Raw genomic sequence first — 115,343 nt, 5'->3', positions numbered from 1 at the left:
ACATGCGGATATTATTTTCGTCATGAAGGAGGGAACCGTTGCGGAGCATGGCACGCACCGAAGCTTGCTCCAACATGGCTCCTATTATGCGAGCCTCCAAGGACAGGCTTAAATTCCTTTTCTGGAAGTGTCGAAATATAACCTGACATAGAACCTTCGATCCTAATAATCGGAGGTTCTTTTCATTTATTTCACTTCCTGGTGGCTGTGTAAGCGTGTAAGATATAAAAATACTTGCATATGAGCAAGATCACACTTACTATTAGAAAGGTAAGAACAGAATTACCACAGCATAGGAATAACTTGAGATCGATTCAACCGAAGGGGCTCGACCAATGAATTTTTATGAACAGCGAATATTGCCCGCATCGAGGCAAATGAAAGACTTGGAGAAAGCCGTAGCTTCACCATACGAATATTTGGTCCTGCTCGATGTCCATATCGCTCAACTCAAGCACGCCTGCAGTATGGTGCATCAAGCGAACAAGAAATTATTCTTGCATATCGATCTGATCCAAGGACTTCAAAGCGACGCTCACGCGACGGAGTACCTCTGTCAGGAGTATCGGCCGTACGGGATTTTGTCGACAAAATCCAGCGTCATTCAAAAAGCGAAGCAAAAAGGCGTCGTAGCTGTGCAGCGCATCTTTTTGATCGACAATAGCGCTCTGGAGAAGAGTTGCAAGCTGCTTCAGACGACGCAGCCCGATGTCATTGAAGTATTGCCAGGGGGCATGCCGAACGTCATTCGCAAAGTAAAAGAACGAACAAGCCTACCAATTTTGGCAGGGGGGTTCATCTCGACGAGCGAAGATGTGGAGCTCGCTCTGCAGGCTGGTGCCGAGGCGGTTACAACCTCAAATACGAAATTATGGACAAAATATGAAAAAAAGTGATTGACAACGCTTACAATTTTAAATAAAATTTAAATCAAGTTAATACTGTTACGGAGACTTGGAGATCTACTTTCAAACGCGTTGTCATCTCTGCTTGCAGCAGATGCGACGTGTACTTGAACGTAGGTCTCTTTGCATTTTCTTAACAGGAATGAACAACAGGAGGGGTCAATATGTCGGCGTTTTGGGGAGAATTTATCGGAACCATGATACTGATTGCACTCGGCGGGGGCGTATGTGCAGGGGTATCGCTAAAGAAATCCTATGCCGCTAATTCGGGCTGGATCGTCATTACGATGGGATGGGGGTTGGCTGTCGCGGTTGCGGCGTATTCTGTAGGTTCGATAAGCGGAGCCCATCTCAACCCAGCACTTACATTGGGGCTCGCTTTTATTGGGAATTTTCCTTGGGCTGATGTACCGTCGTACATAGCGGCACAGATGCTAGGCGCAATTGTGGGAGCTGTTCTTGTATTTCTGCATTATTTGCCGCACTGGAAACTGACGGAGGATCAGGGGGCGAAGCTGGGTGTATTTGCGACAAGTCCAGCCGTCTATCATCCATTCTCCAACTTAATTAGTGAAATGATAGGAACGTTCATTTTGGTTCTCGGTATTTTGGCGATTGGCGCCAACAAGTTCACGGATGGTTTGAATCCACTAATTGTTGGATTTCTCATTGTCAGCATAGGGTTATCTCTGGGAGGAACAACGGGATACGCCATCAACCCTGCACGCGACCTGGGGCCGCGAATCGCGCACATGCTGCTGCCGATCGCAGGCAAGGGCGGTTCCAATTGGAAATATGCCTGGATACCTGTTGTTGGGCCGTTGCTCGGAGGTTCGCTCGGTGGGCTGTTTTATAAAAATGTGTTTTTAGGTCAGTCTGATGCAGTAATATGGGCAGTAGCGGGTACCGCACTTGTTATCCTTGTATTATCGTTGTTCTTGTCTAGAAAAAATGTTGTTCGATAAGTATTATCGCTTGGATATAATCAACAATTTTTCCGCGATGTGCATGATCACTTAATCCTCTTGCATGGATCACGATGAAATGAATCATGATGATTCAACAGATAGGGATTCACCACTACTTAATATGGGGGAATTTTATATGGAAAAGTACATCTTATCTCTTGACCAAGGCACAACGAGCTCCAGAGCCATCTTGTTCAACAAAGAAGGACAAATCGTCCACGTTTCCCAGAAGGAATTTACGCAAATTTTCCCTGAACCGGGCTGGGTAGAGCACAACGCACAGGAAATCTGGGGAACGATTTTGGCTGTCATCGCGACATGCCTCATTGAATCCGGCGTAAAGCCAAAACAAATTGCAGGCATCGGTATTACGAACCAGCGCGAGACGACTGTCGTGTGGGATAAGGAATCTGGCCGTCCGGTATACAATGCGATCGTATGGCAATCGAGACAGACGAAGTCCATCTGCGATGAATTACAGGAGGCAGGTTACGGTGAACTGTTCCGCTCCAAGACTGGGCTTCTCATTGACTCTTATTTCTCGGGTACTAAGGTCAAATGGATTCTCGATAACGTTCCTGGCGCGCGGGAAAAGGCAGAGCGTGGCGATCTATTGTTCGGGACAATCGATACATGGCTTATTTGGAAGCTCACGGGCGGCAATGTGCATGTAACAGACTATAGCAACGCTTCACGTACCCTTATGTACAATATACATGAGCTGAAGTGGGACGATGAACTGCTGGAGCTGCTAACGATTCCGAAGCAGATGCTTCCAGAGGTGCGTTCTTCTTCCGAAGTATACGGCAAAACGGTGGACTTCCATTTCTTCGGCGAGGAGATTCCGATTGCGGGCGCTGCGGGAGATCAGCAAGCGGCACTGTTCGGGCAAGCATGTTTCCAGCAGGGCATGGCCAAGAACACGTACGGTACGGGATGCTTCATGTTGATGAATACTGGCGAACAGGCTGTGAAGTCCTCTCATGGACTGCTAACGACGATCGCTTGGGGTATTGATGGCAAAGTAGAATATGCGCTGGAAGGAAGCGTTTTCGTTGCTGGCTCCGCTATTCAATGGCTTCGCGATGGGTTGCGCATGATCAAGGAATCCAAGGATAGTGAGTTATATGCAAGCAAGGTGGAATCAACAGATGGCGTGTATGTTGTTCCAGCCTTCGTCGGATTGGGTACGCCGTACTGGGATAGTGAGGTGAAAGGCGCGATCTTCGGCCTGACGCGCGGCACTTCGAAAGAACACTTCATCCGTGCAACATTGGAATCGCTCGCTTATCAGACGAAAGACGTATTGACTGCGATGGAGGCCGACTCGTCCATCAAGCTGACCAAGCTGCGTGTGGATGGTGGAGCAATTCAGAACAATTTCCTGATGCAGTTCCAGAGCGACATGCTGGGCGTACCGGTGGAATGTCCGCAAGTATTTGAAACAACTGCACTAGGCGCGGCATACCTTGCAGGTTTGGCTGTGGGATACTGGAGCGACCGGGACGAGATAGCGGCGCAATGGAGCATTGATCGTACCTTTATCCCGTCCATGCAGGAAGAACGCCGCAATGCCTTGTATTCTGGCTGGGGCAAAGCCATTGAGGCAACAAAAGTATTTAAATAAGTGCATGAATATGCTACAATTTTAAATAAGTTAATATTTAAATTCGGTTGGAGAATTGAGAACCGCAATTGCACTTTAGTCTATGACTTTAGTGTTATTGCGGTTTTTTTGTTTTCGATGTGAGCATTAGCGAGTACCTACTTTTCATGCCGTCTTTATGACGAGGGAGGTTATCATATGACAACTGTCTTTTCCGCTATGAAGCGCAAATCTATCGTACAAGCAATGGGTCAGAAGCCGCTTGACGTGATCGTTATTGGAGGAGGAATCACGGGTGCAGGGATTGCGTTGGATGCGACAACGAGAGGATTGAGAACGGCACTATTCGAGATGCAGGACTTCGCCGCAGGGACGTCTAGCCGTTCAACGAAGCTAGTTCATGGCGGTCTCCGCTACTTGAAGCAATTTGATGTGAAGACGGTAGCTGAAGTCGGCAAGGAGCGCGCCATTGTATATGAGAATGGGCCGCATGTAACAACGCCTGAGTGGATGCTGCTTCCGCTTCATCGCGGAGGAACGTTCGGCAAATTCAGCACTGGGATCGGCTTGCGCGTTTACGACTTTCTGGCTGGTGTTAAGCGCAGCGAGCGACGCCGCATGCTGTCGGAGCAAGAGACGCTGAGCCGTGAGCCGCTGTTGAAGCAGGAAGGGCTCTTGGGTGGCGGTTATTATGTAGAATATCGAACCGACGACGCGCGGTTGACGATTGAAGTCATGAAGGAAGCCGTTCGGAATGGAGCCATGGCTCTGAACTATATGAAGGTAGATTCGTTTTTGTATGAAAACGGAAAAATTGTTGGCGTCCGTGTTATTGATCAATTGGATGGGGAAGCGTTCGAATTCCGTGCCAAGAAGATTATCAATGCGGCAGGCCCTTGGGTTGATGAGCTTCGTAATAAGGATCATTCGAAGACAGGCAAGCATCTTCAACTGTCCAAAGGGGTGCATCTTGTCATCGATCAGTCGAAATTTCCGCTCAAGCAAGCGATTTACTTCGACACGCCGGACGGCCGAATGGTATTCGCAATTCCGCGCGACGGAAAAACGTATGTAGGCACAACGGATACGTTCTATAAGGCAGATCCGGTTCAACCTGTCATGACGAAGGAAGACCGTGATTATATCATGAAGGCGATACAGTACATGTTCCCTTCGATTCAGCTTACTGCAGACGACGTTGAATCGAGCTGGGCGGGGGTAAGGCCGCTCATCTATGAAGAAGGTAAAAATGCATCCGAGATTTCCCGCAGAGATGAAATTTGGCAATCTCCATCTGGATTGATTACGATTGCAGGCGGCAAACTGACCGGATATCGCAAAATGGCTGAAATGATCGTTGATTTGGTCATGAAGCTGCTCAGCCAAGATGAAGGAATTACATTTACAGCTGCAAAGACAAAGGAGATGCCAATATCAGGCGGGCATGTAGGCGGCTCCGCAGATTTCCTGGGATTCGTGGAAGGCAAAATGAATGAAGGCGTACGAAATGGGCTTGATGGGTCACTTGCTAAGCGCTGGGCACGTATGTATGGCTCTAATGTGGATGTAATCTTCGACTTGGCGGATCGTTATCAGAGCAAGACGGAACAAAGCGGTCTTCCGCTAGAAGTGCTTGTCCCGCTCGTATATGCCATGGAAGAGGAAATGACATTGAAGCCGGTGGACTTCTTTATTCGCCGTACGGGTGCACTCTTCTTTAACATCCAGTGGGTACGGAAATGGAAGCAGCCGGTCATTGCCTACATGGCTTCTACGTTCGGCTGGACGGAAGAACAGCGCAATCAATATGCAGCGGAGCTCGACACCGCACTGCATCAAGCCGTCGTCCCACAGGTGGAAGCGAATTAGTGTAATGAAGAATAACGGTTATATGGAGAAGACGGGGGATTTTTATCTCCCGTCTTTTTCCATATTTCACAAATAAGTAAAGAATTGTTTTTGATGTAGTTTCATACTTATCAGGGGTGGCATGTCGAAGGTAACAGCAAATCAGCAACATTGCATCATTTTTCTATGTTGAAGGAAGGAGATGGAATTTGGTTTGAAGTATCGCTTGAAGGATCGTATTAACCCATTATTTTTGGAGGTGCTACTGGTATGTTCAACGAAAAGCCAATTATGAAAAGAACAAAATTACTGGTCGTCCTGTTCTCATTTTCTTTACTTGTCTCCATGTCTGGAATAAGTGCTCTTCTCCCGTCGAAGGCTTCTGCTGCAGGCTCTCACGATGACAATTTTTCACCGAAGACGCTTAAGTTCCTTCGGGCCAATACAGGACTTGATGGCGAGCAGTGGGACAATATTATGAAGCTCATTAACAAACCCGAGCAGGACTCGCTCAAATGGACCGAATACTATGGATACTGTGAGGATATTGATGATGATCGCGGGTATACGATCGGCATATTCGGAGCCACGACAGGGGGAGAGAACGATGAGCATCCGGATGGCCCGACTTTGTTCAAAGAATTCGACGCTGCCAGCGGTGCTTCCAATCCTTCGGTTGAAGGGGGCTTGTCCCGAATTGGTGTTAATGGTTCAATGAAAGGATCGATTCTGAAAATTAAGGATAGTGAAAAAGTGTTCTGCGGCAAAATCAAAAAATTGCAAAACAATGACGCGTGGAGAGAGGCAATGTGGCAAACCTTCTATAAGGTTTACATAAAATACAGCGTGGAGCAAGCGCGCAAACGTGGTTTCAATTCTGCTCTGACGATTGGTTCCTTTGTTGATACAGCCTTAAATCATGGCGCTACTGGAGATTCTGGAACACTTGAAGGCCTTTTGTCCCGTTCAGGAAAAAGCAGCGATGAGAAGACATTTATGAAGAAATTTTACGACGAGAGAACAAAAATCGTGGATACCAGACAATACAATCAGCCGCCTAATGGCAAGAACCGTGTGAAGCAATGGAACCAGCTGTGGGATATGGGGAAAGCAGACCTCAAGAACGCTGACGAAGCGGTTGTTAAAGTCACTAGTTGGAAAATGAAATGAGCAAAAAATCCCGCGTCCGAGCACGGACGCGGGATTTTTTCTGTCATCTTTTTGAAAGGTACAGTTTAATTCCATTTTCGCGACAAGCAATGCTTGCATGCCAACGCCGATTATCGCTCCGGTGGTTTAGAATGATGGCTATATGCTGTGCTGTGAATTGGAATCGGGTCGTTACATATAAGCCGAGCACGGCTTCATAGTTGGCGAGTCCGAAAGTCATTACTAGTACAAGCATGAAGAGCATCGCATATTTGAATGTTATTGATTTGGCATACAGCATCCACAGCACATCTCCAAGAGCGAACAACAGCTTAGCAGCATTGAATATGACAAGTCCGGCAAGAATAAATGTTTTTCTCCCATATCGATCAGACAGGCTGCCTGTAAGCGGGGACAGCAGAAACTGAGTAATGCCGTAAGCGGCAACTAACAATCCCATCGCCTGACGTTTGCGTCGAATTCGATGATCAATTCAGGCAGGATGGGCGTAATCAAGCCAACACCGACCATCACAATGAATATATTGAGCATTAATATTGCGAGTATTTTGTTGTTTTTGAGAAAGGTAACCATACGAAAGCCTCCTTACTGGTGGACTGCACACAGTAACGATAATGTTCTAACAGGTTATAGAAACCAAAAAAACCTCCTTATCCATAAAGTGCTGGATAGGAGGCAGACATGCGAACACAGAGACACACTGCTCCGCATACATGCAAAAGCCAGTAAATGTCCGTTCGTTATGATCAAAAAGCCCACACTAATCCTATCCAGAAAATTCGTACAGGTACGATGTTTTCTTAATCGGAATCGGATAAGTAGATAATTGGCTTGAGGTCACCCTTTCAAGGCTTATTGCTATAGAGCATAGCATACAGTTTTTTTTGCAAGGTCAATCCACTTTTTTTCTTTCCTTCCTTAATCCACATCTATTTTGTTGTCGTTAAGTTGCCGTGAAAAAAGGGGTTGTCCGCGTATTTGTAGATTTGGTACGATAACGGAAAATAGAGCTGAAATAAAGGAGTACATACAACTGGTGAATTCGTGAAAAGGGAAGGGGACTACGATCTTGCTGCAAATTATCAATTTGAAAAACCGAATGGATTTACTGGAACAGGTGAGTCATTGGCTGTGGCAGCAATGGGCAAGCGATAAGTCCTACGAAGCGATCAAGTACGCGACAGAACATCATGTCCATGTCGACCGTGTACCGATGACGTTCGTGGCTTTGCTGGATGAGCAGCCTGTAGGTACGGTATCGCTGTGGATGAATGATTTTAAGTGTCGTCAAGATTTATACCCATGGCTGGCGAGCTTGTATGTGACGGAAGCAGCAAGGGGACAAGGAGTCGCGGCTGCGCTTGAACATTATGTTGTACAAGAGGCAAAGCGGCTCGGATATGATAATTTATACTTGAACACGAATCATATTGGATTTTACGAGAGACAAGGTTGGGAGTTTGTTGAATCAGCGCCGCTGCTGGAAGGTGGTTATAAACGAATTTACTGTAAAAACTTAACATAATAATCGATTGGGCAGCGGAGAGCTGCCCATTATTTTTGCTAGAAAAAGATAAAACACCTCTTAAATTCCAAGAATTTATGATTTATTCATTGGGTATTTTCTCTAGTTATATGAAAAGAGGACTGAATTTGTGTCAACTATTTTAGAGTGGTTTCGTTATTATTAGCAAAATTCGACAATCATGATGAAATGGGTGAAAGCGCCCTTGTAAAGGTTTACGGGATACGAATATGTATGGTATTCGTCCTAAATCTGGGAAGATTTCGATGAGTCGAAAGTGCTATTCGGAAAGAAAAACAGGAATAAAGCTGCATGACTGAAGCTCTGTGTGACGCCGATATTAGGTTTATCGTTCATCTATCGTGAACGTATACCACACACATGGGGGATAGCTGCAGATGAAACAACAGATGAAACAAATGACGAAAAAACAGAAGAAACAACAGATGAAACAACAGATGAAACAGCAGATGAAACAACAAGCATGGATGAAGTGGACTTCGATTTTGTTGGCGGCCACTGTTGCGACGGGGAGTACAGCGGGCTTCGCGGCGGCTGAGGAGCGAGGATTGCAGGTTCGGGAAGATGCCGCTCAGTATGGAATTCACAATGTGATCGCACAGCAAGATCCTTCTGTATCTGATTTGCCGCTTGATACCGAAGGAAGGCTGCCGATGGCAGAACAGTCTGAAGATCCAGGTATCCCGGAACCACCTGCCCAGGCTTTAAAGAGCATAAGCAAACAGTCCACATACAGCATGGCTGATTTGAATGCAATGTCGTATGAGGCGCTTACAGATCTGCTGGTAAGCATTGATTGGGAAAAGATTCCTGAGCTGTTCAAATTGAATGAGGATACTCGGCGTTTTTATTCGGACGAAAATCGCATGCAAGCGATCATTGATCGGCTGGAGGAGAGCGGAAAACGATTTACGACCGAGGATATGCAAGGCATTCCAACGCTGATAGAGGTACTTCGTTCCGGTGTGTACCTGGGGTATTACAATAAGGAGCTGAGTCGCCTTAATGAGCTGGATTTCCGTGAGAAAATGCTGCCTGCCATGAAGGCGATTGTTGATAATCCGTCCTTTACTTGGGGAAATGAAGTTCAGCATTCCGTTATTTCAGCAACGGGCAGACTGATTTCTAACGTCACGGTCGATACGTATATCGTCAACCGGCTGACCGGGCTATTGTCAGACTTTACTGATCGCCAAGAGCAATTGGGTGGTAATTTCTTGTCTGGAAAGGCCTTCTACGACGTAATCCAGGGTGTTGGGTATGTTCTGATGTATCGTATGATTGAGCCGGATCAGAAGGCCGAATTCAAGGGCAACATCGACGGATATTTGGAGCAATTATTCCGTCTGGGGAGCGAAGGTTCCACAGCAGAGGATAAGCAATGGCTGACCAGCAATGCGATTTACTATTCTGGCGCGCTTGGGCATTATCATAGCGACCCACAGAAAGCGAACCGGGTACTGACTAACGTGATGCAGACGAAGCCTAAGCTTGGGGAGCTCTATTTTGTAGCAGCTGATCAGATTGCACGGAATTACGATGAGAAGGACGCTTACGGCAACCGGGTTGATATAGACGAACTGAAGCAGCGCGGGAAGGAACATTATTTGCCGCAGCGAGTTGAGTTCGATGACGGCCAGTTTGTGATCCGGGCGGGGGGCCAATTGACCCAAGAGCAGCTTCAACGCCTATATTGGGCAGCGAAAGAAGTGAAGGCTCAATTCCACCGGGTCATCGGCAATGATAAGCCGTTAGAGGTGGGAAATCCGGACGATGTGCTTACGATCGTTATTTATAACAGTCCAGATGAATATAAAATGAACCGGTTTTTGTACGGATATGATACGGACAACGGCGGCATTTACATCGAAGGGGACGGTACCTTCTTTACGTATGATCGCACAGAAGAGCAGAGCATTTATAGTTTAGAGGAGTTGTTCCGGCACGAGTTCACCCACTACTTGCAAGCACGCTTTGAGATACCAGGCATGTTTGGCCAAGGGCCGCTGTATCAAGGCGGACGCATGCAATGGTTCGATGAAGGGGGAGCTGAATTCTTCGCTGGCGCCACGCGAATGGAGGGTATTCAGCCCCGCAAGTCGGTTGTCGGCTATTTGGTTGCTGACGAGCCAGGGCAGCGCTACACTGTATCGGATACCGTAAACTCGAAATATGGATCATGGCAATTTTATAATTATTCTTTTGCACTATACGATTATTTATATCATCATGATTTCACGGCTATGGATCGGATTCATCGTGCGATCCGGAACAATGATGGGGATGCTTATGAGCAGCAGCTCGAATCCATAAGCGGTGATGCGCGCTTGAACGAATCGTATCAACGCTCCATTGAAGAGAAGGTTGCACGCTATGACAAATTATCGGTACCGCTTGTGTCTGACGACTATTTGCAAGCAGTAGAGCCGAAGCCGGAACTTGAAATCTACGATGAGATCACGAACTTGGCTGGACTGAGCAACAGAAGCGTTAAGAAAAGTAATTCTGGCTTGTTCAAATCGTACGAGCTGCGCGGCACTTATGTCGGCGGTGCCTCTGCAGGAGTAGAACAAGATTGGCAGACGATGAACAAGTTGACGGATGGCTTCCTGCAATCTTTGTCAGACAAACCATGGAACGGATACAAGACGCTTACGGCATACTTTACTAATTACCGTGTTAATGATGAAGGCAATTTCGTTTATGATGTTGTGTTCAATGGCAAGCTTCCCGAAGGTGCAGACGGCGGGAATGTAGAATTGCCGGATGGCGGCACCAATCCCGGAAACGGCAACGAAGGCAACAATGGGGATAAAGACGGCGATCAAAAAGATACTACGGATCGTGAGCCAAACGACACATGGAAGACAGCTGTTCGACTCGACGATACAGGAAAAACGATTTCCGGTAAATTGAGTAATAAGGATGCGCTGGATATTTATCGTTTTGACGCGAAGCAGGCAGGGGAATGGACGATCGAATTGGAATCGGCGCAGGAACTGGGAGTAGCTTGGGTGCTATTCCATGAGTCTGACCCGAACAATTATCAGGCCTATCCGACTAAAAGGGAAGGGAACAGCTTAGCTGGCACTATATCCGTTTCCGAGCCGGGAACCTATTATTTACACGTATATGCGGCAACAGAAGGAGATCAGTCGTATCGTCTGTCTGTTAAGTCGGAAGCGCAGCAACAGCCTGAACCAGAGATGTCTTTATTTGAGGAGACTGAACCGAATGATGCGCCTGACATGGCTAATGGACCGGTACCAGTAGGCCGGACGGTAAATGGAACGCTTGAAGGTGACGACAAGCAGGATGTATTCATGATTGACTTGGACAAACCAACATCGTTGAACATTGGATTGGAAAAGCAGCAGGGCGAACACGTAAATTGGGTGTTGTACCGCGAGGGCGATAATGAGCAAGTTCTGTATCCTGTTGATATAGACGGAAATTGGATGAAGGGTCAAGTCGAAGCGGAACCTGGCCGGTATCATTTGTATGTGTATAAATTTGCCGATGAGGATGTTCGTTACAAGCTCGAAATTCAATAATATATAATTTCATAACAGGTAAGTTGGTTATCGAAGTGCTGCTGTAACCGAAAAAGCGAGCGTGTCACTCTTCATTGAGCGGCACGCTTTTTTCATTTATCAAGTGTTTTGTGATTTCCAATTTTATGAACCACAATTATACTTAGTAGAGTGAGTTTGGTGTAAGGAAATGAAAAAGTCTAGCGATGACTGACAAAAGGGGCAAAATAGGCGGTGAAAAACAATAGTTATGAAAATATCAATCGAAGAAATCGATATTCAGAAGGAAGAAGAAATTATTATACGATGTCATGAAGTCACTGATGAAATCATGAGTCTGATAAGTCGGATAAAAGTAAAAAATAAGATGCTCATGGGCTTTCAAGAGGATACGATTCACCAAATCAAGCTCAGCGATGTGTACTATTTTGAATCGGTGGATAACAAGGTATTTATGTATTGCAAGGATAAGGTGTTTGAAGCGAAACAGAAGCTGTACGAGCTCGAACAGGTAGTTGAGGGAAAGAAGTTTTTCCGCGCATCGAAATCTAGCATTCTCAATATCGCTAAAATAGCGTACATCAAGCCGTCTATCAGCGGCAGGTTCGAGGCGAGAATGGATAATGGAGAGACGGTTATGGTGTCGCGTCAATATGTGCCGATTCTGAAATCGATGCTTGGTCTATAGGGAGGGACGAACATGAATGTTTCAGAGATTGTAAAAAGCTTTGTAAGAAATTACTTGCTTGTATTTGCAGGCATTGTCATATTCATCACCCTGCTGAATCATCTAAATATATGGGTAGACGGCTCGGATGCTTCGATATTTTCTCTCGGCTTCCATCATATATACGCAATCATGATATGCGCTTTGGTGGGTGTCTTGCCAAGTCCTTTGTTCTATTATTCTGCTGATGATACAAGCGAAAAGGGAATGCGGTTGCGAATTTTGATCCATTTTGTGATCTTGGAAGTAGTGTTGCTTATTTTCACGAATTGGATGGGTTGGGTAACGGGAGTAGTTAACACAATGATACTCGCATTTGAAATCGCAATTATCTCCCTGCTTGTCCGTTGGCTTGAATGGAGCAGTGACAGGAAGGTCGCAATGGAAATCAACGAGAAGCTACAAAAACTAAAAAATGATGAAGAACAATAAGACGGGGAGGCGGCAGCTTACCTCGTCTTTTTTACAGCTTACTTTGTTATTCATACAGCATAGTGTCGTTCATATTTACTCTGCACCAATCGTTATGTATGCTGATGCTGCACGAATGAAGCAGAGGAGGCTTGGATTTGGATGATAGGAAACATCATATTGATTATTGCTGTTGTTTGTGAAGTAGCATTTGCAGTATTCCGCATTTGTACAAAGTCATATCAGAAAAAGATTAAAGCCATAATAAGGATTGGCGCGTTTGCAGCATTCCTAATTTTCACACTGGCTTCGGTCATCGAGTGGAGCTTCCGTTGGATGGGACTTGGATTGTTGCTATTTGTCTGGGCGCTTCTTGGAGTGTGGACGCTCATACGCAGCAAAGAGGAGCACAAAGAATATAAAAGCAGCCGCGTTATCAGAAATGCTATTGCTATGCTTATGCTCGTCGTCATCGCTATAATTCCTGCTCTCGTATTCCCGCAGTATCATTTGCTACCTGTTACGGGGAAATATCAAGTCGCAACCGCATCATACACCTATGTTGACAAAAATCGTATCGAACAATTTACAGACACAGGAGAAAATCGGCACGTTAATGTTGAGTTTTGGTATCCTGAACAGGCAGACGGTACCTATCCGCTGTTGGTATTCTCTCCTGGTGCATTCGGCAGCAAAGAAAGCAATTATTCAGCCTATATGGAGCTTGCGAGCCACGGGTACGTAGTATGCTCTATTGATCATCCGTATCATTCTTTTTATACGGAGTCCGAGGACGGAAACAGGGCGTTCATCGATCAGGGATATATGCAGGAAGTCTTTGGTGCCAACAAGGGAACATACACGGTAGAGCAGACCTATGGGCTTAATCAAAAATGGATGAAGCTGCGTACGGATGACATGAATTTTGTAATCGATACGATTTTAGGAAAAACAAAAACGAGCAGTGACAAGGCGTATCAACTGGTGAATACCCACAAAATAGGTCTGTTCGGACACTCTATGGGTGGAGCGGCAAGCACGATGCTTGGCAGGGAGCGTGATGATGTTGGCGCCGTTGTCAATATCGATGCCCCAATGATTGGCGAGCTCGTATACAACAAGGAGACCGATGATTTTGCGGCAAGCAACCAGACCTATACAACTCCGCTTCTTAATATCTATTCTGACGCTGTGTGGGTACAGCTCCTACAGCGCAACAGCAAATCTCCTTATGCAGCTAACAAGGTTATTGATAAAAACGGTAAAGTAGTGCATACCGTCCATTTCCAAGGAGCGGAGCATTTGACTCTTACCGACCTGTCCCTCATTTCCCCGCTAATATCCAATATGCTGCAGGGCGGCAGGGTGGCAGAGATTGATCCCTATTACTGTCTTGAAACGATGAATCATATTCTAGTACAATTTTTCGATAGTTATCTCAAAGGGCAGGGCAGCTTCACATCTGCCGGGACATATTGACGGGCAAATCACTCTTAACGATTTCGATCCTCAACTTTTATCTTTTTTCATATTGCGCTTCAGATCGTTTGTGCTATAATAAATGTCGAATGGACGACTATTCACGTCATGCACAACAGAAGAAGTTATAGACAATGGAAGTTTGGTGCAAATCCAACACGGTCCCGCCACTGTAATAGGCCGAATGCTCGGTCTTAAGTCAGGTCTTTTGTCTAGTAACTTTGCCAGGCCAGTCATTTCGAGGCGAAAGTGACTGGTTTACAAGTCTAGTGACGATTGCGCCTCACTAGGCTTTTTTATATTTCTCGAAGGCAGTCGACAACGCAGTCGAGTTGCCTGGTGGTCGCCGCCGAATATACGAAGTTGTACAAGCGAGGCAAGCGGGACGTTCTTCAACGAAGAAGAACCAGATGCACAATGATGTGCATGTCCCACCTTTTTTCTTATAGAGGTTGTTCAAAAAGTCCGCTTTTGATCACGAAGTAAATCATGAAGTGGACTCGGCATCGAAATTTGAATTCAGCCGGACCTTCCGGTGCTCATGTACCCAAAACGTACGCTCCGCTCCTCAGGTCCTAGCTTCATCCAACTTTCTCGGTGCTGAAAACCGGCCTTTTTGAACACGCACTGATACAAATTTGTCGTAATGATGAACTCGAACCTATTGAGGTTGACGCATGTTTGCGTTACGATGTACAGTATAGATGATAATTGAATGATAAGTTGCACAATGGCGTGCACACGACATAACAAGCAAAGAGGCTTTTTGAAGGGATCTATCCCTTTGAGAGGCCTCTTTTTTGTTGCAACTACTCGTTGGAGGTGCTTTACGTGGATAAACTTTCGATCAAAGCTGAGCTCTATATGGGCCATGGCGCGCTGGATCGTCTGATGGAATGGCGTAATAAGCGGATTTTCATCGTTACCGATCCATTCATGGTCAAATCAGGGATGATCAACATGGTATTCGATCGGCTGCATGAGAGCAATGAGCAATACATTTTCAGCAATATCGTACCCGATCCTCCTGTTGAAATCGTAACCGAAGGTGTTGAGGCATTGGGTGCGTTCAACACAGATTTAATTATTGCAATTGGCGGTGGGTCTGCGATTGATGCGGCTAAGGCGATGAAACTGTTCGCGCAGAAGCTGCTGAACCAGCAGGAGATTCCGTTTGTCGCGATTCCAACAACAAGCGGAACAGGATCAGAAGTGACTTCGTTCTCTGTGATTAGTGACAAGCAGAAAAATATCAAATACCCACTTGTATCCGATGAGATGCTGCCGCAAGAGGCGATATTGGATCCGGAGCTGGTCAAGAGTGTGCCGGACTTCATTACGGCAGATACCGGAATGGATGTATTGACGCATGCGATTGAAGCTTATGTGTCTACAAAAGCGAATGATATATCCGATGCCCTTGCCGAGAAGGCAATTAAGCTGGTGTTTGCTTACTTGCCACGTGCATATAAGGATGGCGGGGATTTAGAAGCACGTGAGAAGATGCATAATGCCTCCTGTATTGCGGGCATGGCATTTAATATTACTTCGCTCGGGCTAAATCATGGCATTGCGCATGTCGCAGGAGCCAAATTCAAGATTGCGCATGGCCGCATGAATGCAATGCTGCTCCCGCATGTTATTGAATTCAATGCAAATTATAAGCCAGGCTATGGCAGGGAAGAGAGCACAGCTGCAGCGGTTCGCTATGCAGAAATCGCGAAGAGCTTGGGTCTATCCGCACCGAATCCGAAGAGCGGTGTACGCAGCTTGGTGCAAGCTATCAAGCAGCTGCAGAAGCAATTGCAGATGCCGCAGACGCTGAAGGAATGCGGGATTGAGCAGGAGAAGCTGGACGAAATGAGAGAGTCGATAGCCGAAGGCGCGTTGAAAGATGGCTGTACAGCGACGAATCCTCGTGTACCAAAAACTGGAGATGTGGCTGAAATTTTGAACAAAATGTTTCAATCGTAGGTTTGCGTCGAATTTTGTCTGAATGTGTATTGACAACGTTTGCAGTATTAAAATATAGTAAAGGTAACACAACGGCGTGTTGCATACAAAACCAAGCAAAGAGGCTTCTTAAAATTCCTGTGCGAACTTTTAAGGGGCTTTTATGTTTTTTACAGCAATTTCACGTGTTTCTGACATGAGAGTGAGATGATGGTATGGAGCAACACACTGAGAAACAACGCGTTATCCAAGAGTACGTACCTGGTAAACAGGTCACGCTGGCTCATATTATCGCGAATCCGAATCCAGATATCTACAAGAAGCTGGGATTAGGGAATGACGCACATGATTCCATCGGAGTCATGACGATAACACCAAGCGAGGCGTCCATTATTGCAGCGGATATCGCGACGAAGGCGGCTGGCGTACAGATTGGCTTCGTTGATCGCTTCAGCGGATCACTCGTCATTACAGGCGATGTATCCTCTGTCGAATCCGCCATAAGTGAAGTGCTGTTTGGACTGCAAAATATTTTAGGCTTCTCAACTGCTGCGAACATAACGAGAACGTAGGTGAAGAAGCTGATGAGAAAAATTATTTTTGCCGGGAGTACCGGATCTGGCAAGACGACACTGTGCCAATGGCTGCATGGTCAAGAAATTGCCTATAAAAAGACGCAAGCGATTGAAAGCTTCGACCAAGCAATCGATACGCCGGGCGAGTGCATCGAGAACCGATATTTGTACAAGATGCTGCTCGTATCGAGCGTAGATGCTGACGTAATCGGGCTTGTGCAAGATTGCACGAAGGAAGACAGTTACTTCCCCCCCGCCTTTGCAACTGTATTTGCCAAGCCGGTCATCGGCGTGGTGACGAAGGTGGAATTGTCCGAGTCGCAGGAGCAAATCGCACAAGCGAGAGCTCATCTGCAAGCGGCTGGTGTGGAACAGATATTTGAAGTCTCGACGATAGAGAATGTGGGAGTGGAGGCGCTTCAGCAATACTTGGAGGCGTAAACGGCTGATTCTATTTCAAGAGGCGCAATACCAATAGACAAGCAAATAACGGCAGACAATGAGGTGCATGACACATGAATGGAAAAATTGTAATAGTCGACGATGAACCTATTACAAGAATGGATATTCGTGAGATGCTCGAAGAGGCGGACTACAATGTAGTAGGCGAAGCTTCCGATGGATTTGAAGCCATCGAATTATGTAAGAAGCATCTGCCTGACCTCGTCATCATGGATGTTCAAATGCCTATCCTCGATGGGCTCAAGGCTAGTAAACGAATCTTATCAGAGCAGCTGGCAGGAGGAATCATTCTCCTGACCGCCTTCAACGACAAGCAGACTATCGAGAAAGCCTCGGCTGTCGGTGCGCTTGGCTATCTGGTAAAGCCGCTTGATGAAAAGTCGTTCATTCCCATGGTGGAAGTGACCATTGCCAAAGGCAAAGAGATACGCAAGCTGGAACAGAATCTATCGAAGCTGACGCAGAAGATGGAAGAGCGCAAAGCAGTGGAGAAGGCGAAAGGGATCTTGATGAAGGAAAATGGCTATACCGAAGAGGAAGCCTATCAAACCCTGCGCAAATTAAGTATGGATAGACGATGTCCGATGATGGAAATCGCAACCACGATCGTCATGTCCTATGATTGATTTCAAAGAACGAATCAAGCAGCTGTGCAGACTCCATACGGGGTTGTCTGAAGCGGATATAGCGTGGATATGCGAAATTGCGGAGTCTTTTGAACATACCGAGGTACAAGACGATGTGTTCATTGATGTACTGTCCAGTGTATCGAACGAGGCTATCGTCGTATATCATCGCCGTCCGAGTGAACGACAGTCCTTGTATGAGCGTCCAGTTACGGGAGAGAAGGCACTGCGCGAGAATGAGCCAGGCGTTCTGAGAACATTAGAGACTGGCATTATGTCGCAAGGTCTCGTCGCCAACACGCAGGAGAATCATCTTGTTCGGCAGACGGTATATCCGATGAAAAATCAAGATGGCGTCATTGCAGTTGTCATTTATGAAAAAGATGTGAGTGACAATATTCAAGCTCATTTCAATATGGCGGGAGCGCCGTATGAAGATGGCGAGATGTCTTCTATGCTGACGGCTATGCTTCGTTTCAAAGATTCTCTTATCAATCAGTTGGAGGACGCTGTTCTCGTGTTTGACAAGCATGGATTTTTGAAGCTCAAAAATAAGCAAGCAGATGCGTATTATAGACAACTTGGCTATTTGGAGGATATACAGGGCTTGCATTATGACAATTTGTCGCTCGATCAGACGATGTTCTCCGAGGTGATGAAGCAGCATTCATCTTCACCATGTTGTCCATTGACGACAGATGTGAAGGCTGCAGGCCGATACTTCCAAGTGAAGCGGCTATTCATTGAGGAGAAGGATCTATGTGTAGGCGTCATTCTGCACGATGTAACCGAGATTAAGGACAAGGAAGCAGAGATCATCTCGAAGTCGGTAGCCATTCGTGAAATTCACCATCGAGTGAAGAACAATTTGCAGACGGTTGCATCCCTGCTGCGCATTCAAGGCCGACAGTGCAAGAGCCCTGAGGCTAAGAAATGTCTGGATGACAGTGTCAGTCGGGTGTTGGCAATTGCGGCTACTCATGAACTGCTATCGACGGAAATCGATGCACAGGTAGATCTGCTCGATGTCATACGACTCATTGCATCAAATATTGAGCGCTGCTTCGTCCATTGTCATGCTGTCGGTGTGAACATCTCATCAACAGACAGTATTTGTCTAGATAGTGATCGTACCGTAGATATCGCACTGATTGTAAGTGAGCTGCTGCACAATAGCTATGAGCATGCGTTCGGGGATTGTGCAGAAGGTGAAATCACGATCAAGGCGCAAGTCGAAGGAGGTCTTGTTACCGTCGTTGTTGCAGACAACGGAACAGGATTCGTGGTAGAAGAAGCTTCTCGCAAGAGCTTAGGGCTATCGATTGTTCGCAGCTATGTGAAGGATAAGCTGAAAGGGAAGCTCACGATTGCATCAAGTGATAAAGGCACGGCTGTTACATTTACGTTCAAAAAATAAATATTCGAACTACAAGGGCGTAGTTTTAGAAGCAAAGAGGCTTAAAGTCAACCATATCCGGTGTGAATCGGAAGTGGTGCTTTAAGCCTTTTTTTGTTCGAATGGTGTTGTTCGGATGTTACCACAATGCGATTCAGGAACTATGCCCAGTGGAATTACACGGAAATCAATCGGTGGGGGTGAGGAAAGTGGAAGAACAATTGCTGAGTGTAGGCATCGATATGGGGACTTCTACGACACAGATTGTGTTATCGAAGCTTCACATTCAGAACATGGCATCTTCCTTCACAGTGCCGCGATTGGTCATTACGGACAAAGAAGTTGTATATCGAAGCGATATTTGCTTCACGCCTGTAATGGAGGACAATCGCATCGATATGCAGCAGATTCAGGTGTTTATTGAAGAGCAGTATGCGAAGGCTGGCATTCGCAAGGAAGATATTCAGACAGGCGCCGTCATTATTACGGGGGAAACAGCTCGCAAAGACAATGCCAACGAAGCAGTTCTGTCGCTAAGCGGTTTCGCTGGAGATTTCGTAGTTGCGACGGCCGGTCCGGATCTGGAGAGCATTATCGCTGCGAAAGGCGCAGGTGCCCATACGTATTCCAAGGAGCATTCGACTTCCATCGTCAATATCGATATTGGCGGAGGTACGAGCAATCTGGCGCTGTTCGCTAGCGGCGATCTCATCGATACAGGCTGCCTTGATATCGGTGGACGACTCATTAAGGTGGATCAAGCCACACATAAAGTGACGTACATTGCACCGAAAATTAAGCAGTTGGCAGAGCGGAGAGGCATTAAGCTCGCACTCGATCAGCAAGTTACTCCAGCCGACTTGGAGCCGATTATCGGAGAGATGGTCAAGCTGCTCGAAGAGAGTGTTGGCCTAAGGCCGACTGGCGACTTCTATAACACGATTATTACGAATAAAGGGATCAAGCTGGATCGTTCGATTCCGTGCATTTCTTTCTCAGGCGGCGTCGCGGACTACATTTATGAAGAGGCGACGGGCGATGTGTTCCAGTACGGTGACATCGGCATCTTGCTCGGCCGTGCCATCGCAGCGTCTCCGCTTACGACGCAAATGACAGTAGCCCGATCGGCTGAGACCATCCGAGCAACCGTAGTTGGAGCAGGGTCTCATACGACGGAAATTAGCGGCAGCACGATTACGTACACGGAAGAGAGCTTCCCGATTAAGAATATTCCGATTCTGAAGCTTGCTGCGGCAGATGAGTCGGGAAGCAGTGAGACGCTGGCGCAGGCGATTGCCGACAAGCTGAATTGGTTCAAGCTGAACAACGATCTGCAGCGGGTTGCGATCGCATTGGAAGGGAAGAAGAGCCCTAGCTTCCAAGAGGTTCAGAAATATGCGCAAGGGCTGTATCAAGGCATGTCCGAGCTGCTGGAGCGGGATTATCCCCTCATCGTGATCGTCCATCACGACATGGCGAAAGTGCTGGGACAGACGCTGTACGCCTTGCTTGACTACAAGAAGGATGTTGTCTGCATCGATAGTGTTGTGGTTGATAACGGCGACTATATCGATATCGGCAAGCCGATTGCGAATGGCAAGGTGCTTCCAGTCGTCATTAAAACCCTCGTATTTCATTAGGGGAGATTATTAAGACAAATTGTTATTGAGTTGGAAGGAGGAGCTTTTGTGATTTTAAAAACGAAGTTGTTTGGCCGCGTGTATCAGTTCAGCAGCCTTATGGAAGTTATGGCAAAAGCAAACGAGGAAAAATCAGGGGATACACTGGCTGGGCTGGGTGCTACTTCGTCCGAAGAGCGTGTAGCTGCGAAGGTAGTGCTCTCCCAAATTAAGCTGTCGGATCTGCGCAACAATCCAGCTGTTCCTTACGAGGTAGATGAGGTTACCCGCATTATCCAAGATGGGGTTAATGAGCGCATTTACAGTGAAATTCAAAACTGGACGGTTGAAGAGCTGCGTGAGTGGATCTTGAATGAGAACACGACTGAAGCTGACATTAAGCGCGTATCGCGCGGGTTGACAGCCGAAATGATTGCAGCGGTTGCGAAGATTATGTCCAACCTTGACCTGATGTACGGTGCGAAGAAGATTCGCATTGAGGCTACTGCCAATACGACGATTGGCCGTGCAGGTACGTTGTCCGCACGTTTGCAGCCGAATCACCCAACAGATGATCCGGATGGAATCATGGCTTCCCTTATGGAAGGCTTGACCTTCGGTATCGGGGATGCCGTACTTGGTCTCAATCCAGTTGACGACTCGGTTGAGAGTGTAACGCGTGTATTGAAGCGATTCGAGGAATTCCGTCAGAAGTGGGAGATTCCAACGCAAACTTGCGTTTTGGCTCACGTTACCACGCAAATGGAAGCGGTGAAGCGCGGCGCGCCGACAGGACTTATCTTCCAATCGATCGCCGGCTCTCAAAAAGGGAATGAAGCATTCGGTTTCAATGCCGACACGATTGCGGAAGCGCAGCAGCTTGTCTTGCAGCACGGGCAAGTAGCAGGGCCAGACGTCATGTACTTTGAAACAGGGCAAGGCTCGGAGTTGTCTTCCGAAGCGCACCACGGCATTGACCAAGTGACGATGGAAGCGCGTTGCTACGGTTTTGCGAAGAAATACAATCCGTTCCTAGTCAATACTGTTGTTGGATTCATCGGGCCTGAGTATCTGTACGATGCGAAGCAAGTCGTTCGCGCCGGCTTGGAAGATCACTTCATGGGTAAGCTGACAGGCGTCTCCATGGGTTGTGATGCTTGTTACACGAACCATATGAAGGCTGACCAGAATGACTTGGAGAACTTGGCTGTGCTCTTATCTACAGCAGGTTGTAACTTCTTCATGGGCATCCCGCATGGCGATGATGTCATGCTTAACTATCAGACAACGGGCTATCATGAAACCGCGACGCTGCGTGAATTGCTTGGCTTGCGTCCAATCCGCGAGTTTGAACAATGGATGGAGAAGATGGGCTTCATTGAAAATGGCAAGTTGACGAAAAAAGCCGGAGACGCATCCGTGTTTCTTAAGTAGGGAAAGGAGGAAGCTCACATGAACGAAAAAGATCTAAAATCGATGATTGAGTCGATATTGAACGAAATGGTAGGAAACGAGACGGTGCCGGCTGCAGAAGCAGTGAAGGAAGTCGTCACGAAGGCAGTGGAAGTGACTGCTCCGCAAGAGGGAAAAACGGAGTTTGCCGTAGGTGGGCTGGTACAAGCCACCATGCCTGCAGAAGAGCAACTGGACGATGGCGAATGTCTAGATGATATTACAGATATCGATCTGCGCAAGCTGCTGCTTGTACCGGATCCAGAGGATCGCGAAGGCTACTTGAAAATGAAAGAAAAAACACCAGCACGCCTTGGCGTATGGCGTGCAGGCCCACGATACAAGACAATTACGTCGCTGCGCTTCCGTGCTGACCATGCTGCAGCACAAGATGCCGTGTTCTCCTACGTGTCTGAGGACTTCGTGAAGGAAATGAATCTTGTGCCGATTGCGACAAAATGTCGGGACAAGGATGAATATATTACGCGCCCTGACTTGGGACGCCAATTCTCGGATGAAACGATTGCGACGATTAAACAGCGTACGACCAATCAGGCGAAAGTTCAGATTATGGTTGGCGATGGCTTAAGTTCCGCAGCGATTGAAGCCAATTTGCGTGACATCATTCCATCCATCACACAAGGTCTGAAGATGTATGGTTACGAAGTCGGCAATATCTTGTTTGTTAAGCATTGCCGCGTTCCTTCCATGGATGTCATTGGCGATGTAACAGAAGCGGATGTCGTGTGTCTGCTCGTTGGCGAACGTCCAGGATTGGTTACCGCTGAATCAATGAGTGCCTACATCGCTTATAAGCCGACGGTAGGTATGCCTGAAGCGAGACGCACGGTTATCTCCAACATTCACTCAGGCGGTACGCCTGCAGTTGAAGCCGGCGCGCATATTGCAGAGCTGATCAAGACGATGATTGACCGCAAAGCATCAGGTATTGATTTGAAACTGTAGCGTTCATTCCAATGTCGTTCAATAATCACGACAAGTTGAACACGCAATTTATAAGCTATCGCAAGGAGGAAGGCACGTATGAGAAACGAACCGATTCATGCAACGGTGCTCGGCATGAAGCTCATTTCCAACGTAAGCCTGGATATGGCAAGCAAGCTGGAGCTGAAGCCACACCATAAGAGCTTAGGTATTATTACTGCTGACATTGACGATGTCACGTACGTGGCATTGGATGAAGCGACAAAAGCAGCAGCCGTAGATGTTGTCTATGCAAAAAGCATGTATGCCGGATCGGCCAATGCTTCAACGAAGCTGGCAGGCGAGGTCATTGGTATTCTGGCAGGACCCAATCCAGAAGAAGTGCGCAGCGGCATGAGCGCCGTTGCGGATTTCATCGAGAGCGGAGCGCATTTCGTGAGTGCAAATGAAGATAACAGCATTACGTATTTCGCTCACTGTGTATCCCGTACAGGAACGCACTTATCCGAGACAGCAGGCATCAAGGAAGGAGAAGCGATCGCGTACTTAATCGCTCCTCCACTTGAAGCAATGTATGCACTTGATGCAGCACTGAAGGCCGCAGATGTGACAATTGCCGCTTTCTTCGGACCACCTTCAGAAACGAACTTCGGTGGTGCATTGCTTACGGGCAGTCAATCAGCCTGCAAGGCAGCATGCGATGCGTTCGCAGACGCTGTTCAATTCGTCGCAGACAATCCGACGAGTTATTAAGGTAACGGGCGATGAGAAATAGTGCATTAGGATTGGTTGAAGTTAGGGGATATCTCGGAGCAGTCGCTGCGGCAGATGCCGCTTTGAAGGCAGCAAGCGTTACTTGCATCGGTGTAGAGATCATCAATGGTGGATTGGTAACGGTGAAGCTCGATGGTGATGTCGGAGCTGTACAAGCTGCCGTTGACGCGGGAGCAGAGCTGGCCAAGCAGCTGGATGTACTTGTCACTCGTCATGTGATTGCTCGTATGCATGAAGAGACAGCAGCAATGGTTGCGACTCCGGATACTCCTGATGATGAAGGCGACAATCACTGTCAGGTTCAGGAGAGCGACAGCACGAGCCAAAATGAGCAAGGCGAGGCGGAACTCGTATCTGAGATTGCGGCTGAACATGAAGCTGTAACAGATACGAATGAAGCTAAGGATGTTGCAAATAAGTTCGCTGCAACGAGAATCAACGAAGCTGACGAGAAGAATTCCAGAGGCGAAAAGCATGATGCTTTGGATGGAGTTTCGAAGTCGGTCAAGCTAGAGTCGACCGAAGGAAACAACAATGCAGCTGCTGCAACTGGCCAGGAACGCATATCTGGAATCACGGATTCCGTGATCGCAATACAAGCAGATGAAGCCCCTGCAGCTGAGGACGCTAATGATAAGGAAGAAACTGTTACTAAGTCTGAACAAGTAGCTGCTCCGAAGGATTCGCAAGCGAAAGCAGAATCAACTTCTGCTAAGGCAAGCAACAGTACTGTTGAAAGTAATGCAAATGCTGGCATAACGAAAACGACTCATGCTTCGAATTCTGCGGGTTTGAATACGTCAACTGTTGGCGACAAGCAGAAGCAAGCTGGAACCGGCAATGGCGGCGCTGCACGCGTAAAGCCAGTGCCTGCACCAGCCGCGAAACGGAGCAAAAGCACAAAAAAAGCAAGTTCGTAAAAAATGGAGTAGAGAGAAGGAATATTGATGGAAACATTGGATAAAGACCTACGATCCATTCAAGAAGTCCGTGATCTGATCAAGAAAGCGAAAGAAGCACAAGCCAAGCTTGCCGTCATGACGCAGGAGCAGATTAACGCAATCGTCAAGGCAGTAGCGGATGCTGGCTACAAGCATCGCGAGAAGCTCGCGAAGATGGCGAATGAGGAAACTGGCTTCGGCCGTTGGCAGGATAAAATCATCAAGAACTCATTTGCTTCGAAGCACGTGTATGCATCGATCAAGGACATGAAGACAGTTGGCGTGTTGAAGGATGACAAGGCACACAAGGTGATGGAGGTAGCGGTTCCAGTCGGCGTTATTGCGGGTCTGATTCCATCCACGAACCCGACTTCAACGGTTATTTACAAAGCGCTTATTGCGCTTAAAGCCGGAAACAGCATTGTGTTCTCTCCACATCCAAACGCGCTCAAGAGCATTTTGGAAACAGTGAAGGACATCAGCGAGGCAGCTGTGCAAGCAGGTTGTCCGGAAGGTGCCATCGGCGTCATGACGGTTCCGACGATCCAAGGAACGGATCAATTGATGAAGCACAAAGATGTTGCCTTGATTCTTGCAACTGGTGGAACAGCGATGGTCAAAGCCGCTTATTCCTCCGGTACGCCGGCAATCGGGGTTGGTCCGGGCAACGGCCCTGCCTTCATTGAGAAGAGTGCGAACATCCCGCTTGCAGTCAAGCGCATCATGGATTCCAAGACGTTCGACAACGGCACAATCTGTGCATCCGAACAATCCGTTGTTGTGGAAGCATGCAGTAAGGATGCGGTAATTGCGGAATTTAAAAAGCAAGGTGCTTATTTCCTCAGCAAGGAAGAGGCAGCACAGCTTGGCAAGTTCATTATGCGCGCCAATGGCACTATGAATCCGCAAATCGTCGGACGCAGTGTGGAACATATCGCGAAGCTGGCGAACCTGAGCATTCCAGCAGATGCACGCGTGCTGATCGCAGAAGAGACACAAGTTGGACCGAAGGTTCCATACTCTCGCGAGAAGCTGGCTCCGATTCTTGCCTTCTACACAGAAGACAGCTGGGAAGCGGCATGCGAGCGCTGCATCGAGATTCTGCATGGCGAGGGTGCAGGCCACACGATGGTCATTCACTCCGAAAATGAAGAAATCATTCGCGAGTTCGCATTGAAGAAGCCAGTATCCCGCTTGCTTGTGAACACACCGGGTACACTTGGCGGTATCGGCGCAACAACAGCAATTGCACCGGCGCTTACGCTGGGATGCGGTGCCGTTGGCGGCAGCTCGACATCCGACAACATCAGCCCACTTAACCTGCTCAATATCCGCAGAGTCGCTTATGGACTTCGCGAGATGGAAGATTTGATGGAGCAGGAGCAGCCTGTGGCTCAGCAAGATAAATTGGCAAGCCTTAATTTAGGAGACAAAGAAGAGCTGATCGGCATGATCGTCGCTCGTATTCTCGAAAAACTGTAAGTTGATAGATTCATGAGGATTCCTATTTATTTGTTTCACAACAATGGTAACTCACACTTTATATACAATTAATTCTAATTTATTGACTACTAGGAGGAATTTTATTATGGCAAACGCAAACGCATTGGGAATGGTAGAAACGAAAGGTTTGGTAGGCGCAATCGAAGCAGCAGACGCAATGGTAAAAGCAGCTAACGTTACATTGATCGGCAAAGAGCAAATCGGTGCAGGTCTCGTAACTGTAATGGTTCGCGGCGACGTAGGTGCAGTTAAAGCAGCTACAGATGCAGGTGCAGCAGCAGCAGAACGTGTTGGCGAATTGTTGTCCGTACACGTAATTCCAAGACCACATTCCGAAGTGGACGCAATCTTGCCTAAGACAAAAATAGTAGAGTAATTCAGATTCCGGACGAGTTTTATTGAAAGAGATGAAGCAGGATGCTGGCGTTAAGCTCGGCATCCTGCAACTCATCTATCGTGATGAATCGGCTTGTTCAAGCCGAGATGATTGGCGTTAACGAGATGGATTTGAACAACACGCATTCGCACGAGAAGGATGTGAGAACATGGCTCTGATTACGGAAAGCGAACTCCGCAAGCATTTTCGAAACCAGAATTTGAAGGATGTTGCCGTATATGAGACGGCGGCAGGTACAATTCTAACGCCGTCGGCCAAGAGCTTCTTGACCGATCACCAGATCGAACTCCGATATGTGACGGCTCCTGAACTTGGGGCGAATACGGCCACGGTGGAGGCACCGTCGGCGACTAAGGAAGTTAAACTGCAGATTACGAAAAACCTGGATGTCGAACCTGCGACAGAAGGCAAGAAGCGGTTTCGCACGCTGTATGGCGGTTTTTTGGAAACGAAGCCGGAGCATATGACCCATTTATATGGAAATATGCTTGTATTCAAGGATCATCCACGGATCCTCTTCCGCGGGAAGTTGGATTCACTAGAAACAAAATGTTTAGAAGCGCAAATTAGCTGCTTCAAGTTGAACATGACCAAGCTGGTCGATGATTTGGAAGAAATCCTGCAATTCGTACGGCGAGTCGTGCGATGCGAGGTACTGAGTGAGAGCATTGAAGAGTTTCATTTGCTTGGGATGACAGCGAAGGAACTTCGAGAGCAATCTCATTTTCCCAAGAAGTACTTTGGATTGGAACATTTTCAACCCAGCTATGAAATGGGCGAAGCGGTTGTTGTCATAAATGCGTTGCGCACATTGACAAGGGAGACGGAACTGTTGGCTTATCAGGCCTTCAAGAAGGAGCATGGCGAAGCAGATCGCGAGGATATTATCCGTTCGCTGAACCGTTTGTCCTCCTTGTTCTGGATTATCATGTTCCGCATCCGTGTTGGACACTACGATAAATGAGGTGAAAATGGTGGATAACCAACTGGTAGAAAGCATTATTAACGAAGTGGTGAAGCGTGTGCAGAATGAAGCCTGCTTCGAGGTGGAAGCATCCGGCAAGCACGTGCATTTGAACCGGGAAGCGATCGATGCATTGTTCGGCGAAGGCTATCAATTGACGAAGGCGAAGGAGTTGTCCCAGCCTGGGCAATATGCCTGTAAAGAACGCGTTACACTGATCGGTCCGAAGGGCTCACTGCACAACGTAGTCGTGCTCGGCCCTGAGCGCAAGGAATCTCAAGTTGAGGTATCACTGACAGATTCTGTTGTGCTTGGTGTGTCTGTACCTGTAAAAGAAAGCGGCAAGCTGGAAGGAACTCCGGGCATCGTGATTGCTTCTGGCAGTAACATGATTCGATTGGAAAAAGGACTCATCGCTGCACAGCGCCATATTCATGTGAAAGCTGAGGATGCTGAGAAGTTCAACGTGAAAAATGGCGAGATCGTACAGGTGAAAGTGTTTGGCAAGCGCCCGCTTATTTTCGACGATGTGCTTGTACGTGTCAGCTCCAACTATGAGACTTACATGCATATCGACTATGATGAGGCAAATGCATGCGGCTTTGCAAAAGGGACGAAGGGCATAATTGTAAAGCAGAGCATCTAGGTTTAGGAGTGTGAAAAAATGAACATAGAAGCTCAAGACCGAGCTGCAATCATTGAAGCCGTAGCAGCAGAGGTAATCAAAAGACTAGGGCAACAGGACAAGAAAGAACCGACTGCAGCGAGAAAGCAAGCGGTTCTTCTATCCATGGAAGCGGTACCGGAATTGGAGAGCGTACTGAACTCGCATGTTGATGTTCGTTATTATGATGAGACGCTCAGAGATTGTGATGTACTAATTATCCCTAAGCTATGCATTCAGCTGTTAGCCAACCTTGCTAACGGCATAAGTGCAGGCCCACGCGAACGATTTATCTTGACGATGCTGCTTAAGGGGCGAGAGGTTATCGCACTCGAAGAAGGATTGCTGTATCGCAAATACAAGTCGACGGCACCTGTACTCTTGTACAAGATGTATGACGAGTTTACGGCAAAGCTTAGTGCTTACGGCATTCGGTTGGTAAAAGAGCAGGATCTTCCTGCAGCCTGCCTTGAGAATGGCAATGTCTCTGGAAAACTGCAAGCTGGACAAAAGCCAGTGGCTGCACAGGAAGATAATCAGGTTGAATCCGTAGTAAGCGACATAGCGTCTCACGCGCTAGTGCTGGATCGCAAGGTTATTACGGAAGCGGAATTGAAGAAGCATCGTCTGCATAACGGAAAAGAAATTGTCATTGATCGGCACAGCATCATTACACCGCTCGCGCAAGACTACTTGCGCATGCAGAAGATGCAGGTGCACAGAAGATAACGGCGGGGTGAAGCTATGATCGTGGGACAAGTTACGGGAAGCCTGTGGGCGACCCGCAAGGACAACAAGCTGAATGGTCTGACCTTCCTGGTGGTCAAGCCGTTATCGAATCATGATGAACCCGTTCAGCGTGATTACTTCGTCGCGGCAGATAATGCAGGAGCGGGCATCGGTGATACTGTGCTCGTGACAACGGGAAGCGCAGCCCGTGCATCATTCACGAACTCAGACATACCAGTCGACGCGGTTATTGTCGGCATTGTGGATTCTATCGAGGTATCTCATGACTAGTGCAATCGGTGTGATTGAGCTGCGCAGCATAAGCAAAGGCTATGAGACGGCTGACCGCATGCTGAAGACATCTCCCGTCAGCGTGCATCATATGAAGCCGATCTGCCCGGGGAAGTTCCTCATTATGATGAGCGGAGACACGGCAGATGTTCAGGCTGCGATGGAAGCAGCCCGAGCGGAAGCAAGTGATTTCCGTATTAGCGATTTCGAGCTGCACGGTGTTCATTCCGAAATCGTCGAGGGGCTGAAACGCAGCAACGCTTCACTACCTGTGGATGCGCTTGGAATTGTGGAGACTTCTACAGTGTCTTCCGGTATTTATGCACTGAATGAAGCACTGAAGCAAAGTGACATTCACGTGAAAAAAATGAATCTCGGCATGGCTATCGGCGGCAAGTTCCTCGCCGTATTCACGGGTAGTGTGAGTGATGTCGAGCAGGGGATGAAGGTGTTCGTATCCTCCATGGATCAAAAGCGGATTATTCATTATTCCGTGATACCTTCTCCATCCGAAGAACTTAAACAACACTTCCGATAGGTAGTTTAAAAAGCTCGCTTTTGATCTTAGGTAAGAATGGAGGAGCACGTTCGTGGAGATTAATGAAATCATCATATACGGCATGGTTATCTTCATGATTCTCGGTGCGATCGACAAGTGCATCGGGTATAAATTCGGATTGGGACACCAATTCGATGAGGGTATTATGGCAATGGGGTCGCTCACACTAGCCATGGTGGGGATTATCTCTCTGTCCCCAGTGTTGGCCAAGGTGCTAAGTCCGGTGGTCGTACCGCTGTACAGTGCGCTCGGAGCAGACCCGGCAATGTTTGCCACGACGCTGTTAGCCAACGACATGGGCGGGTTCTCACTCGCACAGGAATTGGCGCAGACGCCGGAAGCGGGATTGTTCGCGGGTACGATTCTAGGTGCCATGCTCGGGCCAACAATCGTATTCATTATTCCAGTCGCACTCGGCATTATTAAGAAGGAAGACCAGAAGTACTTGGCAACCGGCGTATTGGCTGGTATAGTTACCATTCCCCTTGGTTGCTTAATCGGGGGATTGGTGGCAGGTTACTCGATTTCAATGATTTTGACCAACCTAGTTCCAATCATCCTGTTCGCAGTACTGATTGTTTTAGGTTTATGGAAATTCCCGAATGGAATGATTAAGGGCTTCACGATCTTCGGTCAGTTCATCGTCATTGTTGCGACGCTTGGACTTGCGGCTGGTATCACGCAGCAGTTGACGGATATTACAATCATTCCGGGACTTGCACCGATTGAAGAAGGAATTAAGATCGTTGGCGATATCTCCATTGTATTGGCTGGTGCTTTTGCGATGGTATTCGTCATTACGAAGGTATTCAACAAGCCGCTTATGAAGCTGGGCAAAATGCTCGGTATGAACGAGATTGCTGCAGCAGGCTTGGTAGCAACGCTTGCTAACGTCATCCCGATGTTCGGCATGATGAAGGATATGGATGTGCGCGGTAAGGTCATCAACGTTGCATTCGCTGTCTCTGCCGCATTCGTATTCGGCGATCACCTCGGCTTTACGGCTGGGGTTGCGAAGGAAATGATATTCCCAATGATCGTCGGCAAGCTTGTCGGTGGTATTACAGCGATTATCGTCGCTATGTTCTTGGCCAAAAAGTTGGCACCCGAACCGGAGCAGAAGGAAGAGCTTCCGGAATCGATCTAATGAATGTTATGGGCACTCTATCTCTCTATTTTATGTATATGGGCATGATATAAATTGTTCTGAACTCTTCTTTAGGTGTAATGCCTAAGAAGGGTTCTTTTTTTGATATTGTATAAGGGCATTACTAAATTGGAGCCTTCAATGTGGACAGTGGAGTGACTGTAAGTGAACGTAAGCGGGTGCATGAATGAAATCTCATGCACCCGAATTAAGGATATTTAGTTACTTCTCATGACATCAATTAATCTTTTTGTCCAGCTAAAGTCTGTTTTCGTAATTGAATTATCTCCGTATACTTTGCCATCTCTATCGATGGCATAGATAAACATTCCGCCCTTAGGGCCATCTTTCGGCTGCCAAGTCGCATATTTGTAAGCTCTACTTGTTTCAAATGGTTCCTGAGCATCACCCCAGTTGGCACCTAATTCTTCTTGAAAAGATATTCCCGGAAGAAATTGATCAGGGGAGATCGTATTTTTATAAGTTGCCCATGTAGTATCTAGTCTACTAGGGGTTCTGCCGTAAGCTTGAAGGAACAAATAGTCACAGAATGGAGCTACTTTTTTGAACAGGCTATGATTGTCTTTGTTTGTATCATAGATAAGCAATTTGCCGCTGTTCGACAGTGGTCCTAAACGTTTAGACAGAGCTTCAAAAGTACCAGAAGCTTTTGTTTCTTTGTCTTGTGTTAACGTTTCCTCCATATCAATGTCTAAGCCATCTAAATTGTAGGGAGTTATGTATTTATCAACTAAAGATTGCGCATGATTATCATATTCTTTGGATGTGGGCATTGTACCCATACTAGGAACGTTATATAGCTCCCTTATATCTATCGTGCGTATCACTTTGGTTTGACGTTCGTGTAAGGCAGGCACATATGTATCACGAAGCGTGTCCCAAAATAACTTTTCATTTGTACCTGGGTTAACATAGTGGAAGACAGAAACGATATCGACTCCTTCAGGAATATCTGTCATCGCTGTCACATTAGTGTCTGGGAGAGTTGAATTTGCATCATGAGGCATAGTTACGTCACGCCATGTTCTGTAGTATGCCATCATTACAGGAGATTTTTGACCTTTGGTCAATTCATTTGCTAAAGAAGTTGAAGGACTAGCTGAAACAATTGAGCCACTCACTAAAGATAAAATTAAAACGGTTGACAAGAGTAACAACATGGATGTTTTTTTCATAAATGATAACTCCCTTTCTTAGATGATAATTTACCAAAACAAAGTAAGCGGTTACATTTCAGAGAAAATCATGTCTTCAGCGCTGTCCTTCATCCCATAAATTCAAAACCTCCCTAAAGAAGTATTCACGTATTACGGTTTGACTCACCATAGGCGTAAATTCCTGCATCTGCAAAAGTTGAGTCATTACTATTATCGTACAGAAGTACAAAAAAGTGAAGTGAAATCGTAAAATTAATGCTATTTTTTGGATCCAGTTGCCACTATTTCTTCTCCCACAACCGGTTTATTCGGCGTGAATCCAGTAGTACAGCCACATTGGCTATAAGGGGGAAAGGATAATATATCCCTAGAAATAGGTTAGCCCCGGATTAGTTCCGAGGCTTTTTAACCCACTTTATGACGTGCTTTAGGCATACCAATCTATTGCTTCTCTTTCAAGGTTCTTCACGAACGAATCCTTCCCGTCCATATAAGCTTCGATGTCATCAGGGTATTGTCGCGCTAGCTTTTCTTTTAAGCTGCCATATCGTGATGCAATGTCGGAGTGTATTCGCAAATAATCCCTTACTGCCAAATGACGATGAATATCTTCCGTGTTATCGAACTGAAACGTATGCACGTGATGGGTTCGATGATCTCCGCCCTTTCTGAAATACCGTCTTCCTTTCATGCCGAACTCGCCCATGCATTCGTAACCGAGTTCCTTCATTTGCTCATTAAAAGAATCGATTCTGGTGATGTCCTTTACAACAGGCATCATATCGATAATCGGTTTGGCCTGTAACCCGGGTACGGAAGTGCTGCCGATATGATGAATGTCGATTAACTCAGCTCCGAATATCGCTTTTATTTTTTGCGCTTCGTTCTCGAACATACGATTCCAGTTTTCATTATATTTCGTGACGATTACGTTCATCGCTATAGAACTCCTCCCTCGAACCATTTCATATTTGTTTATCCGACAGTTATCAATCCCTTTAGATATATAATAGGGGGAGCCAAATAAGATGTAAACGCTCAGATTAGGGGTTCCCGGGGCTACTTCATCATCAGGAACTTAACGAATGGTATATTCAGGGTTACATGAAGAGAGGGCATCTCGTCGTGGCTGCAGGATCTTGTTTCAATAATGCATCAGTAAGTATCGATAAGGTAGACTTAAAAAAGCATCCGCAGAACGGATGCTTTTTGCTAATTTTGGATCACATCGTGGTATCGATTCCCGTATTGGAGCGTACGAGAATTTCATCGAATTCGACTTGATTGTCGGCTTTTCCTGTTTTACTCGACAATATGGTTCCGATATAACCAGCGATGAAGCCGAGCGGAATCGAGACAATACCTGGGGTCGTGAGCGGATATAGCGCGTGTCCAACGAAGATCGCCTTTCCAGCTTCAGGATGAAATACGTTCGGACTGACGAGAACGAGCCCCACGGAGGTGATTAGGCCAACCATCATGGCCCAGATCGCACCATTCGTATTAAAACGCCTCCAGAAAATCGTATATAGAATAACAGGCAGGTTTGCACTTGCTGCAACGGCAAACGCTAGCGATACGAGGAATGCAACGTTAAGATTTTGTGCAAATAAGGCTAGAATAATGGAAATAACAGATATCCCAATAGAAGCATAACGTGCCATATTGACCTGCTGCTTCTCTGTCGCTTGCCCTTTTCTCAAGATTTGATTGTAGAAGTCATGGGAGAAGGCTGCAGCAGCGGTAAGTACAAGTCCTGCTACAACGGCGAGAATGGTTGCGAAGGCGACAGCAGAAATAAATGCAAATAGCATATTGCCACCTAGTGCTTTTGCGAGGAGCGGAGCTGCCATGTTCCCTGCTTTATCCGCGGCGGTAATATCTCCATTTCCAACAAATGCAGCAGCCCCAAAACCTAGGAATATCGTCATCACATAGAAAATACCGATTATCCAAGTAGCGTATACAACCGAGCTGCGAGCTGTCTTCGCATTTTTAACCGTAAAGAAGCGGACAAGAATATGAGGAAGGCCCGCGGTTCCAAGAACTAAGCCCATCGTTAAGGAGAGTGTGTCAAGACCATCTTTATACTTAACACCAGGATTAAGGAATTTCTCTTTGAGTGGTGTCGCATCTTTGACATGATCAAACATGCCTGTGAGGCTCCAGTTGAATTTGTACAGCACGAGAATCGAGATAAGAAGCGTGCCGGCCATAAGCAGAATTGCTTTGACAATCTGTACCCAACTCGTTGCGTGCATTCCGCCAAAAGTGACGTAGATGGTCATAAGAACACCTACGATGATGACGGAGGTTGCAAAATCAATGCCGAGAAGCAGCTTGATCAAAGCTCCTGCCCCTACAAGCTGTGCAATCATGTAGAAGATGGATATGGCAATGGTATTAAACGCTGCGAATCCGCGAATTTTTGTCGTTTTAAAGCGAGCGGCAATCATATCCGCAAACGTATATTTCCCTAAATTTCGTAAAGGTTCTGCGACCAAGAAGAGCACGACTAAGTAAGCAACAAGGAAGCCGATGCTGTAGAAAAATCCATCAAATCCTGCTAGCGCAATCGATCCCGCAATCCCCAAGAACGAAGCCGCTGACATATAGTCTCCGGCAATCGCCATCCCGTTCTGCCATCCGGTTAAGCCGCCTCCAGCTGTATAGAATTCGCTTGCAGATTTACTCTTTTTCGATGCCCAATATGTAATCACGAGTGTCAAGGCAACGATGGCCAAAAACATAAGAAATGCAGCAGTATTCATGGTCTACCTCCCTTTCTCAGCAATAATTTGGTCGGAGGCTTTATCAAATTTAGAAGCCCTTTTGTAATAAATCATACAAAATGCCCAGGTCATAACAAATTGCAGAAAGGCAAAGACCCAAGCCCATGTAATACTGCCGTAAAAGGAATAATTCAAGATGTCCGTGTAGGATGTAAGGATCGGCAAGGCGAAATAGAAGCAAAGGAAGAAGATTGTGAAAGGAATAATGAAGGCTTTCTTGGTTCGAATCAGCTTTCTGAAGTTATCTGACTTCGCAATTGATGAGTATTGTTCGGGAGTTAGTTCATGCTTCGTGTGCTTGGCGGTTAACGTTTTTTTTGCCATCAGCAATCCCTCTCATTCAATGAGTATACCTGCATCGTACAAAAACGAAGCGCTTACAAAATACTCCGTGCAGTTAGAAGTGGCCACCACCTTTTATGTTCATGTAGATGTGTACAACTTGTGAAAATATAATTCGAAGATATTATACTATAAAATCAATTGTTGTAAAGATATACCTGATTTATGACTTTATTTCAGTCCATTACGATTTGTAATCCTGAAGAGGTGTCTTCGAAATAGGCTTGATTGCTGATCTCATGCTGTGAAGTTGAATGTGTAACGTTATATGCACCATACTGGTGGTTTATACCTGTGTTTATAATTGCGGGAACTAGATAAGAAGTTAACGATCTGCTAAGATTCGAAGCAGAAGGGGGCGGAAGAGTAACCTATGAATAAGCCATGTACGCAGCATTTCGCAGCATTGAACGAATATGTTGAGCGGATTCAACATCAGATTTCAGCCACAGCAGCAGCTACCTATATCCTTCATGAGCAGGAAGTTGTTAACGAATGGTACTCTGGAACTCATGACAGAGCAGGGCAACGCATTGTAGATGCAGCGTCTCGCTTCAACGTCGCATCGGTGAGAAAAACATATCTAGGGTTCGTGGTCAGCTTAGCATTGTATGAAGGAAAAATCCGCAGCTTGGATGACTCTATCACGGACTACATAGACGACGACTACTTAGATATCACAGATCAACAAATGGCAGCGATGCTGAGCGGGACGACGATACGGCATTTGCTGACTCATACGCATGGACTCCATCATTCGAATCGAAGATTGTTTTCTGCCGGTACCGACTGGGCCTATAACAACATGGGTGTAAACATACTTATTAAGTTGATGGAGAAACTGTATGAGAAGCCGTTTGTCCATGTATTGGAGGAAACAGTGTTCCACCCGTGCGGATTTACAGAGACAGGATGGAGCAAAGAACGAGATGATAATCTGGTATGGCTTCATGAAGAATATACGGATGATCAGGGGAATGATGGGGATTTATTTGTAAGTGCACGTGAGTTGGCGAGATGGGGACAGCTTCATTTAGATAAGGGCATGTACGAGGGAACAAGAATCATTCCAACAGAAGTCTTCGAACTGGCTACATCCATATGTACTCCGCCTCAATTAGAGACGCATTTGCCGAGGAACGGTTTCTTCTGGTTTGTTCAGGATATTCCGCGCGCTGCATCTGAGCTGGGGGATCAGCTTCCGGGAGGTTCGTTTCAATCGCTTGGCATAACTGGCTGCGCTTGCCTTGTCATTCCGAAATATCAAACGGTGGCAGTAAGAATGTACAATCAACAGGGTGGAAACCCTGCAAGTTATGACTATTTAGAGGATATTAAAACGTTTGGCAATATGGTGTGCAATATGATCGAGAAAATGTAGTGAAAAACGGTGTCAGAAGGTTAGGATCAACTAGATATACAATAAAGAAGCTCTCGATATTTCGAGAGCTTACTAACCTGATTCTCATAAAATCATATGTATGACACAAAATTAGAACTACTGTTTTATGTCACCAAATCTCCCTCAACAATCTTGGTCATATAGATCTCTGGTTGTGCAAGGAAATCCTCGAAGCTGCATACGTCTCCGTATTCCTGATGTTCTTCATCATAGTAACCGATGCATTTCTTCTTTGGATTCCAGACTAGGAGAATCGAAGAATAATTATCAACGACTGCGGAGAGACGCAGCAATTTCTTCCTTCCTGCCTTCATTTCAACAGTATCCGTGTAATGGAAGAACTCGATGTAGCCGATCTCGTACTCATTGTCAGGCAAGTCAATCCGCAGCTTGTCACCTAATAGAAAATCAATCAGTCCTTGCGGCAGTTTATAGTTCTTCAGTGCCAATTTTTTATTTTCATAGTTATGGAATTCTGCAGGTTCCAATGACTTCAAAAACTCGGCCATCGCGCTATCTTTATTTTGCACAGCAATCGTATAGGCACGATCACCGCCTTTTTCACATATACACACGTCCGCTCCATGTTCAACTAAGTATTGAACCATCTTCATATCGCCATTTCGTGCGGCAGTGGTTAAGGGGGTAGCACAATAAGGGAAGACCATATCCGGCTTATTGAAATTGATATCCACTCCATGCTGAAGCATAAATTCAATTGTACGCCAATCCCGATCGTTAACGGCTTTACGTAGTGTATAGCCGCCATAACTGGCTGCATCCAAGCCAAGCTCATGGATAAGCGGGAGGTTGTGTTTCTTCCCGTAATAAGCTTGTTGATAGGCATTGGACTTAAGCTGATCTAGGGCATCGATCTTGGCTCCATGCGCTACGATGTATCTTATGATCTCCTCTTCGCAATAGCGAACAGCGAGCAGGAAGGACGGTTCCTTCTTATGATTTAAATTCACACCGTGCTCGATAAGCAATTTAATTACCTCGAATTGTCCCGCGATTAAGGCTGCTTCTATCGGGATCACAGTCGTATATTGGCTTATTCTAATCTCTTGTTCCATATCCCAGCCCTGTGCAATGGCATCGCGCAGCTCTGATAGATTGCCTTCATTGATGTGTCTGACAAGATCAGGAAGCGACGTATCGGTTCCAATGTCCTTAAGCTTAAACATCTCAACAACTCCACTCGTGTAAGAATCTACAGCAGTTATTCATTGACCGAAAACGTTGAAGCTATTAATTCAACATAGCCATCATATCCTGTAATCATATAATGCCTTAGACCAAGCCTATTTTTAGGGTCATATTTTTTAACGTTTTCCTGCAGGTATGTAGAATTAACCACTTCATAAAAACCTAAATGATGAAATTTTTCTTGATCAGGGACATCAATATGATAACCATTATAATGATTCTCATAGAAAGGTACAGTTACGCATTTAGCTTCTGCCACTAGTGGGAAACAAATTTCAATATTCACACACTTGTCCCAATCTATGCTTTGCGGATTCTTCAATGGTATAGCACCAACTTCAACTTTTACGCCATCTGATTCTGTATAAACTACCTTTAGGTCAGTGGTGGAGATTTTGAATTCGGGCATTACAGGTTTTAAAATTAACATACTTTTAAATCCTCGCACTATATAATTTCTCAACGATTTCTATCAACATTCAACTTCATTAATTACACCAGATTACTCCAAAAAGTTCAATCGGTTGTATGCACTCAAAAATCAAAAATTGAATATAAATAAGGCTTTCAACAGATATAAAAACATTGACAGACAGTCTAGATGTAGATTTTAGTAGGTGGGTATGCTACCGTATTTGCAATACAGACAGGAGGTTTTAGAGGATGAAGGATAGGACTAACCGTGTATGGGTTGATATCGTGCTTGTTAAGTTGCCACCTGATGGCTTGAAGGGCTTGATACATCTTAGAGAAGCCTTACAACTCACCACGAATGCAACACAATTATACCAACAATCTAAGTCATTGCCATATACGCTTATGGAAAAGGTGTATTTTGGTACAGCCGACTATTTAGTAAAGCGACTAAAGAACCCAGAGATCCTTCAAATCATCGAAAGGGATGATAGGGAGGAAGTGATATCCGTTGAAGCTCGGATCCCCGAGGAAGCCAAACAGATTCCAGAATTGCCGAAGCAACTAGTAGATTTTATAAATCTTGATATCTGCTTTGATTATATAGGAATGCTTCCAGCATATTACGCAGACATAAATGATTTTAATAAAATGCAGGAAGGCTATCGCTTTAACTCTCTCTCAGGGGAATTTTTCGTTTCAGATAAAAACGGCGATTGGCAAGAGGGCTGGTATGTTTTTGCGGTGAACACGATGGACGATCCCTTTTATATTGACTTTACTCAAAAAGATATTGGCTTTCCTGTCTACTATTCATATCACGGAACGGGAAAGTGGGTTCCAATTAAAATTGCAGATACGCTAGAACAATTTGAACAGAAATTGAGAGTACTCAAAAGTAAAGATTTAGAGGATCCCTTTGATTTAAGTGAACTGTCTTTAGAAATTGATTTGAATAATGCATTTTGGGATGAAGTGAACGGGACGTGTAAGGAACTGGATCAGTAGTAAGGGCATATATTTACAATCACCTAATAAGCAATATGGCGTAGGGAGATCAATTTTAGCGAACGGCAATAATTATATTTTGCGTGGCGACGTTTGTGTTACGCCTTGTTTTGGATGTTTTGGATGTTTTGGGTGAACGCAAAGAATGCATGTGAAAAGGGGTACCTAGATGAGTTATTTTACTGAAGCTGATTTTAAAAACTTATGGAAGAGGGAAGGATCAGCCTATTTTATCCTGCCACTGCCATCCGATGAGGAATTAACAGCGTTGGAGCAACGGCTTGGCGTTAAACTGCCCGCTTCTTACATTGAGTTAGTGTCCACATCGCAAAATGGTGGATTACTTAAACGCAATGGCTTTCCTATTCATAATGCATCCGGCATTGCGATTCGGCATGTAAAAATTGATTATATTAATGCAATCGGTCACCGTCCTGGAGATGAAAGTCTTCCAACGCACTATGCCGGACACAAGGCGCGTGATATGCCCCAACGCTTCTATGACATTCCAAATCTATTGGAAATTGGCGGCATCTTGGGTGCACCTTATTATGATTTCTTTGTTTTAAACTATTTGGAGTGTGGGACAAGCGGGGAGCCGTCTATAGCTTTCATAACTCGAAAAGTTCGACGTGGCAAAAACGGCGAACCTGTCGACGGAATAGAGGACTGGCGGAATATAAACGAAACATATTATTGGGAAGTGACAACCGTTGCTCCTACTTTTGATGCATTTATCAAAGACCTTATCGTTATGCCCAAACTGCCCGCTTTTGACTTTGCAGCATTAAAAGCACCATTGAAACAAGCCGCACAAAAATCATTCCGCGAAATAATAAAAGCGCATGGACATGAAGTAATCATCTCTTTTGGCCTGTACGTTGATGATGAAGGCTCTATGGTAGCGGACGTGGCAAATACAAAAGCACATTTCGAAAAACTTGTGGCTGAAGATCCCTCAGATAAGGATTATTTTGCTTACGCCACTAACGAATGGCGTTATGAAGGCACAGATTTTACGCTCGATTTGTTCGAGCCAATATGCAACGAACTTGCCATGTATAGTGCGGCTTTGGGATCAGATGGCAAAATGAAACGTTTCCGCGATAAGTTGCTTGATCTTTGTACGGAGGTATTGGTGGAATTAAAAGCAGAGGATTTCTTCTCCGAAGAATATAATTCACCAGTCTTGCTTAGTGTCGGCGCTTCAAACGGCGATGTTTCTACTGCAAAAAGGAAAAAGATACGCGCACTTTTGGCATAGTAATTGAAAGAGTTCAACGTTTCGCAAATCTAATTAGGTCGTTGGGGCAAAAAGAAATTTTAAACAGTAGAATCAATAAAATTCCGACAAGCCCGAGCAATGCGCTCAGGCTTGTTTTTTTGCTAAACCCCAAAAAGGTTAATTGACAAAACAGTCCAAAATTTCGATGCATGATTATCATCGCTTCATCGAAATGAGAGTATATACTTCCTTTTGTAGGTAAAGTACACTTGAGAAAGGAAGTTGTCTAAGGCGAATGCAGAGGATAAGATCTGATTTCTTATGATGGAGGTACCTGTGACGGTTAAACGAATCGTTGCCAATATAGATATAGCCGCGTCGAATCTATCGGAAGCCAAGCGTTTCTACGAGGAAATTTTGGGGCTTGATCTCATGATGGATCATGGCTGGATCGCTACTTATGGTTCTAACGACCAAATGAGTATCCAGATAAGCATTGCTTCGCAAGGAGGTTCGGACACGCCTGTTCCGGATGTGTCAATAGAGGTGGAGGATGTTGATGTTGTTCTGATGAATATGGAGCGTGCTGGATTCCCGATTGAATATGGGCCTGCAGATGAGCCTTGGGGAGTGAGGCGCTTCTATGTGCGAGATCCTTTCGGGAAGCTTGTAAATATTTAGGCACATACGGATCATTCGTAATTGAGCTATCAATGGAAAGATTCTTGCGTGCATAATTGCATGAAGGTAGCAAAAGAGCGGTATCGGAGAGGAATGAGCTTGGAATGCAGTGTGAGATGCGACAAAAATATCACGTGTTAGCCAGAGGCATTATGTTATCAGGGGAATACCTGCTAGTGGCACATTGTATTGGGATGGACAATACGTTCCTGCCTGGTGGACATGTTGAATTTCGTGAAGGAATGCAGGAGTCACTGTCTCGTGAAATATTCGAAGAGATGGGCCTACAGTGTGAAGTGAAGCAGTATATTGGTGCGGTTGAAGCGGGTTATGAAGACAACAATGTTTATCATCAGGAAATCAATCATTTATTTATTGCAGATGCGCAGGGCATTGAACATTCTAGGAACCCGGAATCGAAGGAACAACATTTAGAATTTTATTGGATTCATGTCAATGAAATGGACAAGCATAATCTACTCCCGTATCCTGTTCGGGAAGCGATTACACATTGTAAGAGTGGCAATCGAACTCCCTTCTGGGGGAGCGACATTGCATCATCAGGGGAGAGCTGACTAGAATGACAGAGTTAACAATTGATTGTGGCGACATATTGCTGCGTGAGTATCGAATGGAAGATGAATGTAACAGAGCTGAATGCTGTAGCGCTATTGAACAATATTTCTTCAAATAGAGTGATCCAAAAGTGTGGGTTTATTCAATATGGTGAGATCGATATCGATGGGAAGGCGCATTTGTATTACAAGCTGCGCAAGTCTGAATGGGCTGGGAAGTAGAAGTGTGAAGAGCTTGGGAGTATTGGAAGCGGATAAGTAAGAATATTCAGCAAGGGATAGAACTAACTACAGACTATTTACCGGAGAATTGAAAGCATCTTATACAGATGGCCTTCATGTGAAACTATCTAGTACAGTGAGCCTGGGCATGCTGGTTCATGAGAAGGCAGTGAATAACAATAACGAGAATAAATTGGAGGATCATAATATGGATACAAACAGCCTGAATGAAATGGTCGCACATCATACGAAGTTGGCCATTCAAATTGCTGAAACGATGGGGCACACGCTGGACTTCAGCAGCGAGAGTATTCATCGGGTAGAAGACATATTGGATAATTACGCGAATGATTATGCGAGTCATGATGATATGATTAAGCCGCTCGATCGAGAGGTGTGGTCAATAGCGGCGATTTGGGGCATCTATGTAGGAGAAATTATGAGGATTGAGCTGGGCGAAGAATGCAGATGGGAAGAGGTTGATGGAGGGTACCTGTTAAATGCTCATGGAGCCCAGGCCAATCCGATAGGGAAGGCATATAAACGCATTGTCAACGGTTCCGAGGATAATATCGTGTCGTTCTATGACATCATTGGGGAGAAAATGCGCGAGCATATCCAAAAAGGACCGGGGATCTAGCGGAGAGGAAAATGATATGGGGTATCATATCCAAGATAAATTGGTAGTGGCTGTAGCGTCGAGTGCGTTGTTTGATTTGACAGAATCAGATGCTGTGTTTCAGGAACATGGTGAAGAAGAATATCGGAAGTATCAGCGTGAGAATGAGAAGCGAGTGCTGGATAAAGGTGTGGCTTTCCCACTTATTAAAAGATTGCTCGGTCTGAACGATGCGGATATCGGCGATCAAGCGGTAGAGGTCGTTCTGTTGTCCCGTAATGATCCGGATACTGGTCTACGCGTATTCAAATCGATAGAGTATTATGGTCTGCCTATTACGCGGGCGGTATTCGTCACGGGAAATGATCCGTTTGTATATATGGATGCTTTTAATGCGTCGCTCTTCTTGTCTGGCAATAAGGATGATGTGAAGCAGGCTGTTGAGTTGGGGTTGCCAGCGGGCTGTGTGTATCCGACTGATTTCGTTGATGATGAGGAAGATGAAGAGCTCCGTATTGCCTTTGATTTCGACGGAATTATTGCAGATGATTCGGCAGAGGCTGTATATGAAAAGGGAGCAATTGAGCTGTTTCATCAGCATGAGCGGTTGAAGGCGGGAGAGCCGCTCCCTGCCGGGCCGTTGCTACGTTTCTTTCTTGAAATATCCAAGCTGCAGCGGAGAGAGATTAATCGCAGAATCGAGAATCCAGATTACCGGCCCAAAATAAGAGTCGCCATCGCGACGGCACGGAATGCTCCTGCGCATGAACGGGTGATTTCCACTCTACGAAAGCTGGATATTCGGATTGATGAAGCATTTTTCTTAGGCGGAGTTGAGAAGGAACGGGTACTGAAAATCTTTAAACCGCACATCTTCTTTGATGACCAAGTTGGCCATATAGAAGGAGTTGCGAGAATCGCACCTTCCGTCCACGTCCCGTTCGGAGTAAGAAATGTTGAGGCAGCAGGCGAGACACGACAGAGCAGAGAACTTGCATCGATCCTCTTGACAGAAGGGACTGGGATGTAGAAATGCAGAGCAGCGTAATCAAACATACTCATCTTGGCGTATATGGCGTGATGATGAGAAATAATGAAATACTGCTGATCAAAAAAGCAAGAGGCCCGCATACCGGCAAATGGGATCTTCCGGGAGGAAGAATTGAGTTTGGAGAAGAGCCCTATGCAGCGCTGCTTCGGGAAATTGAAGAGGAAACAGGAATCGCGAATTGTTCGGGAACGATACGAACCGCGCTATCTTACACCCTGATTTATCCCTATGCCAAGGATACGTTAGAAGAGCTCCACCACATCGGCATCATTTACAATGTAGACATACCTAATGAACATGAATTGAGAGTGTGCGGAGATGGAGAGGATTCACTTGGTGCTTGTTGGATTGCCATTGAAGATTTGCCCAAGTGTAAAGTTACTCCTTTTCTATCCTTATTGTTCCAGCTTGATGATGACATTTGAATGAAAATTAACGAACATTTGTTCTTTTCTGTCACGGAAAAATGTAGTATAGTTAAGATCTGGGATCGAAAAAATAGGAAAAGTGATTTCTTGATTTCTCCTTCTTTTGATCCGTTTTTGAATAGCTACATAATCTTCCTTCAACCCACCTTTTGCTATTTGCTAGATGTGGGTTGTTTTCGCATAATGATTCATCGATTGGCCGTGTCACGGGACTTTGCCGGGACGGGGATAGGCAAGCATATCATAACGTGGGTAGAGAATGGCTTGCAATTTCCTTCTGCAAAGAAGTATATCCGCCTGGATTGCGTTGGTGATAATGAGAAGTTGAATGCGTATTACGTGTCACAAGGCTTTGAGAAGGTAGGGAGTACAGACGGTCATAGCAATTACCAAAAGGAAATTGGAGCTGTATTTTCATAATCGTTGTTTGGATGCTATTTATTGAGGGGAGATGCGGGTATGGAGGCAATACTTGTTGATAAAGGGTCGCAGCCTATCAAGGAGAAGAAGTTATCGAGTTGATGCTGCCTATAAAATCAAAAGCGTGAAGAGCGTTGGGATGAACGCTGTTTGGATTAGCAAAAATCAAATCTTAAATGTCTCAGCTGGGGTCGAATCGGTCAAACTATGGCGAGCAAGTCTCAAAGTGAGACTATATTTCATCTTTCGAAAGGTATGGAAAGCATATCGTCTGAATGGTCGTCCGATTTATACGCAGTAAGTTATGATTATGACACATAATACAACTGGATCCTATTTTATCTGAATGTCATTTAACTAACTTGAGGGGATCGATGTACTATGATTCGTGTATTGGCTGTGACGGATAAGTTAGAATTGAGAAGGGATATCACCTTAGAGGAGCTTAAGCAGATACAAGCAAAGTGGTACTGGGTCGACTTCAATGAACCTTCGCCTGAAGAAGCGTTGCTCCTGGAGCAGTATTTCCATTTCCACCCGTTGGCAGTTGAAGATTGCTTGCATCATTTGCTGCAGCGGCCGAAAGTTGATCATTATGAAAATACTCATTTTTTTGTTCTGCACTCACTCCACCCTCATACATTTGCGGCGGAAGAAGTGGATTTATTTTGGGGAGACAATTTTATTGCAACGTTTCATTTGAATCCTTCACAGGAAATCGACGACGCATGGAATCGCATTGCGGAGAATCAGCAGTTGTTCGAAGCTGGCCATGTGTATGCGGCTCATTTGGTTATCGATAAGTTAGTCGATCAATATTTCCCTGCGGCCTATCAGCTTGAAGATCAATTGTCTGATATTGAATCCAAAGAGGGGAAAGACTCTATCCAAAGCGTGATGGACGACATATTTGAAATCAGATCCAAGCTGTTAAAACTGCGAAAAACGATATTGCCGATGAGGGAATTGATGTACCGAATCATTAATTCCGAGCGTATCGAAGGCGTAAAGACCAACATGCTCTACTTCACAGATATTTATGACCATTTGTTGAAGCTCTCCGAAATGATCGAATCGAACCGTGAGATGACTGCTGATATGAGAGACAGCTATATGTCCTTAAACTCCAATCGAATGAATACGATCATGAAGACATTGACAGTCATAACGACCATTTTTATGCCTCTAACTTTCATAGTTGGAATATACGGTATGAACTTTGATAACATGCCTGAGCTTCATTGGCAGTGGGGTTATTTTATCGTTTTGGCAGTTCTCGTTGGCGGCGGCATTGGAATGTACGCATGGTTTAAAAGAAAAGGCTGGTTTGATTGAAAAATGAGCAGGGAATTCAAGAACATAAGAGTCGCTATAGGGAGGTCGCAACAACATGAATACACCAGTTAACCTCAAGGGGGATTCGGATTGGGAACAGGTACGAGAGCTGCTTGCAGCATGTATGTACCCGAACGAAGAGAAGATCAATAGCCAGGTTGTTCTCTACCGGAGCGATGAGTCCCTGTTATTGTATGGAGTTGTCATTCAAGCAGAGCTGGTTGGATTAATTGGTGTACGTGCAGATACAACCGGAGAAGGCGTACTGCGTCATATCGCGGTAAAGCCGCACCTTCGTGGTCAAGGAGTTGGACATGCGATGATCAAACATGTGATGCAGAATCACAATCTTGCTAGACTCGAAGCAGAAACGGATCGAGATGCGGTTGGATTCTATCAGAGAGCTGGCTTTGATGTTACAAGTCTTGGTGAAAAATATCCAGGTGTGGAGCGATTTTTATGCGTGTTAAAGAGTTATTAGGTGTATAATAATGGAATAATTGAATTTCGACCTTAGACTCAGCCCTACTGAAGCATGAACTTGTAAAGCTGGGTTCTTTTATTTCTATTTCTAAAGTGTGTGCTCAGAAAGGTGATAGATTTGATGCCGAATCAGACATTAGCTGTAGAGCAATTGCGTATAACAGATACGCAGGGATTGATAGACCTATCCGCTTCGATCGGTTGGGATTATGATGAACAGGATATTCAGACGATTATGTCATCGGGAACGGTATGGGGACATCGCAATGAGCAAGGCGACATAATTTCAAGCGCTGCTATTCTTACCTACAAGCCTGGATTGTCTACAATTGGTATGGTTATCGTCGATCACCGCTATAGAGGGATGGGCTTAGGGAAGGCGGTTGTTCAAGCTTGTATGGACGCTGTTGATAACAGCGATACCATTATGCTGATTGCAACGGAAGAAGGCAGACCTTTGTATGAAGGCATGGGATATCATACCGTATCGTACGTCAATAAGCTTGTATGTTCTAGCTACAACACATTATCTAATCGGAGTGATTCTGTCTCTGAAATGCGTACCATGCCGCTAGGGTTGGAACACTTCCCTGGGATTCGTGAACTGGATCAGTTGGCCGTTGGAGCAGACAGAGAGACATTCCTATCTGCTCGCTGGAAACAGGCGAAGCAGGGGGTAGTTGTACTGGATAACAAAGGTACTCTGATCGGGTATGGATTTGCCGTTCAAGGCCCGAAGTATCTCGTTCTTGGACCAGTGGTAGCTGTACAGCAGGAAGCGGCATCAGCCATGATTCATTACTTGGCCGAAGATAACCGGGGCAAGCTGCTTCGTATTGATGTGCCAGAGGAACAACCTGAATTTATCGAGCTTTTGATACAGGCTGGTTTTGAGAGAGAGACTCATCCTCCGGTGATGATTAAGAATGCACAACAGCTGCCGGCAAGAAATCGTACACTATACGGGATTGCAGCGCAAATATTTGGATGACGGGTGGAACTAGGTCAGAAGTGTCTTGCCCATACGCGTGTGGCTGGTCAACGACAATGTAAACTGAGGTGAAATGAATATGGAGTGGTCTGCTCTTATTATTTCGTTTTTCTTCTTAGCTACACTCGTCAGAATTGAAATTAACACCAAGAAGAAGCTTGATAATGATAAGAAGATAATGAAACAGCTTCAGGATATCTTGGATGAATTAAAGAACATGAAGAATTGAAGGAGGAAGCAAGATGATATCAACATTTCCTAGATTAGAAACGGACAGAATGATTCTACGGCAGCTCAGGTCGGAGGATGCGCCCAATCTATTCGAGAACTTCTCAACGGACGAAGTAACGCAGTATTATAACTTGGATAATTTCGTGGCGATTGAACAAGCCGAACAATTAATAGAGAGATGGAACCAACGATTTGAGGAAGGACAGAGCAGCATTCGCTGGGGAATTGCACTTCGATCGGAGGATATAATCATTGGGACTTGCGGCTATCACAACTGGCGGAGAGCAGATTGCAAAGCCGAGATAGGATACGAATTGAATCCAAGCCATTGGAATAAGGGCCTGATGACGGAAGCATTGAACCGCATAGTCGCATTTGGTTTTGAGGAGATGCAATTAAACCGAATCGAAGCCTATGTGTTTGGAACAAATACGGCTTCACAAAAACTGCTTGAGAAGTCCGGATTCTACCAAGAAGGATTGCTGCAGGAGTGCTATCGCAAAAATGACAGGTTTATAGATGCTATTCTATTTGCCAAGCTTCAAAAGGATTATGCAGAAAACGGATAAAAGATGAAGTGAAACTGTGCACTCCGCACTCGCATGTTGTACACGAATCAGTTACGCGGAGAAGTGAGACCAATGAAGTTAGTGCGTACAATTCGGTCAGGTAGGTGTTGTGCATGAAGAAAATAATATCGATTGTGGTTGTTGTCTTGCTGTTGTCTTTTGTGTTTTTCGTCTATACGGAAATGGAAGGATTACCTTGGAAACATGCTGAAGTAAAGCGGAAGGCAATCGATTATATGAAACAAAAGTACAATATGGATGTTGCAGCGGAAGGAAGTTCTTATAATTTTAAATTTAAAGTATATACAGCGAAAGTATATAACGTGAAGGATTCGAACAAAGCGATTATTCGTGTGGACGATGATAGTGACTTCGACGCCGAGGGCAACTATGTTGGGAAGCGATTGCAAGACGATTATACCCTTGTGTATTGGTCTGAATCTATTCGCGATGGACTGCAAGTAAAGCATCCTGATCTGTTCAAGCTTCAAGATATTGATACGATTCAGATTGAATACGCATATTACACGTTATCACTTACCGAAGGGCTCAGCGGTGATCAGGATCAGAACGGGGTGCACATTCCGGTAAAGCCCAAGGATGTTCCTGAATTGTTTATTCGTTTGAAGTCTGTCGATATAGGCGACCATGTGTTGGAACAATTGCGTGAGGTAATCAATGATATGGTGAGAACCTCTCAACCAATGGGTGTCTTCGTTAGGGCAGCTGAGGATAAAAGGACTCAAAAAAATGAAATGTCAAAGACCGAAATGCTTCATCTAGAGCACGATCAACTCAAGCCTATCCAATCCATTGAGGATTTGAAGAAGGACATAAAGCTCTTGTAAGGGAAGGCAGAGCTGTCTCAACTGTCATTACGCTAATGACATGAGGCAGCTCTTTTTTTGTTGCAGTAGGACTGGGCCGTACGCGAGTCATAGTGAAGCAGACGTCGACATACGTTAACAATGACATTTCTAGGTCGGATTCACGATAACGAAGCGAATCGAATTCAATGAAATATAGGTGTTTGTGGGAAAGGAGGATTGTTTATGTCTAAGCAAGAGAAGGGAGTACTTGCTATTGGCTCGGGATCCATGCTGGATTCATTGGTTAAAACCTGGCATGAAGCGGGAGACTTCACACTGACGGTTTGCACAACTGACACGGAAACTCCCGATCATGTTGCATTTGCGGTATATCAGGAGCCTGACGAACAGGGAGGATTGACTCCAAATGTCACGATGAAACGGAGAGATCTCAAACAAGATTGGCGCAGTATTATTCGACCATACCGTTTTATCCTATACGCTGCCCAACTTGATAATTTGGCTGAATGGAGAGACCTTCAGGATGCATGTGAATTGGAGGGGAAACCCCTTCTGCCTGCGATAACCTTACGTGGGGTTGGATTAGTTGGGCCATTGTTAGATGTGGACGGAACAGCACGACCAGAAGCGGTGTGGCGGAGCCTGCACCCGACCGTGTTCCGAAGTGAGAATGAGCAACAGAGCTTCTCGTTAACGGCACTTCATATTCTTACAAATCTGGTTATGCATGAATATTATCGGGAAGTGACAGCTGGAAGAGACGGGAATTGTAGAGATCAATGTTATATTCTTGATCCGAGCAGCTTAACAGGGAGCTGGCATTCCATTCGTTCACATCTCTTCGATGTTGAACGAGGGAGTAAGGCGGCTTGCCGTATATCTACAGTGGATGAAATCATCACAGCAAGTACTGAGCGAATGAATGATTCAGATTGGTATACCAGCTTCGCAGATATGACTTCCTCTTCAATTGGAATTTTCCACAAATGGGAAGAGGGGGGGATTGTGCAGCTTCCTCTCGCACAATGCATGGTTCAGCCGATTGATCCAGCATCAGAATCATTTGTCCGACTACTGCCAGCAATCATATGCAGTGGATTGACACATGAAGAGGCTCGGCGTGAGTCGGGGCTTGCAGGATTGGAAGCGTATGCGGCATGTTTATTACCGTTTCTGTTCCCTGTATCGGGGAATGACCATGTGGCTGCTATCGGTGTAGGTGCAGGTTGTGAGGCAGCTGAAGCTGTTGGACGGGGAATTAGGGCATGCTTGACGAAACGATTGCAGGATCGTATTGACCGCAGCCGACACGGGGCGAGTCAGATGATCGTATCGCGACTGCGATTTGAACATGTAGCAGACAGCCGCTGTCAGTATTATTTGCAGTCGCTAGGTATCATGGGAGTTGAGTCTATTATTGCGGTTGGGGAGCCGCTGCTAGGTTATCCGGTAGTATGGGCCTATTCGAGGGATAATTGGTATGGAAGTGTGGATGTAGATTTCACAATTGCGCTTCGCCAGTCCCTTCAGAAGGCGCTAAATCAGGTTGAGGGGCATGCGTCCGATCTATTTCAAGTTCAATGCGAAGAAGATAATTCAATGAACACGGCCGCAATCCCTCATATTTCCTATCCGTTCACATCTGCTTATTGGATAGCAGCGGTGCAAAGAGTATTGGAGAAGAACAAGAAGAACGATTCGTGCTTCGAAATATATGATTTACACAGCAGTTCTTTCCTGGGTACAGAGGCATTCTTCGTATGTGGAGTGCGGCTCAGAGAGGAGGGCTCTACGTGAACACTGTCCTGGTGATTGGAGAGGGATTACTTGCGGATGTCGTATATGCACAGTTAATGGATCAATGCGATTACAACGTAACAAGATTGACGAATCACAATGAAGGAATTCCAAGTATAAGTATGAGCATCGCATTGGTGCTTCAGGATCAAGAAAACCTTGGCTTGCTGTTGGAAATGAATGAGAAGCTTCAGCAATCGGGAATTCCGTGGATATCGGCTTATTTGAGTGGGGAAGAAGGGTTCGTTGGTCCAATGAACTGGCCAGGTGCATCCGGATGCTTCCAATGCGCAGACATTAGAATGTCGATAGCAGGCAGCAATACTAATGCAACTGATGACATGCTTTTGATGCTGGTTAACCCTGACTATGTCCCTCGAGTTGAATCGGACATTGAAGTGACAGGGTATCGATTTATGGCTCAGTTACTTGTTGAGGAGACATCGAAATGCGTAAACGGACATAGTCTGTGTACCGACAGTCACATTTATATGATCAACTTGCACAGCTTGAACTGTACGCGGCATTATATTCTTCCTTCTGGTGCTTGTCCAGTATGCGGGCAGCTAGATGAAGATTCGCCGGAAGCAGCGAGTATTGTGCTTAAACCATCTCCCAAGCTGGATAATAGCTATCGGTGTCGTTCCATGAAAGAATTACAGGGGGTTCTGTTCAACGACTATTGGGATCGTCGATCCGGCTTATTTAACGACATAGAGTTGCATCTTTCTTCTGTATTTGCAGATGCAGTCGTCAATCTCCCGCTCGGCTATTACGATGAGGTGACAGGGGGACGTTCCCATTCGTTCACGAACAGTCAGCTTGCTGCCATATTAGAGGGATTGGAACGTTATTGCGGCATCACACCCCGCGGTAAACGTCCAGTTGTGTTCGATAGTTACAACCAACTGAAGGAAATTGCTATGGATCCCGCTACAATTGGGCTACATGCACAAGAACAATACGAACAGGAAGGTTTTCCGTTTGCCTCCTTTGATCCAGATACCCCTATTGAATGGGTGTGGGGGTATTCATTTTTACAGGAGCGCCCGATTCTAGTTCCTCATCTAGTAGCCTATTACAGCTTAGGGCACGAAGGGAGTTTCGTGTACGAAACCTCTAACGGCTGCGCATTAGGAGGCAGTCTAGAAGAAGCGGTGTTGTATGGCATATTTGAGGTTGTTGAACGAGATGCCTTCTTAATGACTTGGTATGCGAAGCTCCAATGTCCTAGGCTCGATCCATATTCCTCAGGGGATGAGGAGCTGCTCCTCATGATTCAACGGATCAAGGCTGTCTTAGGATATGAGGTGTTGTTGTACAACATAACAACGGAGAATGGGATTCCGAGCATCTGGTCGATTGCTCGGGGAACACCAGAACATGAAGTGAGTGTAGTCTGTTCTGCGGGAGCTCATCTTGACCCTATACGAGCAGCTAAGAGTGCTGTCCATGAACTTGCGGGGACGATCTCCATGGTTGAAAAACGTTGGAAGGAACGTGGTTCGGAAGCGCTGTCTATGTTTATGGATTCGTATGAGGTACAGCAGATGGAAGACCATACTCTGCTGTACGGTTTGCCAGAAGCAGCGGAAAGACTTCACTTTTTGTTAGAGGAGCAGCGTCCAGTCCGTTCTTTTGCCGAAGAATTCCCAATCCCAGTGGTTCCAGTCAGTACAGATGTAACAGAAGAGTTGAAGGAAGTTCTTGAAGTGTTCTGTCGATTGCAATTAGACGTGATTGTTGTTGATCAATCGTCCAGCGAGACGCTACGCAATGGCCTACACTGCGTGAAAGTGCTGATTCCAGGCATGCTTCCAATGACTTTTGGCCACCATCTCCGTCGATTAGAGGGGATTGACAGAGTGTTGGAAGTACCGATGAAACTTGGATATGTGGATCGCAAGCTTACACGTGAGGAACTGAACCCTTATCCGCACCCATTTCCGTAAGGGATGTTGAATGAACGGCATTCGGATTGACTCCAATGAACGAGGTGGTATTGAAATAATCATACTGGTAAAATAAGTGAATGAGAAGTTGATTCCATGAAACAGCGATTGGGATATGTTGAGCTCAATCGCTGTTTTGATCTATTTCTAAATGCTATCTGATAAGAAGCCGACCATTTCTTTTTCAAAATAGAAATAAATGATTAATAGGGATGACATTCCATAGTGAGAGAGGTATATCTATCATGCATCTATTATTTGAAAAGCTTGTGCAAGAAATTGAGTTCACGGGAAATATGAAGCAGGATATTCAACAGTTTTTAACCGCAAATCATAGCCCGGGTACTGCAGAGCATTGTATGGATGTAGGGGCAGAAGCTAGAAGAATTGCGCAATTATATTATGCTGATCCGGAGAGAGCGGAATTGGCGGGATGGCTGCATGATATCAGCGCCGTATTTCCTAACGAGGAACGAATTGAGGCGGCGAGGCAGCTAGGAATTGATATACTGCCCGAAGAAGAGCAATTCCCGATGATCATCCATCAGAAGCTATCCAAGGTGATAGCCCGGGACATATTTGGCGTTCAGGATGCCGAAGTGCTGGATGCGGTGGGCTGCCATACTACGCTGCGAACCGATGCCTCGCAGCTTGATCTTGTCCTATTTGTTGCCGACAAGATTGCATGGGATCAGCAAGGCATTCCTCCTTACATCGAGGAATTACATCATAATCTCGCAATATCGCTGGAACATGCGGCGTTTGCTTACATTCAATATTTATGGGATCGCAAGGACACACTGAAGGTCATCCACCCTTGGCTTGCAGATGCTTATGAACAATTACATGTACAATTGAATGCGGAATGAAGTTGCAATGTGGAGTGGTCTGACGCAGTAGGCGTCAGACTACTCCATTTTTCGTTGGCTGCTACCGGAAATTTGAAAGAGAAATGGGGCTCCCACTTAGTTCGAATCTAGTATAAATTGGATTATCTCTTGTGGTATTGGTAGAATAAAGAATGGTTGAAGGAAGTTTTTCGATTTTGCTATTGACTATCGGAATATTGAAATAGCCACCAAAGCATATTGGGAACGGCTGGAGTTGAGGGAAAGGTGGATGGAGTAACTTGAATGTATGGGATATATTAGGGATTGAGCCAACGGAAGATGATTCTGTCATCTCAAGCGCTTATGCGAAGAAGCTGACGCTAGAGCATCCGGAAAATGACGCACAGTGGAAAGAGATGCTGCATGAAGCGTATGAAGTAGCGTTGAAGCTGGCGCGCAAAAGGTCAGCAGCAACAGAAGCTTCTAATATGAGGCTGAACGATCATGGTGAACGGTTGGAAGATCCATTTGTACATAAGACGGTTGCAAGAGAAGAGGTTGCTGTGAGCACAGCTTATCCTTATGCCGCAAATCCGATTCAGGTATTTCTAGCCCGAGTATCTGAGCTGTATAGCAATTTCGCAAATCGAATCCAGCCTTCATCTTGGAAAGCCTTGTTCCAGGAGAACGCGGAATGGGATATTAAGAATCCGCAGTTACGTGATGAAATGGTGATGTTTCTTGAGGAGAAGCATCATTATTTTCCGATAGCGGTATGGATCGTGCTGGAGGATACTTTCCGTTTCCATGAGCATGAGGAAGAATTAAGGGAACGCCATGCCGGGGAATTCATTGATTACATATTCGAACAGGTTAACGGTACGATGGAGCTGACCTATGATTGTTTCATTGATGCGGACATCAATTTTGATATTGACCGTTATCTCTACCTGCGTGAGATGGCGCAGTATATGCTTATGCAAGGAGAACTTGAAGAGGTAGGCGCATATTTGAGTGAGGCCCATGAATGGTTCCAAGACGATCCTGACCTAGAGCTCATGCGCGGCAAATACTTCGAAGAAATCGGCGAAATGGAGCAAGCAATGGATTGCTTCAATCAAGTGATTGCGATGAAACCCGATGAGTTTGAGGGACGATGGCACCGTGCACAGCTCCTATACAAGCTTGAACAATATGAAGCTGCCTTGGCGGAATGCAACCGCTTGCTGCAGATTGAGGAGAATCAGCAAGATGCTTTGATGCTGTCCATTCATTGTTATACGCAATTAGGGCAGCTGAAGGAAGCGCATATGAAGCTCCAGCAATCCAATGACATTGACAATGTTCATGACATTTTACGGTATGTTCACGGTATTAAGTTATTTAACAAATATAGATATGCCCAAGAAGTGGAGAAAAAGGGACAGAGACAAGCACGTAAACAAATTTCATCATTTCTTCTCTACTTCTATCTCCGCTTGACTTGGCTATACATACTCGTCTATGTTGGGCTTCAACTATTTATAAGCGTGCCTCTTGTCGTTACGGTACTATGGCTTGCAGTAATGGTGTGGAACGGTTGGAAGACGTTCAAGACTTACCGAATGATGACTACCTAGAAGGAGGGCTCCAATATGCCAAGCGAATACAATAACCAACAAAGAAAGCAGCTGGAGCTGTACTTCCGTTGCCTTTCTTCTGTATGTACGGATAGTTTAATAGTGTACCATTATATCCCGTTCGGATTTCCATTTACGGATCGAATTCTGCGCAGAGGATCGATGAAAAAGGCGTTCGCCGCTTGGGGAGTTATCGACAAGGAGTCATTGCTCAGTCGAGTTCAGTGGCTGCTCGAAGATGGACTGCGCGAGGAGTATAAGAAGCTGCATACGAGTCTAGCTTCACGTAACGAAGTCTCTCGCAAGCGGTATGTGGAATCCTCTGTGGATCATCCTGACCATGCCAAGGTCGTAATCGTCAATGCATTTTTGCACCAGCTTCCTTCCGGAGAAATTGCGGCATTTGGTGGGGCTTGGGCAATCTTTATGTGCAATATGGGACTTACCTACGGCTACTTAACCAAGGATGAAGCTTGGGGCTTGAAGCTCAAGGCGGCTCGCCATTTGCAGCAATGCTATAACAGCTGGGAAGACTATCTGACTGCTTTTGTTGCAGGAAATAGCTACTCTGACTCGGATAGTGAAATGAAGATGCAGGCTCATATTACGAGTATAGCCTCGATGCTGCTTGGATCAAGCACATTGGCCATGGATAAGGCACAATGGGGGTTAGCTTGATGATACAATGAATGTGGATGATAAAGATTCTCATTCAGGCCAATAAGGCGGAATAGAAGGTGATCAGATGGCAGCTGAAGTTCATGTAGCCAGCATCCATGATTATTTTGAGCGCTATTCTGAAATGATTCATGGTGATATGAAAAGCAGTGCTTGGGAGCAGCAGATGTTCCTTCCTCCTCACATTGGAACGGGCAGTGTGACCCGGATGCGCGTCCGTGAAGGTATGGAAATCATGGTTACCGATGTCACTTATGCGGAAGATATGAAGCTATGTATCCAAGAGTCATGCCGTCTGTTTGAGCTGAGTTATTGCTTTAGCGGTGAAGTGTATTGCGAATGGAGCGGAAAAGAAAGTCATACGGAACCGCAGACTGGCAATGTGCTGCTGTTGGAGGATGTGCAGGTGTATGAGGAGAAAAAGGCAGGAATGCACCATCATATGGTTGAGGTGAGATTTTCTCCGGATGAACTGTATGACTATGCCGTTGATGCGGCTGAGAAGCAGAACATGGAAAAATTGCTTCATCGTCATCTTGGCAGTATTGACTCCTATTCAGTCACGCCAGACATTCATCGATGCGTAACGGATATGCTTCGGTGCGATTATCAGGGGAAGATGAAGCGGCTATACATGGAGAGCAAAGCTATCGAATTCCTCGCCTTATTCGGAGAGGCGGACGAAATTCATGATCGAACTGTAAAGCGAAACGTTCGTCGCGATGACATCGCAAAGCTTCATGAGGCACGGGAGATTGTGATGAACAATTACGAACAGCCCTTGTCTATACGAGAACTCTCCAAGCATGTCGGGATCAACGAATTCAAGCTGAAAGCTGGATTTCGCGAGCTGTTCGGCACAACAGTATTCGAACTGGTGCGCAAGCAGCGGATCGAGAAGGCGATATGGCATATGGAGATGGAACATCTGAATGTTGGGGAAGCTGCCGTCGCGGTCGGGTACAGTAATGTTAGCAACTTTACGGCAGCCTTTCGCAAGCATTACGGCTGCAATCCAAGCTCGTTCCTCAAGCAGCTGGAACAGCAGGATCAAGTTCGAAGGTCGTCTTCGACTGGCGGCGACGCTTCCATTTCGCAAGGGAACCCTTTGGCCTAATGTAGGTAGAAGGGTTCTTCAGTTAATTCCGCTATAGGGGCAAAGACTCCCTCTTCAGGTAGAGCGTATGAACATGATTGGCTCATAATCAGAGTATTCATGTGATTCTAACTACTGGAGGGAATCGTAATGTTGTCTGCTATTTTGACAAATACATCACAACGCACGGATGGTAATCAGCAAATGGAGGGGAATCCGAAACGATGGATTGCACTCGTTATCGTACTGCTACCGACGCTGCTTATCTCACTGAACACTTATATGATTCAGGTTGCTCTGCCGTCGATGCAGCACAGCTTGAACGCAAGTTTCGCTGAAGCGCAGCTAATCGTTACAGGTTTCTCTCTTGGCTTGGCGGTGGCCTTGATTATTAGCGGGAAGTTAGGTGACATATACGGAAGAAAACGGCTGCTTCTTATTGGAGTGAGCGGGTTCACAATCATGGCCATGCTTGGCGGCTTGACCTCGGAGCCTTGCCTGCTTATTGCTATTCGGATCGTTCAAGGTTTGGCTGCTGCGCTCATTCAGCCCCAGGTTCTTTCTACGATGCAGGTCAGCTTTCCGCCAAGAGAAAAGGCAATCGCGTTCAGCATATATGGTGCAATCATTGGATTTGGATTTGCTTTTGGACTCATTTTTGGGGGCCTTATCGTCAACTGGAACCTGTTCGATCTTGGCTGGCGAATGGTGTTCTTTGTTAACGTTCCATTCGGTATGCTGGTTCTAATGCTGCTGCCAATCATTCCTGAATCGCGTGGGGAGAAAAAACAGCCTATTGATTGGATTGGCGCTCTTCTACTCATAAGCGGCTTATTTCTGCTTGTATATCCTTTATCGGAAGGGCAGAGACAGGGGTGGCCGGTGTGGGTTTGGTTTTGTATGCTGATCGGTTTTGGTGTACTTGTTACTTTTGTGGCAGTCGAGTGTTACAAGAAGAGAAGAAACGCTTTTCCGTTGGTGAATCTTGTTGTATTTCGGCATGCTTCCTTTCGCGTAGGCCTGTTGGCTGTGCTTGTCGTGTACCTGGGCATGTTCGCCTTTTTCTTCCTATTAAGTTACTATGTCCAATACGGCCTGCATAAGGATGTTCAAACCACAAGCATGGTGTTTCTGCCATTGGGGGTCGGATTCTTTCTGTCATCTCTCTTATCCTCCCGTTTCGTAGAAAAATGGGGGATAGGTTCATTGAAGCTCGGCTCTATCGGCATGGCAATATGCATATCGCTGCTGATTGGTTCTATCCTGTATGACGCGAGGGCTATGCTTAATTACCGTAATCTTCTCCTATTATGGATGTACGGATTCAGTCTTGGCATGGTCACGACACCACTAGCGAATATCGTTCTAAGCACAGTTCCGAAGAAGGATGCCGGATCGGGATCAGGATTATTCACGACCTGTATGTACTTGGCGAATTCGCTAGGGGTGGCATTGATCGGTATTGTGTTTTCCGGCGTACTTGGACATGTGCTCGTAGAGGCTGAGCTGTCTGATTATGTACGCGCGTTTTCTGTATCAGTAGGTGCTTGCGGTGGGCTGGCACTGGCGACTTTCGTCTGCCTATGCTTTTTACCGGATCCTAGACGAAAAAGCCGAATGACAAAAGTGAAGCATACATTGTAAAAAATGATAGCGTAAGAGAAAAACCATCAGAAATGGAGGAGGGCATAAGCATGATCACGCTGCATCAGGTCGAGTACGAGCAAAAATCTACGCTTCGTAATTTGCTGGAGCTGTATAAATATGATTTCAGTGAATACGATCCAGAGGATGTCAACGAGAACGGTCTATATGAATATATGTATCTGGATCATTACTGGACAGAGGAAGGGAGGTATCCTTTCTTCATTCGAGTGGATGGGAAGCTTGCGGGAGTAGCGCTCGTAAGGAAGTTAGGAACGGATGATGACAAGCGGACGGTTTATTCGATGGCGGAGTTTTTCGTAATGAAAAAATATCGGCGTTCCGGTGCAGGAAGGTATGCGGCAACAGCTTTGTTCGATCGGTTTCAGGGAACTTGGAAGATCGGCCAGATTGACGAAAACATACCTTCGCAGCATTTTTGGAGAAAGGTGATTGCAGCGTACACAAACGATAACTATGAAGAGATTCGAGAAAACGGCTGGGACGGCCCGATCCAATGCTTCTCCACTGAGCTTCGGTAGAAGAGAGTTTCCATAATCGTTGTCCAAAAAAGAAATATTTTATAATAACGTCATCAATTTTACGCCCCGCTTGTGGCATCTGGATCGCTGCATACACCAGTAGCAAGCGGGGCGTTCTATAACAATTCATGTGATCTCGGTGTACTATTTAAAGCACCTGTTTAAATTAACAATCCGCCTCTTTCTTTATGCCGCGCAATGAGTACCTCACTAGTGACGGAAGTGATACCATCAATCGCTTGAAGCATTCTCAAGCACTGCTCAGCATGCTCCGGATCATCCAGCAGTGCATGGACATGCAGATGCGGCTTGCCGCTCATTTGATACACGTTCGTAATCTCCTCAGCCAATCTTAGCTGTTCTACGACATGCAGCAGCTTCACCCAATCCACTTCAATATCGAAATACATCGACAAGGTTTTGCCCGCCTTGAGCGGATTCACGACAATGGTGAACCGATCAATAATCCCATCCTCCATCAATTGATGGATTCGTTCGCGAACAGCCGCTCGGGTCAAGTTGACCATTCGTCCAAGCTCCGCATTGCTTAAGCGTCCATTCTCGGATAACAGCTGCAAAATCCGTGTATCGATTTCGTCTAAATTACGGAACTGCATTTGATCAACCCTTTCGACTTGTACTTGTCCTATTAAGCCCATTATAGCACATACAATGTAAAGTTAATGATGCAATCTATTGATCGAATGTATAAAAAGGTGTATACATATGTATGAGGAAGAACATGGCGCGGAAGGGGAGAGGATGTTGTCTTTACTAGCGATTGAAATACTGTTGATCTCCGTGTTGGCTGGAATCGTCGGGGCAGTGCTTGGTCTGGGTGGAGGGATTATAGTTACGCCAGCATTGACCTTATTGTTCGGTGTTGATATTAAGACGGCGATTGGCGCAAGTATTATTTCGGTCATTGCAACCTCCAGCGGGGCAGCGATCGCTTATATCCGAGATCGGATTACGAATGTGCGAGTAGGCATGTTCTTGGAGGTTGCAACAACGGTGGGAGCGATAACCGGTGCATTTCTAGGCGGAATCATGGCGCCTACGGTACTGTATATTATCTTCGGTCTGCTGCTGCTATACTCGGCGGGGACTATGCTTAAGAAGCGGAATGATGAACTGCCGAAGGATGTAACTATGCATCCGGTTGCGGAGAAGCTGCGCTTGCAAGGTGAGTATTTTGATAAGGCTTTGAATCAGACGGTTCCGTATAAAGTGGACAATGTATACGGCGGATTCGGTGTCATGTACGGGGCAGGGGTGATATCGGGTCTGCTTGGAATTGGCAGCGGCAGCTTCAAAGTGATGGCGATGGATGTCTTCATGAAGCTCCCGCTTAAGGTATCCAGTGCGACGAGCAACTTCATGATGGGCGTTACGGGCGCGGCAAGCGCGGGGGTCTATCTGTTCCGTGGTGACATTGATCCGGCAATCTCGGCTCCGGTGGCGCTGGGGGTTCTGATGGGAGCAACGGCTGGCGCGAGAATCATGCAGAAGATGAAGAGCAAGACGATTCGCAAATGGTTTATTCCCGTATTGGCGTATGTGGCCATTCAGATGATTGTACAGGGATTGGGGGGACTTCTATGAGTGAGCTTGGGCGAGAAGGCAGCGTACAGCAGTCCGAGATCGAACAAATGCGCAATGACAAATCGGAAGCGGTAGAGATTGTTGTCAGCAAGTGGCTTCGGGTAGGGGTACTGGCTAGTGCAGCGGTGATCCTTGCTGGCTTGCTGCTGTTCCTCATTTCTGGAGACAGTGGATATCCTGAGCAGACCTTTCCAACCAGTCTGGCAGGAATTTATGCCGGTCTATTATCAATGAAGTCATATGCGATTATCCTGACAGGACTGCTTATGCTCATTGCTACACCAGTACTGCGGGTCTTTATCTCTATTTTTGTTTTTCTGCATGAACAAGATTATTTGTATGTAGGAATAACAATAGTAGTTTTCTTGATCTTAGTCGCCAGCTTTTTCATTGGAAGTGCAGGTTGATCTATTGTATTAGGAGTGACTGAACAGAGAAAAGGCAGTCAAACTTATCGCCAGGAAATACCTGTTCATCCACCTGGATTCATGTATACTAAAATAGAATATGTATCCAAATGAAGAGAGCATTGAGTGGGAACTTGATGTTCTCTTTTCGTCTCATTTACTAGATAGGAGTGGTTGCCATGTCTATGCTGCAAGTATTAGATAAGGGGTATGTCCGGTTAGTCAACACGATGGGTTCGGATTTGACGGTTGTCAACTCCGCACGGGTATCCTATGCCAAGGAATCGATTGAGCTAAGCGAGCGGGATATTCGATTGATTCAATTTCTGGCTAGAGAAGGACATACCTCGCCATTTCGACATGTCATGCTGCAGTTCGAAGTGTACGCGCCGCTTATGGTTGCTAGGCAGTGGTGGAAGTATGTCATAGGTTCTTCCCATATGGAAGGCACAGGCGACAGCTTGGAGGCTTGGAATGAATCGAGTCGTAGATATATCACTGAAGATCCTACCTTCTACATACCGTCTCAGGGGGAATGGAGAAGCAAGCCTGAGAATTCGAAGCAGGGCAGTGGAGACATTGTATCCTGGGAAATCGGGCAGAAGCACACGGACGAGCTGATGAACTACATTGAGCTTGGCGTTGCCAAGTATGAAGCGGCACTAGAAGATGGCATATGCGCGGAGCAAGCTAGATTATTTCTGCCTTCCTATGGCATGTATGTGCGCTGGTATTGGACAGCCTCCCTGCAATCGGTAGCTCACTTCTTGAATCAACGCCTGGAGTATGATGCTCAGAAGGAAATTCAATCCTATGCGAAGGCGATATTGGAGCTTAGCAGGCCTATTTTCCCACATTCCTTGCAAGAACTCTTGAAGCAGGATACTGGAGAGTAAGTGCAGGTAAGAAGTGTATGGAAATGAAGTGGTCTTGAGAATAGTAGACAATGGACGCAGCCACATTGGTATTCGACAACTCCATATGGTGCGTCCATTCTCATTTTGTATAAAATATCTAACTTATAGATCGTTAGATTTATTCCGCACAGGCAGTATGCGTTGTTCCACACTCTCATACATATCAAGCAAGCGAGATAGCCAAGCAAATCTAGTGGATGACCAGTACACGAGCACTGCTGAGCAGATCCCAATCATTGCGCCTACTGCAATATCTACAGGATAATGTACGCCAACCCATACACGAGATAATGCTACACAACCCGCCAGCACGAGCCACAACCAGCCCCAGCCTGTTTTTTTGCGCATCAGCCAGAACGACGCACAGATGGAGAAAAACAATATCGTATGATCACTAGGAAATGAATTGTTGATGCTGTGATCGATTAATTTACTAACATTCGGGAGTTCCGCAAATGGTTGATGATGCGAATGGAACATTCCAACCGCTTTGCCAAGGAGCTCTGCGAGAATGAATGCAAATCCGCCTTGCAGCACCATCATGCGATTGGCCGTTGTACGGGTGAACCAAAATAACAGCATGCAAGCTGCTAACAGATAGATCGTATATTCTGCAATGAATACGACGGATGGATTTAGAAAGGAGAGCTGCTTGCCTAAGTCGTTAATTCCTCGAAACATTTCAATATTTAATTGGGGTAATGACACGTATTTTCTTCCTCCTTGTGACCTATATCAATTAGATCTAGTATTTATTCAATATGCTTAGTATAGGGAGAGGGCTTTAATTGCTCCTTAATAAATTCTTAATAATACATAAAAATCTGATCAGAATCGACTGGTTATTTATGGTTGTTTGTCACGTGGTCGCAATAAGGAGGCGAATAAGGGAACGCTAACTGTTATGATTTCTATGATGGAATAGGGGGCTGTTCATTTGGACTTCAATCTTTTGTGTCACTATTACGAGGCCGCACAGGGGCCATTTCACAATTTGTCTGCGCTGTCTATGGAAGAAGCGAACAGCATCTTGTCTGAGATAAGAGAGAGTGGAAGAGGTTTTGCAAGCAAACGATCTGAAGATTACATGCATGTTCGGCGTCAATTGGAGAAGCGGGCAAGAGCGATGTTTATAGAGCAAGGCGGCAAACCTCGGACACTATATCCTCACTATATGACATTAGGACATTGCAGCTGGCTGCTGGAGTGGTATGAAGAGGGAAGAGAATTACACATCCATATTGATGATTTCGATGCAAGTACTATTAGTTTTACTTATGGAGACTTATTTCCTACGATGCGAGTTGAGGACGGGAAGCCATATCGCAAAAAGGTATATACCCGAGATAGTATTCGGCAGGTAGTTGAACAGTTTGGCTGGCCACAGCAATGGAACGCGCACGGTCATTATGGCCCTGAGCGATATATTGAAGTTCAAATATGGGATGATCGGGTCATAGAACGATACAGAAACAAATGGATAAATACTGAACATGCAGACATCCACGCTTTTGAGGGGAGAACAATGGTATGAGTATAGCGTCGCTTATTACTTTGCAGCCTGAGTGATCGAGGGGAAGCCATGTATTCAGGTTCCGGACGAGTTTCATTAACGACATGGATTGGAATGATAAAGGAAAATTGTGAATATTGATGATGGTCTATGAGGAAGATGTGAAATCTTCATTCAAATGTTGGAGACGAGAATGAGAGAAATACCAGAGCCATAAGGCGTCTCTTAGGAGGATTCTTGTGACAAGGCATAATAATCCACCTAAGCGACGATAGCGAATCTATGTAAATTTCGTTACGTAATAAGTTTGCAGGAACAAAGAGATTTCATCGTTAATGGTAACCAAATCGGATTCTGAAGGGAAATGTCCCATCTCGTATGATTTGATTGCGGTCAGATTCGGGATGATTGCGCGTGCTGTTTGATTGACCTGCCGTTCAGGGAAAAAGATGTCCTTTCGGCCTGTAATAAGAAGAGTCGGCGCATGGAAATGCTGGAGTTCCTCTTTTTCTGTAAGCTTAGGCATATTTTGCTCAAGTTTCACATATCGAAAAATGTCTCCAATAATTTTCTTGTCTATTGCCTTCATCGTGTTGTCAGACATGGCATTGGTTAGCTTATCAAGGTATCGATCTGAGGAAGTTGCATGGAACAGAAGCAGTGGCAAAAGGATGTCCTTGATCATTTTGAGCTTCGATCCTAAACGTATTCCTGCTGGTGACACAAGCACGGCGCAGTCTATTTTATGCGGCATACAGGCGGCTAGTCTTAATATGATTCCTGCTCCATAAGAGGTGCCTATAAATCCACATTTCTCGATATCAAGACCGTTCATGAGTTCTTGAAGCCATAGGGCGAAGCTATTATCCTTAGCTGACACTCTAGTTTCTGCACTAAACCCAGGATGACCAATCGTATCAGGCGCATAAATTCGATATTGGCTCGTTAATGGAGAAAACCAAGACAATGTCATTGGGTTGATGCAGTTTCCCCCTTGTAATAGGAACAACGGTTTTCCATCAGTGGGTCCCACAGCTAATAGATGAGTTGAGCCAAAGCTTGTATTCAGATACATACGCTCCACAGGAAACCGCAAAGCTTGTATATAGCTCTCATAATGATTCGCAATCAAACTCTTACCCTTTTCGCTTTTATAAATCGTTACTATGCTGCTCATCGGACGCCTCCTCTGTACCTAGCTCCATCTATAGTTACGTTACATATCGAAAATGGATGCAGATGGGGCGAGAAAGTTTAATTCTCTCTAATTGAAGCTTAGGCGAGGCTGATCTTTGTCAGGTTGAAGACGTAGATGGTTGCTCTGTATTTGAAAAAAAGGAGTGTTGGTTGATGGGACGTTTCTGTAAAAATAGGTATGTCGTTCAGACTGTATGGCTTGTCATATTTCTCATTCTATTTCAAGGCTGTACATCTAAGTCTGGCCCTGCGTATTTGGAAATAAAGGGATTGAATCAGGATGAACAAGAGATTGTACAGCTCATCAACAAACGAATGCAATATTTGCATGAGGGCAATGCGGAGGAATATACGAAGCTATTCGCACCGAATAGTCCGATAACAGGCATGCCGACCTACCAATTGAAGGCGGTGAAGCTGCACACTCCCATCCATATTCAGAAGCAGAAAAAGGGATATCAAGTTCTTCTCCTAGCTGATGATATGCTGACCAACGATGATTTTTTTACGTCACAATACGTATTTATCCAAGGGAAAGACCCCGACTCGAAATGGTTAATCTATGATATCGATTAAAGCGATTACGAGAGGAAGATTTTCTGATATGAAGAGATTGGTGCAGGGCATATTTCTAATCGCTTTGTGCTCATTACTTTTTAGTATACAGGTAAGCGAGGTAAGCGCTACTAGCTGGGTCTACTTAGAACCAGACAAGGTGATGGAACGGGCGTCTGTTATTGTGCAAGGGACGTACGATTTCAAGAGACAACAAGCAAGCAGCAGGCAGTCGTTCTCGTGGGAAAGGTACGAATTTCAAGTGAAACGCGTATATAAAGGGGATGTCCCGCCTACAATTACTGCAGGTATCCATTGGGATGAAGCAACACAGATTCGGAACGGACAGGAAGAAGGGGATGAGATTCTTCTGTTTCTGGAGAAAAACGACAAAGAAGATTTTTTAGTTCCAGTTGGCGGCCCGAATGGAATCGTTCCAATCCGTAACGGCGAAATTCGTGTTTTTGATGAGTCCAAAAAGAAGGTTTATACTCATTTTATTTCCGATAGAGTCTTTAAGGAGCCTAATGCCAGCTTGCCTATTCAGTTAGGGGGAACGGATTATATCTGCCACGGTTTGATGGCAGCAGCTATTCTGTTCGTGGTATCATTTTTTGCATGGAAAAATAGAAGGCAGTAGATTACATGATCTACGAAAAAGCTATTGTCTACTAACAGTGGGCGATGCACCATTAGAAATCTTAAAGAAATATTGAAACACAAGGCAAAAAGGAGGTGTAGGAAATGTTGAAAGCATATAAATATCGACTCTATCCTAACAGAGACCAGCGCAACTTTTTCGAAAAAACCTTTGGATGTGTGCGTTTTGTGTATAACAAAATGCTTGCTGACAAAATCAGTTCTTTTAAGAAATCTCAAAAAAGCATGGATAAATCAAGTATCCTACACCAGCTCAATATAAAACTGAATTTCCATTCCTAAAAGAAGTGGACAGTCTTGCTTTGGCTAATGCTCAACTAAATTTGCAGAAGGCTTATTCTCATTTCTTTCGTGATAAGTCAGTAGGATTTCCGAAATTCAAAAGAAAAAAGGATAATCACCGGAGCTACACAACGAACAATCAAAAGGGTACAGTCTATATCGAAAATGGTTATATCAAGCTGCCAAAATTAAAGACACTAGTACGAATCAAACAACATAGACCATTTTTTGGTTTGATTAAGTCTGTGACAATTGCTAAAACACCAACGAACAAATACTTTGTTTCGATATTAGCAGAGGAAAATGAACAACTATTTTCCAAACTTGATTCAAAAGTTGGTATCGATGTTGGGTTGAAAGACTTCGCCGTATTATCCAATGGTACTAAATACGAAAACCCTAAATGGCTGCGAAAATCTGAAAAAAGATTGGCTTTTTTGCAGCGTTCTTTGTCATGTAAGAAAAAAGGCTCTAAGAATCGCGATAAAGCTAGATTACAAGTTGCAAGGCTTCATGAAAAGATAACGAATCAGAGGAATGACTTTCTTCACAAGATCAGTCATGAAATCACAATCGAAAACCAAGTCATAGTGATTGAAGACTTGAAAGAGAAGACTATGCAAAAGAATCGCAAGTTATCTAAAGCCATCGGTGAAGTATCTTGGTTTAAATTTAGAGAATACCTTGAATACAAAGCAGTATGGAAAGGTCGTGATTTGATAATCGCACCTAAGAATTGTGCTAGTAGTCAGCTATGTTCCAACTGTGGTTATCAGAACAAGGAAGTCAAGAATCTTAACCTTCGCGAATGGGATTGCTCAGAGTGCAACAGTCACCATGATAGAGATTTAAATGCAAGTATCAACTTGCTAAAATTAGCCATATAGTTGGTATATTTGTTAGGGGCAGGGACTACCCTTATAGCTTGGTAAATATAGATAGCTAGTAAAAGTATCTAGTTCCCAAGAAGCCCCCACTTTAAGGCCTAAGTGGTGGGTAGTTCACTGAAACGACATTCATTCTTCATTCGGATCAAGCAGATGTTCGATTGCGATATTTTACCCCAGGGCATGAGATGAATCTATGCGGCCATGCAACTATAGCGTCGTTGTATTGTTTACATTCAAAAGCTATTTTGGAGAAAAGAAAAGCATCAACATCGAAACGAAGGCAGGTATCTTACCGATTGAATTCACCCTTGATGGACGACTGTACATCAAAATGAAGCAGAACCGTTCACAGTTTATTCCCTTTCAAGGAGATATCGCGCGATTAGCGGAGTCAATCGGATTGCAGGTAGACGATATCGATCTGACCACACCAATAAAGTGTATATTAATGGAATGTGATAAGCGCCCTTACAAGACACCTGACCCGACTGAAAACACGGTTTTTTAGTTGGGTTATGTCATTTTAGGGGGGGAGACTCCTTAATCATGTTTGGAGTAAATCGAATCTTTAATAATTATTGGATGAAAAAGAAACATAGAAGTGAAAAACTTCTGTGTTTCTTTTTTTATATATTCATTGGAAATGCTTTTCATTTCCGGGCACAATGCTCCTTCCATCCTATTATAGAAGCTATTTTGAAGGTAAGGAATTTGTAAGGAATGGATAAGAAAAAAGAAATTTTTATTTTGTAGGATAAAAATGTAAAAACGAGCGAAAGGGGATTAGATAAGATCCATGTTGCCCTTTTGATAGGGGAGATGATAGCTGTGTAATTAGTACGGAACAACAAGCAACCACCCATACAATATGAATAGAGGTGTGGAATGCCCTATGAAAACACGTAGTCAAATTACATTTGCAAGTTTGGCCCTTTTAATAGCTGGAAGTTCCCTGTTATACACAACGCCAACCTCAATTGTAAAAGCAGAGCCCACTCAAAATGTATCTAGTTCGTCACAAACAAGTATTCAACGAGATCGTACTTTCGTCAAGCAAGCAATGCGGGATACATTGCAGCTTGGATACCCGGGGATACTCGCTAAAACTTCTGAGGGTGGAAAAACGTGGAATTATGCTGTCGGGATAGCGGATCTGAGAACCAATAAACCAATGAAAACAGATTTCCGCTTTCGCATTGGCAGCGTGACGAAGACGTTCACCGCAACGGTTGACTTCAATTAGTTGGAGAGAACCGCTTGAATCTAGACGATTCCATTGAAAAATGGTTGCCTGGTGTCATTCAAGGAAACGGATATGATGGTAACCAGATTACGATCCGGCAAATATTGAACCATACAAGTGGAATCGCTGAATACTCAAGGTCAAAAGAATTTGATCTTATGGATACAAAAAAATCATATGCGGCTGAAGAATTAGTAAAGAAGGGGATCTCTCTACCCCCGGATTTTGCCCCAGGAAAGGGATGGTCTTATTCGAACACAGGATACGTATTACTGGGTATTCTTATTGAAAAAGTAACCGGGAACAGCTATGCGGAAGAAATTGAAAATCGGATTATTGAACCGATTGAATTGTCGGATACATTCCTACCTGGCAATTCGACCGTTATTCCAGGCACCAAGCATCCCCGCGGATATATCCAACTAGACGGAGCAAGTGAGCCGAAGGACGTTACTTATTATAACCCAAGTATGGGTCAATCGGCTGGAGAGATGATTTCTACTGCTGACGACTTAAACAAATTCTTTTCTTACTTGCTCGGTGGCAAATTACTAAAAGATCAGCAACTAAAACAAATGCTTTCTACGGTTCCTACAGGAATAGAAGGAATCGATGGATTTGGTCTTGGAATCTATGAAACTAAGCTTCCAAACGGTATATCGATATGGGGACACACAGGTGGTATTCCAGGATTTGATACTTTTGCTGGAGGCACACATGGAGGTAGTCATACGTTGGCCGTCAGTTTGAACAGTATGGGGAAAGTTAAAAGTTCGGATCTTTTTAAAAATATTTTACTTGCTGAATTTAGCAAGTAGGTAAAAAGGAAAAAGGTTAAACTATGTCATTATCTAGGAGGCAATTATCTTATGAACAAGAAACTATCTGGGGTGTTAGCCGCTACATTGGCGCTCACGATGACCTTACCGACAATGGCGATAGCATCTTCTCGCAGTAATATTGCGGTTGTAGCTAGCCAAGGGGTTGCTAGCCAAGAACTGGAGAAGATTGCAGCAGAGAAAGCTGCTCTGCTCATGAAGTCCTATGAGACGAATAGCGTGCAGTATGCGCTAATTGATAATGGCAAGATTATTTTGTCGGGTCAGACAGGCAAGAACGATATGGAAGGGAAACTCCCGCTGACCAAAGATACTCTATACGGGATTGGTTCAACCAGTAAAGTATATACAGCTGCGGCTGTAATGAAATTGGTCGACGAAGGAAAAGTCGATTTGGATACTCCTGTCGTCCGCTATGTTCCTGATTTCAAGATGAAAGATGAGCGGTACAAGCGCATTACGCCGCGTATGCTGTTGAACCACTCATCCGGTTTGCCAGGTATGACGTTCAATAATGTAGTTTTATTTAAAGATAATGATACTGTTGCCCATGATAGCTTGTTGCGGGAACTACCCAGCCAAAGCTTGAAGGCCGACCCTGGCGCGTTCTCGGTATACTGTAACGATGGCTTTACGCTGGCTGAGATTTTGGTAGAAAGAGTCAGCGGTATGAGTTTTACTGAATTTCTACATCAAAAGTTTACAGAGCCATTAAAACTGAATCATACGAAAACGCCGCAAGACAAATGGGAAGACGAAAAGCGGGCTGGACTTTATATTCCGACGTACCAAGGACAGCTTCCTATTGAATCACTGAATGCGATTGGTTCGGGAGGGATCTCTTCCACGGCAGAAGATGTGGTGCGATTCTCACAATTATTTATGGGGCAGGGAAAAGGAATTCTTTCTAATAAGGCAGTCAAGGAGATGGAGCAAGAGGAATATAAAAAAGGAATGTGGCCGGAGAACGGAGATAATGTGTTCAACTATGGTCTTGGATGGGATAGTGTAGAATTATATCCATTTAATAGATATGGGATAAAGGCCTTGGCTAAGGGAGGTGACACGGTACTGCAACATGCTGCACTGGTCGTGCTTCCAGAACAGAAGATGGCAGCGGCTGTGTTGTCGTCAGGAGGTAGCAGTGTTACAAATCAAATGGTGGCAACTAAATTACTGCTTACCGCGCTTGAAGAGAAGGGTGCAATTAAAGACATAAAGCCGGATAAATCCTTCGGCAAGCCAATCAAGGCTAAGATGCCTCAAGACGTGGCAAAGAAAGCGGGTTTTTACGGAAATACCTTCAGTCATTTCAAAATAGAAATTACGAAGAAGGGAGAACTATTCTTACCAACTAAGCCAGAAGGAAAATATGTATATACGGCGGATGGTAGCTTTATTAATGAGAAGGGTACCTCCAAGCTCAGCTTCGTCACCGAGAAGAATGGAAGGACTTATTTGAGGGAGAGCACCTATGAATTATCGCCAGGCTTGGGGCAAATTGCAATGACTACCTATTTAGCCGAGAAACTAGAAGTTAATTTGCTACCGAAGAAGACCGCTGCTGCATGGGCAAAACGGGAAGGTAGCAAGTTCTATCTTGTAAACGAGAAGTTTAGTTCTATGATCTATCTCGGAACACTAATCCCTCTTACCACACAAATTACTCTCAAGGAGGGCTATTGGGACAGCAAACAAATTACAGGTCCGAATACGGCGAAGCATCAAATCCAGATTCCCGTGATGGATGGGCGTGATACGAAGGAAGCTCATTTCTATACAGAAAGTGGCAATGAATATATGGAGATGGCTGACTTCTTATACGTAAGTGAATCCAACGTAAAACCGCTCGATACAGATCAATCATCGATAGTTACACTGCAAGCAAATGGGCATGCGAAATGGTTTACGATCCCAGAAGCGGCAGCAGGAAAAACGATGAACGTGGCGTTGCCATCGAAGAGTTCGTTCGCGGTGTATGATGAGAAGGGAGTATGTATCAACTTTACGGTTGTGAGCGGCAATAACAAAGTAAAACTGCCGAAGAATGGAACGGTTGTGTTTGCTGGCGTGCCGAACTCGGAATTTGCAGTTACGTTGAACTAGCTACAATTAAAATGATCTTCAACAAAACCAGAAAGACATAGAATAAAATACCTAAGCAGCAAGCTGTCGTCGGCACTCTACTGGCGGCAGCTTCTTTAACTTTCTTTGTGGTCGATTATGATTATATAAATGAATATATTCTTATTTGAACGTAACCCTTCTACTTGAAATTGACAATTGGAGTGTATAATAATGGAATAAGATCCTGTGCAGTAAGACACCATATGGCCCGACTGAAAACTCATTTTTGGTTGGGCCTTGTCATGATAAGGAGAGGAACCTCGAGATGAATATAAGATTAGCCGGCGTACAAGACATTGATCAGCTTATTCGAATGCGATGGGACTTCTCGAATGAGTATAACGAAGAGCAGGTTGAAGAGGAACTATACGAAGATTTTTACAAGGAGTGCCGTTCCTTTTTACTAGAAGCAATGAAAGGTGGGGAGTGGTTTATTTGGGTCGCTGATTTAGATGGAAGTGTCATCTCCCACATCTACTTGGAATTGATTCACAAAGTCCCTCGACCTGGGCGAAAGACAAATCCATTTGTCTATATGACGAATGTATATACCGTACCAGAGCATCGCGGCAACCAGATTGGAAGCAGGATGATGAAAGGGATAGAGGCTTGGTCGAAGCAGCAGGAGCATGAATTCATCATCGTATGGCCTAGTGAATGGAGCGTTCGCTTCTATGAGCGAAATGGATACAGCCTATGCAATGACCCGATGGAGCTGCATTTATAGTGTAGTTCTCAATCAATGAAAGAGTTATTCATGAATTGGGCGAACCGAACAAACGTAATCAGAATTGCGTTCGTATACAGGAAACAACTGGAATCTACTAAACTTACAGATGGAATGAGGTGCAATGATCTGACAACTACACTCTATTTTGTGAGGCATTGTGAGTCACCATATATCGAAGGGGAAGAGCGCTCAAGGGGGATATCTGCCGCAGGAGAACAGGATGCAATGAAGATCGCCGAATTGCTGCAGCATATTCCGATTGATGTATTTATATCAAGCCCGTATGCTCGGGCGATTCAAACGATTCAGCCGCTTGCTGATTTTGTGAATCGTCCTATTCACATATACGAAGATTTGAGAGAACGGCAAATTGGTGCATTTGAAGGATTGAGCTTCCAAGAGTCAAAACGCAAGGTGTACGCAGATTTCCATTTTTCTTTTCCAGATGGAGAACCAAGCCGTGATGCTCAGCGAAGAGCAGTTGCTGTACTTCAAGAATTGATAAGCAAGTATGAAGGACAGCATATTGTGATTGGGACACACGGGGACATTATGACGTTGATATTGAATTACTTCGATCCAGCTTACGGATTCGAGTTCTGGTTCTCCACGACAATGCCGGATATCTATAAGCTTGAGCTTCAGGATATGCAACTTGTACGAGTTGATAAGCTCTGGCATAACGAATAGTCGAATCGATACTACCCCTACTAAGAAATGAGGGAGACCTTGAAAATTCGTATCATTGGCCGATCGTGATTTGCATTCAATTATGGAAGAACGACTAAATAATCGGGAGGGCATTCATCTATGATTACGTTTAAAAATATTGATCAGGACAATTGGGAAGAGAGTATCAACCTTCGTCCGTCGGAGGAACAAAGCAAGTTTATAGCTTCTAATCTGTATTCCATAGCAGAAGTGCAATTTTTGCCGGGGTTCGTGGCGCAGGCAATTTACAAGGATGAACAAATGATAGGCTTTACGATGTATGGACTAGATGCGGATGACGGCAACTACTGGATCTATCGATTCATGATCGATGAGAAGCATCAGAGCAGAGGCTATGGCAAGCAGGCCATGCAGTTGTTAATGGATGAGCTTCGATCCAAGGAGGATCGAACAGAAGTGGTCTTCATTAGTTACAATCCTGAAAATGAAAGAGCAAAGCGTTTGTATGCGAGTGTTGGGTTTGTTGAACAAGGGTTAGCGGATTGGGGAGAGATGATGGCGAAGTATCAATTTGAATCGAATGCATGACTTCATGGAATGAACAGCATAGAGATGCACTTAAAGATTATATGGATGGAAAACAAGGTATATACAGATTAAATAGAGCTAGGATTTCAAGTCGGTATTGCATCAATTGGTTGAAGAGGTGATCCGGATTGATTACGAATTCCGGGATGAGAATGGAGAAGCCGAGAGGGGATCGATATGCAGCATATATCCTTTCCAAGCTGTCAGGTGCAGGCTTCTCTTTGTTTGTTTTCTTTGCTATGTTTGTATTACCGAAGATGGATTTGTACGCGTATTCAGAACAGTTTGCCAACTCTGCCTACTGGAAGATTTTCTTTGGGTATGGAATTGCATGTTCGGTGATCATTGATCTTATCACGATCAAACTGGGAAGGCTGAAGGTGCTGTCACGTATTCTGCTGCACGCGAGAAATCTCTTTTTTCTAGGACTGGAAGTGAGTATGAGCTCATTTCTTATCGGAATGTTCGGCTCGTTCTTCGCCCTTTTCTTTTTCTGGGGAACATATGCTTATCCAATTATACGCGGCAGGAAGGTTGCTCCCTATCTCTTCTCCCTCGTTATCCCCTCCATCCTCCTACTGATTGCGAATATTGATTTTACAACGAAAAGCAACTGGGTTGAGGAGCGCACCGCGATTTCTTATACAGCTTTTTTTGATTATTTCCATGGAAAGCATGAAATCCCGATACAAGTGAGACGCGGTGATGTGATAACACTATCCATTTACGTGCGTAACAAGAATGGCGGAGGGCACGGTTTTCATATAAAGGATGAGCGAGGGAACCACGTCGGAATGGAGCCTGATGGGGACAGCTCGGTGAAGCTTTACGCTCAGAAATCGGAGATCTATGATGTGACGGTAACAGGAGATAAGCTTCAAGGCGGCTTTACGCTTGCTTGGCGTATAGAAAGACGTACTTAATCCTCTTTGATCTATTTTATCAATTTTCACTGTTATTCATTATTACATGGTATTTCATCAACAAGGCGATGAGGGAGAGTTATTATGAAAGAACTCGTATTCATTAAGGATTATAAGGACATCGAGAAATACCGTGCAAGCTTCAATGCATTGGCGCAGCGATCGTTCGGCATTCAGTTTGAAGATTGGTATCAGCGAGGATGCTGGAATGATCGATATATTTGCTATTCCTACGCCGATGGAGATAGAGTCGTTGCGAATGTATCAGTTAATGTAATGGATATCGTTATAAAAAATGAGACTCATGAAGCCATTATGATCGGCACGGTCATGACGGATGAAGCGTATCGGAATCAAGGCTTGTCGAGAAAGCTAATGGAAATCGTAATCGAAGAGTATCAGCAAAAATGCAGCTTTATGTACTTATATGCGAATCGAACGGTTCTCGATTTCTATCCGAAGTTTGGCTTCCATAGAGTACAAGAACCGGAATTCTACTCCGTCATAAATACGCTAGAGGCACACAGCGATCGTACTCACATGCGGAAGCTGAACGTAACAGATGTTCAGGATTGGGAGCTTGTCATGCGATACTATGCTTCACGGAACGTAAGATATTCGACGTGTGACGCCATTCATGCAGAAGGAATCTTCTCTTGGTATTGCTTGCATGTGTTTGAGGATCATCTGTATTTTATTGAAGAATTAGACGCGGTCGTTATCTTTATGCAAGATGGAAATTCAATACAACTATACGATGTCCTGTCTCCGAACCAAGTTGATCTCTCGCAAGTTGTCAATAAGATTTCAACTGAGCAGACGGAACGGGTATACTATCAATTTCATCCTGAGCAAGGTGGGTTTAAGGTCGAGTACCCAGAACCATCAGATGATAATTTGTTTATGTTGCCGAATCGTCTTCAATCCCTTGATCACATAAAGCTCCCAAAAATCGCGCAGTCGTAATGATGGGGGAAAGTGAGTGCAGCATAAGCTGTGAAATTGAATGGATAAACGACGTCCTTGCCAGGAAAGGACTCAGCTTTGTTGCTCTCGAGCAGACGAAACCAGTTCCCCTCCTGTCTTTATGATCCCCGCCTACAAACTCTTATCAGAAATGGTGGGGGTTTTTTGCATAAAAAATGACATACATGACGCAAAAACTGTTTGACATAAATTATGTCATTGGGTTATGTTGTTGACATAAATTATGTCAAAGGATGATTCCATTGAATGATCAACAGATAGTCAAGTATAAGACGGTATTGGAGTATCTTGTCGTGATCAACGAGCAGTCGTATTCCGGGATAGGTCGTGAGTTCAATATTACCCCGCAACAATTCTCAGATTGGATCAAGAAACGGAGGCCCATTCCGGAAGAAAGGCTGAAGGCTCTCGCTAACTATTTTAAGGTTCAAGAGACTGTTCTTGTAGATGGGGAGCGATTTGTGAAGCAATTGACACCATTTGCCAAAACCGAGCTCCATATGCTGCTGCTGGATCAGAAAGTAGCTAGGCTGAAGGCTGAGGGAGCAGAGGATAAAGATATTATCTCTTATCAGGAGAAGAAGCGGCAGCTTCAGCGAGAGCAGAGTAACCAAATCCGTCTCGGGAGAGTGGCTGCAGTATTGGAACAGGGGGATGAGCGGGTTGGGGCAATATTCGATGTCATTCTCGATAAGCTAAATGCAGGACAACTGGATGAACTATCTAATAAACTGCAGGAGGGTAAAGAATAACCATGAGTACAACTGTATACATGAACCAGACGGGTGTGAGATTACTTGGTAAAAATCAGGACGTACCGTATGATGGAGCTTACTTATTCACGAACCACAGGGGAATAGCCAAGTCAGCGTTGGTCATGCCACCGAACCGCCCGATGGAGTGGGTCTCCAAGTATGGAAGTATCACGATATCACAGGTAGGCAAAGAAATGCCCAACGGAGGGATGAATGAAGCAGGCCTTGTGGTAGAGCAAACGACATTCTGGCAGTCCAGCTATCCCCACGATCAGAACCAACCGGCTATAGGGGAGCTGCAGTGGATTCAACTTATGCTAGATACATGCGCATCCGTGCAAGAGGTGAAGGATAAGGCGGGGCGTGTCATGATCGTTAATCCGACGTCGCGGCTACACTATATGGCTTGCGATCAAATAGGGGGCTGCGCGATTTTCGAGTTCGCGAATGGGGTGTTATCCATCTACGAAGGAGAAGAACTCCCGATGCCCGTTATGGCGAACACGTCATATCCTAAGGCGATTAGGGATTGGAAAGATTATGATGGGAAATGGCGTGTGGAATACGGAGATTACGAACAGAATTCAATGGAACGATTCATTCGGGCAGCAGCATATCTGGATAGGCAGGTTGCTGAGATGGGATTTGCCTTCGATGTGCTGCAGGCCATTCAAAGGGAAGATACTGCTTTCAGTTTGGTTTACGATATAAATAATTTGGAAATTCATTTTACATCTAATCGCTATCCTGACCGAAAAATGGTTAGCCTCAAAGATACCGATTTTTCTAGGAATGACCCAATGGCATTAAACCTTCAGCGAACCGGAGAAGGCGGTTTCGTTCCCTATAGTACAGATTTGAATCGCACGGTAGCAGAAGCGTTTTTCCTTCATCCGGTTCTGACAGCCGTATTCGGGATGACAATTAACGAGGAGATGATCGTTTTCATGGCAGCCTTCCCGGATTCCTTCAAATCGGTAGAGAACTCAACACCGTTAGATAGTACTACATAATTTTTAAAATGCGAAGCGGTGTTTTTCTATTTTTCGAAAAGCAAATTAATCTCGTAGAAATCTATGACGATAAGCTTTCATGGCAATTTCTGTTCGGCGAAAGTTGAGTTATAAGATCCTACCATGAGAAAAACCCATTATTTCTGCCTCTTTAATAAAGTGACTGATCCATGCGCCCCGTGCCCATCGATTGTGAGTCACTTTATTTATTTCGTCTACTTGATGATTTTCAACCTACATAATCACCCGAGAGTTAGGCTGTACAACATTGGGAGATACTCTTATCCAGAAATACGTAAGATGTGGGAAAAAGCATGATATACACGATCTTCTGTCTGGTATATATATGGTTTCATGGAAGCTTGTCGGTTTCGCAGGATCAGGTTCCATACGTAGATGGTGAAATCGAATAAATCCAGAAGGGGGATGATGGATATGAAATCTGTGCTTGAACTGGAGAAGAGACTAGCTGAGCCTTCAGATGAATGTATTCAAGATCTGGCGAAAGTCGACGGAGATATTGTTATTCTTGGTGTAGGAGGGAAAATGGGGCCAAGTCTCGCTAAGCTGGCAGTTAATGCGGTTCGCAAGGGCGGGCTGAACAAGCGGGTGATCGGAGTATCTCGGTTCACTGGAGGCGATGTACAGCGCGAACTAGAGGAAGCGGGAGTTGAGACGATTGCATGCGATCTCCTTCATGATGGAGAATTGTTCAAGCTTCCACATGCATCGAACGTGATCTATATGGCGGGCAATAAATTCGGCACTACGGGAAGGGAGCATTTTACATGGGCAATGAATGTGTATCTGCCTGGAAGAGTGGCCGAGAAGTACAAGGACTCTCGCATTGTTGTGTTCTCCTCTGGTAATATCTATCCATTCATGCCGATCGGCAGCGGAGGGGCTGATGAGTCTGTATCACCAGAACCAATCGGTGAGTATGCGCAGTCCACATTAGGTCGAGAGCGAATCTTCGAATACCATGCCCATAAAAACAATACCCCAATGCTGTTCTACAGATTGAACTATGCGATTGATCTCCGTTACGGTGTCTTGTTAGAAATAGCTAAATCTGTGATGGAAGGGAGTTCGATTAATCTGAGTATGGGGCATGCAAATGTAATCTGGCAAGGGGATGCGAACGCAATGGCTCTTCGCTCCTTGACGGAATGCACGAGTCCGCCGACCATCATGAACATCACAGGGCCGGAGACAATGTCGGTGAGATGGGCTGCAGAGCAGTTCGCCATGCGATTCAATAAAAGCGTGCAATATCAAGGCGAGGAAGCAGAACTGGCCTTGTTGAATAACGCATCCAAGTCACATCAACGCTTCGGGTATCCATCTGTATCACTACTGCAGATGATCGACTGGGTGGTGGAATGGGTTCAATCTGGAGGGGCAACATGGAATAAACCTACTCATTTTCAGGAGAGAGGTGGGAAATTCTGATGCTGACACGCAATAAGCTTTCGAACACGCTGCATGAGGCTCTCCATCAGGGCTTAGTTATTCCCGCGCATCCACTTGCACTCAATGAGGAGCGTCAGCTGGACGAACGCCATCAGCGCGCGTTGACGAGGTATTACATTGCATCTGGAGCAGGTGGAATCGCAGTAGGAGTTCATTCCACACAATTTGAGATTCGCGACCCTAAGCATGATTTATTTGGGAGGGTATTGCGCATGGCCGTTGAAGAGGTAGAACGAGCTAACATAGAACGTCCTTTTATTAAGATTGCCGGTGTATGCGGCAGTACTGAACAAGCGATGAGGGAAGCGGAACTGGCACATCAGGTGGGGTATGATGCCACATTGCTAAGCATGGGCGGACTCTCCAGCATGAGTGAAGAGGAATTGCTTGAACGTACTGAACGGGTTTCTGCTATTATGCCGATAATCGGATTCTATCTGCAGCCGTCTGTTGGAGGACGTGTCCTCAGCTTTGATTTTTGGCGCAAATTCGCGGATATCCCGAATGTAGTAGCAATCAAAATGGCTCCCTTCAATCGCTATCAGACCATCGATGTTGTACGAGCGGTATGCTATTCTGACAGAAGAGATGAGATTGCATTGTACACAGGGAATGACGATAACATTGTTAATGATCTGCTTACAACGTACCGCTTCGATGTGAGAGGGCAGTCAATTGAGAAGAGTATTGTGGGCGGTCTTCTCGGCCATTGGGCTGTATGGACGAAGAAAGCAGTCGAATTACTGGAGGAGATCAAGAAGGAGAGAGAACGCGGCGAAATCTCTGGGGAATGGTTAACTAGGAACATCCAGATTACAGACTGCAATGCTGCATTTTTCGATACTGCGCATCAATTTCATGGATGTATTCCAGGGATTCATGAAGTGCTGCGCCGCCAAGGGCTGCTCAAGGGCATTTGGTGCCTGAATCCGAATGAGACGCTTTCTGCTGGGCAAGCGGACGAAATCGATCGAGTATATAGACAATATTCGCATCTTCATGATGACGAATTCGTTGCAGCCTATCTACAGGAATGGCTGGAATAAACATTAACTGTATTTCATCAAATTCAACCACTTTATCATTTTCCACTCGGGGGAAATCCGTGGTGCATAAGGGTTTTATGTGAACTTTTATCCCGAGGAGGGTCTATTAGAACAATTTATGAAAACGCTTTATTTATTAAATGGTGACTGCTTCTTATACTGAGAGAGAATTAAGTTGGAAGCTGCCAGTAGGGAATGCGCAACAATACAAAGGGGGAAATGATCGCAATGTCAAAAAGAGTCATAAGTGTTGTCATTATGATGACAATGGTCTTCACGCTTCTTGCGGCATGCGGAGGCGGAGGGAGTGCAAGCAGTCAAGAAAGCAGCACAAATTCCAACAATAACAGCAGTAACAGTGGTAATGCAGGTTCCGGTTCTACAGTCACGGGGGATAGTGAGCAATATGGGGATACGGGCGGGCTGAAGCTTCCGATCGTTGATAAGCCTGTAACGTTAACATGGATGCATCCTGGTAATGTCTCCATCACGAATGAAATGCTCGTCGTCAAGGAAATTGAGAAGCGAACAGGCATTAAGGTGGTGTTTCAGACATACTCCAGCCAGACTTACGAGGATAAGTTGAGAACGACCGTTGCCTCCGGGAAGCTTCCAGATATTTTCAATGGATTAAAGGGTGCCGAACTGAAGGATATAGGCAAGCAGGGCGGTGTTGTGGCCATTAATGAGCATGTCGATATGCTGCCCAACTTCAAGAAGCTGTACATGGAAGAAAACCCGTGGGTAATCAAGTCATTCGGCGATCAGAGCGGGAACTTATACTCATGGCCGATATACAAGTTGAATCGGGACGTCAATCACGGTTTCATGTATAGAAAGGATATATTCGATAAGAACGGCATCAAGCCATGGACGAATACAGATGAATTCTACACCGCTATGAAAAAATTGAAGGAGCTGTATCCGAACAGTTATCCTTACGCTTCTAAGACGAAAGAACACATTTATGGAGACTGGTCTTATGGTTGGGGAATAGGCGGTGAGAACTATCCAATTTATTATGATGAAGCAGATAGAAATTGGAAGTTCGCCTCCGTGCAGGATGCGCACAAAGATATGCTTGACTTCATGAAAAAGATGTTCAACGAAGGGCTGCTTGATCCTGAGTTTTTAACGAATACGCAGGATTCTTGGACAACGAAAATGACAACAGACAAGGCATTTGTAACTTTCGACTGGATTGGCAGATTGGATCTGTTCTACAACCAGGTGAAGAGTGCGATGCCCGATTACAACTTGCGATATGCACTGCCAATTGGTCCGACGGGGCACGTAAGATCGCTGCCTGAGGTTAGCGACTTCGGTATCGCAGTAGCGGATAACGACAATAAGGAAGTTGCGCTTAAGTTGCTGGATTACTTAACAAGTCCATCTGGCGGGGATTTAATGACACTTGGTGTAGAAGGTGTGAACTTCAAGTGGGGTGAGGATGGATATCCTGTGTATCCAGAATTGGCTAACCTGCCGCTAGTGGATATTAGTGTTCTCGAGGATCGCTATGGGATGTGGCAGGAAAGCGCCTATTTGCGACCGAATCCGAAGAGTGTCTATTTCAAGTTCTCGGAAAAAGAGCAGGAAGCGCAAGATCTAATCATGAAGGATAATCGAAGAGAGCCGCTAGATCCAACCCTTAACTTCACAGATGATGAAATTGCGACTCTATCAGAGCTGCAGACGTCGATCCAGAAGGCAGCGGAAGAGTTCAATTCGAAATATGTGATGGATAAAAACTATGGTGAGAAGCAATGGGAGGACTGGAAAAACACTGCGAAAAAAGCAGGGATTGATCAAATGCTTGCCATATTTAATGAAGCACAAAAGCGTTTTGACTCCAAGTAAGCTGCGGATCATTTGAAATCGGAGGGGCACCTGGATTCTGATTCAGGTGCCCATTCCTCAAGGGGGAACAATTGTGCAGCAATCAGAGCTTGAGACTAAGCACCAACGAACAATGACGCCAAGTCGCATGCGTTGGGCGAACTTCTGGAAGCATATCAAGCGCGATAAGCAGCTTCTTGTGCTTTTTATTCCTTGTATTCTCTTCTACGCAATATTTCGATACGGGCCCATGTATGGGTTGATCATCGCATTTAAGGATTACAGTGTGTACAAAGGTGTATTCGATAGCAAATGGGTAGGACTGAAGCATTTTATTAAATTTTTCAGCAATCAGGACTTTCTTATTCTCTTTACAAATACATTCCTGCTAGGCTTCTACACGTTACTATTCGGGTTTGCGTTTCCGATCCTATTTGCCGTTTTCTTAAATGAAGTTCGAGTAAAATGGTTTAAGAAATCGATTCAAACCTTTAGTTATTTACCCTCCTTTCTATCAGTAGTCATTATTTGCAGTATGATCATTGACTTTCTCTCTCCAACGAATGGGATCGTCAATCAAGTTCTTTCCTATTTCGGATTTGAAAAAAAGCATTTTTTGATTGATGCTGCATGGTTTCGGCCGATCTACGTCATATCCGATATTTGGGCCACGATGGGTTATCAGGCGATTATCTATTTGGCGGCTGTAGCCGGTATTAATCCTTCGCTGTATGAGGCAGCTAAGGTAGATGGTGCGAAGCGGCTGCAAATGATGCGGCATATTACGATACCAGGAATCATGCCGACGATCGTCGTCATGTTCATCTTAAATATGGGGAATATGTTCAGAATCGGTTACGAAAAGGTGCTGCTGCTGTACAACCCAATGACATATAGTGTCGCCGACGTGTTCTCCACCTATGTGTACCGCAAGGGCTTCCTCGAATCAAGCTACAGCTATGCAGCGGCTGTTGGGATGTTCGAATCTGCCGTAGCTTTGGTCATGCTGCTCGGAGCGAACTATGTAAGTAAGCGATTTGGAGGTAACAGTCTATGGTAGGAGAACGTAAGCTGTCGATCTTCAATGTTGCCAATACGATCCTATTGCTTCTCGTTGCAGTGTGTACCCTTTATCCGGTATGGTATATTGCTGTCATTTCATTTAGTGACACGGTTTCTGTATTGCAAGGGGAAGTAACCCTGTTTCCGAAGGGCTTCAATATAGATGCTTACGTTGAGGTGCTGAAGGATGACAAGATTCCAAGGGCGTATCTGAATACAATCTATTATACGGCGCTTGGCACATTCATCAACCTGTTGTTTACGGCCATTTCCGCTTACCCATTAGCGCAGCGCAATTTTGTTGGCAGAAAGTTCTGGATGCTTGCGATCGTGCTGACGATGTTCCTGAATGCAGGTATTATTCCAACTTTCATGGTGGTCAAAGGACTGGGCTTAATTGATACAGTATGGGCACTCGTGCTGCCTAATGCAATCTGGACATTTGAGCTCATCATACTCAAGAGCTTCTATGAGAGCATGTCGTCCCAAATTCGGGAAGCGGCCAAAATCGATGGAGCTTCCGAGTATCGCATCTTGTTCAGCATCGTAATCCCGTTGTCGAAGCCCGCCTTGGCGTCGATTGGACTCTTTTATTTTATGGGGCATTGGAACAGCTTCTTCCTCCCGTTAATTTATTTAAATGACAAGGATATGTTCCCGCTTCAGATTGTCTTGCGAGACATGCTCATCTTCAATGCAGAGTCGGATGCTTCGCTCGTAGATCGTGCAGCTCTGGCTCCACAGGCGATGAAGAACGCGACAATTGTATTGTCTATGATCCCCGTCTTGCTTATTTATCCTTTTGCACAGAAATACTTTGCAAAGGGGGTTATGCTAGGAGCGGAGAAGGGATAGTTGATCACGGTGTAGAATGTAGTTGGAATCGCTTCATGCGTATGAGAACATGACAAGGGGAAGAGCGAGATGAAAAGATTATTGATGAACGTCGGCCTGCTTCAAATTTTCATGGCTTTGTTAATCGTGATCATGGTCATGTTTGTCTCCAACTATATTGTACACAAGAACTCCATCTCAGAAGTCTATGACGAAGTAGCTCAAAATAATGCGTTAGTCGTGAAAACGATGATTCAATCGATCGATAACAGCTTCAGGTCCCTAGACAGCATGAATCATTCCATTCACTCCTTACCCTATAACAACATTGTAAATAGTGATGGAAGCTTGGATATGGCGAAGGTGTACGATTTACAGAAAAATGTTACCGCACTCGTCTCCAAAGCTGATTTTATCGAAGATATTATTGTATTTCATGACAATTCGAATCTTGCAATAACTTTGCACGGTACGACTGATTTAGGAGAGCTATTTGAGCAAAAATATGTACATTCCATCTACAATGCAGCGTATTGGAAGCGCTTTATGTCCATGCCGCATGAATCGAAAGTCTTTCCGGCCGATACATACAAGGTCATGAACAGCGGTACGACATTGCAAGAAAAGAAACTGCTGATTATGGTGGGAGGCAATAAATTTCGTCTTTCTGATAAACATATCATGTTTTTGATTAGTGCCGAAAAGTGGATGAAATTCGTTGACCAAACTGCTATTATACCTGGTGCATCATTTATTGTGCTTGATTCGAATCGCAATGTGATACTCAGCACGAATGATGATTTTGACTTGGTAGAGGTATGGAATCAGTTAACCTCTAATTTCAATTCGGAAGGGACGATCACGGGCAAGGATTTCGAGTACAATTTCTACAAATCGACGTACAACGGATTTATGTATATCAATAAAATTCCTTATAAGTTTAAGAACATCAACTCCGTAAGCAGTGCGAATCTTACGATCATGATCACGGCCATAATTGGAGCTGTCACTTTATCTTACTTGCTCAGTATGTACTTATACCGACCCATCCGTAACATCATTCAGCAGCTGGGAATGGAAACGAGTAAAGGAAATGATATTCGCAATATTCATAAGGCTATTCGTGTGCTCCAATTAGACAACGGTAAGCTCAGAGAGCAACTTGAAGTCGTACGTGTAGAAAATCGAAGAACTGCCTTCCTTCGAGCGATTGATGAGTATGCAGATCCAAGTGAATCGGAGCAGCTTATCCGCAAATACTTCCCAGAAAGCACTGTGAAGAAACAATTTGTGATGGTTCTGATCCAGCTGCTGCCTAAGGAGGAAGCGGAGTCACAGGAGCGTATCCATGTCGATGAGCTGGAATCACGTATTGCTGCTGGATTGAAGCGAGAGTCGATAGAGGCACTTCTATTTCATGCCGATAAGCTGCAATTTGTCGCGTGGATTGGATTGGATCAGCCTTTAACTAGGCGTACACTATTCAAACAGCTTCGTGCTTACATTGCTGCTGCAGGAAATAATGAGCTGAGCCGCTATGAAGTAGGGGCTTGTGTAAGCAGTATGTACAGCACTGATGAGGTACATTGGAAACGCGCTTTTCAAGATGTAAGCCATGGGATGTCACATCGGTCGGTAAGCAACGATGAACCTGTGATGGATGCAGAACAGATACGATACACCTATAATATGTACTATCCGCTGGACAAAATGGAGAAGCTCTCCAACTATGTGCTATGCGGAAGGCTGGAAGATGCCGTCCAAATCATAGAAGATACATTCGAAGCGAACAACAAGCGGAATATTCATATGCATCAGATGGTGCACGTGGCGCAAGCGATGTTCTATGATTTGTTCCGCATGATCGGCAATCCGTCGCTGGAACAGGCGGAATGGAGCAAGCTTGAAGGGGATTTTCTTCGAAGCATTTCACGGGCGAATCGATATACGGAGATGAAGCAGGCGCTTATTAAGGTTGCTGCATTTTTGGCAAAGCAGTGCAAGAGTGAGCCGACAAATAAATTGAATCCTGCTTACATTGCACAATATATCGAGCTTCATTATATGGAGAATTTGTATTTGGATTATATTGCAGAAGTCTTCCATACCTCGCCGAAATACTTCTCTAGTTATTTCAAAAAAACGTTTGATATCAATTATGTGGATTACTTGAACAAGGTGCGACTAGCCCATGCCAGAGAACTGCTGAAGCATACCTCATATTCGGTAACTGAGATCGGAGAAAAGACAGGATATTTGAATGCGTCAACATTTGCTACCACATTTAAGAAATATTACGGAATATCGCCTAGTGAGTATCGAAAACGGCAGACAGGTTAACGATTGGGGGGATTGAAGTGAAGGCTGTGGCGACACAATCCGGCACAATTGTCATTGCTGAATTGGAACCCAAGAAACTGGAGTATGGACATGTCAGAATTCGAACGGAATATTCAGCAATCAGTCCGGGCACGGAGCTGAGTATGGTGAACTGTTCATCGGAGTCGCGGATCCTATTGGGATATAGTGCAGTTGGCATCGTTGAGCAGGTAGGGGATGGTGTGAGCTGTGATTTGGTTGGGCAGCGGGTGGCCTGCTATGGAGCGCCGTACGTATGTCATGCGGAGTGGCTGACTGTTCCCACGAATTTGATCGCACTTGTGCCGGATAAGGTAGATCCGAAGGAAGCCGCGTTCGGGGGGTTAGGTGCTATTGCGGTGCATGCGCTGCGTGTAGCTGACTTACGATTCGGGGAATCTGCCGTCATCGTCGGCCTCGGGACATTAGGCAATTTGATCGCGCAGATCGCTCATGCTGCCGCCTATCGAACGGTTGCACTGGATACAGACGCCCGCAGGGCAGAGATGCTCAGACACCACGGGTTAGACCAAGTGTATGCGGATCAAAGGCTAATGGAACTGGAATTGTCTGAAGTGGTTGGAGAGGCGGGAGCAGATGCCGTATTGCTCTGTGTGAGTGGATCGGGTGAGGCAGTGACGAACAGTGCGCTGACATGGATTCGAGATCGGGGGAAGGTGGTCATTGTTGGCGATCTGTCGATGGACTATTCCAGAGAGCTTATGTTCCAGAAGGAGGCTCAAGTTCTCATTTCAAGGGCAGGAGGACCCGGTCGGTATGACAAGCAATATGAGCAGGAGAATCGAGATTACCCGATCGGTCATGTGCGTTGGACGGAGGGGAGAAATCTCGAAGCCTACATACGGCTGCTCGCTGATGGACGCATTTCGATGAAGAAATTGATCACCCATGTGTATCCGGTAGCAAGAGCCGAGGAGGCTTACGATAATTACAGGGAACGTAGAGACGTGGTTGCGACCTTGCTTCAATACGGGCATGAGACGTAATACTTCCGTCTATATATACTTGTATTCTTGTAAGTACATATGAGCCGTACGACGAATCCATGATTTGTGATGTACGGCTTTTTCTGTTGAGAGAAAGGCAATTCTATAATAGACTAGTATGGGAAAATGAGCCATTGATTCTCTCTGTGGTTACTGGACTGATGTATCAATACATCCAGATTGCCTACTAATCTCGACTGTATGATGTTAGTGATTTGAATTGCGAGTAGTCGTTAATGGGGGAGATGGTCTTATGGATATGAATGAAGTGAAAGAGATTGCAAGAAAGACAATGAGCAAGCGAAAATCTCATCTCAGTCGAGAACGCGGATTCATTTACTATCATGGTCAACGTGTGGCGAATCTAGCCATGCATTTGCGGAAGAGTCTCTTTCCGAACGAATCGACAATGGATGACATCATCTATGCGGGCGCCTTGTTCCATGACGTAACGAAAGGGATTGAGCCGCATCATCTTACTGGAGCCGAACTTGTGCATACCTTGCTGAACGGCGCATGTTCAGCAGAGGAACACGCAGGTATTTCAGAAATTATCAGACACCATAATACGCGGAAGCAAGCTGATTCTCCTGAATTGCCTTATTATATGAAGCTGGTTCAGGATGCAGATATACTGGATCATTTCGGTTCCATGGAGATATGGTTGAAATTCGTATACAGCGGGAATAACGAAGAAAATGTATTCGACGCCATTCAATTGTGGGATAGTGAGAACTATGCCGAGTATGTAGCTAGCTCGCGAGAAGCGCTGAACTATGAATTGTCCAAAGATATTTACGATCAGAAGATGATCTTCGCCGAGCAATTCCAAGCGCGATTTCGTGCAGAATGTAATGGTGAGATCTTGTTGCATCATCGATGACGTAATGCCCGCACTGCTTGCTATCCCGAAGCAATGCGGGCACGGGTGTTGAGGTTGCATCTAAGCCTACTCTCTTTGGGGATAGGCTATTTATGTTTGGGGTCAGGTATAGTTGCTAATTATAGTTTGCCTCCCCGTAATGCGTCGGTGCGTCGATTTACCCGCTTGCGAAGCAGATTCAACATGGCTTTCTTAAACCGACTCTTCGTATTGTTGTATGCCGCGAAGAATTCATCTGGGTTATCGTAGTAGCCTAAATCCTCCGTAATCGAGAAGTTCTGAATATAGGTGCTGTCGCCACGCCAGCATAAGTTGATGTTCTTCACGTCTTTCACTGCTATACCGTATCCGATATGACCATCGTTGTAGCTGCACAGTCTATCTTTTACTTGATGAAGGTACATATCATCGATAATGACTCCTTCAAGTGCGAGCCATTTGCCTTGGAAATGAACTTCTGTCCAGGCATGAACGATATTGCGGGGAGCGAATGTATAGATGATGCCAGTCAATGCTCCTTTTTGCATTTTCTTATCGATATAGAAGCCGTGAATGCGGCAAGGGATGCCGACTCCACGCAGCAAGGCCATTAGCAGGATGCTCTTCGTATTGCACTGGCCATATCCATCTGCTAATACCTCCGAAGCGGGAATATCGTCGCCACGGTTGTAACCGAACTTGATCTGGTTGCGCACATAATCGTATATATCACGAATCTTATCGTACTCTTTAGCCTCTTTCCAGGATCGCTCTATGATAAGCTTCTGAATCGATGGATGGTTATAATCAACTAATGCCGTTGCTTCTAAATAGGTTGTCATGGTCATTCCTCCTTCCCCTTCAACTATAAAGGAGAGGAGGAATTCATACTTTCAAATATCTGCTATGTTGAACAATTGTACGAGCAGTCATGCCAAGTTTGTCTCGAACGGTCTTAGAGAAGTGGGAAGGGCTATTAAAGCCCGCTTCCATTGCTGCGTCTGTTATGGATTTTCCGCTAAAGACAGCATGGAATGCGTGTTCTAATTTATGATGAACGATATAGCTGGCGAGTGATATGCCTATCTTGTCTTTGAATAGATGAGATAGTCTGCTCTCGGACAGAAATACTTTCTTACTGAGTGTTTTTACAGTCAATTGAGGGAGAGAAATGCTCTCTAGTGCTTGCATGATGTGATGAACTCGTGCGTCAAGAATAGGCGGCAGATTGTCATTCGTCATTTTCAATATGTGCTTGCACTTGTTCCAAATCTGGTCGTATTCCATTGCTTGCTGTAGCGAAAATAAATGCTGGATTGCAAGCTGCTGCAGTTCCTCGATTTGATTGCTTGTTAGAATATAAATCGGTGAGTGCTGTAAGTAGGTTCTCTTCAGATGCTCACCGAATGCAGATTCAGGGTTGATGAGCATATACCATTGCCACTGTCCATGGCCTTGCAGTTCATGAACGATGTTAGAATGCAAGATTAAGCCGGAAGCTTGATAGGCGACTCCGTCTACCGTTATCGCTACATCTTCTTCAAGGCCGATCGTAATCTGAATATAGTTATGGCTGTGATTGTCCGCATCTACTTTGTTCGTGAGAAAAGATACATGATCAGAGCCAAAATAGACGATTAGATCGTAGGGGCTCATGATTGCAGACATCTTGCTTACTCCTCCTTTGCGCGACTTCATCGGTTGACCAATGGAACATTGGTTCGAATTATACCTACCGGAACGGTTGAAGTAAAGGGAGGGACTCGCAGAAAGAATGGTATTTTTGTAGCGTTTCTTGCTTTGACAGGTTCTATTGGGGTGGATAATAATAGATATCAAGAGGTATTGTGGAAGCAATTGTGGAGCATGTTCTTAAGATTTATGACAACGAACGGAGTGGAAGTCTATGGACAGTCGTGTTCAAATTAAAGAGATAGAGCAGTTGGATGGAGAAGTGCTTCAAGGGCTATCAACGTTGTTATTGGACGTCGTGAATGATGGTGCATCAATAGGATTCCTCCCTCCACTGGATCGCAAGATGGCTGACGATTATTGGGCAGCGGTATTGCAGCCGGAGGTGCGCCTGTGGGTTGCGCTAGTTGATAATCAGGTGTGCGGTACAATCCAGCTTCATCTCGCTCAAAAGCCAAATGCTCTTCATCGTGCGGAAATGGCGAAGTTGATGGTGCACCCTTCCCAGCGCAGAATGGGAATTGCCAAGGGGTTGTTGCGAGTTGTGGAAGATTGCGCGCATCATGAAGAACGAAGCCTGCTGGTGCTTGATACGAGAGAAGGAGATCCTTCCAACTTGTTGTACCAATCGAATGGGTATGTGGAAGCTGGACGGATTCCGGAATTCGCCAAGTCCGCAGATGGAAGCTACCACACAACTGTTATTTATTATAAGAAGCTCTAATGTTAACTTTGGAATGATATAGAGGGAGTGGGATACAATGACCGAGCGAGTTCGTGTAACTACAGGATCGCCTTGGGAGCCGTTGGTAGGCTATTGCCGAGCGATACGAGTTGGCAATCAAGTCGAGGTTGCGGGTACAACAGCGATGCGCGATGGTAAAGTGGTCGGCGAAAATGACGCTTACGCTCAAACTACATATATTCTGCAGGTAATTTCTGATGCGCTTCACGAAGTGGGGGCCAACATGTCCGATGTTGTTCGAACAAGAATGTTCGTCACAGACATAACCAAATGGGAAGAGATCGGCAGAGCTCACGGTGAATTTTTCCGTGACATTTGCCCGGTAGCTACCATGGTAGAAGTCAAGGCCCTAATTGATCCTGCCCTGCTCGTTGAAATCGAAGTACAGGCGATTTTGACGGGTAAGGTTGTATAGACCGAGTGTACTTGATAGGAATTCCATGCAAATCATTGATCTGATATCAAATCAAGCGGAACATATAGAGCCCCTCTATCCTTCAATTAGCCTAATATAGGCAATCATGGTTCCATGGAAGTCAGCGAGCATAATTGATCCTTTTTTGGATTCGGAACATATAGCTTCGACCGTATCAAAAATTCATCATCGCATTACCGCAACTCGAATTAGGATAAGGAAAAATTAGAGAGAGTATGGGGTGTACGTGTGAATCTACCATGGGTCATATTTTTTATTGTTTGGATGACAATTTTCTTTCTGACAGAATACTCTCTATTATTGGGTGTATTATTTGGCAGTGTATCAAGCATCTATGTTATATACCGTTATTTTAGCGATAAGAAAGAACGCGAGGCGGAAAGGCAGAAAATGATTGCCGATGCGACAAGCTATGAAGAAGACTACGAAGATAACGAGGAAGAGGAATATGAGGACGATGGGGAAGAAGAAAGTGCGGATGGTGATGAAGAGGACGAATTGCTCGAAGATGCAGCCATAATTGTAGCGGAAGTTGGATACGCGTCAACGGCTCTCCTTCAATCAAAATTAAATATAGGAGCACAGAGAGCTCGGCTCATTCAGGAGCAGCTAGAGGTGACGCAAATTGTTGGCCCGCCATCAGCAAGTGATAGACGGCAAGCGCTCTTAACCCCAGATGGAGTAACTGCACTTATCAAAGAGGTGTATTCCAATGAGGAGGACTTGACTGAAGAAGAACAGGCTGAAGCGGACCGAAATATAGAAGCCCTTTTGCAGGAGCTTCATGAGTTAACGGGTCTTGATGCGATGCATCAGAACATTCAGCGCCTCGTTCGACTAATCCAGAGGCTTAATAATCGCTATGATTTGGGACAAGACATTTATTATCCGAGAATTCATATGATATTCGCTACGGAACCGGGTACTTGGGAGATGAGGGCTGCTGATCTCATTTCTTCTCTCTTTCACGAACTGTTCTACTTGTCTGAACGAACGGTAACTGAGGTGAATTATAAACAGTTAATTGATCCGTACCGCCGAAGACGCTCACAGTCTACGCTCGATATTGTTGAACAGGCACGCGGAGGCGTACTTGTAATACAAGATGCCTACAAGCTGCTTGAAGACGATCGAACCGGACAGGGGCGGGAAGCGCTAGATATGTTATTTTGTTGTTTGGAAAATGAGACTGAAGAAGATGATGAAATTCTCGTCATTTTAACGGGAGCGCCAGCGAAAATGCACCGCTTCTTGGAGGAACATATTGAAATAGGACTTTATTTCACAAGTGTGTATGCGCTCAACATTGAGGTTCCATCCGCTAGTCGGACGACTTCTCCATCAGTAGAGAAGCGGAAGGAGTCAACATCGCTGAGCGATACTGAGCAGTCAGGCAATCACACAGCAGAAATGCATTCCAATATGAAGAGTAGCGAGATATCGAATGCTGATGAATCCCAGCAAACTGATAAATTTCAACAGCCAGATGAATCGCTGCAGGGACGAACATTATCAGCAAATCCAAACTACTCTAAGGCACAATCAGATCAAACGGGGGAAGCAAGATTCGATTTACAAGGTAGTTTGAATGAATTCCTATCCAGTGGAGTACTTGGCGAATATGCAGAATCGCTACGCCAACTTGTCCATCGGTTGTCACAATATCAAGAAGGGAAGGCAAAAGGATTGTACGTCGATATGCCTCCCATGTGTCTTGCAGTTATGGGCGGTATCGAGCCTGCTAGGGTACAGGTAATTGAACTCTTGTCTCAGGTGTATAAGAAGTGCGGCATTCTATCATGGGGGCAAATCGTACCTGTATCAATAGACAATATGGAGGATCAGGATCCAAGTTCCATAAGCAGTAACGTTATATCGAATCTTCAACATGCGAAGAATGGTATGCTTGTGCTGCGGCTTCCTGCACAAGATAGAAATCGTACACATGCAGACAAGGTGCGTGCATTAACGGAGTCTCTGGTGAAAGCTACGGATCGCTATTCCTCCGAAACCGTAATCATCATCGAAGGGGATGCCAACGATGTTGCCGTCTTTTTGAAAAACAGCTCAGTACTACGGATGCGTTTCTCAGAAATCATTCAATTACCAAGTTTGTCGGAAATCGGCTCTTAACCATGTGATGCACCATATTGGATTAGCGTAAGATGAGGACTAGGTGTCATTCTATTTTCTGCAAATAGAACAGGGGGGAATGTAGCGCATGGGGATTGTTGTCGTTATCATTATTGCAGGTATTGGTTTATATATTTGGTACCATCTGATTCAATCTGCCATTGAACAGTCGAAGATGGCCCAACATATCAAAGAAATTCGAGATTTGTTGGTTGAACTGCATAAGGATAAGATACAGACCCAGACGCAAGTACAAGAAACCCCTGATTCTGTTCAGCCAAGCCATGATACTGAATGTTGTCCGGCCTGCGGCATACGGGTAAGTATGGATGATACCGTATGTCCTGAATGTGGGTTGACCCTGGCGAATACGGAGAATTAGGAGCGTGAAGATGAAAAGCTGGAGTCGTAAGTCAATGCTCGTCGATCTTGGTTTGATTGGGCTATGTGTTGTATTGTTTATCGTTTATGGAAGAACTTTCGAAGTCGCCTTCGCGTGTTCGCTTAGCTTCCTGTATATTCTGTTGCGTAAAATAGACTTTCAAAAGTATAAATGGTTGCGGAATCTATTCTTGATCTGTGTGTCCATAGGTTTAATGCTATTCGTTGTAGTGGAATCGCTCATTATATCCGAGATGGGGACAGATGATCGTAATCAGGCACAAGTCGATTATGTAATTGTTCTAGGTTCAGGATTAAGAGGCACGAAGCTCTCAACAACGCTGCAAGATAGACTTGATGCAAGCTTGCCTTATATTCGAGCCAACCCTCAAGTTCCCGTAATTGTATCGGGAGGTCAGGGGCCAGGTGAAGATATACCTGAAGCAAGTGCAATGGAAGATTATTTAATACAGAATGGAATACCTAAGGAACGTATACTTGTTGAACGGAAGTCAACCTCAACGAAGGAGAATCTACTCTATTCACAGAGTCTGCTTCGAGAACAAGGTGCATTAGGCAACAAGTTAATGATTGTCACAAGTGATTTCCACATGTATCGCTCGAAGATGCTCGCCAGAAAGGTTGGGTTTGAGCCGTACGGAATATCAAGCAGTTCCCCTAATCATCTGAAACCAACGAATATGATTCGTGAATTTTTAGCGATGGTGAAGGCGGTTCTATTTTGAATAAGAAAGCGGTAAGGGAGATTCCTCATGCACAAGTGCTCGGGGATCTCCCTATTTGTGTATGCTAGGGAACGATGTTAAGATACGATAGCCATTTTCGTATAAGATTGTATACCAAATCTGCAACTACAATCCCTGCCGCCACATCCATAAATACATGCTGCTTCACAAACAATGTCGATATTATGATTGCCCATGAGAGGATGAGGACAATGGCTCGTAAATAGGGGAAGCGATGCTGTGAATCTGGGTCGGATACAGCCTTAATCATGAGATAGGATGTGAAGACATGAATGCTTGGGAAGCAGTTGAATGGCGCATCTGTTTGATACACAAGCTGTACAAGAGCTGTCAGCAATCCAGGCTCTCCTATTTCAGGACGTGGTACAGTCGTTTGATATACTGCATAGACCATATAACAGATGACCAGTCCGGCACAGAGGGAGAGCAGCGTTCGATAGTACACATTTCTTTGCTTCCTGAAGAACAGCACAAGTACGGTGAAAATATAGGGATACCAAATCACGTAGGGAATGATAAATGCAGGGATAAAAGGGATTTCCTGATCCAAATCAGTCGATAGGTCATGAACGATCGTATTCCCATGATTTAATAACCCGTAACAGATGTTAAGCACCGGGATTGCTAATAGCCACAGCAGGGGAATATATGCCGAGAGCTTTCGATTCATCTTCGCTCATCCTTTCTTTTACGAACTTGAACTCATCGTAAATCATAAAACTATAGACGAACCGCATGAAAAGCTGAAGAATGTATGAAGAACGGATGAGAACAATACAGATTTTCTTTTTGTGATGAATAAGGGTTGTAAATACGGGGATATCGTAGTAAACTTTGATTATTGTTTCAAGCGTAACAATATTGGCGGTCTCATTTTAGATGTCAATTTCATTTTCACACCCATATCGTTACATATGTAACAATAAATCGAGCATTAAATTACGAAATGAGCAATATCAGAGCTCTGATGAGGAGGAAAGCGAATGCAATCAAATTCTAAGCTAATTTTATACGTAGTATGTCTAAGCACGTTCTTCGCATCACTGATGCAAAACATCTATTCTCCGATTATTCCGTTGTTACGAGACAGCTTTCATGTGTCGCTATCGATGGTGAACGCATCGGTCTCTATTTTCATTTTTATCGTTGCGATCATGCAAATTGGATGTGGGGCACTCATTGATGTGAAGGGAGCAAGGTTTATATTAATGCCTAGCATTGCTATATCGATTGCTGCTAGTATCGGCTGCGCAGTGACGAAGGATTTTACTTGGTTTCTCGTATTTCGCGCATTGCAAGCTGTAGGGGCAGCATCGATTCCGTTAATTGCAGCTACCACCATTGGGAAGCTATACCAAGGAGCGGAGCGGGGCAGTGCAATGGGGACTTATCAGATGCTAATGTCAATTGCTCCCGCAGTTGCCCCCGTGCTTGGCGGATGGATAGGAGGGAAATATAATTATCCCGGCATCTTCTGGTTCCTCACTGGCGTGTCGCTATTATTGCTGCTTGGGAATGGATTATACTTTCCGAAGGATCAGAGGAATCGGTCAGCTTCCATAAATATTCGCAGGATGATCGTTCAATATGGTATTGTGTTACGAAGCCAAGTCGGGAAAGGAATTCTTATGATTAGCTTCTTGTATTTCTTCCTGTACTTCGCACTCATCGTATATTTGCCTGCGCTTCTGACCGATCAATATCACATGAGCTTGACGATTGTCGGCTTGCTCTACCTTCCTATGGCGGTCAGTATGATACTGGGAACTGTGGTATACAAATCAATTCAAGCTAAAATCGATCAACGTCGTTTACTGCTCTACAGTAATCTAATGGCAGCATGCAGCATTCTTATATTTGCTCTGACTGAATCGTACTCTTTAGTAGGGCTGTCAATTGGTTTGTTCTTGTACGGCACAGCAGGTGGGTTGATTGCGCCTCTCTATTCAACCATGATTAGCAGCGAGTTCGAAGAACAGAGAGCAAGTGCATTAGGCTTGTACAATCTGATCCGCTATGTTGGGATGTCGGCCGGGCCGCTTATTTGTGGTCTGATTATCGTGAACTTTGGTTCAAGAATGACATTTGCTGCCTTCGGCGTACTGTTTGTCGTGCTCTCGATATGGATGGTGAAACGGGTATCTACCCAACATGTTGCCCAACCAGTTGCCAAAGAAATATAACGAATGCTTCCGTCTCTGTTGATTTGTATGTATAATTATGGGATGTGAAACTGATTGTTACATTCTGTTCGCTTTATATGGACATCATGACCTGGCTTTGTTACGAGACCGGGTTATTTGTCTATTCCGCCTGATAATAAGACTGATACAGGGGAGCTGAGTCGATTGCATCGTACATATGATTTACAACCACGCCTTGATTTGTCTCATACAACAGGCCTGTTGTATGCCATGATCGAATATAATCGGGGAAAGATTGTAAGGAAAGTGGAAGGGTTGACCCAAGCATCAATCGATTATACAGGGGAACATAATGAACATAATAGCATTTCGCAAATTATTCGCCACTTGTGTGTAGTGGATCTTCATTGGGTCTACCGCTTGCAAGGCTTATCTTTTCCGGAAGATCCAATTCTGAAGTTAGGCCCTATGTATGATGAAAAAGGGAGGTTACCTCATATAAAGGGAATATCATTGTCCGTATTGCTTAGTGAGTATGCATTGGTTCATGAGATGCTGTTTGAAATATGCAAGTGTATCAATGATGATGAACTTCATCAAACAGTGCCTTTCGAGAATGGGCATGAAGCCACTATTCGCTGGGGGATATGGCATATTGCTGATCATAGCAGACATCATTTTGCAAATATTGTATTCATGAAGAAGCTCTACGAGCGGGAAGTTTTACATCGTGACCATACATGAGAGAACCCCGAACAAAAGAGAGGGAGGGGAGAATGTTGGTGAAGCCGGGGCCAATTTATTTGGGGGCGACATTTGTTGGTATCGTTTTGATATCCATGCATCACTTAGGACGTTCCTTCGGAGATGAGATCTTTCTCTTTCTTGGTCTATCGCCGTGGGTACAAATGGATGGTGGGAGTTGGCATCCGCCTGTTATTTTTGGTATCCTTTTATTAATTGTTGGAATTCGGGGTGCAGCTCGCTCTTATGATCATCCAAAACTAGCAAAACGGCTGATTATCGGGTGTATTTTGTTTGCGATGGCATCCCCTACGGTTAGCAAAGGTGTGATGTTCACCGTGAAATATTTCGCATCGGGGATATCTTCGTTAGACTACACAAAGGAGGGCAGCAGCTGCTCGACTGTGCAATATTCTGAAGATGTGAAGCAGCTGACCACTATTTGCACATTTACCGTATATAATTACGGTGAAGAAACAAATGTCCGCATTCGTCCCATACGATTGATGAATGACGAATCTATTGAGTTTGATTTTCAAAGTGTAGAGCTGATCCCTCATCAGAAAAATAGTGTGACCGCGGAATACCGTGTCTATGCGAGAGATTCTACAGCTTTTTACAGCGGGAGATCGAACGAGATTGGAGCGGAATTGGAGTTGTTTGGTGAAACTAAAAGTGATAAATAAGAAAGGAACCGAACTATGTGGAAAACGTTGAAGCAGTGGATTCCAAGTGTAATTGTCGCAGTCTGTCTGTCATTATTCATTAAAGCATATGTCGCGGAAGCGATGAGTGTCCCGACTGGCTCGATGATCCCGACGATAGAGAAGAAGGATCACTTGATCGTTGAGAAAATGATGTGGTTAACCGATCTAAAGCATGGGGATATTGTTGTATTTTATCCGCCAGTTGCGGAAGACCGGTATGTGAAACGGCTTATCGGCTTGCCGGGAGATCGTATTGAAGTAAAGAATGGACAGCTGTATCGGAATGATGTTCCAGTCGAGGAACCATACATTCTGGAAAAGATGAACTATTCCTATGGGCCGATTACGGTACCACAGGATCATTATTTTTTCCTTGGAGATAACCGGAACAACAGCAACGATTCCCATCTTTGGGATAAGCCGTTCGTGAGCACAGACGAAATAATTGGCAAGGTGCTGGCTGTTGTACCGACACATATTTTTAGCCAATAGGCGTCGCCTTTTATCCATTCATACAAGTAGAAGCTATAAGACCTCACCTGTGATTACCTGTTATTAATCAAGGGTGGGGTCTTTTAATGCAAGGTATGACCCTCGATATGTATTTGGAACCTCTGTTGCAGAACATCAATATTTTCCATAGCTATTCAAGCATAGATGGGAGGGTTGAGATTGGCTTTGGTAGCGGGGAAAAGAAAACCCTCTGTATGCTGAGCCTATTAGCTCGCAACAGAGGGTGTGTACATGGCAAGTTAAATAAGTAATTCTAAGTCTCGATTCACTTATGCTTGATTTGCAGTATTGCGAATATGCTTCTTGCGGCCGATCTGAATAAGCGTCAAGAAGAATGCTGCCAATACACCGCTTCCAAGCAGCATCAGGAAGCAGCCGTTCCAGCCGGAGGATTCAACGATAAATCCAACGAGTGCGCTTGCAGTCAAGTTACCGAACAAGTAAGCGAACAAACCAGTCAAACCAACCGTTGTACCTACAGCGAACTTCGGAACGAAGTCGATTGCGCTAAGGCCAATCAAGAACTGTGGTACATAGATGAGACAGCCGATAATGGATACGGCGATCGTAATTACCAGCACGTCCGAAGACTGCCAATATACGAGCGTAGCCAACAAGACTCCGACCATGCTGATGATACAGAGCGGCATCCGGTTGCCTTTGAACAACTTGTCGCTAAGGATACCGACTACGAGCGAGCTTACAATTGCCGCCCATTCGAATACAGCAAATGCAACATGAGATTGCGATTGTGTGAAGCCTTTTTCTTCCGTCAAGTATAATGGTACCCAGTTCAAGACACCGAAGCGAATGAAGTAAACGAATACGTTCGACAAGCACAGGAACCAGATAAATTTGTTTTTAAGTACGTATTTAAACAAGATTTCTTTCAAGGACAGCTTGTCGCCGTCTGGATTGCGTTCTACATCATCATAATCGTTGCGATATTCGTCGATTGGCGGAAGGCCGATCGATTGTGGCGTATCCTTACCGGAGAACCATACGAATACGGCGATAACCATGGCCATAATCGAGGGAACGACGAAAATTGCGGATTGCCAGTAAGCATTGCCGAGAACCCCTAATGCAACACCGACGATTGGTGCAATAAGACCTCCGCCGATATTATGGGATGTATTCCAGATTCCCATATAAGTACCGCGCTCTTTCTTCGAGAACCAGTTCGCCAGGGTGATACTGCAAGGAGGAGCACCCATGCCTTGGAACATCCCGTTCACGATAAGAAGCATGAAAATGAGACCGAACGTGGAAGAAGAGCCCATGATAAGGTTAATAATGGCAGACAAGAACAAACCAACAGCGATAAAGCGCTGTGTATGGGCTTTATCTGCCAAGTTCCCCATGAAGAACTTGCTTATCCCGTAAGTGACGGCGAGTGCCGAGCTCAACAGACCAATTTGAGAAGTGGTAAACCCGAGCTCACTCTTTAAATAAGGTGTGGATAACGTAAAGTTGCTACGTACTAAGTAGTAGCCTGCATAACCGATAGAAATACCGATCAATGTACGAATCCGGAAGATTCGGTACAATTTCGCGATCATGTGCTCCGGCAATCGTGGTATGGCGGGAGCTTTTTTCAACCAAGCAAACATTCTTCATTCTCCTTGACCTTTTGTGTCTGCACGCAAGTTGTTCCATTGATTCAAAATCTGTTCATGTCTGCGTAGTGAGCTGTGTACGGGAAGTACAGCTGAATTCGAAATATCCTGTTCGTTCTGATGAACGGTAGGAGTACCGAACGATACTTGTTCCAGAACAGCTGCTGCCTCTTGGGACAAGCTGTAATTAATGAACCAGTCCGCAGCGGTCTCATTAGGTGCATTCCGAATTTTAGAGATCCCGTTCACAGATAAGCTCGTATCCTTCGGAACACTGCTAACAAGATCGAATCCTGCATCGCGCAGCTTGCGCTGATCTCCGAGGAAATTGATACCGATTACATACTCGCCTGAACTAACGTATTGAGCTGGCATGTAACCGTTCACTGTGAGAAGCCCAACATTGCGGGTAAGACCTTTGAGAAAGGCCGTTGTTCTCTGCTCGCCCCATGCCTCGTATAAGGAGGAAAGGAATGTATATGCCGTTCCGGAGTAATTCGGATCGGGCATAACGATCTTCCCTTGGTAAGCAGGAAGAAGAAGATCTTCCCACTTCTTAGGCATCGTTAAGCCTAATGGCGCAAATTCCTTATTCCAACGGTCACGATTGACAGCAATAGACAATTGTTCAATCTCATATCCTGCCCAATACCCGTCTTCATCCTTGAAGGAGCTAGGAATCGCAGCGAGATTCGAGCTGCGAATAGGGGAGGAGAGCTTCTCCTGTTTCATTGTCAAATGCGCGTCAATCGTTCCGCCGATGACGAGATCCGCTTGCGGTTTGGCAGATTCCTGTGTAACACGCCGCAATATTTCTTCTGTGGACAAACGAATGTACTCATACGTACAACCTGTTCGTTGACAGAATGAGGATAGCAATGCGCTACCAACTTCCTCACGAGCAGCGACGTATGCAACGATATGGCGCCCATTTAATTGGGGCACACCTTGCTCATCTACGGTGATCGTATTTTGATCTTTGGTACAGCCTGCCTGCGTGAATAGGCAGATAAATAATAGAAGGTAAAGGAATCGTGTCATTTTATTGTGCCCCTATGTTCTTCCCATGAAGTAGTGACCCCAATTTTGTCCGCAAATAGATTGAATTGCCGTTGTCATCCCCCATGTATTCCATGACGACGTAATCGGCGTATACGACCATATGCAGCAGATTGTTGCGGTCATTCAGCATCTCATTATCCTGTTTGAAAGCGGTAATATAAGCTAGCGGCTTTTGCTTGCGCAGCAGCAGCAGCTGTTTCATCTCTACCGGATCCTTAATTTCAGATGCCTGACTTATCTGAGATACCAAGTAACCCTTTTCATCATCTTGCAGACTTTCCTGTATACCATCTATACGATAGGTAAGCTCTTTGGAAGAGCGGATAAATTCCGCATAATGTTCTGGCGTATAGAACAGACTTAACAGCTGCGTCTGCATAGCAGACAGCATTGGAGTCTCATGTCCTGGGCCGTAAGACCATTTGCCAAGGGTTAAGGTATTTTCGAGCGAGAAGGTCTGCTCACTTCCGTTCAAATAGCGAATTCGACCGGAGAACATGGCATGTCCTTCATCTCTCGCAGTCATTATCTGCTTCGGTTCATACTGCTGCTTAATGCGATCCACATAGGATACAAATGCATGCAAACTTACCTCGTCATTGACCTGGAGAGTTCCCCATTTCCCATGAAAGATAGTTGCCTGCACAGGAAGGGAATCGCTTACTTTTTGCAGTACTTCATGCTTATCATAGATAAGGCCGACTTCTTGATAGACTTGTTCATTCAAGTAATAGCCGGCGATCATCAGCACCAGAATGACACCTCCAAATAGGAAGGCATTCCTTAACATCTTATTCATCCTTCATTATTCTCCTTGGACAGAATAAACGACTATCATTTCATAATCGCCTCGTAATTGTTTCGTAAATGTATTATTTCGTGAAAATCGGCAGCGGATGTGAATCAAGTGCTGCTGGTGAACGAAAATCCAGCGTAACGATAGTTCCGATTCCCTCCTCGGAATGGATAGACATCGAGCCGCCTTGTCTTGTCATTAGCTGTTTGCAGATGAGCAGACCGAACCCGTTGCCTCCGCTGGAGCAACGAAGGGAATCATCTGCTGATGCGATCCTGAATCTCTCAATTAGTGAGTGACTAAGTCCGATACCATCATCTTGGAATGTAATGGATACTGTCTGCTCACTGGTGCGCTGTTGAATGATGAGTTCAGACGCATCGCTATATTTGATTGCATTATCAAGCAGATTCAACAAGATTTGCTTTGTCTTATCCGGGTCGGCTACGACCATTGTGGAGATTAGCTGATTCGTAAGCTTAATCTGATATTTATCTAATCGTGGCTGAACAATATAGACAGCCTCATTTGCAATGGTTGCGATATCACATATGGTAGGTGACACCGAGAATGGGCTGTCGCTATATTTCGACTGAGACAGCAGTTCCTCTACTAGGGTAAGCATTCGTTCGCTTTCGACGGAAATATGGCGCAGGCTCGTCTCAACATCCTTACTGTCCTTCAACCGCGGAATTAAATTCGAATACCCCATAATTGCAGTCAGCGGAGTCTTCAACTCATGGGTGACCCGATCGAGGAAATCACGCTGCTTGTCCTTCTCACGACTTAATTGCTGTACATGAAGCTCGATTGCATCGGCCATAGCATGGAAGGAATGGGCTAGTTGGCTGATCTCTTCATAGGCGCTTAATTCGATGCGTGTACTATAATTGCCGCTTGCCAGCTTCTTCGCCATATCTCGCAGCTGCTCGATAGGCTTGCTCAATGATTTCGCGAAGCGATTCGCAATAAGCACAGCAACGGCAAGAATGAGAAGGAATGTAATCGCAAAGGTCGCATTCATTCGATTCAGTAATTGAGCCTCTTCTTCCAAGGGTTGAAGAAAACGAATCAAGCCGATGACTTGATTATCCACATAGATAGGACTAGAGAACAGGAGCAGCGGCGAAGGAGAAGCTTTTTGAATCATATAGGACTTGGTGCCATGCAAAGCTTGCTCCGTATCTTGATTTACATAAGACAGCGATCCGCGTTCCGTATCCGAAAGGACATGCTGCTGTGCATTCATGATCTGTACCCGGACACCCATCCGTTTGGACAAATAAGAGGCAATGAGCGTTGCTCCTTTTTGAAGCGTTTCTTTTGGTTCGCCCTGCTGCTCGCGTTCCACATAATTGATCGTATAGATCTGGGCCTCGATGCTGAGCTTCTGCAAGGAATGAACGGCTGATTGATAAATATTATTCTGCAGTGAGATGTCAAGCACAATATAAAGAAACAACATAACGGGTATGAAAAGGGCGAGTAGTGCCAAATAGATTCGTTTCTGTAAGGTCATCGGTTGTCCACCTTGTAATCATCATAGCCAACTGTGTCAGCAATCAATTTTATAGCCAACTCCATAAATGGTTTTGATACGATCACCTTCATTGCCGAGCTTTTTGCGAAGGCGCTGAATCATAATATCAACGGCTCTCGTATTTTCTGGATAGTCGAGCTTCCACACTTTCATGAGAAGATCGTCACGTGTAAATATGCGCTGCTTGTTCGAAATGAGCAGCAGAAGCAAATCATATTCACGATAAGTTAATATTAGTTCCTTGTCATTGACGTGGATGGATCGCTTCTCTGAATCTACCCGGAACGGGCCACATTGAATAAGGCAGCCATTGCTGTCATTTACTTGAACTGGCTTGTTCAATCTGCGTTCGATAACTTTAATTCGAAGCAGCAGCTCCGTGCTATGGAAGGGCTTGACAAGGTAATCATCTGCTCCTAATTGTAGTCCGAGCAGCTTGTCATTAATTTGTCCTTTGGCAGTAAGCATGATAATCGGAATATCCGCGTTGCTAGCGCGGAACTCGCGAAGCAGCTGATAGCCGTCTGTATCAGGCAGCATCACATCGAGAATAATGAGGTCGATATGCTCTTTCTGCCACTGCTCATTGGCTTCGCGGCCGTTAGCGGCGGTATGTACTTGATATCCTTCGATCTCCAAATTAAGTCGAATGAGATTCAAGATACTCTCTTCGTCATCGACAACTAGAATATTCATCGTGTTCTCCTCGTTGATAGGAATAATAGTGCTTTTTTATAAAAAACAGCCTTGGAAAAGGCTACTGCAGAGATCCTGAATGAACCACACCCATAACTGTACACGATAAGCGATGCAAGCATGCGTGGTAATGTTTGCTAAATATACAAAATTAATTGGTTCATTAGTCCTATAAAAAGCAACTTATCGCCTAGAAGATATTTAAAATTTATCAGTAATATAGTATGATTGTCGCATAAATACGGTTGCTTTTGAAATGATGGCAAGTGCCTATCAACAAAGGGAAAGAAGGTGTCTGAAAATGGGGCATGTCCATCATATTCATGGGACATATGATTTGTTTCTCGTTATCGTTTCTTATTTAATTGCTGTAACTGCATCCTACTCTGCATTGGATCTTGCCGGGAGAATCAGTATGAGCAAAGGAAACAGAAGGTTAATCTGGCTAATATGCGGGGCAACATCAATGGGATTAGGCATCTGGTCCATGCATTTTGTGGGGATGTTATCCATGTCGCTGCCGGTGAAAGTTACATACGACATCGACTATGTAGTTATCTCCGTAATCCTTGCGATATTCGTCTCAAGTATCTCTCTCTTTACCGTAGCGAGGAAGAAGATCGGTATTGGCGAGCTTATCCTATCAGGCATATTGATGGCGCTTGGAATATCTGGCATGCATTATGTTGGCATGGATGCGATGATGATTGGGATTACCTATGATACAGCAATTGTGATTTTGTCGATTGCAATCGCGGTGACTGCTTCTGCGATCGCTCTGTGGCTTCTGTTCTATTTCCGCAAGGATCAAGCAGGAAGCGGAACATGGTACAAGCTGGGAAGTGCGTTGATCATGGGCGCTGGCATTGCAGGCATGCATTATACAGGTATGATTGCAGCTCATTTCTACATTGATCCGAACATTAATCGGAGATCTGCCTTATTGATCGATCCGGCAGTGCTCGCTTACATTATTGCCTGTGCGACATTCTTGTTACTGGGCATGACCTTATTCGGCGTATTTATCACCAGACGTCTGTCCCAGAAAGATTATGTGATTCAAGAACATGCTGGTTGGTACCGGACATTGTATGAGAACAATGTGGATGGAATCATATCCGTAGATACGAACGGACAAATCATTAGCATAAATCCTGCGGTCATTCGGATGATTGGCGGGCAAGCGGAAGAATACATAAACCAAAATATATCTAATATTGAAGCGATCGTTGCCGATGATTTAACTGAAAGAGCCCGCAAGTTGTACGATATTGCGATTGAAAACAAAACACATAGCTATGATACGGCAGTTATTGCGAAGGATGGGCGTCGGTTAGAGCTGAAGGTAATTATCGTACCGGTGGAGATTGAAGGTGAACTGGCAGGCAATCATGTTATCGCTCGGGACATAACGGAAGAGAAGAAAGCGAAGGAACAGATTAAGCATCTGGCCTATCATGATGATCTGACCGGATTGCCGAATCGTCGCATGTTCAACGAGATTCTGACACAGCTCATCAAGGATTGTGAACGGGAGGGTGGATACTTCGGCGTAATGGCCCTGGATATTGACAGGTTCAAGTTAATTAATGACTCGCTTGGACATACATACGGCGATATATTCCTGAAGGCTGTAAGCGATCGAATTATCTCCAGCGTAGAAGGGTATGAAGCAACGATCTCACGGCTCGGAGGCGATGAATTCATTGTACTCTGCCGTACGAATCCGGCTGGAACTGATTGTGAGAAATTGGCCACGCGAATCGTCGAGGAGATGCGGCAGCCATTCCGGCTGAAGGATAATGATTTCTACATTTCAACAAGTGTCGGCACGGCTATCTATCCGAAGGACAGCACAGATCCGGTTGAATTGATTAAGAAGGCCGATGCAGCTATGTACGAGGTGAAGAAACACGGCAAGAACGGTCATCAATTCTACACTTCAGATCTCGATGTTGGCTTGCTAGGTAAGATCGAGCTAGAAGGCGACTTGCGCAAGGCAGTACAGCGGGGAGAGCTAGTCCTGCATTATCAGCCTCAAATCAGTACGGAAGAGAACAAAATGATCGGCGTCGAAGCGCTCGTGAGATGGAACCATCCGACGCGAGGCCTGTTAATGCCAGGCGCCTTCATTCCATTAGCTGAAGAGACAGGAATGATTAGTGAAATCGGCAATTGGGTCATTCGGGAGGCATGCCGTCAGATGAAGGAATGGCATGATGCGGGAGGTCCGCTTATTCCTGTATCTGTCAACCTGTCAACACAGCAGTTCCATCATTCGAATCTCACCGAGCAAGTGAAGCTGGTACTGCACGAAACAGGTCTGCCCTCGCAATATTTGGAACTCGAAATCACGGAGAGCATGATGATGGATGCGGGGATATCCACGACCATTCTGCATGAACTCAATAAGCTTGGCATTCGTATTAGCTTGGATGACTTCGGTACAGGATATAGTTCTCTCAGCTACTTGAAGACGTTCCCGATACATAAGCTGAAGATTGATAGATCCTTCATTACGGATATATCCAGCAACGAGAATGATAAAGCGATCGTTGCAACCATTATTTCTATGGCGCAGCATTTGAAGCTGAATGTGATTGCAGAAGGAATTGAGACGAAGGAGCAGTTGGATATTCTGACTGAGAAGGAATGTCGTGAAATTCAAGGCTATTACTTCAGTAAGCCGCTGCCTGCAGCAGATGTAGAGAGTTCCTTTTTTGTACCGCTGCGAACTGAAGATACGGTATGAAGATAAATGTAGAATAATTTTCGGTTAAATAAATGATCATGAAGACATATGAAATTGGTGTCTTCATAGTCACAATGAATTATAATGCTTTAACTTTAATAGCATTTTTTGATTATTTTTCAATGAAGAAGAATCGTGCCAAAATTCCGGTAATTGGGATAATGGTATTTCATTTTCGAATTATGGAAATGAGTGGATCTAAATCCTGTGACTTAAGTCGCGATAATGGTTCTTTCCTCATGAAATTATAATCCCGTATGTAGTGCTGGTTCGAAAGCGCGTCTATAGGTATGTGGAACCTTTGCAGAGCGTGAAGTTATGGGTAAGATGTGGTCGGGACAACTAATGAATGTATGCTCATATTGTCCTGTACATTTTCACCTATAAGTGACATGATGACACGGAAGGAGACAGTACGAATGACGAAGAGAAGCGAATGGAGCACAAATGTTAAAACGCTTATCCTTTCATGCGGGATAGTTGTATTAGGTGCCGCAGCAGCAGGCGGTTATGCTGGTACAGCATACGCACATGGTTATATGGAAGGACCGACAAGCCGGGCGCTGCTGTGCAAGCAAGGAGAAAATAAAAACTGCGGTTCTATTCAATATGAGCCACAGAGTGTAGAAGCAAAAGGCAATTTCCCAGTAGGCGGTCCGAAGGACGGAGAAATTACAGGCGGTGGGATCTTCCCCGAGCTGTTCGAGCAATCGGCAGATCGATGGACGAAGGTTACCCTGCATGGCGGCAAAAACACGATGTCTTGGCATCTAACTGCTCCGCACAGCACGAAGGAATGGAAATACTACATTACGAAAAAAGGCTGGAACCCGAACGAGCCGTTGAAGCGCTCGGACTTGGAATTGTTCGCATCGTTCCAAGATGGCGGTAAAAAGCCACAGACCAAAGTATCTCATGAGGTAACTGTTCCAACAGACCGCAGTGGTTATCATATTATATTGGGTGTCTGGGAAATTGCGGACACCGGCAATGCATTCTATCAGGTTGTGGATGTGAACTTGGTGAACAATGGCGAGGTTCAGCCTCCAACGGTTCCATCTAATCTCGAATCGAAAATCCAAACGGCTGCAAGTATTGAGCTAGGCTGGGCAGCATCAAATGCTTCAAATGGCATTAAGCAGTATGAAATTTACCGTGATGGCAAACTCGTTGGCACATCTGTGACTCCATCCTATGTAGATAAAGGGTTAACTGCTTCCACCTCGTATGTGTATACGGTAGTCGCAGTTGACGGGGCTAATAATCGTTCAGCGGCAAGCAGCCCGCTTACTGTGACAACGAAGGCGGCTGTTGTGGATACAGAAGCTCCATCCGTTCCGACGAACGTAAGAGCGCCTCATACAATGACTACAGGTGTTCATCTCGTATGGGATGCATCCAAGGATAATGTTGGGGTGGCCCAATACGAAGTTTTCCGCAATGGTACGTTTGTCGGTACAGCAGTGGAGCCATCCTTCATGGATCAAGGGCTGAAGTCTGGCACGACGTATACTTACACGGTAGTGGCTGTAGATGAAGCGGGCAACCGATCTGCGGCGAGCAATGCGGTTCAAGTGACTACGAAATCGGATGAGCAGACATCGACGACATGGGACAGCACGAAAGTATATGTAAGCGGCGATCGCGTCACTTATCAAGGTCTGGATTATGAAGCAAAATGGTGGACGCAAGGCGATAAGCCAGGCTCTTCTGATGTATGGAAGCTGCTGAGCGATGTGGTACAAGAGTGGAATTCTTCAACCGCCTATGATGGACAAGCTAAGGTGACATATGAAGGCGCCACGTACCAAGCGCAGTGGTGGACAAAAGGCGAGACGCCAGGAAAAACAGATGTGTGGAAGCTTGTAAAATAAAATGCATAGTTGAATACAACCCGAAAAAGCCGTTCTCGAACGAAAGAAGCCGGAGAATTTACTCTCCATCCGCTCTCGTTATGGGACGGCTTTTTGCATGGATGTAGCTCTCTGTTTACATTCCGTTTAAATTCATTGATTATGATGGACTCAACTTTACAAGTGGATAATATATAAGGAGCTGGGGATCAATGGATAGAGAAATAGAAGGAACGAAGGGGTCATTCGGAAATTGGCGGCAATTTTTACGCGTCATAAATGAGACAAAGCCATCGAAATTGATGTTATTTATTGCGTTGCTGATGAGTATTGGTTCAACTGCAGTCTCACTGGTAATACCGATGTTTACAAAGGGGATGGTAGACAACTTCTCCATGTCGAAGCTGGATACGATGCAGATTGTGGCGCTGGCCGCAGCTTTCATTATTCAGACGGTTGCTTCCGGTTTATCGATATACATGCTGAATCTTATCGGCCAACGGGTTGTAGCTGGATTGCGGGATCGATTGTGGAGGAAGCTCCTGATATTGCCCGTATCGTATTATGATGAGAACAAGACTGGTGAGACGGTAAGCCGAATTACGAATGATACCGGGATTGTGAAAGGGTTCATTACCGAGCATTTATCAAGCTTCTTCACGGGAATCGTTTCCGTGATCGGTTCATTTATCGTATTGCTGTACTTAGACTGGCAGATGACGGTCATTATGCTAGTTGTCATTCCACTCGCAGCACTGGTTTTACTCCCGCTTGGGAAACAAATGTTCAAAATATCAAAAGGCCTGCAGGATGAGACAGCGTCCTTCACTGCTGTATTAAGCCAAGTCCTGTCCGAGATTCGTCTCGTGAAAGCATCGAATGCAGAGTCCAGAGAATATGAGAATGGACGCAAGGGCATCAATAACTTGCTTCGTTTTGGCATTAAAGAGGGTGTCGTTCAGGCATTGATCGCTCCGATCATGTCTTTTGTATTAATGGTCTTGCTTGTTGTTATCATCGGATATGGTGGAATGCGGGTATCCTCAGGCGTGTTGTCTGCGGGTGAGTTGGTTGCCTTCATTTTGTATCTGATTCAGATCGTGATGCCGATGAGTCAGCTATCGATGTTCTTTACGCAGCTGCAGAAGGCAATTGGAGCAACGGATCATATGATCTCCATCTTCGATGCAGCAGAGGAAGATCATGTACATGGCAAACCGGTGGAACAAGCCGATCAACCGATACAAGTGGAGAATGTCCACTTTGCTTATGCTCACGGTGAGCCTATACTAGAGGATGTAAGCTTCACGATTCCTGCTGGAAAAGTGACGGCAATCGTAGGCCCGAGCGGCGGTGGGAAGACCACACTATTCTCGCTGTTCGAACGCTTCTATTTGCCAACCTCAGGTGCAATTAAGCTTGGAGAGGTGGATATTAACGAGTTCTCTCTCCAGTCTTGGCGGACTCAGATCGGTTATGTGTCACAGGAAAGTCCGCTTATCGATGGATCGATTCGTGAGAACATATGCTATGGTATGAATCGTGAAGTGACGAACGAAGAACTGGAACATGCCGCGCAAATGGCATACGCAGACGGCTTCATTCAGGAGCTTGCTGAAGGGTATGAGACTCCTGTAGGTGAGCGGGGGCTTAAGCTGTCTGGCGGTCAGCGGCAGCGGATTGCCATTGCACGGGCACTGCTGCGCAACCCGCGTATCTTGATGCTCGATGAGGCAACATCTGCGCTGGACAGCAAATCAGAAATTGTTGTACAGAAGGCATTGAACAATCTGATGCAGGGCCGTACCACGCTCGTGATTGCACATCGATTATCTACCGTAGTAGATGCAGATCAAATTTTGTTTGTCGAGAAGGGCCAGCTAACAGGCTGCGGCACCCATGCGACATTGTTCGAGACGCACGAAATGTACCGTGAATTCGCTGCACAGCAGCTCCGCATTCTGGATGAATCGGAGGAAGCTTGCTAGTAGGAAGAAAGGGGCGGTAATAAGTAGATGGCAACCATACTCGTCGTTGACGATGATCCACATATTCGCAAGCTTGTCACCGTATTTTTGCAGAAGGAGGGCTTCAAGACCATTGAAGCCCCTGATGGAGTTGAAGCTCTTACCCAGATGGAGAGCAATAAGGCTGACTTGGTTGTGCTCGATATTATGATGCCGAACATGGATGGGTGGGATTTGTGCCGTGAATTAAGGGCGCTGTATGATATCCCGCTCCTTATGTTAACCGCTAAGGGTGAGACATCACAGAAGGTCAAAGGGTTTAACCTTGGAACAGACGATTATCTAGTGAAGCCTTTCGATCCGATGGAGCTTGTCGTTCGCGTCAGGGCGCTGCTCAAGCGGTACCAGATCGCTACATCAAAAATCGCTCAGTTCGGACGTATCGTCATGAACCAGCATACATTCGAAGTAACCACTAGCGATGCGACGTTTTCATTGCCTTTGAAGGAATTCGAACTATTATTCAAGCTGGGCGGATATCCAGGCAAAACCTTTTCCAGGGAACAATTGATAGAGGATATATGGGGGTATGACTACGAGGGCAATGAGCGGACAGTTGACGTGCATATTAATCGCTTGCGGGAGAGGTTCCCTGAGACTGAACATGGGTTCAAGATCAAGACGATTCGCGGGCTTGGCTATCGGCTAGAGGTACTCGAATGACGCTTCGTGAACGGTATGCAGCCTTCAAGGCGACGAAGACAGGTCGTGTTCTGAAATTCATAACAGGAATGGCAACCATATTATTACTTATCCTGGCATCATGGTCATTATCGTATTTGATTAATCCTTACGTCATGAACTGGGTCGGTTGGAAGCAAGACAGCTATTGGGCTTTTCTCGTTTTATGCGTGATGGGACTGCTATTTTTCGTCGCGGTACTTGCAATCATATTCCCGTTTGTCCGCGTTAAGCACGTTAAGTTCTACCAATCCATTCTGGATGCGCTGAAGAAAATCTCCCGAGGGGAGTTTGATATCCGTATTCCGATGAATGAGGATTTTCGGGATGAATATGGGTCCCTCGTTGATGGGATTCAACAAATGGCGGACAGCTTAGGGGAAATGGAGCAGATGCGGCAGGAGTTCATATCGAATGTCTCGCACGAGATTCAATCACCATTGACCTCGATCCGCGGATTTGCACGTGCCCTACAGAGTGAGGAGCTGATTGAAGAAGAGCGTCTAAATTATCTTCAAATCATTGAAATGGAGACGATGAGATTATCCAAGCTTAGCGAGAATTTGCTCAAATTAACGTCACTGGAATCGGAGCACCATCCGATGGAGATGAAGCGCTATCGATTGGATCAGCAGCTTCGTAATATCGCGTTGATCAGCGAACCCCAATGGCTGGAGAAGCGTATCGAATTAGATTTGAATGTAGATAAAATGGAGATTACAGCGGATGAAGAGATGCTGAGTCAAGTATGGATGAACCTTGTGCATAATGCGATTAAGTTCACGCCTGAAGGCGGGGGTATTCATATCGAGGCGCGCATGTCTAATGGGACGGTTGAAGTGTGCATTACCGATAGTGGGATTGGGATTGATGAGGAGCATATTCCGCATTTATTTGAGCGGTTCTTCAAGGCAGATGTGTCTCGTAATCGTACCATCGCTGGTAATGGGCTGGGGCTGTCGATTGTACAGAAAATCGTCCAGCTTCACTCCGGAGATATCCAAGTGTCAAGTAGGAAGGGAGAAGGGTCAACCTTCTGTGTGAAGCTTCCCTTAGACCCAAATGTGGCTGAATCATCTATTTTAGAAGCAGGAAGCGCCGGTTTACGTAAGTAGCGTGAGCGGCGCTTTTTTTAATAGGTTCAGTTTTTCTTTCTTGGAATGGATAAGGTGCTCCATTCCTCGGACTTCAATTGCTTGGCAGCGTATACAATTTGACCGACATGATAGGCGTAATGAGACATCTGGCGCTCGATGGCTTCCATGACAGTGTGCGGCTGCTGTCGGATCGTCACCGTCTTGGTAAGATCGTCAACGGTTAGCGATTGAAGGGTATCCAGAAACACCTTCCATCCCTGGTTCCACACATCAAGGAGCATCTCACGACTCGTAATGCTGTCCTCGAATTCTCCATCTCGATTGCGATCGTCCTTCTCGCCGTCTGTAGTGAGGAAGTCCGTCCAGCGTGAGATCATATTGCCGCTCATATGCTTTACGATGACCGCGATGCTGTTCGAGTCCACATTGTAAGACCAGTTCCACTCTTCGTCCTCTAATTGTTCAAACGTTCGTTCACCCATCTTCTTCAATTCTACGAATCTTTTATTGACGACATGTAAATAATGCTGGGCGATCTGGCTTTCCGCTTGCAACACCATAGGAATCATCCTCCTCGAATGAACATCGTTACTATACGGCTACGGATCAACACGATATAATGAGTAGCATAGCAATTTCCTCTTGCTGGAAAGGTTACTTCGTATTATGCAATGAATATGAACTGTGGGCAATGGAAATGAGCAAATTTTTTTATAACAGAAGAGACGAAAGCGAAGCTTATCATACAGTTAGTTGTACTAAAAATGGGAATCATTCGTGTTAGAGGATCAATGAAGGGTTTGAATGAGACGAGAATGATGTGATGGAGGATAGGTAGATGGATCGACGAATAAAGCGACGCCTGTGCGCCTTATTGATTTGTTGTATCGTGTGCTGTATAGCCGTCATCGTATTTCTGTTCCAATTGAAGGGGAGTAAGGATTCTAACTATATGGGAGCGACTTTGTTCGCAGCAATGCTGTCACTCTTTTTTATAGTTGGCAACACGGCAGTGCTAATCAGTCTGTTTGCGCAGCGTCGGGCTAGGAGGAAAATACAATAGTACGTAGGCAGCAGCTTGGAGATTTTTCACCAAGCTGCTTTTTTGCATGTTGCACGAGTTGAAGCCATTCATTTATGGACATTCGACCGGCTAATCAGAGAATGTTATGATATTCTCAACACAATCGAAACGAAGCAACAACCTAGCAGCAACAACGGCATGAAAAGAAGGTGTGTGAACGTGTACTTTGATCGTGAAACGATTCGAAATAGATTGCATGCCCAATTGAAATCGAACGGGCACATTATTGGCGTAGCAGCCGGTGCAGGGATTTCGGCTAAATATGCGGTAAAGGGCGGCGCCGATTTCATTTTGGCATTGAATTCGGGGCGCTTCAGACAGATGGGCTTAAGCTCTCTAGGGGGACTGCTCCCATTTGGGAACTGCAATGAGCTCGTCATGGAATTTGGCTCGAAGGAAATTGTACCGCTCGTCAGAGAGGTACCGGTGATGTTCGGGTTATGCGCAACAGATCCGACAATTCAGTTGGAGGCGTACATTCAAGAAATTCAGAATAAAGGATTCTCGGGAATCAACAATTACCCTACCGTTGGACTGATTGGTGGACAATTCGGCGAGGCGCTAGAAGAAGCGGGTATCAGCTTCGAGTCGGAAGTGGAAGCGATCCGTATCGCAAGCGGGATGGGCATGTTCACGATTGCGTTCGTGTTCAACCGGGAACAGGCGCACCAGATGGCAGCAGCCGGTGCAGATATAATCTGTGCTCACTTAGGATTTACGAAGGGCGGCGTATTAGGTGCGGCGAAGGTGCTCTCTTTGAAGGCAGCGGCAGACTTGGCGGCGCAGATTTTCCAAGTGAGTGATAAAATCAATCCGAATGTGATCAAGATGATTTATGGCGGTCCAGTCAATACGCCGGCTGATGTAAAATATATGTATGACAATACGAGCGCAGTCGGGTACTTGGGCGGCTCATCATTTGAGCGAATTCCTTCAGAGGCGGCGATTACGAAGACTGCGATTGATTTCAAGGAAGTTGGGGTAACGGAGCAAGACAAGCTGCTTCACAAAATGCTCGAAGGCGTGACGAAGCATTACGATTATGTGCAGTTCGTGAAGGAATACGTTGAGGCGAACTACATGTATGATATTTCGTTTGCAGAGCTGGCTCAGGTTGCACATCTGTCGAGAACCCATCTGAGTTATTTATTCAAGCAAGAGGTGGGATGTACATTTCCAGAATACTTGACTAGATTCCGAATCAATAAGTCGATCGAGTTGATGAAGCAGCGTCATTTAGATTTGTCGGAGCTATCCGGCTTGGTTGGCTATAACGATTATGCGCACTTCAGCAAAATGTTCAAAAGGACAACGGGATTGTCTCCAAGAGAATATCAGCGACAATACAAAAACACATGAACATCGTACAAATATACATGAATACGAATCGGAACCGCCCTATACTTGAATTGTAAGCCGGCTTAGGTAGTTCATATAGATCAGTACTTCATATACTTCCACTTCATAAGGAGGTTGTTATATTGAAAACAGTGGCGATAGTCGGTACGTTCGATTCCAAAGGAGCAGAGTTCTTGTATGTAAAGGAAATTCTAGAAGGGCTTGGATTGAATACGCTTACGATTCATAGCGGGGTATTTGATCCGATGTTCGTTCCCGATGTATCGAACGAGGAAGTGGCTAGAGAGGTGCAGGCGGATATTTATGAAATTGCCTCCAGGAAGGATCGCGCCTTAGCAACCGAAGTGTTGGCCCAAGGAATGGAGAAGCTGATTCCAAGGTTGTATTCGGAAGGGAAGTTCGATGGCATCCTCTCCTTCGGCGGCTCCGGTGGTACTTCTATAGTAACGCCAGGAATGAGAGCGCTGCCAATTGGGGTGCCGAAGATCATGGTATCGACGGTTGCTTCTGGCAATGTAGCGCAATACGTAGGCACAAGCGATATTATGATGTATCCATCGATCGTCGATGTGTCGGGCTTGAACTCGATCTCGACACGCATCTTTACGAATGCCGCACTTGCGATTGCTGGTATGGTGAAGGAAGAAGTGGCGGTGACGGTAGAGAAGAAGCCGCTAATTGCAGCCACGATGTTCGGTGTGACAACCCCTTGCGTCAATCATGCGAGAGAGTACTTGGAGAAGCATGGATATGAGGTTGTTGTCTTCCATGCGACAGG

115 protein-coding genes, 2 pseudogenes and 1 riboswitch (2 of these 118 only partly in view) are annotated in these 115,343 nt (G+C 45.2%); of the genes and pseudogenes, 96 read left to right on the top strand and 21 right to left on the bottom strand.

Annotation, left to right across the window (positions count from 1 at the left end):
- From BP95_RS0105640 to BP95_RS0105615, 6 genes are all read left to right on the top strand, one after another.
- Positions 1-112: the 3' end of an ABC transporter ATP-binding protein gene (locus BP95_RS0105640; RefSeq protein WP_021252551.1), read on the top strand. Its footprint begins 1,730 nt before the window's first position; 112 of the gene's 1,842 nt are visible here — the last part of the coding sequence; its start codon lies off the left edge, out of view; its stop codon occupies positions 110-112.
- A gap of 223 nt (positions 113-335) precedes the next feature.
- Complete coding sequence (locus tag BP95_RS0105635) at positions 336-896, top strand: glycerol-3-phosphate responsive antiterminator (protein WP_021252550.1); 561 nt, start codon at positions 336-338, stop codon at positions 894-896.
- 173 nt (positions 897-1,069) lie between these two features.
- Positions 1,070-1,870, top strand: a complete 801-nt coding sequence (locus BP95_RS0105630) for an MIP/aquaporin family protein (protein WP_021252549.1) — start codon at positions 1,070-1,072, stop codon at positions 1,868-1,870.
- 139 nt (positions 1,871-2,009) lie between these two features.
- Entirely contained in the window at positions 2,010-3,500 is a 1,491-nt protein-coding gene (gene glpK, locus BP95_RS0105625; protein WP_021252548.1) for a glycerol kinase GlpK, read from the top strand.
- 177 nt (positions 3,501-3,677) lie between these two features.
- Positions 3,678-5,348 carry a glycerol-3-phosphate dehydrogenase/oxidase gene (locus tag BP95_RS0105620; protein WP_021252547.1) on the top strand — a complete coding sequence of 557 codons (1,671 nt, stop codon included), beginning with the start codon at positions 3,678-3,680 and terminating at the stop codon, positions 5,346-5,348.
- 249 nt (positions 5,349-5,597) lie between these two features.
- A complete protein-coding gene (locus BP95_RS0105615; protein ID WP_028531617.1) occupies positions 5,598-6,497 on the top strand; it encodes a chitosanase in 900 nt (299 codons plus the stop codon).
- A gap of 43 nt (positions 6,498-6,540) precedes the next feature.
- Here the strand turns inward: BP95_RS0105615 and BP95_RS29675 are convergent, their stop codons facing one another.
- On the bottom strand, positions 6,541-6,936 hold the full coding sequence (locus BP95_RS29675) for a hypothetical protein (RefSeq protein ID WP_231515045.1): 396 nt from the start codon (positions 6,934-6,936) through the stop codon (positions 6,541-6,543).
- Positions 6,924-7,070 carry a hypothetical protein gene (locus BP95_RS33745; RefSeq protein ID WP_231515044.1) on the bottom strand — a complete coding sequence of 49 codons (147 nt, stop codon included), beginning with the start codon at positions 7,068-7,070 and terminating at the stop codon, positions 6,924-6,926. Before BP95_RS33745 ends, BP95_RS29675 begins: the two co-directional genes overlap by 13 nt.
- A 496-nt stretch (positions 7,071-7,566) precedes the next feature.
- Between BP95_RS33745 and BP95_RS0105600 the strand changes: the two genes are divergently transcribed.
- The 24 genes from BP95_RS0105600 (at position 7,567) to eutH (ending at position 31,190) form a co-directional block, all read left to right on the top strand.
- On the top strand, positions 7,567-8,022 hold the full coding sequence (locus BP95_RS0105600; RefSeq protein ID WP_028531615.1) for a GNAT family N-acetyltransferase: 456 nt from the start codon (positions 7,567-7,569) through the stop codon (positions 8,020-8,022).
- Between the two features lie 398 nt (positions 8,023-8,420).
- A complete protein-coding gene (locus tag BP95_RS0105595) occupies positions 8,421-11,597 on the top strand; it encodes a collagenase (RefSeq protein ID WP_231515043.1) in 3,177 nt (1,058 codons plus the stop codon).
- Positions 11,598-11,826: 229 nt separating this feature from the next.
- Positions 11,827-12,264 carry a LytTR family DNA-binding domain-containing protein gene (locus BP95_RS0105590; RefSeq protein WP_021252543.1) on the top strand — a complete coding sequence of 146 codons (438 nt, stop codon included), beginning with the start codon at positions 11,827-11,829 and terminating at the stop codon, positions 12,262-12,264.
- A gap of 12 nt (positions 12,265-12,276) precedes the next feature.
- Positions 12,277-12,735, top strand: a complete 459-nt coding sequence (locus BP95_RS0105585) for a DUF3021 family protein (RefSeq protein ID WP_021257974.1) — start codon at positions 12,277-12,279, stop codon at positions 12,733-12,735.
- Positions 12,736-12,876: 141 nt separating this feature from the next.
- Positions 12,877-14,193: an alpha/beta hydrolase family protein gene (locus BP95_RS0105580; RefSeq protein ID WP_021252541.1), complete on the top strand. Its 1,317-nt coding sequence runs from the start codon at positions 12,877-12,879 to the stop codon at positions 14,191-14,193.
- Between the two features lie 110 nt (positions 14,194-14,303).
- Positions 14,304-14,455, top strand: a riboswitch (adenosylcobalamin (AdoCbl) riboswitch).
- Between the two features lie 569 nt (positions 14,456-15,024).
- Positions 15,025-16,167, top strand: a complete 1,143-nt coding sequence (locus tag BP95_RS0105575) for a 1-propanol dehydrogenase PduQ (protein WP_028531612.1) — start codon at positions 15,025-15,027, stop codon at positions 16,165-16,167.
- 194 nt (positions 16,168-16,361) lie between these two features.
- Positions 16,362-16,718 carry a BMC domain-containing protein gene (locus BP95_RS0105570; protein WP_021252539.1) on the top strand — a complete coding sequence of 119 codons (357 nt, stop codon included), beginning with the start codon at positions 16,362-16,364 and terminating at the stop codon, positions 16,716-16,718.
- A 12-nt stretch (positions 16,719-16,730) separates the two neighbouring features.
- Positions 16,731-17,162 (top strand): EutP/PduV family microcompartment system protein, encoded by a 432-nt coding sequence (locus tag BP95_RS0105565; protein WP_021252538.1) that lies wholly within the window; start codon positions 16,731-16,733, stop codon positions 17,160-17,162.
- A gap of 74 nt (positions 17,163-17,236) precedes the next feature.
- Positions 17,237-17,809 (top strand): ANTAR domain-containing response regulator, encoded by a 573-nt coding sequence (locus BP95_RS0105560; RefSeq protein ID WP_028531611.1) that lies wholly within the window; start codon positions 17,237-17,239, stop codon positions 17,807-17,809.
- The gene (locus BP95_RS0105555; protein WP_021252536.1) at positions 17,802-19,226 is read left to right on the top strand and encodes a sensor histidine kinase; all 1,425 of its coding nucleotides are present in this window, start codon (positions 17,802-17,804) and stop codon (positions 19,224-19,226) included. Before BP95_RS0105560 ends, BP95_RS0105555 begins: the two co-directional genes overlap by 8 nt.
- A gap of 188 nt (positions 19,227-19,414) precedes the next feature.
- Positions 19,415-20,845, top strand: a complete 1,431-nt coding sequence (gene eutA, locus BP95_RS0105550) for an ethanolamine ammonia-lyase reactivating factor EutA (protein ID WP_028531610.1) — start codon at positions 19,415-19,417, stop codon at positions 20,843-20,845.
- A 48-nt stretch (positions 20,846-20,893) separates the two neighbouring features.
- On the top strand, positions 20,894-22,258 hold the full coding sequence (locus BP95_RS0105545; RefSeq protein WP_021252534.1) for an ethanolamine ammonia-lyase subunit EutB: 1,365 nt from the start codon (positions 20,894-20,896) through the stop codon (positions 22,256-22,258).
- 18 nt (positions 22,259-22,276) lie between these two features.
- Positions 22,277-23,242, top strand: coding sequence for an ethanolamine ammonia-lyase subunit EutC (eutC, locus tag BP95_RS0105540; RefSeq protein ID WP_028531609.1), 966 nt, complete (start codon positions 22,277-22,279; stop codon positions 23,240-23,242).
- 78 nt (positions 23,243-23,320) lie between these two features.
- Positions 23,321-23,974, top strand: coding sequence for an ethanolamine utilization microcompartment protein EutL (eutL, locus tag BP95_RS0105535; protein WP_021252532.1), 654 nt, complete (start codon positions 23,321-23,323; stop codon positions 23,972-23,974).
- A gap of 11 nt (positions 23,975-23,985) precedes the next feature.
- Positions 23,986-24,915: a BMC domain-containing protein gene (locus BP95_RS34190; protein WP_081819812.1), complete on the top strand. Its 930-nt coding sequence runs from the start codon at positions 23,986-23,988 to the stop codon at positions 24,913-24,915.
- 27 nt (positions 24,916-24,942) lie between these two features.
- On the top strand, positions 24,943-26,418 hold the full coding sequence (locus tag BP95_RS29665; protein ID WP_021252530.1) for an acetaldehyde dehydrogenase (acetylating): 1,476 nt from the start codon (positions 24,943-24,945) through the stop codon (positions 26,416-26,418).
- 106 nt (positions 26,419-26,524) lie between these two features.
- Positions 26,525-26,815: a BMC domain-containing protein gene (locus BP95_RS0105520; RefSeq protein WP_021252529.1), complete on the top strand. Its 291-nt coding sequence runs from the start codon at positions 26,525-26,527 to the stop codon at positions 26,813-26,815.
- Between the two features lie 41 nt (positions 26,816-26,856).
- Entirely contained in the window at positions 26,857-26,994 is a 138-nt protein-coding gene (locus tag BP95_RS32915) for a hypothetical protein (RefSeq protein WP_155987197.1), read from the top strand.
- Positions 26,985-27,800: an ethanolamine utilization cobalamin adenosyltransferase gene (locus tag BP95_RS0105510; protein ID WP_021252528.1), complete on the top strand. Its 816-nt coding sequence runs from the start codon at positions 26,985-26,987 to the stop codon at positions 27,798-27,800. Before BP95_RS32915 ends, BP95_RS0105510 begins: the two co-directional genes overlap by 10 nt.
- A 10-nt stretch (positions 27,801-27,810) precedes the next feature.
- Complete coding sequence (eutD, locus tag BP95_RS0105505) at positions 27,811-28,446, top strand: ethanolamine utilization phosphate acetyltransferase EutD (protein WP_021252527.1); 636 nt, start codon at positions 27,811-27,813, stop codon at positions 28,444-28,446.
- Between the two features lie 18 nt (positions 28,447-28,464).
- The gene (locus BP95_RS0105500; protein WP_028531608.1) at positions 28,465-29,193 is read left to right on the top strand and encodes an ethanolamine utilization protein; all 729 of its coding nucleotides are present in this window, start codon (positions 28,465-28,467) and stop codon (positions 29,191-29,193) included.
- A gap of 15 nt (positions 29,194-29,208) precedes the next feature.
- Positions 29,209-29,484, top strand: a complete 276-nt coding sequence (locus BP95_RS0105495) for a EutN/CcmL family microcompartment protein (RefSeq protein ID WP_021252525.1) — start codon at positions 29,209-29,211, stop codon at positions 29,482-29,484.
- On the top strand, positions 29,477-30,022 hold the full coding sequence (locus BP95_RS0105490; protein ID WP_021252524.1) for a BMC domain-containing protein: 546 nt from the start codon (positions 29,477-29,479) through the stop codon (positions 30,020-30,022). The genes BP95_RS0105495 and BP95_RS0105490 overlap by 8 nt, the downstream gene beginning before the upstream one ends.
- A gap of 52 nt (positions 30,023-30,074) precedes the next feature.
- Entirely contained in the window at positions 30,075-31,190 is a 1,116-nt protein-coding gene (eutH, locus tag BP95_RS0105485) for an ethanolamine utilization protein EutH (protein WP_021252523.1), read from the top strand.
- 218 nt (positions 31,191-31,408) lie between these two features.
- Here the strand turns inward: eutH and BP95_RS0105480 are convergent, their stop codons facing one another.
- From BP95_RS0105480 to BP95_RS0105465, 4 genes are all read right to left on the bottom strand, one after another.
- A complete protein-coding gene (locus BP95_RS0105480; protein WP_028531607.1) occupies positions 31,409-32,386 on the bottom strand; it encodes an endo-beta-N-acetylglucosaminidase family protein in 978 nt (325 codons plus the stop codon).
- Positions 32,387-32,795: 409 nt separating this feature from the next.
- Positions 32,796-33,305, bottom strand: a complete 510-nt coding sequence (locus BP95_RS0105475) for a GrpB family protein (RefSeq protein ID WP_028531606.1) — start codon at positions 33,303-33,305, stop codon at positions 32,796-32,798.
- Positions 33,306-33,591: 286 nt separating this feature from the next.
- Positions 33,592-35,139: a solute symporter family protein gene (locus BP95_RS0105470; RefSeq protein ID WP_028531605.1), complete on the bottom strand. Its 1,548-nt coding sequence runs from the start codon at positions 35,137-35,139 to the stop codon at positions 33,592-33,594.
- 3 nt (positions 35,140-35,142) lie between these two features.
- Positions 35,143-35,484, bottom strand: a complete 342-nt coding sequence (locus BP95_RS0105465; RefSeq protein WP_028531604.1) for a DUF485 domain-containing protein — start codon at positions 35,482-35,484, stop codon at positions 35,143-35,145.
- 391 nt (positions 35,485-35,875) lie between these two features.
- On the opposite strand from BP95_RS0105465, the gene BP95_RS0105460 reads away from it, so the two are divergent.
- Positions 35,876-36,883: a serine hydrolase domain-containing protein gene (locus tag BP95_RS0105460; protein ID WP_036666711.1), complete on the top strand. Its 1,008-nt coding sequence runs from the start codon at positions 35,876-35,878 to the stop codon at positions 36,881-36,883.
- 125 nt (positions 36,884-37,008) lie between these two features.
- Here BP95_RS0105460 and BP95_RS0105455 read toward each other — a convergent pair whose 3' ends face one another.
- Positions 37,009-38,091: an ankyrin repeat domain-containing protein gene (locus tag BP95_RS0105455; protein WP_028531602.1), complete on the bottom strand. Its 1,083-nt coding sequence runs from the start codon at positions 38,089-38,091 to the stop codon at positions 37,009-37,011.
- Between the two features lie 35 nt (positions 38,092-38,126).
- Positions 38,127-38,543 carry a hypothetical protein gene (locus tag BP95_RS0105450; RefSeq protein WP_028531601.1) on the bottom strand — a complete coding sequence of 139 codons (417 nt, stop codon included), beginning with the start codon at positions 38,541-38,543 and terminating at the stop codon, positions 38,127-38,129.
- 233 nt (positions 38,544-38,776) lie between these two features.
- On the opposite strand from BP95_RS0105450, the gene BP95_RS31790 reads away from it, so the two are divergent.
- The 23 genes from BP95_RS31790 to BP95_RS0105330 all read left to right on the top strand — a co-directional run bounded on the left by BP95_RS31790 (position 38,777) and on the right by BP95_RS0105330 (position 59,353).
- Positions 38,777-39,535: an SMI1/KNR4 family protein gene (locus BP95_RS31790; protein WP_051613999.1), complete on the top strand. Its 759-nt coding sequence runs from the start codon at positions 38,777-38,779 to the stop codon at positions 39,533-39,535.
- Between the two features lie 169 nt (positions 39,536-39,704).
- Positions 39,705-40,799, top strand: a complete 1,095-nt coding sequence (locus BP95_RS0105440; RefSeq protein ID WP_028531600.1) for a DUF4303 domain-containing protein — start codon at positions 39,705-39,707, stop codon at positions 40,797-40,799.
- 297 nt (positions 40,800-41,096) lie between these two features.
- Positions 41,097-41,441: a VOC family protein gene (locus BP95_RS0105435; RefSeq protein ID WP_028531599.1), complete on the top strand. Its 345-nt coding sequence runs from the start codon at positions 41,097-41,099 to the stop codon at positions 41,439-41,441.
- Positions 41,442-41,545: 104 nt separating this feature from the next.
- Complete coding sequence (locus BP95_RS29655; RefSeq protein WP_051249842.1) at positions 41,546-42,016, top strand: NUDIX domain-containing protein; 471 nt, start codon at positions 41,546-41,548, stop codon at positions 42,014-42,016.
- 45 nt (positions 42,017-42,061) lie between these two features.
- Positions 42,062-42,238 (top strand): GNAT family N-acetyltransferase, encoded by a 177-nt coding sequence (locus BP95_RS0105425; RefSeq protein WP_139170715.1) that lies wholly within the window; start codon positions 42,062-42,064, stop codon positions 42,236-42,238.
- A 118-nt stretch (positions 42,239-42,356) separates the two neighbouring features.
- Positions 42,357-42,878 carry a hypothetical protein gene (locus tag BP95_RS31785; protein WP_152521929.1) on the top strand — a complete coding sequence of 174 codons (522 nt, stop codon included), beginning with the start codon at positions 42,357-42,359 and terminating at the stop codon, positions 42,876-42,878.
- A 16-nt stretch (positions 42,879-42,894) separates the two neighbouring features.
- Positions 42,895-43,887, top strand: coding sequence for a 5'-nucleotidase (locus BP95_RS29645; RefSeq protein WP_021252508.1), 993 nt, complete (start codon positions 42,895-42,897; stop codon positions 43,885-43,887).
- 2 nt (positions 43,888-43,889) lie between these two features.
- Positions 43,890-44,333 carry an NUDIX hydrolase gene (locus BP95_RS0105410; protein WP_021252507.1) on the top strand — a complete coding sequence of 148 codons (444 nt, stop codon included), beginning with the start codon at positions 43,890-43,892 and terminating at the stop codon, positions 44,331-44,333.
- 186 nt (positions 44,334-44,519) lie between these two features.
- Complete coding sequence (locus BP95_RS33735) at positions 44,520-44,756, top strand: GNAT family N-acetyltransferase (RefSeq protein ID WP_231515042.1); 237 nt, start codon at positions 44,520-44,522, stop codon at positions 44,754-44,756.
- A 381-nt stretch (positions 44,757-45,137) separates the two neighbouring features.
- Positions 45,138-46,091 carry a magnesium/cobalt transporter CorA gene (corA, locus tag BP95_RS0105395; RefSeq protein ID WP_028531596.1) on the top strand — a complete coding sequence of 318 codons (954 nt, stop codon included), beginning with the start codon at positions 45,138-45,140 and terminating at the stop codon, positions 46,089-46,091.
- Between the two features lie 55 nt (positions 46,092-46,146).
- Positions 46,147-46,572: a GNAT family N-acetyltransferase gene (locus BP95_RS0105390; RefSeq protein WP_021252503.1), complete on the top strand. Its 426-nt coding sequence runs from the start codon at positions 46,147-46,149 to the stop codon at positions 46,570-46,572.
- A gap of 123 nt (positions 46,573-46,695) precedes the next feature.
- Complete coding sequence (locus BP95_RS0105385; RefSeq protein WP_021252502.1) at positions 46,696-47,565, top strand: GNAT family N-acetyltransferase; 870 nt, start codon at positions 46,696-46,698, stop codon at positions 47,563-47,565.
- A 79-nt stretch (positions 47,566-47,644) separates the two neighbouring features.
- Positions 47,645-47,794 (top strand): hypothetical protein, encoded by a 150-nt coding sequence (locus BP95_RS32910; protein ID WP_155987193.1) that lies wholly within the window; start codon positions 47,645-47,647, stop codon positions 47,792-47,794.
- Between the two features lie 13 nt (positions 47,795-47,807).
- A complete protein-coding gene (locus BP95_RS0105375) occupies positions 47,808-48,365 on the top strand; it encodes a GNAT family N-acetyltransferase (RefSeq protein WP_036666706.1) in 558 nt (185 codons plus the stop codon).
- Positions 48,366-48,478: 113 nt separating this feature from the next.
- Positions 48,479-49,213, top strand: a complete 735-nt coding sequence (locus tag BP95_RS0105370; protein WP_021252500.1) for a YfjL-like protein — start codon at positions 48,479-48,481, stop codon at positions 49,211-49,213.
- A 204-nt stretch (positions 49,214-49,417) separates the two neighbouring features.
- A complete protein-coding gene (locus tag BP95_RS0105365; RefSeq protein WP_021252499.1) occupies positions 49,418-50,992 on the top strand; it encodes a thiazole-containing bacteriocin maturation protein in 1,575 nt (524 codons plus the stop codon).
- A complete protein-coding gene (locus BP95_RS0105360) occupies positions 50,989-52,944 on the top strand; it encodes a TOMM precursor leader peptide-binding protein (RefSeq protein WP_028531594.1) in 1,956 nt (651 codons plus the stop codon). The genes BP95_RS0105365 and BP95_RS0105360 overlap by 4 nt, the downstream gene beginning before the upstream one ends.
- A 245-nt stretch (positions 52,945-53,189) precedes the next feature.
- The gene (yqeK, locus tag BP95_RS0105355) at positions 53,190-53,813 is read left to right on the top strand and encodes a bis(5'-nucleosyl)-tetraphosphatase (symmetrical) YqeK (protein ID WP_036666701.1); all 624 of its coding nucleotides are present in this window, start codon (positions 53,190-53,192) and stop codon (positions 53,811-53,813) included.
- Between the two features lie 260 nt (positions 53,814-54,073).
- Entirely contained in the window at positions 54,074-55,393 is a 1,320-nt protein-coding gene (locus BP95_RS0105350; protein ID WP_028531592.1) for a hypothetical protein, read from the top strand.
- Between the two features lie 15 nt (positions 55,394-55,408).
- Entirely contained in the window at positions 55,409-56,071 is a 663-nt protein-coding gene (locus tag BP95_RS31775; RefSeq protein WP_021252495.1) for a DUF1266 domain-containing protein, read from the top strand.
- Positions 56,072-56,138: 67 nt separating this feature from the next.
- On the top strand, positions 56,139-57,188 hold the full coding sequence (locus BP95_RS29630) for a helix-turn-helix transcriptional regulator (RefSeq protein WP_081819810.1): 1,050 nt from the start codon (positions 56,139-56,141) through the stop codon (positions 57,186-57,188).
- A 129-nt stretch (positions 57,189-57,317) separates the two neighbouring features.
- Positions 57,318-58,811, top strand: coding sequence for an MFS transporter (locus tag BP95_RS0105335; RefSeq protein WP_036666700.1), 1,494 nt, complete (start codon positions 57,318-57,320; stop codon positions 58,809-58,811).
- Between the two features lie 50 nt (positions 58,812-58,861).
- On the top strand, positions 58,862-59,353 hold the full coding sequence (locus tag BP95_RS0105330; RefSeq protein ID WP_036666697.1) for a GNAT family N-acetyltransferase: 492 nt from the start codon (positions 58,862-58,864) through the stop codon (positions 59,351-59,353).
- Between the two features lie 161 nt (positions 59,354-59,514).
- Here BP95_RS0105330 and BP95_RS0105325 read toward each other — a convergent pair whose 3' ends face one another.
- Entirely contained in the window at positions 59,515-59,970 is a 456-nt protein-coding gene (locus BP95_RS0105325; RefSeq protein WP_021255183.1) for an Lrp/AsnC family transcriptional regulator, read from the bottom strand.
- A gap of 109 nt (positions 59,971-60,079) precedes the next feature.
- On the opposite strand from BP95_RS0105325, the gene BP95_RS0105320 reads away from it, so the two are divergent.
- The 3 genes from BP95_RS0105320 (at position 60,080) to thyX (ending at position 62,261) form a co-directional block, all read left to right on the top strand.
- Positions 60,080-60,958, top strand: coding sequence for a sulfite exporter TauE/SafE family protein (locus tag BP95_RS0105320; RefSeq protein ID WP_021255182.1), 879 nt, complete (start codon positions 60,080-60,082; stop codon positions 60,956-60,958).
- Positions 60,955-61,365: a DUF1634 domain-containing protein gene (locus BP95_RS0105315; protein WP_021255181.1), complete on the top strand. Its 411-nt coding sequence runs from the start codon at positions 60,955-60,957 to the stop codon at positions 61,363-61,365. Before BP95_RS0105320 ends, BP95_RS0105315 begins: the two co-directional genes overlap by 4 nt.
- 179 nt (positions 61,366-61,544) lie before the next feature.
- Positions 61,545-62,261, top strand: coding sequence for an FAD-dependent thymidylate synthase (gene thyX, locus BP95_RS0105310; protein ID WP_021255180.1), 717 nt, complete (start codon positions 61,545-61,547; stop codon positions 62,259-62,261).
- A gap of 123 nt (positions 62,262-62,384) precedes the next feature.
- Here thyX and BP95_RS0105305 read toward each other — a convergent pair whose 3' ends face one another.
- Complete coding sequence (locus tag BP95_RS0105305) at positions 62,385-62,990, bottom strand: undecaprenyl-diphosphatase (RefSeq protein ID WP_021255179.1); 606 nt, start codon at positions 62,988-62,990, stop codon at positions 62,385-62,387.
- A gap of 229 nt (positions 62,991-63,219) precedes the next feature.
- On the opposite strand from BP95_RS0105305, the gene BP95_RS29625 reads away from it, so the two are divergent.
- Positions 63,220-63,816, top strand: a complete 597-nt coding sequence (locus BP95_RS29625) for a hypothetical protein (RefSeq protein WP_021255178.1) — start codon at positions 63,220-63,222, stop codon at positions 63,814-63,816.
- Positions 63,817-64,075: 259 nt separating this feature from the next.
- Here BP95_RS29625 and BP95_RS0105295 read toward each other — a convergent pair whose 3' ends face one another.
- Entirely contained in the window at positions 64,076-64,972 is an 897-nt protein-coding gene (locus BP95_RS0105295; RefSeq protein ID WP_021255177.1) for an alpha/beta fold hydrolase, read from the bottom strand.
- Between the two features lie 173 nt (positions 64,973-65,145).
- Here BP95_RS0105295 and BP95_RS0105290 point away from each other — a divergent pair, with 173 nt between their 5' ends.
- From BP95_RS0105290 to BP95_RS0105260, 6 genes and pseudogenes are all read left to right on the top strand, one after another.
- Positions 65,146-65,568, top strand: a complete 423-nt coding sequence (locus tag BP95_RS0105290) for a hypothetical protein (RefSeq protein WP_028531587.1) — start codon at positions 65,146-65,148, stop codon at positions 65,566-65,568.
- A 28-nt stretch (positions 65,569-65,596) separates the two neighbouring features.
- Entirely contained in the window at positions 65,597-66,187 is a 591-nt protein-coding gene (locus tag BP95_RS29620; protein WP_051613997.1) for a hypothetical protein, read from the top strand.
- A 104-nt stretch (positions 66,188-66,291) separates the two neighbouring features.
- A pseudogene (gene tnpB, locus BP95_RS29615) lies at positions 66,292-67,376 on the top strand (IS200/IS605 family element RNA-guided endonuclease TnpB).
- Between the two features lie 161 nt (positions 67,377-67,537).
- Entirely contained in the window at positions 67,538-67,714 is a 177-nt protein-coding gene (locus BP95_RS33730) for a PhzF family phenazine biosynthesis protein (RefSeq protein ID WP_231515041.1), read from the top strand.
- 557 nt (positions 67,715-68,271) lie between these two features.
- A pseudogene (locus tag BP95_RS29605) lies at positions 68,272-69,440 on the top strand (serine hydrolase domain-containing protein).
- Positions 69,441-69,491: 51 nt separating this feature from the next.
- Positions 69,492-71,567, top strand: a complete 2,076-nt coding sequence (locus BP95_RS0105260; RefSeq protein WP_021255173.1) for a serine hydrolase domain-containing protein — start codon at positions 69,492-69,494, stop codon at positions 71,565-71,567.
- A gap of 51 nt (positions 71,568-71,618) precedes the next feature.
- Here BP95_RS0105260 and BP95_RS34475 read toward each other — a convergent pair whose 3' ends face one another.
- Positions 71,619-71,702, bottom strand: a complete 84-nt coding sequence (locus tag BP95_RS34475) for a hypothetical protein (RefSeq protein WP_368087140.1) — start codon at positions 71,700-71,702, stop codon at positions 71,619-71,621.
- A 151-nt stretch (positions 71,703-71,853) separates the two neighbouring features.
- On the opposite strand from BP95_RS34475, the gene BP95_RS0105255 reads away from it, so the two are divergent.
- The 15 genes from BP95_RS0105255 to BP95_RS0105185 all read left to right on the top strand — a co-directional run bounded on the left by BP95_RS0105255 (position 71,854) and on the right by BP95_RS0105185 (position 87,758).
- Entirely contained in the window at positions 71,854-72,315 is a 462-nt protein-coding gene (locus tag BP95_RS0105255) for a GNAT family N-acetyltransferase (protein WP_028531586.1), read from the top strand.
- A gap of 114 nt (positions 72,316-72,429) precedes the next feature.
- On the top strand, positions 72,430-73,008 hold the full coding sequence (locus tag BP95_RS0105250; RefSeq protein ID WP_036591801.1) for a histidine phosphatase family protein: 579 nt from the start codon (positions 72,430-72,432) through the stop codon (positions 73,006-73,008).
- Between the two features lie 120 nt (positions 73,009-73,128).
- Positions 73,129-73,578, top strand: coding sequence for a GNAT family N-acetyltransferase (locus BP95_RS0105245; RefSeq protein ID WP_021255170.1), 450 nt, complete (start codon positions 73,129-73,131; stop codon positions 73,576-73,578).
- 128 nt (positions 73,579-73,706) lie between these two features.
- Positions 73,707-74,501 carry a hypothetical protein gene (locus tag BP95_RS0105240; RefSeq protein ID WP_028531584.1) on the top strand — a complete coding sequence of 265 codons (795 nt, stop codon included), beginning with the start codon at positions 73,707-73,709 and terminating at the stop codon, positions 74,499-74,501.
- Positions 74,502-74,585: 84 nt separating this feature from the next.
- Positions 74,586-75,467 (top strand): GNAT family N-acetyltransferase, encoded by an 882-nt coding sequence (locus BP95_RS0105235; protein ID WP_028531583.1) that lies wholly within the window; start codon positions 74,586-74,588, stop codon positions 75,465-75,467.
- A 254-nt stretch (positions 75,468-75,721) separates the two neighbouring features.
- Positions 75,722-76,240: an XRE family transcriptional regulator gene (locus BP95_RS0105230; RefSeq protein ID WP_414813102.1), complete on the top strand. Its 519-nt coding sequence runs from the start codon at positions 75,722-75,724 to the stop codon at positions 76,238-76,240.
- A gap of 2 nt (positions 76,241-76,242) precedes the next feature.
- Positions 76,243-77,256, top strand: a complete 1,014-nt coding sequence (locus BP95_RS0105225) for a linear amide C-N hydrolase (RefSeq protein WP_021255166.1) — start codon at positions 76,243-76,245, stop codon at positions 77,254-77,256.
- Positions 77,257-77,691: 435 nt separating this feature from the next.
- Positions 77,692-78,708, top strand: coding sequence for an NAD-dependent epimerase/dehydratase family protein (locus BP95_RS0105220; protein WP_021255165.1), 1,017 nt, complete (start codon positions 77,692-77,694; stop codon positions 78,706-78,708).
- Complete coding sequence (locus BP95_RS0105215) at positions 78,708-79,775, top strand: dihydrodipicolinate synthase family protein (protein ID WP_051613996.1); 1,068 nt, start codon at positions 78,708-78,710, stop codon at positions 79,773-79,775. Before BP95_RS0105220 ends, BP95_RS0105215 begins: the two co-directional genes overlap by 1 nt.
- Positions 79,776-80,003: 228 nt before the next feature.
- A complete protein-coding gene (locus BP95_RS0105210) occupies positions 80,004-81,635 on the top strand; it encodes an extracellular solute-binding protein (protein WP_028531581.1) in 1,632 nt (543 codons plus the stop codon).
- Positions 81,636-81,747: 112 nt separating this feature from the next.
- Positions 81,748-82,674: an ABC transporter permease gene (locus tag BP95_RS0105205; protein ID WP_051249960.1), complete on the top strand. Its 927-nt coding sequence runs from the start codon at positions 81,748-81,750 to the stop codon at positions 82,672-82,674.
- Entirely contained in the window at positions 82,668-83,531 is an 864-nt protein-coding gene (locus BP95_RS0105200; protein ID WP_021255161.1) for a carbohydrate ABC transporter permease, read from the top strand. Before BP95_RS0105205 ends, BP95_RS0105200 begins: the two co-directional genes overlap by 7 nt.
- Before the next feature lie 69 nt (positions 83,532-83,600).
- The gene (locus BP95_RS0105195) at positions 83,601-85,850 is read left to right on the top strand and encodes a helix-turn-helix domain-containing protein (RefSeq protein WP_021255160.1); all 2,250 of its coding nucleotides are present in this window, start codon (positions 83,601-83,603) and stop codon (positions 85,848-85,850) included.
- A 17-nt stretch (positions 85,851-85,867) separates the two neighbouring features.
- On the top strand, positions 85,868-86,875 hold the full coding sequence (locus BP95_RS0105190; RefSeq protein WP_028531579.1) for a zinc-dependent alcohol dehydrogenase: 1,008 nt from the start codon (positions 85,868-85,870) through the stop codon (positions 86,873-86,875).
- Positions 86,876-87,128: 253 nt separating this feature from the next.
- Entirely contained in the window at positions 87,129-87,758 is a 630-nt protein-coding gene (locus BP95_RS0105185) for an HD domain-containing protein (protein WP_028531578.1), read from the top strand.
- 119 nt (positions 87,759-87,877) lie between these two features.
- Here BP95_RS0105185 and BP95_RS0105180 read toward each other — a convergent pair whose 3' ends face one another.
- Positions 87,878-88,579, bottom strand: a complete 702-nt coding sequence (locus BP95_RS0105180) for a transglutaminase-like domain-containing protein (protein WP_028531577.1) — start codon at positions 88,577-88,579, stop codon at positions 87,878-87,880.
- Positions 88,580-88,622: 43 nt separating this feature from the next.
- A complete protein-coding gene (locus BP95_RS0105175) occupies positions 88,623-89,405 on the bottom strand; it encodes a helix-turn-helix domain-containing protein (protein WP_021255156.1) in 783 nt (260 codons plus the stop codon).
- A gap of 238 nt (positions 89,406-89,643) precedes the next feature.
- Between BP95_RS0105175 and BP95_RS0105170 the strand changes: the two genes are divergently transcribed.
- From BP95_RS0105170 to BP95_RS0105150, 5 genes are all read left to right on the top strand, one after another.
- Complete coding sequence (locus BP95_RS0105170) at positions 89,644-90,153, top strand: GNAT family N-acetyltransferase (RefSeq protein ID WP_028531576.1); 510 nt, start codon at positions 89,644-89,646, stop codon at positions 90,151-90,153.
- Positions 90,154-90,190: 37 nt separating this feature from the next.
- On the top strand, positions 90,191-90,589 hold the full coding sequence (locus tag BP95_RS0105165; protein ID WP_021255154.1) for a RidA family protein: 399 nt from the start codon (positions 90,191-90,193) through the stop codon (positions 90,587-90,589).
- A 249-nt stretch (positions 90,590-90,838) separates the two neighbouring features.
- Entirely contained in the window at positions 90,839-92,743 is a 1,905-nt protein-coding gene (locus BP95_RS0105160; RefSeq protein ID WP_021255153.1) for a DNA translocase FtsK, read from the top strand.
- 88 nt (positions 92,744-92,831) lie between these two features.
- Positions 92,832-93,125, top strand: coding sequence for a hypothetical protein (locus BP95_RS0105155; protein WP_028531575.1), 294 nt, complete (start codon positions 92,832-92,834; stop codon positions 93,123-93,125).
- A gap of 10 nt (positions 93,126-93,135) precedes the next feature.
- Positions 93,136-93,870 (top strand): YdcF family protein, encoded by a 735-nt coding sequence (locus BP95_RS0105150; RefSeq protein ID WP_028531574.1) that lies wholly within the window; start codon positions 93,136-93,138, stop codon positions 93,868-93,870.
- 64 nt (positions 93,871-93,934) lie between these two features.
- Here the strand turns inward: BP95_RS0105150 and BP95_RS29600 are convergent, their stop codons facing one another.
- Complete coding sequence (locus tag BP95_RS29600) at positions 93,935-94,561, bottom strand: phosphatase PAP2 family protein (protein ID WP_036666691.1); 627 nt, start codon at positions 94,559-94,561, stop codon at positions 93,935-93,937.
- A 313-nt stretch (positions 94,562-94,874) separates the two neighbouring features.
- Here BP95_RS29600 and BP95_RS0105140 point away from each other — a divergent pair, with 313 nt between their 5' ends.
- The 4 genes from BP95_RS0105140 (at position 94,875) to lepB (ending at position 97,978) form a co-directional block, all read left to right on the top strand.
- Positions 94,875-96,074: an MFS transporter gene (locus BP95_RS0105140; protein ID WP_028531573.1), complete on the top strand. Its 1,200-nt coding sequence runs from the start codon at positions 94,875-94,877 to the stop codon at positions 96,072-96,074.
- 165 nt (positions 96,075-96,239) lie between these two features.
- Positions 96,240-96,779 carry a DinB family protein gene (locus BP95_RS0105135; protein ID WP_036666763.1) on the top strand — a complete coding sequence of 180 codons (540 nt, stop codon included), beginning with the start codon at positions 96,240-96,242 and terminating at the stop codon, positions 96,777-96,779.
- Between the two features lie 32 nt (positions 96,780-96,811).
- Complete coding sequence (locus BP95_RS0105130) at positions 96,812-97,465, top strand: hypothetical protein (protein ID WP_028531571.1); 654 nt, start codon at positions 96,812-96,814, stop codon at positions 97,463-97,465.
- Positions 97,466-97,480: 15 nt separating this feature from the next.
- Entirely contained in the window at positions 97,481-97,978 is a 498-nt protein-coding gene (lepB, locus tag BP95_RS0105125) for a signal peptidase I (RefSeq protein ID WP_028531570.1), read from the top strand.
- 290 nt (positions 97,979-98,268) lie between these two features.
- Here lepB and BP95_RS0105115 read toward each other — a convergent pair whose 3' ends face one another.
- The 5 genes from BP95_RS0105115 to BP95_RS0105095 all read right to left on the bottom strand — a co-directional run bounded on the left by BP95_RS0105115 (position 98,269) and on the right by BP95_RS0105095 (position 103,712).
- Complete coding sequence (locus BP95_RS0105115; protein WP_021255145.1) at positions 98,269-99,612, bottom strand: MFS transporter; 1,344 nt, start codon at positions 99,610-99,612, stop codon at positions 98,269-98,271.
- Between the two features lie 3 nt (positions 99,613-99,615).
- Positions 99,616-100,659, bottom strand: coding sequence for an ABC transporter substrate-binding protein (locus BP95_RS0105110; protein WP_021255144.1), 1,044 nt, complete (start codon positions 100,657-100,659; stop codon positions 99,616-99,618).
- A gap of 1 nt (position 100,660) precedes the next feature.
- Positions 100,661-101,479 carry a DUF3919 family protein gene (locus BP95_RS0105105; protein ID WP_021255143.1) on the bottom strand — a complete coding sequence of 273 codons (819 nt, stop codon included), beginning with the start codon at positions 101,477-101,479 and terminating at the stop codon, positions 100,661-100,663.
- Between the two features lie 73 nt (positions 101,480-101,552).
- Positions 101,553-102,995: a sensor histidine kinase gene (locus tag BP95_RS0105100; RefSeq protein WP_021255142.1), complete on the bottom strand. Its 1,443-nt coding sequence runs from the start codon at positions 102,993-102,995 to the stop codon at positions 101,553-101,555.
- Between the two features lie 36 nt (positions 102,996-103,031).
- Positions 103,032-103,712: a response regulator transcription factor gene (locus BP95_RS0105095; RefSeq protein ID WP_021255141.1), complete on the bottom strand. Its 681-nt coding sequence runs from the start codon at positions 103,710-103,712 to the stop codon at positions 103,032-103,034.
- Positions 103,713-104,013: 301 nt separating this feature from the next.
- Between BP95_RS0105095 and BP95_RS0105090 the strand changes: the two genes are divergently transcribed.
- The 5 genes from BP95_RS0105090 (at position 104,014) to BP95_RS32230 (ending at position 112,140) form a co-directional block, all read left to right on the top strand.
- Complete coding sequence (locus tag BP95_RS0105090; RefSeq protein ID WP_036666688.1) at positions 104,014-106,464, top strand: EAL domain-containing protein; 2,451 nt, start codon at positions 104,014-104,016, stop codon at positions 106,462-106,464.
- Positions 106,465-106,883: 419 nt separating this feature from the next.
- Entirely contained in the window at positions 106,884-108,338 is a 1,455-nt protein-coding gene (locus BP95_RS0105085; RefSeq protein WP_021255139.1) for a lytic polysaccharide monooxygenase, read from the top strand.
- 191 nt (positions 108,339-108,529) lie between these two features.
- A complete protein-coding gene (locus tag BP95_RS0105080) occupies positions 108,530-110,305 on the top strand; it encodes an ABC transporter ATP-binding protein (protein ID WP_021255138.1) in 1,776 nt (591 codons plus the stop codon).
- Positions 110,306-110,332: 27 nt separating this feature from the next.
- Complete coding sequence (locus BP95_RS0105075; protein ID WP_021255137.1) at positions 110,333-111,007, top strand: response regulator transcription factor; 675 nt, start codon at positions 110,333-110,335, stop codon at positions 111,005-111,007.
- Positions 111,004-112,140 carry a sensor histidine kinase gene (locus BP95_RS32230; protein ID WP_021255136.1) on the top strand — a complete coding sequence of 379 codons (1,137 nt, stop codon included), beginning with the start codon at positions 111,004-111,006 and terminating at the stop codon, positions 112,138-112,140. The genes BP95_RS0105075 and BP95_RS32230 overlap by 4 nt, the downstream gene beginning before the upstream one ends.
- Before the next feature lie 26 nt (positions 112,141-112,166).
- On the opposite strand, the gene BP95_RS0105065 is transcribed toward BP95_RS32230, so the two are convergent.
- Positions 112,167-112,682: a DUF1572 family protein gene (locus BP95_RS0105065; RefSeq protein WP_021255135.1), complete on the bottom strand. Its 516-nt coding sequence runs from the start codon at positions 112,680-112,682 to the stop codon at positions 112,167-112,169.
- 278 nt (positions 112,683-112,960) lie between these two features.
- Between BP95_RS0105065 and BP95_RS0105060 the strand changes: the two genes are divergently transcribed.
- The 3 genes from BP95_RS0105060 to BP95_RS29590 all read left to right on the top strand — a co-directional run.
- Positions 112,961-113,185 (top strand): hypothetical protein, encoded by a 225-nt coding sequence (locus BP95_RS0105060; RefSeq protein ID WP_021255134.1) that lies wholly within the window; start codon positions 112,961-112,963, stop codon positions 113,183-113,185.
- Positions 113,186-113,365: 180 nt separating this feature from the next.
- Positions 113,366-114,565: a phosphoenolpyruvate hydrolase family protein gene (locus BP95_RS0105055; protein ID WP_028531565.1), complete on the top strand. Its 1,200-nt coding sequence runs from the start codon at positions 113,366-113,368 to the stop codon at positions 114,563-114,565.
- Positions 114,566-114,687: 122 nt separating this feature from the next.
- Positions 114,688-115,343 carry the 5' portion of a Tm-1-like ATP-binding domain-containing protein gene (locus tag BP95_RS29590; protein WP_036666684.1) on the top strand. Its footprint extends 589 nt past the window's final position, so 656 of the gene's 1,245 nt are visible here — the first part of the coding sequence; it begins with the start codon at positions 114,688-114,690; its stop codon lies beyond the right edge, outside the window.

Source organism: Paenibacillus sp. UNC217MF (genome assembly GCF_000686865.1).
In the GTDB taxonomy this organism is placed as follows: domain Bacteria; phylum Bacillota; class Bacilli; order Paenibacillales; family Paenibacillaceae; genus Paenibacillus_B; species Paenibacillus_B suaedae.
Note: the sequence above shows the minus strand (reverse complement) of the source record. Positions and strands in the feature narration are given on the sequence as shown.

Bases quoted from the DNA above. Each gene is read 5' to 3' on its own strand.
- BP95_RS0105635 (WP_021252550.1), top strand. From the start codon at position 336: ATGAATTTTTATGAACAGCGAATATTGCCCGCATCGAGGCAAATGAAA.
- BP95_RS0105630 (WP_021252549.1), top strand. From the start codon at position 1,070: ATGTCGGCGTTTTGGGGAGAATTTATCGGAACCATGATACTGATTGCA.
- glpK (WP_021252548.1), top strand. From the start codon at position 2,010: ATGGAAAAGTACATCTTATCTCTTGACCAAGGCACAACGAGCTCCAGA.
- BP95_RS0105620 (WP_021252547.1), top strand. From the start codon at position 3,678: ATGACAACTGTCTTTTCCGCTATGAAGCGCAAATCTATCGTACAAGCA.
- BP95_RS0105615 (WP_028531617.1), top strand. From the start codon at position 5,598: ATGTTCAACGAAAAGCCAATTATGAAAAGAACAAAATTACTGGTCGTC.
- BP95_RS29675 (WP_231515045.1), bottom strand. From the start codon at position 6,936: ATGGGATTGTTAGTTGCCGCTTACGGCATTACTCAGTTTCTGCTGTCC.
- BP95_RS33745 (WP_231515044.1), bottom strand. From the start codon at position 7,070: ATGGTTACCTTTCTCAAAAACAACAAAATACTCGCAATATTAATGCTC.
- BP95_RS0105595 (WP_231515043.1), top strand. From the start codon at position 8,421: ATGAAACAACAGATGAAACAAATGACGAAAAAACAGAAGAAACAACAG.
- BP95_RS0105590 (WP_021252543.1), top strand. From the start codon at position 11,827: ATGAAAATATCAATCGAAGAAATCGATATTCAGAAGGAAGAAGAAATT.
- BP95_RS0105585 (WP_021257974.1), top strand. From the start codon at position 12,277: ATGAATGTTTCAGAGATTGTAAAAAGCTTTGTAAGAAATTACTTGCTT.
- BP95_RS0105580 (WP_021252541.1), top strand. From the start codon at position 12,877: ATGATAGGAAACATCATATTGATTATTGCTGTTGTTTGTGAAGTAGCA.
- BP95_RS0105570 (WP_021252539.1), top strand. From the start codon at position 16,362: ATGGAGCAACACACTGAGAAACAACGCGTTATCCAAGAGTACGTACCT.
- BP95_RS0105565 (WP_021252538.1), top strand. From the start codon at position 16,731: ATGAGAAAAATTATTTTTGCCGGGAGTACCGGATCTGGCAAGACGACA.
- BP95_RS0105560 (WP_028531611.1), top strand. From the start codon at position 17,237: ATGAATGGAAAAATTGTAATAGTCGACGATGAACCTATTACAAGAATG.
- BP95_RS0105555 (WP_021252536.1), top strand. From the start codon at position 17,802: ATGATTGATTTCAAAGAACGAATCAAGCAGCTGTGCAGACTCCATACG.
- eutC (WP_028531609.1), top strand. From the start codon at position 22,277: ATGAACGAAAAAGATCTAAAATCGATGATTGAGTCGATATTGAACGAA.
- eutL (WP_021252532.1), top strand. From the start codon at position 23,321: ATGAGAAACGAACCGATTCATGCAACGGTGCTCGGCATGAAGCTCATT.
- BP95_RS34190 (WP_081819812.1), top strand. From the start codon at position 23,986: ATGAGAAATAGTGCATTAGGATTGGTTGAAGTTAGGGGATATCTCGGA.
- BP95_RS29665 (WP_021252530.1), top strand. From the start codon at position 24,943: ATGGAAACATTGGATAAAGACCTACGATCCATTCAAGAAGTCCGTGAT.
- BP95_RS0105520 (WP_021252529.1), top strand. From the start codon at position 26,525: ATGGCAAACGCAAACGCATTGGGAATGGTAGAAACGAAAGGTTTGGTA.
- BP95_RS32915 (WP_155987197.1), top strand. From the start codon at position 26,857: ATGCTGGCGTTAAGCTCGGCATCCTGCAACTCATCTATCGTGATGAAT.
- BP95_RS0105510 (WP_021252528.1), top strand. From the start codon at position 26,985: ATGGCTCTGATTACGGAAAGCGAACTCCGCAAGCATTTTCGAAACCAG.
- BP95_RS0105500 (WP_028531608.1), top strand. From the start codon at position 28,465: ATGAACATAGAAGCTCAAGACCGAGCTGCAATCATTGAAGCCGTAGCA.
- BP95_RS0105495 (WP_021252525.1), top strand. From the start codon at position 29,209: ATGATCGTGGGACAAGTTACGGGAAGCCTGTGGGCGACCCGCAAGGAC.
- BP95_RS0105490 (WP_021252524.1), top strand. From the start codon at position 29,477: ATGACTAGTGCAATCGGTGTGATTGAGCTGCGCAGCATAAGCAAAGGC.
- BP95_RS0105480 (WP_028531607.1), bottom strand. From the start codon at position 32,386: ATGAAAAAAACATCCATGTTGTTACTCTTGTCAACCGTTTTAATTTTA.
- BP95_RS0105475 (WP_028531606.1), bottom strand. From the start codon at position 33,305: ATGAACGTAATCGTCACGAAATATAATGAAAACTGGAATCGTATGTTC.
- BP95_RS0105470 (WP_028531605.1), bottom strand. From the start codon at position 35,139: ATGAATACTGCTGCATTTCTTATGTTTTTGGCCATCGTTGCCTTGACA.
- BP95_RS0105465 (WP_028531604.1), bottom strand. From the start codon at position 35,484: ATGGCAAAAAAAACGTTAACCGCCAAGCACACGAAGCATGAACTAACT.
- BP95_RS0105460 (WP_036666711.1), top strand. From the start codon at position 35,876: ATGAATAAGCCATGTACGCAGCATTTCGCAGCATTGAACGAATATGTT.
- BP95_RS0105455 (WP_028531602.1), bottom strand. From the start codon at position 38,091: ATGTTTAAGCTTAAGGACATTGGAACCGATACGTCGCTTCCTGATCTT.
- BP95_RS0105450 (WP_028531601.1), bottom strand. From the start codon at position 38,543: ATGTTAATTTTAAAACCTGTAATGCCCGAATTCAAAATCTCCACCACT.
- BP95_RS31790 (WP_051613999.1), top strand. From the start codon at position 38,777: ATGAAGGATAGGACTAACCGTGTATGGGTTGATATCGTGCTTGTTAAG.
- BP95_RS0105440 (WP_028531600.1), top strand. From the start codon at position 39,705: ATGAGTTATTTTACTGAAGCTGATTTTAAAAACTTATGGAAGAGGGAA.
- BP95_RS29655 (WP_051249842.1), top strand. From the start codon at position 41,546: ATGCAGTGTGAGATGCGACAAAAATATCACGTGTTAGCCAGAGGCATT.
- BP95_RS29645 (WP_021252508.1), top strand. From the start codon at position 42,895: ATGGGGTATCATATCCAAGATAAATTGGTAGTGGCTGTAGCGTCGAGT.
- BP95_RS0105410 (WP_021252507.1), top strand. From the start codon at position 43,890: ATGCAGAGCAGCGTAATCAAACATACTCATCTTGGCGTATATGGCGTG.
- BP95_RS33735 (WP_231515042.1), top strand. From the start codon at position 44,520: ATGATTCATCGATTGGCCGTGTCACGGGACTTTGCCGGGACGGGGATA.
- corA (WP_028531596.1), top strand. From the start codon at position 45,138: ATGATTCGTGTATTGGCTGTGACGGATAAGTTAGAATTGAGAAGGGAT.
- BP95_RS0105390 (WP_021252503.1), top strand. From the start codon at position 46,147: ATGAATACACCAGTTAACCTCAAGGGGGATTCGGATTGGGAACAGGTA.
- BP95_RS0105385 (WP_021252502.1), top strand. From the start codon at position 46,696: ATGCCGAATCAGACATTAGCTGTAGAGCAATTGCGTATAACAGATACG.
- BP95_RS32910 (WP_155987193.1), top strand. From the start codon at position 47,645: ATGGAGTGGTCTGCTCTTATTATTTCGTTTTTCTTCTTAGCTACACTC.
- BP95_RS0105375 (WP_036666706.1), top strand. From the start codon at position 47,808: ATGATATCAACATTTCCTAGATTAGAAACGGACAGAATGATTCTACGG.
- BP95_RS0105370 (WP_021252500.1), top strand. From the start codon at position 48,479: ATGAAGAAAATAATATCGATTGTGGTTGTTGTCTTGCTGTTGTCTTTT.
- BP95_RS0105365 (WP_021252499.1), top strand. From the start codon at position 49,418: ATGTCTAAGCAAGAGAAGGGAGTACTTGCTATTGGCTCGGGATCCATG.
- yqeK (WP_036666701.1), top strand. From the start codon at position 53,190: ATGCATCTATTATTTGAAAAGCTTGTGCAAGAAATTGAGTTCACGGGA.
- BP95_RS31775 (WP_021252495.1), top strand. From the start codon at position 55,409: ATGCCAAGCGAATACAATAACCAACAAAGAAAGCAGCTGGAGCTGTAC.
- BP95_RS29630 (WP_081819810.1), top strand. From the start codon at position 56,139: ATGGCAGCTGAAGTTCATGTAGCCAGCATCCATGATTATTTTGAGCGC.
- BP95_RS0105335 (WP_036666700.1), top strand. From the start codon at position 57,318: ATGTTGTCTGCTATTTTGACAAATACATCACAACGCACGGATGGTAAT.
- BP95_RS0105330 (WP_036666697.1), top strand. From the start codon at position 58,862: ATGATCACGCTGCATCAGGTCGAGTACGAGCAAAAATCTACGCTTCGT.
- BP95_RS0105325 (WP_021255183.1), bottom strand. From the start codon at position 59,970: ATGCAGTTCCGTAATTTAGACGAAATCGATACACGGATTTTGCAGCTG.
- BP95_RS0105320 (WP_021255182.1), top strand. From the start codon at position 60,080: ATGTATGAGGAAGAACATGGCGCGGAAGGGGAGAGGATGTTGTCTTTA.
- BP95_RS0105315 (WP_021255181.1), top strand. From the start codon at position 60,955: ATGAGTGAGCTTGGGCGAGAAGGCAGCGTACAGCAGTCCGAGATCGAA.
- thyX (WP_021255180.1), top strand. From the start codon at position 61,545: ATGTCTATGCTGCAAGTATTAGATAAGGGGTATGTCCGGTTAGTCAAC.
- BP95_RS0105295 (WP_021255177.1), bottom strand. From the start codon at position 64,972: ATGAGCAGCATAGTAACGATTTATAAAAGCGAAAAGGGTAAGAGTTTG.
- BP95_RS0105290 (WP_028531587.1), top strand. From the start codon at position 65,146: ATGGGACGTTTCTGTAAAAATAGGTATGTCGTTCAGACTGTATGGCTT.
- BP95_RS29620 (WP_051613997.1), top strand. From the start codon at position 65,597: ATGAAGAGATTGGTGCAGGGCATATTTCTAATCGCTTTGTGCTCATTA.
- BP95_RS0105260 (WP_021255173.1), top strand. From the start codon at position 69,492: ATGAACAAGAAACTATCTGGGGTGTTAGCCGCTACATTGGCGCTCACG.
- BP95_RS0105255 (WP_028531586.1), top strand. From the start codon at position 71,854: ATGAATATAAGATTAGCCGGCGTACAAGACATTGATCAGCTTATTCGA.
- BP95_RS0105250 (WP_036591801.1), top strand. From the start codon at position 72,430: ATGAGGTGCAATGATCTGACAACTACACTCTATTTTGTGAGGCATTGT.
- BP95_RS0105245 (WP_021255170.1), top strand. From the start codon at position 73,129: ATGATTACGTTTAAAAATATTGATCAGGACAATTGGGAAGAGAGTATC.
- BP95_RS0105235 (WP_028531583.1), top strand. From the start codon at position 74,586: ATGAAAGAACTCGTATTCATTAAGGATTATAAGGACATCGAGAAATAC.
- BP95_RS0105230 (WP_414813102.1), top strand. From the start codon at position 75,722: ATGATTCCATTGAATGATCAACAGATAGTCAAGTATAAGACGGTATTG.
- BP95_RS0105225 (WP_021255166.1), top strand. From the start codon at position 76,243: ATGAGTACAACTGTATACATGAACCAGACGGGTGTGAGATTACTTGGT.
- BP95_RS0105220 (WP_021255165.1), top strand. From the start codon at position 77,692: ATGAAATCTGTGCTTGAACTGGAGAAGAGACTAGCTGAGCCTTCAGAT.
- BP95_RS0105215 (WP_051613996.1), top strand. From the start codon at position 78,708: ATGCTGACACGCAATAAGCTTTCGAACACGCTGCATGAGGCTCTCCAT.
- BP95_RS0105210 (WP_028531581.1), top strand. From the start codon at position 80,004: ATGTCAAAAAGAGTCATAAGTGTTGTCATTATGATGACAATGGTCTTC.
- BP95_RS0105205 (WP_051249960.1), top strand. From the start codon at position 81,748: ATGACGCCAAGTCGCATGCGTTGGGCGAACTTCTGGAAGCATATCAAG.
- BP95_RS0105200 (WP_021255161.1), top strand. From the start codon at position 82,668: ATGGTAGGAGAACGTAAGCTGTCGATCTTCAATGTTGCCAATACGATC.
- BP95_RS0105195 (WP_021255160.1), top strand. From the start codon at position 83,601: ATGAAAAGATTATTGATGAACGTCGGCCTGCTTCAAATTTTCATGGCT.
- BP95_RS0105185 (WP_028531578.1), top strand. From the start codon at position 87,129: ATGGATATGAATGAAGTGAAAGAGATTGCAAGAAAGACAATGAGCAAG.
- BP95_RS0105180 (WP_028531577.1), bottom strand. From the start codon at position 88,579: ATGACAACCTATTTAGAAGCAACGGCATTAGTTGATTATAACCATCCA.
- BP95_RS0105175 (WP_021255156.1), bottom strand. From the start codon at position 89,405: ATGTCTGCAATCATGAGCCCCTACGATCTAATCGTCTATTTTGGCTCT.
- BP95_RS0105170 (WP_028531576.1), top strand. From the start codon at position 89,644: ATGGACAGTCGTGTTCAAATTAAAGAGATAGAGCAGTTGGATGGAGAA.
- BP95_RS0105165 (WP_021255154.1), top strand. From the start codon at position 90,191: ATGACCGAGCGAGTTCGTGTAACTACAGGATCGCCTTGGGAGCCGTTG.
- BP95_RS0105155 (WP_028531575.1), top strand. From the start codon at position 92,832: ATGGGGATTGTTGTCGTTATCATTATTGCAGGTATTGGTTTATATATT.
- BP95_RS0105150 (WP_028531574.1), top strand. From the start codon at position 93,136: ATGAAAAGCTGGAGTCGTAAGTCAATGCTCGTCGATCTTGGTTTGATT.
- BP95_RS29600 (WP_036666691.1), bottom strand. From the start codon at position 94,561: ATGAATCGAAAGCTCTCGGCATATATTCCCCTGCTGTGGCTATTAGCA.
- BP95_RS0105140 (WP_028531573.1), top strand. From the start codon at position 94,875: ATGCAATCAAATTCTAAGCTAATTTTATACGTAGTATGTCTAAGCACG.
- BP95_RS0105130 (WP_028531571.1), top strand. From the start codon at position 96,812: ATGTTGGTGAAGCCGGGGCCAATTTATTTGGGGGCGACATTTGTTGGT.
- lepB (WP_028531570.1), top strand. From the start codon at position 97,481: ATGTGGAAAACGTTGAAGCAGTGGATTCCAAGTGTAATTGTCGCAGTC.
- BP95_RS0105115 (WP_021255145.1), bottom strand. From the start codon at position 99,612: ATGTTTGCTTGGTTGAAAAAAGCTCCCGCCATACCACGATTGCCGGAG.
- BP95_RS0105110 (WP_021255144.1), bottom strand. From the start codon at position 100,659: ATGACACGATTCCTTTACCTTCTATTATTTATCTGCCTATTCACGCAG.
- BP95_RS0105105 (WP_021255143.1), bottom strand. From the start codon at position 101,479: ATGAATAAGATGTTAAGGAATGCCTTCCTATTTGGAGGTGTCATTCTG.
- BP95_RS0105100 (WP_021255142.1), bottom strand. From the start codon at position 102,995: ATGACCTTACAGAAACGAATCTATTTGGCACTACTCGCCCTTTTCATA.
- BP95_RS0105095 (WP_021255141.1), bottom strand. From the start codon at position 103,712: ATGAATATTCTAGTTGTCGATGACGAAGAGAGTATCTTGAATCTCATT.
- BP95_RS0105090 (WP_036666688.1), top strand. From the start codon at position 104,014: ATGGGGCATGTCCATCATATTCATGGGACATATGATTTGTTTCTCGTT.
- BP95_RS0105085 (WP_021255139.1), top strand. From the start codon at position 106,884: ATGACGAAGAGAAGCGAATGGAGCACAAATGTTAAAACGCTTATCCTT.
- BP95_RS0105080 (WP_021255138.1), top strand. From the start codon at position 108,530: ATGGATAGAGAAATAGAAGGAACGAAGGGGTCATTCGGAAATTGGCGG.
- BP95_RS0105075 (WP_021255137.1), top strand. From the start codon at position 110,333: ATGGCAACCATACTCGTCGTTGACGATGATCCACATATTCGCAAGCTT.
- BP95_RS32230 (WP_021255136.1), top strand. From the start codon at position 111,004: ATGACGCTTCGTGAACGGTATGCAGCCTTCAAGGCGACGAAGACAGGT.
- BP95_RS0105065 (WP_021255135.1), bottom strand. From the start codon at position 112,682: ATGGTGTTGCAAGCGGAAAGCCAGATCGCCCAGCATTATTTACATGTC.
- BP95_RS0105060 (WP_021255134.1), top strand. From the start codon at position 112,961: ATGGATCGACGAATAAAGCGACGCCTGTGCGCCTTATTGATTTGTTGT.